The sequence below is a fragment of the Pseudomonas sp. B21-017 genome (assembly GCF_024749245.1).
Lineage (GTDB): Bacteria > Pseudomonadota > Gammaproteobacteria > Pseudomonadales > Pseudomonadaceae > Aquipseudomonas.
The window spans coordinates 3,577,931-3,693,273 of sequence record NZ_CP087194.1; the positions used below are offsets into that span (position 1 = coordinate 3,577,931).

The window sequence follows — 115,343 nt, forward strand, 5'->3', positions numbered from 1 at the left end:
TCAATTGCAGGGTGGCAAGACCCACCTGCTGCGCCCGCGCCTGATCGGTTACACCGCGGTGCTGCTGGTGATGATCGGCGCCTTCGCCCTGGCCTTGGTGGAGCGACCGATGGTGTCGCTGGACGTGAGCAAGGACCGTGGCCTGTTCCGCGAGAACAGTGAAGGTCAGATCGAAAACATCTACAGCCTGAAGGTCATCAACAAGACCCAGCAACGTCAGGAGTACCGTCTGACACTGGTCGACGACGACGGCTTCCAGTTGCAAGGCAAGACCGAACTGAGCCTGGCCCCCGGTGAAATCGTCGATGTACCGGTGTCGGTGGCGATGACCACGGAACGGCCGAGCAGCAGCTCGCAGACGATCAGTTTCAAGATTGTCGACAGCGATGAGCCGGGTATCTATAGCGTGGCCAAGAGCCGCTTTGTTGCACCGATGAACCGCTGAGCCTTTAAGATGCAATCCTTTGTCAGATGCGGTCCCCTGTGGCGAGGGAGCTTGCTCCCGCTGGGGTGCGAAGCGCCCCTGAAAATCTACGACTGCTACGCAGCCGAGCGGGAGCAAGCTCCCTCGCCACAACAGCGCACTACATGAATAACTCCAAATCGGGCACTCGATGAAACGCTACGAAAAATTCGCCGACGACATCGCTGAACTGATCCGCTCCGGCGTACTTGGCCCCGGCCATCGGGTGCCATCGGTGCGCTACGCCAGCCAGACCTACGGCGTCAGCCCGTCCACGGTGTTCCAGGCCTATTACCTGCTCGAACGTCGCGGCCTGATCCGCGCGCGACCGCGTTCCGGCTACTTCGTCAATGCGCATGCACCGAGCCCGTTCTCGGAGCCGGTGATCAGCAGCCAGGTCAACGAGTCCACCGAAGTCGACGTCAGCGAACTGGTGTTCTCAGTGCTGGACTCGATCAAGGACCCCACCACTGTACCCTTCGGCTCGGCCTTCCCCAGCCCCACGCTGTTCCCGCTGCAGCGTTTGTCCCGCTCGCTGGCCAGTGCTTCCCGGGAGATGGACCCGCGCATGGTGGTCACCGACATGTCGCCGGGCAACCCGCAACTGCGTCGGCAAATCGCCCTGCGCTACATGGTCGGCGGGCTGATGCTGCCGATGGAAGAACTGCTGATCACCAACGGTGCGCTGGAAGCGCTGAACCTGTGCCTGCAAGCCGTCACCGAGCCTGGCGATCTGGTGGCCATCGAAGCCCCGGCCTTTTACGCCAGCCTGCAAGTGCTGGAACGGCTGAAGCTCAAAGCCGTGGAAATCCCCGTCCACCCGCGAGACGGCATCGACCTCGGCGTACTCGCCCAGACCCTGGAACGGCACCCGATCAAGGCCTGTTGGTGCATGACCAGTTTCCAGAACCCCATGGGCGCGACCATGCCCGAGGCGAAGAAACAGGAACTGGTGGAGTTGTTGCGCAGCCATCAGGTGCCGCTGATCGAGGATGACGTTTACGCCGAGCTCTATTACGGCCAACAGGCGCCGAAACCGGCCAAGGCGTTCGACACCGAAGGGCTGGTGATGCATTGCGGTTCGTTCGCCAAGAGCCTGGCCCCCGGCTACCGCATCGGCTGGGTCGCCGCCGGGCGCTATGCGCAGAAAATCGAACGGCTGAAACTCATGACCTCGCTGTGCGCTTCAATGCCCGCCCAGGCCGCCATCGCCGATTACCTGCAACACGGCGGCTACGACCGGCACCTGCGCAAACTGCGTTACGCCCTGGAAGAACAGCAAAGTGCCATGCTCGCCGCCATCGCCCGCTACTTCCCGGCCCAGACCCGCGTCAGCCAACCGGCCGGCGGTTACTTCCTGTGGCTGGAACTGCCACCGCAGATGGATTCGTTGAAATTGTTTCAGATGGCATTGGCGCAGGGGATCAGCATTGCACCGGGGCCGATTTTTTCACCGACCCAGCGGTTCAGGAATTGTATTCGGTTGAATTATGGCAGCCCGTGGACCGAGGATTCGGAGAAGGCGATGGAGACGTTGGGGCGGATTGTCAGGTCCTTTTAACAGCAAAAGATCGCGGCGCCCACAGGCGCGTGGGAGCTGCCGAAGGCTGCGATCTTTTGATCTTGCTTCTGATCTTTACCGCCCACCACCAAGATCGACGAAAGTCCCGGTCGCATACGACGCCTTATCCGACAACAACCACACAATCGCCTCCGCCACTTCATCCGGCCGCCCACCGCGGGCCATCGGAATCGCCGACTCAAGTTTGCTGACCCGGTCCGGATCGCCGCTCAATGCATGGAAATCGGTGTAGATGTAACCCGGACGCACCGCATTGACGCGAATCCCCTCGCCCGCCACTTCCTTGGACAGGCCGATGGTGAAGGTGTCCAGCGCCCCCTTGGACGCGGCGTAATCCACGTACTCGTTGGGTGAACCCAAACGCGAGGCGACCGAGGAGACGTTGACGATGCTGCCGCCCTGCCCGCCGTGTTTGGGCGACATGCGCAAAATCGCGTGTTTGGCGCAGAGGATCGGCGCCAGGACGTTGGTCTTGAGGATTTTCAGAATGCGGAATTCCGACATTTCGTCGATCCGCGACTTTTGCCCGACGGTGCCGGCGTTGTTCACCAGCGCGGTGACCCGACCCAGTTCGGTGTCCACCCGATGAAACAGAGCGATCACTTCGTCTTCGATGCTGACGTCGGCACGCACGGCGATGGCTTGGGCACCGCGTGCGCGGACTTGCTCCAGCACACTGAGCGCCGCCTGTTCGTCGGACTGATAATTGATGCAGATCCGATAACCTTGTTCGGCGGCCAACAGGGCCGTGGCGGCGCCGATTCCACGGCTGCCGCCGGTGATGACGATGACTTTGTCCATGCTGGCTTTCCCCCCGTTCCAAGCGTAAGCAGTCGGGGCCAAGAATAACCGCCATTGCGCGGTTTTGCATGGGCCTGCATCAACCCTGTGATGACAAACCTGTGGCGAGGGAGCTTGCTCCCGTTCGGCTGCGAAGCAGTCGTAAATTCAGGCAACCTGGTAGATCTGAAGAAATGAGGGGGGCCGCTTCGCTGCCCAGCGGGAGCAAGCTCCCTCGCCACAGGCATTCCCCCATCATCTCAGGGGTCCGTCAGCCGGTAGCCGATTGCTCCCCGCGGTGTATGTCGACCATGAAGCGATCGGCCGGCAGCGGATGCCCGAGCAGGTAGCCCTGCAACGAGTCGCAGCCCAGCTGGGTCAGGAAGTCTTGCTGGACGCCGGTTTCCACCCCTTCGGCGACGATCCGCAGGCCCAGCGCCTGGCCGAGGGCGACGATGGCCGAGACAATGGCCGCGTCGTCGCTGTCGTGCTCCAGATCGCGGACGAAACCCCGGTCGATCTTCAGTTCATTGGCCGGCAGGCGCTTGAGGTACATCAAGCTCGAATAGCCGGTACCGAAGTCATCGATGGACAGGTCGACGCCCATTTCCGACAGCTCCTGCAACACCGTCATGCTCGCATCGGCGTCGCTCATGGCGGTGGTTTCGGTGATTTCCAGGGTCAGGCTGTTGGCCGGCAGATGATGGGTGGCCAGGGCCTTGGCAACGCTCTGCACCAGCCCCGCGTGGCAGAATTGCAAGGCCGAGAGGTTCACCGCGATACGCCAATCGGTGTAACCGAGCACGTACCACTCGCGCATCTGCCGGCAGGCCTCGTTGAGCACCCACTCGCCAATCGGAATGATCAGCCCGGTCTTCTCCGCAAGGTCAATGAACGTGTCCGGCTGCAGCAGGCCCAGGGTCGGATGCTCCCAGCGCAGCAACGCCTCGGCGCCCACTGGCCGGCCATGACCGGCGTCGAATTTGGGCTGGTAATAAAGCTTGAATTGTTGCTGATCGACGGCACTGCGCAAGTCCTGGAGCAATTGCAGCTGTTTGCGCGCGTTGCTGTTCATCGAGGCGTCGAAGAAGCGATGACCGTTTTTCCCGGCGCCTTTGGCGTGGTACATCGCGGCATCGGCGTTCATCAGCAACTCATCGGCCGTCTGACCGTTGCCCGGATAGAGCGCGATGCCGACACTGGCGGAAATCTGCAAGTCATGTTCGGCGACCCGGAACGAGCGCGCAATCAACCCGACCTGACGCTCCGCCAGGCTCAGCGCATCGTTCGGCTCGTTCAGGCGCACCAGCAACACGAACTCGTCGCCGCCGATCCGCGCCAGGGTGTCCTGGCTACGCAGGTCTTCGCGCAGGCGCAGTGCAACTTCACGCAACAGCTGGTCGCCCATGTGATGGCCGAACGCATCGTTGACCGGTTTGAAGCCGTCCAGATCAATGAACATCAACGCAAAACAGCTGCCCTGCTCCTGCACTTTCGATATGGCCTGATCGATACGGTCGGCCAGCAACATGCGGTTGGGCAAACCGGTCAGGGTGTCGTGCAAGGCCAGTTGAGTGAGTTCACGGTTGGCCACGGTCAGCGAGTGGGCGAGGTCCGCGGTGCGAGCCTCCAGGCGGGCATCGAGGATCGACGTCAGCAAGGCGATGCTCAATATCGCCAAGGTGGTGATCAGCACCAGGCTGTCCAGCCCCTTGCCGTTCAAGCCGCTGACCGCCGCACCACAGAAACTGCCGGCGGCAAAGCGCGCCGCGGCCATGCCGGTGTAGTGCATGCCGACGATGGCAATGCCCATGATGACTGCAGCACCCGCACGGAACAGGCGAACATGCGGCGTGTGCTGGCGCAGGCGGAAAGCGATCCATAACGCCGCGCCCGACGCGCCGACGGCAATCAGCAACGACGCGCCAAACAGAGTCGGGTCGTAATCGATTCCCGGCTGCATGCGCATGGCGGCCATGCCGGTGTAATGCATGGCGCTGATACCCGCGCCCATGACCAGCGCGCCGAACGCCAGTTGCCAGGCCGGCAGCCGTGGCTGACTGACCAGCCAAAGGGCAAAGCCGCAAGACAGCACCGCGATCAACAGCGACAGTGCCGTGAGGGTGGTGTCGTAGCCCAGGTCGATCGGCAATGTGAACGCAAGCATGCCGATAAAATGCATCGACCACACGCCGATGCCCATCGCAAAAGCGCCGCCCGCCGTCCATAAATGCACCGCTCGGCCCTTAGCCGTGGCGATGCGTCCGGTGAGGTCAAGCGCGGTATAAGAGGCCAGTATCGCCACGCACAGCGATATGAAAACCAGCGTAAGGGAATAACTACCAATGAGCATGGGATTTCTCGCAACAGCCCCCGCCATACTGTGTTTGTTCTCGGGGGAGCAAAGCCGGCGATTGTACTGATTCCGCGGACGAACGCACTCACAAAGTAATCAAAAAGCCATCAAGATCATTGTGGCGAGGGAGCTTGCTCCCGCTGGACGGCGAAGCCGTCCCAAAGATGCTCACGCGTACATTCAGTCAAAACGCATCAATCGGTTTGCGACTGCTTCGCAGCCGAGCGGGAGCAAGCTCCCTCGCCACAGGGATGGGGTTATTGCTTGTCACTCACCTGAAGCTGCCCGTCCCACCCACCGCCCAGCGCGGCAATCAACTGCACGCTGGCAATCAGCCGGCTCTGCAACAGGCTCAGCGCGTTGCGTTCGTTGTTCAACGCCGTAGCCTGAACCACCACCACATCCAGATAGGCAATCAACCCGGCCTTGTACTGATTCCGGGTCAAGCGAAGAGACTCGCGCGCCGCATCCAGAGCTTCCTGGCGCACGACCGCTTCGTCTTCCAGCACCTTGAGCTGCACCAGGTAATTTTCTACCTCGCGAAAACCATCGAGCACGGTCTGGCGGTATTTGGCGACAGTCTCGTCGTAGGCCGCTTCACTGCGATCGACTTCCGCCGAGCGCTGGCCACCGTCGAACAGGGTCATGGCCAGCTGTGGGCCGACCGACCAGAAACGGTTCGGCAGGCTGATCCAATTGGCGTAAGTGCTACTGCTATAGCCGCCGTTCATGCTCAGGGTCAGGTCCGGGTAGTAGGCCGCCTTCGCCACGCCGATGTTGGCGTTGGCGGCCATCACCGAGCGTTCGGCGGAGGCGATGTCAGGGCGCCGTTCCAGCAGCTGCGAAGGCAAGCTCAGCGGCACCTGGGGAAGCGCCGGGATGTCTGGGGTTTCGGCCAGGCTGAATTCGGCCGGTGGCAGGCCGATCAGCACGGCGATGGCGTTCTCGAACTGCGCGCGCTGCCAGATCAGGTCGACCATCTCCGCCTGGGTGGTTTTGAGCTGAGTGGTGGCCTGGGCCACCGCATCCTTGCCGGAAACTCCGGCACGGTACTGGTTTTCGGTCATTTTCAGCGAGCGCTGATAGGCCTCGACTGTCGCTTCCAGCAGGCGTTTCTGCTCATCGATCACCCGCAATTGCAGGTAGTTCTGCACCAGCTCCGATTGCTGGCTCAGGCGCATCGCCGCCAGGTCGGCAAAACTCGCCTGGGCGTTGGCCGTGTCGGCTTCCAGGCCTCGACGCAATTTGCCCCAGATATCGGCTTCCCAACTGACCCCGGCCTGTGCCGAGTAAGTGTCACGGATACCGCTGGACGAACTGCTCAGGCTCGAACTGCTGCTGCCGGTGCCCTGGCTGGAGCGGTTCTTGCTGACGGTCAGGTCCACCGTCGGAAAAAACGCCCCACGGGCACTGCGCACCAAGGCCTGGGCCTGACGGTACTGGGCCTCGGACTGGGCAACGGTCTGATTGGCGCTGTTGAGCTTTTCGATCAGGCCGTTGAGCTGCTGATCGCCATACAGCTCCCACCAGGCACCACGCGCCAACGAATCGCTGGGGTTGGCCTGACGCCAGCCGGCCGCCTCTTTGTACTGCGCAGGTGCGGCGGCTTGCGGGCGCTGGTAATCCGGGCCGATGGCGCAGGCACTGAGCATTGCCACGCACAGCGACAGGCTCAGCAAACGCGAGCCTCGGGCCGTGATCAGCGGTGCAGCCAGGTTGAGAAGCGAACGGTCAGTCATAGCGGAGTTTCCAGAGCAGCATCGGTACGCACCCCACGCCAGCGGTTGAAACGATGGCGCAGTTTGTCGAGATAGAGGTAAACCACCGGGGTGGTGTAAAGGGTCAGCACCTGGCTGAAGACCAGCCCGCCGATGATGGTCAGGCCCAGCGGCTGACGCATTTCCGCCCCTTCGGCGCGGCTCAGCAGCAGCGGCAAGGCACCGAGGATCGCCGCCAGGGTGGTCATCAGAATCGGTCGCAGCCGTTGCAGGCAGGCGCTGCGGATCGATTCCAGCGGCTCCAGGCCTTGGTGCCGTTCCAGTTGCAGCGCCAGGTCGATCATCAGAATGGCGTTTTTCTTCACTACACCAATCAACAGGAACAGCCCCAACAAGGAGATCAGGCTGAACTCACCGCCCAGCACATAGATCGACAGCAGCGCGCCGACCCCGGCCGATGGCAAGGTCGAAAGAATGGTCAGCGGATGAATGTAGCTTTCATACAGCACACCCAGCACCAGATACACCGCGACCAGCGCGCCGAGAATCATCCACGGCTGGCTCTTCTGTGCGGCGGCGAAGGCGTCGGCGGTGCCGGCCATTTTCGCGATCACGTCTTCCGGCAGGCCGACCTTGGCAATCGCTCGTTCGATGGCTGCCGAGCCCTGCTCCACCGTCACCCCTTCGGCCATGTCGAAGGCGATGCTTTCCGAAGCGAACTGGCCTTCGTGGCTGACCCGGTCGTTTTCCAGGCTGCTCTCATAGTGGGCGATGGTCGACAACGGAATTCGCGCGCCGTCGGCAGTGATCACTTTGACCTGGTTCAGGGTGACCGGGTCCTGGGCGTATTTCGGATTGACCTCCATCACCACCTGATACTGGTTGAGGCTGTCGTAGATCGTCGAAATCTGCCGCTGGCTATAGGCGTTGTTCAGCACCGCCGTGACCATGTTCATGTCCACGCCCAGCCGCTTGGCCTGATCGCGATCGACGATCAGCGTCACTTGCTGGGCGCCACGGCCTTCACGGGCGTCAATCGCCGTCAACTCAGGCAGGGCCTTGAAGGCGGCAACGACTTTCGGATACCACTCGCGTAACGCACCGAGATCGCCACTTTGCAGGATGTAGGAATACTGCGAGGTGGTCTGCTCGCGACCGCCGCCGAATTGCAGGTCCTGGTCGGCCATCAGCATCAGTTGCGCACCGGGCACTTTGGGCATTTCCTTGCGCAAACGCTCGATGACTTTCTGCGCGGACAGATTGCGTTCCTTGATCGGCTTGAGCCGCACCAGCATGAACGCGTTATTGGTGCCATTGTTGCCACCGATGAACCCTGCAACGCTTTGCACCGCGTCGTCCTTGAGCACGGCGCGGCGGAAGGTTTCCATCTTCGGCTGCATCACGCTGAACGACAGGCCATTATCGCCACGCACGAAACCGATCAGCTGGCCGGTGTCTTGCTGGGGAAGAAAGGTTTTGGGAACAACAACATACAGCGCAATGTTTACGCCAATCGTCACGAACAGACTGAGCAAGGTCAGTCGGCGATGGCGCAGCACCCAGTCGAGGCTGGTGGCGTATTTGCCGACCATCCACTCATTGGCCCGCTGGCTCCAGCGTTGCAAACGGTTTTCCTGCCCCGGCGTATGCGGCTTGAGCCAGCGCGCACAAAGCATTGGCGTCAGCGTCAGCGACACCAGCAGCGACACCACGATGGCCGCCGCCAGGGTGATGGAAAACTCGCGGAACAGGCTTTCGATGATCCCGCCCATGAACAGGATCGACAGGAACACCGCCACCAGCGAGACGTTCATCGATAGCAGCGTGAAGCCGACCTCCTGCGCCCCGAGGTACGCGGCCTTCATCGGCGGTACGCCCTTGTCGATGTGCCGGGAAATGTTCTCCAGCACCACGATGGCATCGTCCACCACCAGCCCGGTGGCCAGAATCAGCGCCATCAGCGACAGGTTGTTCAGGGAGAAGCCGTAGAGGTACATCACCGCAAACGTGCCCACCAGTGACACCGGCACCGCCAGGGTCGGAATCAAAGAGGCGCGAAAGTTACCGAGGAACAGGAACACCACCAGAATCACCAGCGCCACGGCAATCAACAGGGTCATTTCCGCTTCGTGCAGGGTGGCCTTGATCACCGGCGAACGGTCCATCGCCAGGTTCAGCTTGACGCTGGCCGGCAGCACCGCCTGCAATGCCGGCAACTGCGCCTTGATCTCGTTGACCGTCTCGATGATGTTGGCGCCGGCCTGGCGGTTGATTACCAGCAACACCGCTGCGTCGTCATTGAAGAACCCGCTGTTGTAGCGGTCCTCGACGCTGTCGCTGACCTTGGCCACATCCTTCAGGCGCAAGGCTGCGCCGTCCGCGTAGTGAATGATCAGCGACTCGTAATCCTTGGCCTTTTCCAGCTGATCGTTGGCCTGGACCTGCCACAGCCGCTGGCCGTCTTCGACCGAGCCCTTGGGCCGGCGCACGTTGGCGTTGGCGATGGTGGTGCGCACATCGTCCAGTGCCACGCCGTACTGGTTGAGCGCCTGGGGTTCGAGCTCGATGCGCACCGCCGGCAACGAACTGCCGCCGATCTGCACTTCACCTACGCCCTGCACCTGGGACAGGCTCTGGGACAGAATGGTCGAGGCCAAATCGTAGAGCTGACCTTTTTCCAACACATCCGAGGTCAGCGACAGCACCATGATCGGCGCTTGCGATGGGTTGACCTTCTTGTAAGTCGGCATGCTGCGCATTCCGCTGGGCAGCAGGTTGCGCGAGGCGTTGATCGCCGCCTGCACTTCCCGCGCCGCGCCGTTGATGTCGCGGTCCAGGTCGAACTGCAGAATCACCCGGGTCGAGCCCTGGCTGGAACGGCTGCTCATGGTGTTGACCCCGGCGATGGTGCCGAAGGAACGCTCCAGCGGCGTGGCCACGGTTGAGGCCATGACCTCCGGGCTCGCACCAGGCAGGCTCGCCTGGACCACGATCACCGGAAAATCCATCTGCGGCAGTGGCGATACCGGCAACAGGCCGAAGCTCACGCCGCCCAGCAACATGATCGCCAGGCTCAGCAACATCGTCGCGACCGGGCGCTTGATGAAAGGTCCGGACAGGTTCATGGCTGCTCTACCGGTTCCACGGACTCGGGCTTATGGCCCCAGCGCCGCCCGAGGCGGTCGAAGTACAGGTAAATAACGGGTGTGGTAAACAGCGTCAGCACCTGACTCACCAGCAAGCCACCGACCATTACCAGACCCAGCGGCTGGCGCAATTCCGCGCCGGAGCCGGTGGCGAGCATCAGCGGCACCGCGCCGAACAACGCCGCCAGGGTGGTCATCAGAATCGGCCGGAAGCGCAGCAGCGCCGCCTGATAGATCGCAGCTTGCGGGTCCATGCCCTGATTACGTTCAGCCTCGAGGGCGAAGTCGATCATCATGATCGCGTTCTTTTTCACGATACCGATCAGCAAGATGATGCCGATGATCGCGATCATCCCCAGGTCATTACCGCTCAACAGCAGCGCCAGCAAGGCGCCGACCGCCGCCGAGGGCAAGGTCGAGAGGATGGTGATCGGGTGAATGTAGCTCTCGTAGAGCACGCCGAGCACGATGTACATGGTCACCACCGCAGCCAGAATCAGCAGCAAAGTGCTCGACAGTGACGCCTGGAACGCTTCGGCCGCGCCCTGGAACTGGGTCTGCACGCCAATCGGCATACCGATGTCTTTCTGCACCTGATCGATGATCTGCACCGCATGCCCCAACGCCACGCCGGGCGCCAGGTTGAACGACATCATCACCGCCGGGAACTGGCCGATGTGGGTGATCGCCAGCTGCGCCTGACGCTCCTCGACATGCGCCAGGCTGGACAGGCGCACTTGCCCGCCATCGGTGGTCTTGACGTGAATCTGGTTCAGCGCATCGGGGCCGATCTTCTCGCCGGACTGCGATTGCAGCACCACGCGGTACTGGCTGGCCTGGGTGTAAATGGTGGAAATCTGCCGCTGGCCGAAGGCGTCGTAGAGCGCGTCAGTGATGTTCGACACCGATACGCCAACCCGCGACGCCGCATCGCGGTCGATCACCAGATAAACCTGCAAACCCTTGTCCTGCAAATCGCTGGCGACATCGGTCAGTTCCGGCCGTTGCGCCAGGGCTTCGACCAGACGCCCGCTCCACAAGCCAAGCAACTCGGCATCCGGCGACGACATGCTGAACTGGTACTGCGTACGGCTGACCCGATCTTCGATGGTCAGGTCCTGCACCGGCTGCATGAACAGGCGAATGCCAACCAGCTTGTCCAGCTCCGGTTGCAAGCGGGCAATGACTTGGGTGGCGCTCAGGTTGCGGTGGCTGTGGGACTTGAGGTTGATCAATAACCGGCCGCTATTGAGCGTCGAGTTATCACCGTCGACGCCAATATAGGACGACAGGCTTTCGACCGCAGGGTCAGCCAGGATCACCTTGGCCAATTCCTGCTGGCGCGCGCTCATCGCCGCGAAGGAAATCGACTGTGGCGCCTCGGAAATCCCCTGGATCACCCCGGTGTCCTGCACCGGGAAGAAACCCTTGGGCACCACCATGTACAGGAACACGGTCAATGCCAGCGTGCCGATGGCCACCAGCAAGGTCAGCGGCTGATGCTTGAGCACCCACTGCAACTTGCGCCCGTAGGCGGCGATCATCCAGTCGATGGTTGCGCCACTGGAGCGGTAGAACCAGCCCTGATCTTTTTCCTTGGGCTCACGCTTGAGCAACCGCGCGCACATCATCGGCGTCAGGGTCAGGGACACTACCAGCGAAATCAGGATCGCCACCGCCAACGTGATCGCGAACTCGCGGAACAAGCGCCCCACCACGTCGGCCATGAACAGCAGCGGAATCAGCACCGCGATCAACGACAGGGTCAGGGAAATCAGGGTGAAGCCGATCTGCTTGGCACCCTTGAGCGCCGCTTGCAGTGGGCTGTCGCCCTCTTCGATGAAGCGGGAAATGTTCTCCAGCATGACGATTGCATCGTCCACCACGAAACCGGTGGCGATAGTCAGCGCCATCAGGGTCAGGTTGTTGACCGAAAACCCGGCGAGGTACATCACGCCGAAGGTGCCGATCAACGACAGCGGCACCGCCACCGACGGAATGATCGTGGCACTGGCCCGCCGCAGGAACAGGAACGTGACCATCACCACCAGGGCGATGGCGATCAGCAGTTCGTGTTGCACGTCGGTGACCGAGGCGCGGATGGTTTGTGTGCGATCGGTGAGCACCGTGACGTCGAGGCCGGCCGGCAGGTTGTCGGTGATGCTCGGCAGCAAGGCCTTGATCCGGTCGACCACCTCGATGACGTTGGCGCCGGGCTGACGCTGGATGTTCAGCAGCACGGCCTGGTTTTCATTGGCCCATGCCGCCAGGCGTTCGTTCTCGGCGCCATCGACAATTTCCGCCACGTCCTTGAGCCGCAACGGCGCGCCGTTTTTATAGGCAAGAATCAGGTTGGCGTAGTCCTTGGGCGACGTCAGCTGGTCGTTTGCGTCGAGCATCGACACCCGGGTCGGGCCGTCGAAGTTGCCTTTGGGCTGGTTGACGTTGGAGGCACCGATCAAGGTGCGCACGTCCGACAGGTTCAGGCCGTTGGCCGCCAGGGCCTCGGGGTTGACCTTGATCCGCACCGCCTGACGCTGACCGCCAGCAATAGTGACCATGCCGACGCCGCTGATCTGCGCAATTTTCTGCGCCATACGGGTGTCGACCAAGTCATTGAGCTTGGGCAGCAGCATGGTTTTGGAAGTGATGGCCAGGGTCAGCACCGGGGTATCCGCCGGGTTGACCTTGTTGTACACCGGCGGCGCGGGCAGATCCTTGGGCAGCAAATTGGTCGCGGCGTTGATCGCCGCCTGCACCTGCTGCTCGGCGACATCCATGTTGATGTCGAGGCTGAACCGCAGGGTCAGCACCGAGGCACCACCGGAACTGGTCGAGGCCATCTGGGTCAGGCCGGGCATCTGGCCGAACTGACGTTCCAGCGGCGCAGTCACGGCGCTGGTCATGACATCAGGGCTGGCGCCGGGATAGAGCGTCATGACGCGGATGGTCGGGTAATCGACCTGAGGCAATGCCGACACCGGCAGCAGCCGATAAGCGATCACCCCGGCCAGAATAATGGCCAGCATGCTCAGGGTCGTGGCGACCGGGCGAAGGATGAACAGCCGCGAGATGTTCATGCGCCGCCCTTTTTCGCCTTGTCGGTGGCCGCCGGCTCGCCTGGGGTCGCCGCCGATTTGCCTTGCAGATGTTCGGTCGGAGTGGTCGGTACATCCTTGCTGTCGTTGACCACCTCCACTTCACTGCCGTCCTTCAGGCGGTCGGTGCCTTCCAGCACCACCCGATCACCGATGGCCAGGCCTTCGGTGATCACGGTGTTTTCCCCGTCACTGGCGCCGACTTTCAACTGGCGGATGGTGACCTTCTTGTCGCCGTCCAGCGCATAGACGAATGTGCCGTTGGTGCCGAACTGGATCGCCGCCGAGGGTGCAAGCACCACATCTTTAAGGGTATCGGCCAGCAGGTGCACGTTGACGAACTGATTGGGGAACAGCGCTTGATCGCGGTTCTCGTAGCGGGCCTTGAATTTCAGGGTGCCGGTGGTGACGTCGATCTGGTTATCGAGGCTCTGCAACACGCCGGTGGCCTGCAATTGGGTGTCGCCGCGGTCCCAGGCTTCGGCGGGCAGCTTGGCGCCGGTGCGATAGCGGGTCAGCACGGTGTCCAGGCTGTTTTCCGGCAAGGTAAAGGCCACGCTGATCGGTTGGGTCTGGGTGATGATCACCAGCGCCGTGGTGTCGTTGGCCGCCACAAGGTTGCCGACGTCCAGCTGCCGCAGACCCACACGCCCGGTGATCGGAGCGCGGATCTTGGTGAATTCCAGATTGAGCTTGGCGTCGTTGACCGCCGCCTGATTGGTCTTGACCGTACCCTGATACTGGGCGACCAGCGCTTCGGCGGTGTCCAGGGTTTGCTTGGCGATACTGTCTTCGCGGTACAGGCCACGATAACGCTCGACGTCGACCTGGGCGTTTTTCAATTGCGCCTGATTCTGCAGCAAGGTGCCTTCGGCCTGGAGCAAGGCATTCTGATAAGGACGTGGATCGATCTCGGCCAGCAGGTCACCCGCCTTGACCATCTGCCCTTCTTCGAAATAGACCTTGACCAGTTCGCCACCGACGCGGCTGCGCACATTGATGGTGTTCAGCGCCGTGACCGTGCCCAGCGCCTTGTAATACAGCGGAAAATCGCCTTTGACCACCGGCGCCACGCGCACCGGAACCGGTCCCGTCGCCCCGCCGAATCCCGGACGCATCCCCCCCGACCGACCGGTATGCCCGGCAACGGCTTTCTGCCCTGCGCCCTCCTTCGGGCTGCTGCCAGCGGGCCAGAACTTCCAGCACAGGCCGACGATGACCAACAGGACAAGCAGGCCGAACAGCCAGCGACGAGGATTGCGGGAAGCGGAGGATTGCATGGAATGATCAACCATTGGGCGCGTGCGCTTTTTTCTACGGGAGGCTGAACGATAAGCACTGGCGGGTATTAAGCAAAGCGCCTTTACCGGCAATTTACCTTTGGCTTACGTAACAGGAAGTTAGGACACAAATGAAAACGGCCTGGACAGGGCCAGGCCGTTAACAATTGTAAAACTTTGCTTACTTCAGAACGGCGAGCGCTGCGTCGTAGTTCGGTTCTTCAGCGATTTCCTTGACCAGTTCGCTGTGCAGGACCTTGTCGTTTTCGTCCAGAACCACGACGGCACGGGCGGTCAGGCCTTTGAGTGGACCATCGGCGATGGCCACGCCGTAGTTTTCCTTGAACTCGGCACCGCGCAGGGTCGACAGGTTCTGCACGTTTTCCAGGCCTTCGGCACCGCAGAAGCGGGCTTGGGCGAACGGCAGGTCAGCCGAGATGCACAGCACCACGGTGTTGGCCACGTCATTGGCCTGGGCATTGAACTTGCGCACGGAGGTGGCGCAGGTCGGGGTGTCGACGCTTGGGAAGATGTTCAACACTTTACGCTTGCCGGCGAAGCTCGCCAGGGTCACGTCGGACAGATTGCCGGCAACCAGGGAAAAGGCTGGCGCCTGGGAACCGGCTTGTGGCAGTTGGCCGTTGACTTGAACCGGGTTGCCTTTGAGAGTGACTTGAGCCATGAACGGAGTCCTTCTGAACGTTGATGTAGAGAATTTTGACGAGGCCGAAGTTAACCACGAAATGAGCCGGGGACCTATGCAAAAACACAAATTGTCATGAGTGGCGGGAGAGGCAAACCTGCAATTCCACAGGGCTGGATGCACGTGCACTACCCAAGTAACCGCAGCATATTGCGGTGCCGCGCCGCGAAAATCCGCCGCATGCAGGCATTCACCAGCAGCCCTTCAGTCAAGGCACCGCCAATCGCCGCATAGGTCACGCGGTCGGTGTACAGCGTACCGCCCTCTCCCGCCGCCACCCGATGCTCATGACGAAAGGCACGCAACGGCCCCTTGAGCATTTCATCGATGAAATGCGTATCGCCGACCTCCCGGATCACCACCGTCCAGTTCGACGGGATCATGTTGAACATCCAGTGCCTGAAGCGGAACTGGAGGGCACCTTCCGTTGGTCGTTGGATGGGTCTCACAGGAATATTTGATCGCGAGGAGGATGTCGAAAATACATCTGTTCCCTACAACATCGACTAAAACGAAAAGGACAATTTTTGTTTAGGTGCGTTGTCGATTCAAGTCACGCCCATTCGACTATGCAATGAATCACTCAACTTCAACGGAGACAAGACCATGCGATTCATGATCATTGTAAAAGCCAGCCCCGATTCCGAGGCCGGCGTGATGCCCAGCGAAGAACTGATGACCGCAATGGGCAATTACAACGAGGAACTGGCCAAGGCCGGCATCCTCATCGACTGCGATGGCCTGCAGCCCAGCAGTAAAGGTGCCCGTGTGCGCTTCTCGGGAGATAAACGCACAGTGATCGACGGCCCGTTCGCCGAAACCAAAGAGCTGATCGCCGGCTACTGGCTGTGGCAGGTGAAGTCGAAAGAGGAAGCGATCGAGTGGGTCAAGCGCTGCCCCAACCCGATGCCGGGTACAGAGGCCGAGATCGAAATTCGCCAGGTGTTCGAGGCCGAAGATTTCGGTGCAGAGTTCACCCCGGAACTGCGTGAACAGGAAGAGCGCGTGCGGGCACAGGCGAAGAAGCAATGAAGCACACCTACGCGCGACTCAGCATTCGACAGTGATGTTGACTGACAATCCTTCTTCGCGAGCAAGCCCATGCCCACAGGAGATTGTGGTTGGCAAATCAGCCAAGGCTCACTCAATACCTGTGGGAGCGTGGTTTGCCCGCGAATGGATCTTCAATTCAACAAGCAAACCCGTTGACGCGACAACCACCTGCTAGAGTAAAAAAAGCCTTCATGCAGGCCAGACCGAATGTCATCTTCGGAAAATGAGGAAACGTCTATGAAAGGTTTGCTTCGCGTTGCGGGATTCAGCCTGATGGCGCTTTTCGCAAGTTGTGGTGTCGGTGCCCAGACAATGCAAAGTCATGCGGCGCCGGTTGCGCTCACTGTCATACCGGCCGACATCCCGGGGGAATAGCCAAGGGGATTGATCGTTCCCATGCCTGGGAACGATCTTGCGCGAACAATAAACCCGCGTTACTTGGACTTGAATTTTACAAACGACTGATTCATGTCCGAAGCCCAGCCATCGATCACGTTTTTCACGTCATCGGCTTTCATCACCTGAGCTTCGTTTTCCAGCGGTTTGCCGGTGCCCTTGCGCACCACCTGGGCGATGACTTTGTTGGTGCCGCCGTCGAGAAACACCGCTTCGGTGGCCAGATCGGTTTGCTGATCGCGAGCACCGCTGGCGGTGGTGACGGCCGCTGCCACCAGGGCGATCGGGATCACTTCATATGGCTTGAGGCTTTCGGTCTTGCTGCTGACGGCGGTGATCGCCGCACGTACCACGATCACGCCTGGGCCCGGGCCGCTGGCCAGTGGCAGGGATTTACCCAGTTCGCGCTTGAGCGCTTGATCGTAGTAGCTGGTGATGCCGTTCAACGTGGTCTGAGGGATTTTCGCTGTCGGCTGCGGTTTGGGATAGAGCTGAGTCGGCTCGATGTAGGCACTGGTGTATTTGTTGACGTTGAGCTTGGGATCGACCCAGCGCATCACCACGGCGCCCGATGGCGACTTGGCTTCCTTGAGCTGGCTGTAGTCCTTGAGAAAGCCGGAGTACTGGTCTGGCTCGACGACTTTGCTGGCGCAACCCGCCACCCCGAGAGAGGCGATGCACAGTGTGCTCATCATTAACGCAAGCTTCATGCTTTAACTCCTGTCAGAAGGACGGCAACGGTATTGCCTACGAGAGTTACAGGTATAGCTAATGCCCGGCGTTTTTGTATCGAAAATCACAATTTTCAGCTCTCGCCACGGTCGCGGCAATCACCACGAAGACCCGCTTTTCGCTGCCAACTCCCGCCGGCTATTGGCCCGCATCGCCTTGATCAACGATACCGTGCCCACCAGGATGATCACCGCGCCGAACAGGAAGTCGATGGTGTACAACTGGAAATCGTTCAACGGCCCCACCAGGAACACCCGGATCGCGCCAATACTCACCAGCGTCGCGAGAAAGTCGATGCCCGGCTCGTCGCGATAGAACACGTGCAGCAGCGGCAGGCACATCACCAGCAACAACAGCAACACAATCACCTTGAACGAGCCCTTGCGCTCGACGCTGAACGCGCATTCGTTGGCGCCGTAGGGCTTGTAGTCCTGCTCACTGATCAGCGAATTTTTCTCGTTGATGTACTCGACACGGTTGTACTTCTGGATCGGCGTAAAGGTGTTGGACATCTGCATGCTGGTGGTGACGTTTTTGAAACGCAGGTCGACGCGCTCGTTACCCTTGAGGTAGTACAACACCGGTTTGTAACCGTAGCGGTAGGTGTCGAACGGAAAATCGGTCGCACGCCCCTGGACGTCGATGGGCCGGGACTCAAGTTCGGCGTAGGCACTTTTGTTGACCGAAGACAGGTTACGGCTCAGGGGTTTGATCTTGACCTGTTCCATGAAAATCGGCGCAACGCCGTAGGACCACTGTAGCGGCTCCATGCGCAGCCGCAGTTCGTTGCGGCCCAGGTCGTAGCGATCAAAGGTTCGCTCGGAAACGACAACCGCCCCCGAGAGCATGAACTCGCCGCGAACGTTGTTGGTGATGCGCAGCGACAGTTGATCCTTGCCCTGCCCGCCGCTATCGCTGGCCGGCGGCGTGCCGCACCAGGCGTAGCTGTCGAACGCATCCCCGAGCTGGCCGTTACGGTTCTCTTTGAACACATAAAAATAACTGCCCCACAGGGCCGCCATCAGCAACAGCGCTATCAACCCTAAAATCTTCTTGCCCGCGCCCAAACCAGACTCCTTTCTTCACCAACTCCTTATGAGACGCGGACTCTATCAAAATGCCATCATTGGCCCAAGCAAAAGATCTCGATGCCCTACCGCCGCCGAAACAACGGCCGCGGCTCGATCACCGAACGCCCATACAACACGCTCATCCCCGCCAGTCCCTTCAGCGCATCTTCGGCAGACTTGTCTTCACGCACGGCAAAGCTGTCGAAACCGCATTGGCGCATGTGGCTGAGTTGATCGCGCAGCACATCGCCAATCGCGCGTAATTCGCCTTGCCATCCGAATCGCGTGCGCAACAGATAGGCCTGGCTGTAGGCACGTCCGTCGCGAAAACTCGGGAAGTCCAGGGCAATCAGCGGCAGGTCGGGGAACCACGGAATCAGATTTGTCACTTCGTCGTCAGGACCGAGCCAGACACCTTCGAGCGCGGTTGTGGTGTCGGCGTTAAGGGCCAGCCACTGGGGTAACGGCAGGATCAGCGGCCCGGCCGGCGGTTCACCGGTCGTTTCACGAATCAACTGCCACGGGTCATCGCGCACCCACTCGGCACCGCCCTCTCGCAAACGCAGCAGATTGTTCATGCCGACACCTCCAGAACTTTCGGGTAGACGCGCTCCTTGAACGGCTCCAGACCGATGCGCGCCAGGGTATCGACGAACAGTTCTTCGCTCTCGCGGTAGCGCACGAATGTGCCGATGATCCGTTCAATCACATCGGGCACTTCGGCGGCACTGAAGGACGGGCCGATGACCTTGCCCAACGCGCTGTCCTTGCCCTGGGCGCCGCCGAGGGTGATCTGGTACCACTCGCTGCCGTTCTTGTCGACGCCAAGGATGCCGATGTTGCCGATGTGGTGATGGCCGCAGGCGTTCATGCAGCCGGAGATGTTTAGGCTGATGTCGCCCAGGTCATGCAGGTAGTCCAGATCGTCGAAACGTGCCTGAATCGCTTGCGCGATGGGGATCGACTTGGCGTTGGCCAGGGCGCAGAAGTCGCCGCCGGGGCAAGCGATGATGTCAGTCAGCAAGCCGATGTTGGCACTCCCCAGGCCTTGCTCGCAGGCCAGGCACCACAGCGCATAAAGGTCTGCCTTGGGCACGTCCGGCAGGACGATGTTCTGTTCATGGGCGATGCGGATTTCGCCGAAACCGAACTGCTCGGACCATTGCGCCACCGCTTCCATTTGCTCGGCCGTGACATCCCCCGGCGGCGCGGCGATACCCGGCTTGGTCGACAGCACCACGCTGGCGTAACCCGGCACCTTGTGCGGCTGAACGTTGCGCGCCACCCAACGGGCGAACGCCGGGTGCTCGGCCAGGCACGTGCCGAAGTCCAGGTCGGTGCCGGCCAGTGAACGGTAATCGGGTGGCACAAAGGCACTGGCGACACGCTCATACTCGACGTCGGTCAACTGCGCCGGGCCGTCCTTGAGGTGTTGCCACTCCTCCTCCACTTCCTTGGCGAACGCTTCGATCCCCAGGGCCTTGACCAGAATCTTGATCCGCGCCTTGTACTTGTTATCGCGCCGCCCGTGGCGGTTGTAGACCCGCAGCACCGCCTCGACATAAGACAGCAAATGCTGCCACGGCAAGCCTTCGCGAATCTGCAGACCGAGAATCGGCGTACGCCCCAACCCGCCGCCAACGATCACCCGCAAGAGCATTTGCCCGCTGTCGTCGCAATAAAGATAAAGACCGATGTCATGCATCATGATCGCCGCGCGGTCCTGTTTCGCCGAACAGATGGCGATCTTGAACTTGCGCGGCAGGAACAGGAATTCCGGGTTGATGGTCGACCATTGCCGCAGGATCTCCGCCAGCGGACGCGGGTCCATCAGCTCGTCCGCCGCGACGCCGGCGAAGGCTTCGGTGGTGATGTTGCGCACGCAGTTGCCGGAGGTCTGGATCGCGTGCATTTCCACTTGGGCCAGGCGTTCGAGGATGTCCGGGACCTGGGCCAGTTCGATCCAGTTGAACTGCATGTTTTGCCGGGTGGTGAAGTGGCCGTAACCACGATCGTAGTCCCGGGCAATGCTCGCCAGAGTGCGCATTTGCCTGGCGCTCAGGGTGCCGTAAGGAATCGCCACGCGCAGCATGTAGGCGTGTTTTTGCATATACAGGCCATTCTGCAAACGCAGGGGCAGGAACTCTTCTTCGCTCAATTCGCCGGCCATGAAACGTTCGACCTGATCGCGAAACTGCGCAACACGCTCGAACACCAGGGCCCGGTCATAGTCATCGTATTGATACATGTGGCTACCTCATCAGGATTGATCGGGCTCTGCGGCTCGCTCTCGAGGTAGCGACTATGAACCTGCGGCACAGCACGTTACAGATTCAGCTAAACACTAAAAAACCGTATCAGGACGCGACTGATGGCCGCAGGCATGCCCTGCATCTGATCCGTATAAATGAAAGTTTCCTGAGACTGTTTTGTTTCCGGCAGGGTTTCTACAGTTCATCGCATGCCAGACCGGGTGGCCTGGCAAGACTTTGCAACCGTGGAAGAACTGACCATGAGCACAGCAACAATCGGACTGGCCTATAACTACAAGGTCGTCCGCCAATTCGTCGTGGCAACCGTGGTATGGGGCGTCGTCGGGATGGCGATGGGGGTATGGATCGCCTCGCAACTGGTATGGCCCGAGATGAACCTCGACCTGCCGTGGACCACCTTCGGCCGCTTGCGCCCGCTGCACACCAGCCTGGTGATTTTCGGCTTTGCCGGCAGTGCGCAATTCGCCGCCAGTTACTACGCCGTGCAGCGCACCTGCCAGGTTCGGCTGTTCTCGGACAAACTCGCTGCATTCACCTTCTGGGGCTGGCAATCGGTGATCGTGGTGATGCTGATCAGCCTGCCGCTGGGCTACACGACCACCAAGGAATACGCCGAGATCGAGTTCTCCGGCGCGGTGTGGATGACGGTGGTCTGGCTCGCCTATGCCATCGTGTTTTTCACCACCGTGGTGCGCCGCAAGACCAAGCATATCTACGTCGGCAACTGGTTCTTCGGCGCGTTCATCGTGGTGATCGCCATGCTGCACGTGGTCAATCACCTGTCGATTCCGGTGGACTGGTTCAAGTCGTATCCGGTGTACTCCGGGGCCACCGACGCCATGGTGCAGTGGTGGTACGGGCACAACGCGGTGGGCTTTTTCCTCACCACCGGGTTCCTCGGGATGATGTATTACTTCGTGCCGAAACAGGTGGGTCGGCCGGTGTATTCCTATCGCTTGTCGATCGTGCACTTCTGGGCGCTGATCACCCTGTACATCTGGGCCGGTCCCCACCACCTGCACTACACCGCACTGCCGGACTGGGCGCAGTCCCTGGGCATGGCGATGTCGCTGATTCTGCTGGCGCCGAGCTGGGGCGGTATGATCAACGGCATGATGACGCTGTCGGGGGCCTGGCATAAGTTGCGTACCGACCCGATCCTGCGCTTCCTCGTGCTGTCCCTGGCCTTCTACGGCATGTCGACTTTCGAAGGGCCGATGATGGCGATCAAGACGGTCAATGCCCTCTCCCACTACACCGACTGGACCATCGGCCACGTGCACGCCGGCGCCCTCGGTTGGGTGGCGATGATCACCTTCGGCGCCATCTATCACATGGTTCCGAAAGTCTTCGGCCGCAAGCAAATGCACAGCGTGCCGCTGATTAACCTGCACTTCTGGCTGGCGACCATCGGCACCGTGCTGTACATCGCCTCGATGTGGGTCAACGGCATCACCCAGGGCTTGATGTGGCGCGCAATCAACGACGACGGCACGCTGACCTACTCGTTCGTCGAGGCGTTGCAGGCCAGTCATCCGGGCTTCATCGTGCGGTTTGTCGGCGGGGTGTTCTTCCTCAGCGGCATGCTGCTGATGGCGTATAACGTGTGGCGTACGGTGCGGGTTGCGGATGTGAAGATGGCCGAACTTGAAGCGCAGTATGCCTGAGGCAAGGAGCCTGACATGATCGAAATGGCATTGAATCTATTGGGCGTGCTGGGGCTTTGGCTGGCGATCGAATACTGCTTGAAACAGCAGACGACCGAGAGCCTGGACGATGCCAGCCTGATTCCGTTTGCCGATGACCCCGAGGTGGCGCGGCGGGTGGAATTGGCTACCGGCAAGACAGTGAAAGCGGTAGCGCCGCAAGAGTTGAAACCTGGCTGGGGCAACCTCGAAATCTGAGGTACACCCAATTCACTGGGGGAGCGGGCTTGTGGCGAGGGGGCTTGCCCCCGTTGGGCCGCGCAGCGGACCCAAGACCTGCGAGCGCTGCGCACTCGAACGGGGCGGTACGGCGGTCCGACAAGCCCCCTCGCCACACAGGCATTAGTTGCGCTCGCGGGGAATCAGGCTCTGCAGTTGCTGCGCCAAAAAGTTTGCATCGAAGGCAAACGTGTCCGGGTCTTTCAGGCCGTTGGTCTTGCGCCATTGCCAGGCGCTGGACGGTGGCAGGCACACCAGCGAAATACTGCCATAGCGCGCCGCGGTCAACCCCATCACGGCAAGGGAAATCTGCCCACCAACGCCCATCACGTCCGGCACAAACTCCACCGGTTTGCCGGCGATAACGACGCTCAGTTTCTCGGTCTTGAACGTCGACGTCTCCACCGGCACACTCGGCCCGGATGCGACATACGCCTCGCGGCTCACTTCCAGCAGGTTCGGTGCCAGGACCGGTGCCAGCCACTGCTGGATCTGATCGAACAACTCCCCGATGCGCGTCGCCCACACGGCCGATTGCGCTTCAAACAGTTGCTTCTTGTGCGCTTCGCTTTCTGCGTAGTGGCGAAGCATCTCGCCCAGTTGCTGTACGTCGTCCATTGCGGTGTTCCTTTGGTTGAAGCGGTGCTGCGGACTTTGAGCATGGCAGATGCGCGCTGCCGGCGTACGACTAAAAGCGCGAGCGGTACTGGCTGGGGGTCATGGCCAGGTATTTGCGAAAGGCACTGCCCATGTGGGACTGATGGGCGAAGCCGACATCCAGAGCGATGCTGGCCAAGGGCAGAGCCGTGCGCTCGATCAGCCTGCGTGCGGCCTGAAGCCGCACTTCAATGAGGTAGGCGTGAGGCGTCAGGCCAATAGCCTGGGTGAAATCGCGCAGAAAGCGCAGTTCGTTGTGCCCATAGGTGACAGCCAATTGTTCCAGCGTCAGGGGGTGCTGGAACTGCTCGGCGATCTGTTCCATGACTCGGGCAAAGGCCTTGGACGTGGCACGCTGCGTTGTATCGGTTATCGAACCCGCGACGCCAACCAGCGCCGCGGCACATTGCTCAAGCGCCAGCAGGTCGGGCTGCGTGGCGAGCAACTGACGACGAATCTCACGTGCGATGGTCAGCGCACGTCGATTGCCGCAAGACTGCACACGGTGGGCGACACTGGGTAATTGTTCGCTGGCGAACGGCTCATCCAGCCGCATCAACAGATACTCGCCACCGCTGGCCGATTCGGAAAACACCTCCACGCCGACCGGCGTGTACGCCAATACGCCCGGCCAGGTATCGAAATCCGTCCGCCGGTCAGAATCGATCGCATGCACGCCCTGCTGACGTTCCAGCGTCACCCCGAGGGTTTGTGACTGCGCCGGATCCCGCGCGCTGTACGGCGCACGGGGCAAAAGTTGCAGGCAGAGTCTGCCGCCCAACAGGTTCTCGCTCAGCACACCGGGCATGTGAAATTTCCTGATAGATCGGAACAAGGATCCACTGGACACTCTCCCCAAGGATTTGCCATTCACAGGAGCACGACATGCGCACCATCGGCCTTATCGGCGGCATGAGCTGGGAGTCCAGCGCCGAGTATTACCGTCTTATCAACCAGCAGGTACGCGACCGCCTCGGGCCGTTGCGTTCGGCGAAATTGCTAATGTACAGCGTCGACTTCGGCCCTGTCGAACAGGCCCAGCATGCCGGGCGCTGGGACGATGCGGCGGCGATTCTGGTGGATGCCGCGCGACGCCTGGAGGCTGGCGGCGCTGACTGCGTGGTGCTGTGTACCAACACCATGCACAAGGTGGCCGGGCAGATTCAGTCGGCGATCGATATTCCGTTCCTGCACATCGCCGACCCTGCCGCTCAGGCAGCGCTGGATGTCGGTGCGCTGCGGGTGGGTCTGCTCGGTACTGCGTTCACCATGGAACAGGATTTTCTCAAGGCACGTCTGACGGCCAAGGGCCTGACGGTGCTGGTGCCGGAGGCTGAAGAGCGTCAGGCGGTGCACCGGATCATCTATGACGAGTTGTGCGTCGGGGTCATCAGCGAGGCGTCGCGCCAGGTCTATCAACGGGTGATCGAAGCGCTGACCGAACGCGGCGCCCAGGCGATCATCCTCGGCTGCACCGAGATCGGCCTGCTAATCAAACCCGAGCACAGCGCCCTGCCCTTGTTCGACACCACCGAACTGCATGCGCAGGCGGCGGTGGCGTTTGCGTTTGCGTTGGGCGACTGACTCAACCTTCCTTGGGCGTGCGACGCAAGCGCGCCATGCTCAGGGTATCGACCAAGCGACCGTCACGCACGGCATAGTCGCGGAACAGGCCTTCGGTCTCGAAGCCGAATTTTCGGTACAGGCCGATGGCCGCTTCGTTGTCGGCGTACACCGAGAGTTCGACCCGTTGCAGGTTCATCCAGTTGTCGGCGACATCGAGCGCCGCCGCCAGCAGCTTCGAACCGACACCCTTGCCTTGCCAAGCCACGGCGACACCCATGCCGAAGCTGCCGGCGTGGCTGCGGCGAACTCGCGAAAACTGTTCCAGACCGATGTTGCCGATGACCGTTCCCTGGTGCAGCGCCACCAGTTTCACCGCCCGTTCGTTGTCGGCCATCAGGCGTTGGCGCCAGACCTCGGTGGACTGAAACGGCATCTGCAGCACCTGACGGGCCACAGCCGGGTCGTTGTAGAGGGCGGTGACGCCCTCGATGTGGGATTCGTTGAAGCGTTCGAGGGTAATGACGGAGTCGGCGGGCATGAGTGTTTCGTCCTTGATGCGTACATGGCCGCCTACTCTATAACGCCACAAAGGTGTTCTGCCAGAAGCTCAGTCGAGCTGCTCAAACCACTCCCGCCGCTCGTTGAAGGTATTGCGGATCAGCTCGACAACTCCCTGCACCTCGGCCTCATTTCGGGAGTCGGCATTAACCGCCATCCACACCTGGCGCTGCATCGGTTGGTTGAACAGCCCGGGCAACGCCAGCAGCCCTCGATCGAATCGGCTCATGTAGTGCGGCAACAAACCGATGCAAGCGCTGCAACGGATCATCTCCAGCATCAACTCATAGGAATGCAACTGCACCACCCCCGCCAGGCGCTGCTCCACCAGACGGTTCCACGGCCCAAAGGTCTCGACCTGGCGGTCGTGCTGCCATTGCACCAGCATGAAGTCGGCCAGGTCACCCAGGCTGTCCGGGCGGGCCGCGACCCGCGAGTAACGTTTGGCAATGTGCGGCAGATAGTCCAGCCGTGCCAGGCGCTGGGGCTCGGTGATGGCAAAACTGGGGCCTGGTAGCGGCGAATCAGTGCCCGTCAGCCACACCACCACATCGGCGCTGATCGCCCGCAGGGACAGTTCGCTGTCGAGGGAAATGATGTCCAGGCGCACACTGGCGTTGCGCCGCAGCAGCGAGACCAGGTCGCGACCGAGGATGTCGTGCAGGATCGACTCGGCCACGGCCAGGCGAATCAAGGGCTGTTCAATCACCGGCAAGTCGCGTTCACGGGCCAAGGCCATCAACTGCGCCTGAAGCTGCAACCCGTCACGACTGAGGGCAAAGCCATTGCCCGAATGGCAGAACAACGAGCGCTGCAGTTGTGTTTCAAGTTGCGCCAATTGTTTACGCAACTGGGTCGACTTGATATTGAGACTGCGGGCCGCCTGCATGAAACAGCCACAGCGGGCGCTGACCCTGAAAGACTGCAGCAACACCGGATCGATTCCGGCTATCCGTGAGTGTAAGGCGTTACTGTGTTCTACGGGCGAATGGTACTCGGCCACGCCCTGACGCCCGGCGGATTCCATGAATGACATTGATGACTCCCTGTCGATCTGTCCTTGAGCGTTTCATCCTGCTGATCGTTCATGAACCTGATGTGACAAGCGGGCAAAAACCAAACCAATAATCAACCGCCGGGGGTTTGCCGAAAACTCACCGCCAGGCGATTCCAGCTGTTGATGGCGCTGATGGCCATCGTCAGGTCGACCAATTCCCCTTCACCGAACTGCTCCCGGGCCAGTGCATAAACATCGTCCGGCACATGGCTTTGCGCGAGCAGGGTCACCGCTTCGGTCCAGGCCAGGGCCGCCCGCTCCCGAGGGCTGAAAAAGCCGCTGTCGCGCCAGACCACGATTGCATACAGCCGCCGATCGGTCTCGCCGATACGACGTGCGTCCACCGAGTGCATGTCAGTGCAGAAGGCGCAGCCATTGAGCTGCGAGGCGCGGATCTTGATCAGGTTCAGCAACGCCGGTTCGATGCTCAGATCACGGGTCAAGGCCTCCATGGCGATCATGGCTTTCATCGCCTTGGGCGATGCGCTGTAGTAATCCAGGCGAACGGTCATGGCGGCGGCCTCGTGGCGCGAATCGGTATCTCCACGTTAGGCGCTGATGCACGAGCGTTACAGAGCCAATTCAGCGAAAAAGCCATGGACCGCCCGACAGAAGACCAATCGCCGGTTTTTCACCCACGCAACTTCTGTGCAGTCACTCATGCAGGTAATCTGGCGCGACGCACAGTCGCCTCACAATCGCCCAGGAGCCCCGCCGGTATGGAACTTCACGTTGTCATCAACGGCCGCAAGGATCTGGCAGGCCAGCTGTACCGGCAACTGCGCAGCGCCATTGAATCCGGGCGCCTGGCAGCCGGCACGCAGCTGCCGCCCAGCCGTTTGCTGGCCGAACAACTGGGGATTTCGCGCAAGACCATTTCCGACACGTATGCACAACTGACCTACGAAAACTTCCTCACCGGGGTGATCGGCAAAGGCACCTACGTCAATGCCCTGGCGGCAAAAGTCGTCCGTAAACAGAGCCATTCGGAATTGGCCAGCTTCGATGTCATCGAGAGCTGGCGCAAGTTGCCGACGTTCTTGCGCCACCCGACGCTGGAAGGCTCGCTGCGCTACGACTTTATCGGTGGTGCAACCAGCAAGGGCCAATTTCCGCAGGACGACTGGCGCCGTTGTACCTCCCATGCCTTGCGCCAGATCGCCGGCTCCAAGGGTTTCTACAGCCAGCCCGAAGGCCTGCCGGCGTTGCGCAATGCAATCGCACAGCACATCGCATTTTCCCGCGGGGTCAATTGTCGGGACGAAGACGTGGTGGTGTGCAATGGCGCGCAGCAAGCGCTGGACCTGATTTCCCGGGTGTTGACCCAACCGGGCAGCCTCGTGGCCATGGAGGACCCCGGTTACCCTCCTGCGCGCCTGTTGTTCGGGACTCATGGCGCAACGGTGGTCGGCGTGCCGGTCGATGCGCAAGGCATCCAGGTCGAGCACATTCCCGACGGCACGCGGCTGATTTATGTCACCCCCTCGCACCAGTTCCCCTTGGGCATGCCCATGAGCCACGAGCGTCGGCTGGCGTTGCTGGAACGGGCCCACGAACTGGGGGCGATCATCATCGAGGACGATTACGACAGCGAGTTCCGCTATGAAGGACGGCCCACCGACTCGCTGCAAAGCCTGGATGAACGCGGCATCGTCGCCTACGTCGGCACCTTCTCGAAGACCCTGTTGCCGGAGTTGCGGCTGGGGTATGCGATTTTGCCGCCGGCGATTCTCGAAGCGGTGATCAGCGCCAAGCAACTCACCGACCGGCACACCTCCACCCTGCCCCAATGGGCGCTGGCCAAGTTCATCGCCGAAGGCTGTCTGCTCAAGCACATCCGGCGTTGCCATACGATTTACGCCGGGCGCCGCGAACGGATCCTGGCGAGGATGGCGGGCGACCTTTCGCCATGGTTCGAAGCGGTGCCGACCACGGCCGGGTTTCACATGGCGGTACTGTGCAAGGTGCCGGTCGATATTCCATTGGTGATCGAACTCGCGAAAAAAGTCGAAGTGGGGCTCTATACCCTGGACGACTTTTTTTACCAGCAAACGCCACGGGCCGGGCTTTTCCTGGGATTCGGGGCGATCGAAACCCTGGACATCGACATCGCCCTGGACCGTTTGCGGGACATTTTGCAGCAGGTTGGTTGAGGGATTGGTCTGCGGTTTTATCCGGTGATTGGCTATTGGCGGCCCAAGGGGGCAGGCCTATCCTGCATGGGCGTTATCCCTCAATGAGCAGGATTCGTCCGGCCTGATTCAGGAGTGTGAGTAATGTCCAACCAAGTGTTCAACACCGTAAAGATACGAGCTGCCGCCGGTCGCTCGGACGAACTGGGCAAACAACTGCAAAAGATTGTCGACACCCTGCGCGAACTTCCGGGCTGTGACGGCTATATGGTCGACCGCTGCCCCGAAGACGACACCCGCTGGACGGTCAGCGCCCGCTGGCAATCGGAAGCGGCCATGCAAGCGCATTTCAATCGCCCCGAAGTGCAAGGCTTTATCGGCCTGATCGACAGCCGACTGGCCAATGCCGTCGACTTCAACAGCTTTCCTATCGTCTGACAAACACCTGTGGCGAGGGTGCTTGTCAGATTGCCGCACCGTCCCGCTCGTCTGCGCAGCAGACGTAAACCCAGCGAACGCAGTCTGTCTGGCCCTTTGCGCCCACCGGTTTTGGGGCCGCTGCGCAGCCCAACGGGAGCAAGCTCCCTCGCCACAGTTCATCACCCTTTAGCTCTTCGCACTCGTGATTGGTCCCCTCACCTTCCGGAAAATTGGCCGTTTGATTGCCCGACGGCGCGGCTTACCGTGGTCCCTGACGACTCACCACCACAGGTAATCAACCATGAATGCACTTCGTTTTTTGCCGCCTCTCTCACCGCCCTGGCCCTGAGCGTTTCAGCCTCGGCATTCGCCGACAAAACCGCCGCCCCTTCGGAAAACGTCACCATCCTGCAAGATCAGATGCTAAAAAACGCCCCCGGCAAAAAAGCCTTGATGATCGAAGTCGATTACCAGCCGGGCCAATCTTCCATTGCCCATAAACACCAGGGTACGGCCATGGCCTATGTGCTTTCGGGGGAGATCACTTCTCAAGTCAAAGGCGAAAAAGCGATTACCTACAAGGCTGGCGAATTCTGGTATGAGCCGGCCGGTTCGGAACATCTGGTCTCGAAAAATGCCAGCGCCACCCAACCCGCCAAGCTGTTGGTGTTCATGGTGTTGGCCCCGGATGAGAAAGTGTTGATTCCTTTGCAGAACTGATCGCTGAGGCGAAGAGGCCCGACCAGCCCCCCCCCCAAAAAACCGTCAGGCAAAAAAAAGCCCCGTCTCTCTCGAGACGGGGCTTTTTCATTCAACGCTCAATCAGGCAGCCGGTTCCAGCTCGGCACCCGCAGTAGCGGTGATAACGGCAGGTACTACCGTTTGACCGCTCAACGCGACATCCAGCAATTCACGGTTGGCCACCGCGTACATGGCGTAATCAGTGCCACTGGCGGCACGGATTTCCACCAGCATGGCGCGCCAGCGTTCGATCATGCCTTCGTTCTGCTCCATCCACAGCTCCAGGCGTGTTTCCACGTCCTGGGTGCCGTCGCCCTGTTGCAGGACCGAGATGGTGATCGCACGTTGTTGCCAGTCGACGTCATCGCGGAACGCTTCACGGGCCAGGGCTTGCCAGTTGTTTTCAACCGGCAGGGCGCTGATCTGTTGCAGGTACCAGGTGATGTCCAGCGCACTGCCCACGGCGAAGTAGGCCTTGGCCACATCTGCTGGATCCTGGCCGGTCACGTCGGAGGCTTCGATGATCGGCAGCAGGGTGTACAGGTGCGTGGTGCCAGCCACCATGCGTGCCAGCAACTCCGGCACACCGGCTTCGACGTACGCCTGATAGCGAGCCTGCCAGGTGTCGCGAATCTCGCCACTGAGCAGTTCGTCAAGCTTGAGGCCCAACTCCTTCAGGTGCGGACCGAAATGCGCGACGTCACGGGCGGCGTTCTGCTCGTTGCGGCGGGCACGCAGGAACCAGCGCGTAGCGCGACGGCCCAGACGCATCAGCTCGTCCATCAGCTCCAGTTGTACGTCGGCCGAGACCTGATAATCCAGGGCTTCGATCTGACGGAACCAGTGCGGGAGGTGGAAAATGTCACGCACGATCACATACGCACCGGCCACGTTCGCCGGGCTCATGCCGGTCGACTCTTTGAGCCGTTGAACGAAGGTAATGCCCATGTGGTTGACCAGATCGTTGGCGATCTGGGTGCTGACGATTTCGCGCTTCAGGCGGTGACGGCGCATGGCGGCAGAGAACTTGCTGACCAGCGTCGGCGGGAAAGCGGTTTCCATGTCACGGGTCAGGTAGTCGTCGTCCGGCACCAGGGAGCCCAGCAACTGCTCCTTGAGGTCGATCTTGCTGTAGGAGATCAGCACCGACAGCTCGGCACGGGTCAGGCCATGGCCTGCCGCGACGCGCTCGTTGATCGCGTCTTCCGACGGCAGGAACTCGATGGCGCGATCCAGCTTGCCACGGGCTTCCAGATCGTTCATCAGGCGCTTGTATTCAGCGATCCGTGGCAACGCGCGACGGGCCGCCAGCGACAATGCCTGGGTCTGCTTGTAGTTGTTGCCCAACACCAGGCCACCGACTTCGTCGGTCATGCTCGCCAGCAACTGGTTACGTTGCTTGTCGGTCATGTCGCCGGCCTGAACCACTTCGTTCAGCAGGATCTTGATGTTCACTTCGTGGTCGGAGCAGTCCACGCCACCGGCGTTGTCAATGAAATCGGTGTTGGAACCGCCGCCATTGAGGCCGAACTCGACGCGGCCCAGTTGGGTCATGCCCAGGTTACCGCCCTCGCCCACAACCTTGCAGCGCAGTTCGTTGCCGTTCACGCGCAGTGCATCGTTGGCCTTGTCGCCGACATCGGCGTGGCTTTCGCTGCTGGCTTTGACGTACGTGCCGATACCGCCGTTCCACAACAGGTCTACCGGTGCCTTGAGCAAGGCATTGAGCAGTTCGGTCGGGGTCAGCTTGTCGGCCTGAATGTCGAAGCGCTCTTTCATCTGCTCGGAGATGGCAATGCTCTTCGCGCTACGGGAGAAGATACCGCCGCCTTCGGACATGATGCTGGTGTCGTAATCCGACCAGGCCGAACGCGGCAGGTCGAACAGGCGCTGACGCTCGGCGAAGCTGCTGGCAGGCTCCGGGTTCGGGTCGATGAAGATGTGCAGGTGGTTGAAGGCTGCGACCAGTTGCAGCTTGTCGGACATCAGCAAGCCGTTACCGAACACGTCACCGGCCATGTCGCCGACGCCTACCACGGTGATGCTGTCTTCCTGGACGTTGATACCGCGTTCGCGGAAGTGGCGTTGTACGCCGACCCACGCGCCCTTGGCGGTGATACCCATTTTCTTGTGGTCGTAACCGGCGGAACCGCCAGATGCGAACGCGTCGCCGAGCCAGAAGCCGTAGTCGATGGCGATACCGTTGGCGATGTCGGAGAAGGTCGCAGTGCCCTTGTCCGCCGCCACCACCAGGTACGGGTCATCGTCGTCATGGCGCACGACGTTGGCCGGTGGTACCAGCGCACCGTCTTTCAGGTTGTCGGTGATGTCCAACAGGCCCGAGATGAAGATGCGGTAGCAGGCGATGCCCTCGGCCGCGATCTCGTCACGGCTGCCGCCCAGTGGCAGGCGACGCGGCAGGAAGCCACCCTTCGCACCCACCGGCACGATGACCGAGTTCTTCACTTGCTGGGCTTTTACCAGGCCCAGGACTTCGGTGCGGAAGTCTTCTTCACGGTCGGACCAGCGCAGACCGCCGCGAGCCACGTTGCCGAAGCGCAGGTGCACGCCTTCGACGCGCGGCGAGTAAACGAAGATTTCAAACTTCGGAACCGGCTTCGGCAGCTCTGGAATCTGGTGCGGGTTGAACTTGAAGCTGAAGTAGGACTTGTTCTGACCGTGAGCATCGGTCTGGTAGAAGTTGGTCCGCAGGGTCGCCTTGATCAGGTCCAGGTAACGACGCAGGATGCGGTCTTCGTTGAGCACCTGAACATCGTCCAGTGCGCTCAGAATCGCGTGTTCCAGGCGTTGTTGCTTGTCTTCCAGGTCGTCACTGGCCAGCTTGCGCGCCAGGTAGAAACGGGTTTTGAACAACCGGGTCAACTCGCGAGCGATGTCGGTGTGGTTGTTCAGGGTGCTGGCGATGTAACCCAGGTCGAAGCCCAGACGGATCTGCTTCATGTAACGGGCATAGGCGCGCAGCAGCGCCACGTCGCGCCATGGCAGGCCGGCGGTCAGTACCAGACGGTTGAACGCATCGTTCTCGGCATCGCCACGCACGATGTGGACGAAAGCGTCCTGCAAGGTGTCGTTGAGTTGCTGGATGTCGAGTTCCAGGCCTTCGGCAGCCGTGAACGCAAAGTCGTGGATCCAGAACTCGCGACCGCTGTTGTGGCGCAGGCGATACGGGAATTCACCCAGTACGCGCAGGCCGAGGTTTTCCAGGATCGGCAACACATCGGACAACGCCAGCGGCGTGTCGGCGTGATACAGCTTGCAGTGCAGCTCACGTTGGCCCGATACCTGACCCAGCGGCTGATAGAAGCTCATCACCAGCGGATTCTTTTCGCTCAGGCTCAGCAGGTGCTGCATGTCGACCACAGCCGAGTGGGCGGCGAAGCGCTCGCGGTAACCGGCCGGGAAGCCTTTCGGGAAGTCGGCCAGCACGTTGGTGCCCTGGGCTTCGCCGAAGCTCTCGACCACCAGGCTGGCGTAGTCGTCCTGCCAGCTGCGGCAGGCCTGCACCACTTCTTTTTCCAGCAGAACCGGGTCGATGTCCAGACGGTTCTTCGGGTCGACCCGCAGAATCAGCTGCACACGGGCCAGCACGGATTCGGAGAAGAAGGTCCAGAACTCGCAGTCAGAGGCTTTCAGACGATCCATCAGCACTTGCTGGATCTTCTGGCGCACTTCGGTGGAGTAGATGTCACGCGGCACATAGGCCAGGCAGTAGCAGAAACGACCGTACGGGTCTTTGCGCAGGAATACGCGGATCTTGTTGCGTTCCTGGATCTGCACGATCGACATCACGGTAGCGAACAACTCATCCACCGGCGTCTGGAACAGGTCATCGCGAGGCAACACTTCAAGTACCTGGGCCAGTTCCTTGCCCAAGTGAGCCTTGGCCTGGAAGCCCGAGCGCTGCTCGATGATCTCGACCTTGCGACGGATGTAAGGAATGACCCGCACGCTTTCGCCATACACCGACGAGGTGTACAGGCCCATGAAGCGGCATTCCTTGATGACCTTGCCGTTGGCATCGATCTGGCGGATCGACACGTAGTCCGGGTAGGCCGGACGGTGGACACGGCTTGGGTGTGCCGCCTTGGCGAATGACAGCGGCGTCGGTTCACGCAGATAGTTGACGGCGTAGTCTTCGATGCGCAGGTCATCGACGGTCAGGCCGGCGCGCAGCAGCTTGGTCAGGCCGAGGAACGAGCTCTGGTCATAGTCGATGTGACCGCCGTTCTGATCCTCGCCCACCACGAACTCTTCGTAGCCCAGGAAGGTGAAGTGGTTGCCCACCAGCCATTCCAGGAAGCTCTTGATTTCGGATTTTTCTTCGGCGTCGATGGCGAACTGGCTATTGTCGATGCCTTCGATCAGCTCCTGGACCTTGGCTTTCATCGGTTCGAAATCGGCGACCGCAACGCGGACTTCACCGAGAACCTGCTCCAGCTCTTTGGTCAGGACATTCAATTCGGCCGTGTTGGCGCAACGGTCGATTTCCAGGTACATCAGCGATTCTTGCAGAATGCCTTCACCCTGGGTGCCTTTCGGCAGGATTTCCAACAGCTCACCCTTGCTGCCGCGACGCACGCTCAGCACAGTGGTTTGCAGGGTATGAATGCTGTAGCCGCGACGGTTCAGCTCGGTACGCACCGAATCCACCAGGAATGGCAGATCGTGGTGCAGCACTTCGACCGCGGTGTGGGTCGACTGCCAGCCGTGGCGTTCGTAATCGGGGTTGTAGACACGCACTTGCGATTGAGCGTGATCGAAGCGCTCAAGCAGGCGCCATGCAGAAAGGGTGCAACCGGCGAGATCGGACAACCGACGTTGGGTCAGCTCGTCGAGGGAAATGATGCCGAAAAATTGTTCGGCGAACAGCGCCACTTGTGGCAGTGCCTGTTCACTGATGTGCTGCGCCAGTGCCGCTTGCAGTTGGTGCTGGAAGTCGGCTTTGCTGGCTGCGGTGAAGAACGCCATCTGTGGTACTCCGCTTGGGCTTGTTATTGATGGAAGCGTCGCGTGCAAACCCCTTTCGGGGCAATCCGTCACCCTGTTCCTGATTCTCGGGCAGAGGAAACAGGACGACAGTTGGGTGAAGCTGGACGAGACACTCAGGTCACATTCACCTTCCATTGAATGGGCATCTGCAAAAACGACTGGCGGGGCTACCATCGCAGCCATCGTCAATGCCTTTACGGGTGCTCATCCGTTGCGCAGCTTAACCAGTGCGGCAAGGGCCGTGCTTGCAGCGCTGCGACATATTCGGTCATCGGCACGTAACTCGTGGCATGCGCCTCGAACAACACTAGCAGCCGTGCAGGAAAACGGGCGTTTTATGCCCGGATTTACGGCACCTTCGTACCAGAAATGACTCGAGACGCATCGGATGTTCACAACACATCCTCTGACACTCAGCCAAGCAGAAATTCCCCAGGGCTGGCAGAATTGCCGTTTGTTGTGTTCACAACGCTCGCCGAGCCAGGATTTCCCCCATGCAAATCACAACCGACCTCTTGATCGTCAACCCGTGCGATGACGAAGAAGACAATCTGGCCATGCTCTGCTGCACCAGTGCCGAGGGCGAAATGTTCCTGATGAGCCGTTTTCCGGACGAGGACGAGCTGGAGATCATCTTCCACGACAAGCCTTCGGCCCTGGATGGCGTGAAAGTCACCCTCAGCCCTGACAGCCTGCTGATCGAAATCGCCGCCGTGGACGCCGATGCGCTGGATGGCAATGATTCGCTGGAAATCCTGCACAGTACCGATGCCAGCGATCTGGCTGAGGTGGAAGAAACCTTGCAGAACATCCTCAATGGGATTGGTACTTACATCAGCGAAATCTGATGGCGGTTTAGTGATCGTTCCCACACTCTGCGTGGGGATGCAGCCTGTGACGCTCTGCGTCACGATTTTAAAGCGGGACGCAGAGCGTCCGGTGATGCATTCCCACGCAGAGCGTGGGAACGAGCGTTAATCCGCACATTTCTACAAAATGCCGTTAGTCGGCGCCCCCCGCGATGGATTAAAGTAACGCCCCCAGCCCTGGCGTTATTCGAACGTCTTCGGTCACCCTTTCCAGGAACAGTCATCGATGGAACATCGTGAAGCGCTGCTCGCGCTGCGAACCTTTCTTTCAACGCAGATTCTCGGCCAGGAAAAACTCATCGAGCGCTTGCTCATCGCCTTGCTCGCCGACGGTCACATGCTGGTCGAGGGCGCCCCGGGGCTGGCCAAGACCAAGGCCATCAAAGAACTCGCCGAAGGCATCGAAGCACAGTTCCATCGCATCCAGTTCACCCCCGACCTGCTGCCGGCCGACATCACCGGCACGGAAATCTATCGCCCGGAAACCGGCAGCTTCGTGTTCCAGCAAGGCCCGATCTTCCATAACCTGGTGCTGGCGGACGAAATCAACCGTGCCCCGGCCAAGGTCCAGTCGGCCCTGCTCGAAGCCATGGGCGAACGCCAGGTCAGCGTCGGGCGCAGCACCTACGAGCTGTCGCCGCTGTTTCTGGTCATGGCCACGCAAAACCCCATCGAGCAGGAAGGCACCTACCCGTTGCCCGAAGCCCAGCTCGACCGGTTCCTGATGCACGTGAAAATCGGCTTCCCCGACGCCACCGTCGAACGACGGATTCTGCAACAGGCCCGTGGCGAAGCACTGCACGGCGAAACCAAACCTGAACGCCGGGTCAGCCAGCAGGCGATCTTCGCCGCGCGCAAGGAAATCCTCGGCTTGTACATGGCCGACGCCGTGGAGGAATACCTGGTGCAACTGGTCATGGCCACCCGGATCCCGGCCAAGTTCGACCCGGAAATGGCCGAATGGATCGCCTACGGCGCCAGTCCACGCGGCTCCATCGCCCTCGACCGTTGCGCCCGGGCGCATGCCTGGCTGGCCGGTCGCGACTTCGTCAGCCCCGAAGACATTCAGGCGGTGCTGTTCGATGTGTTGCGTCACCGCATCATTCTTTCCTTTGAAGCCGAAGCCGCTGGCATCGACCAGGACCGGGTGGTCCAGCGGATTCTCGACGTCGTAGCCGTCGCTTGACCCCGATGAACACCCTTCTGCCGCCCGAGCCGGGCATCCGCATCAGCCTCGCCGAGCTGATCGAGATGCGCCATCGTGTGCGCGAAGTGCAGCTGTTTTCCACGCCGAGCCAGCGCAGCCCGCTGATCGGCCTGCACCACTCCAAACTGCGCGGGCGCGGGGTGGACTTCGATCAGGTGCGGGTCTATCAGGCCGGCGATGATGTGCGCAGCATCGACTGGCGCGTCACCGCCCGGACCCAGGAACCGCACACCAAGCTGTTCCATGAGGAACGTGAGCGGCCGATCTTCATCATGGTCGAACAGAGCCGCCGGCTGTTTTTCGGCTCCGGGTTGATGTTCAAGTCGGTGCTGGCCGCCCAGGCCGCGAGCCTGATTGGCTGGGCCGCGCTGGGGCATAACGACCGGGTCGGCGGGCTGGTGTTCGGCGACAACGAGCATTACGAAATCAAGCCTCGACGCAGTAAGCAGAGCCTGCTGCAACTGCTCAACCGGCTGGTGCGGGTCAATCAATCGCTGCACACCGAGCGCGAACCGGACCGCGATGCCTTCGGCATTGCCCTGCGCCGCGCCCGGGAAGTGCTGCGCCCTGGCAGCCTGGTGATTGTGATCTGCGACGAACGCGCCTTGTCCGACAGTGCCGAGCAGCAACTGAGCCTGTTGTCGCGCCATTGCGACCTGTTGCTGCTGCCGGTGTCCGACCCGCTGGATCACGCCCTGCCCGCCGCCGGCCTGCTTCGTTTTGCCGAACACGGCGCGCAACTGGAACTCGACACCTTGAATTTCGACCTGCGCCAGGCCTATCGCGCCCAAGCGGAAGCACGCATCGCCCGCTGGGAGCTGCTGGCGCAGAAGCTGCGGGTGTTGCTGATGCCGTTGAGCACCCAAAGCGAAATGGTCGAGCAATTGCGTGAATACCTGAACCCACAACGTCCGGGGAAAGGTCGATGAGCAGCCTCGATCAACTGCAACCGCTGATTTCCCCGCCACCGATCGGCTTCTGGCCGCCGGCACCGGGCTGGTGGCTGCTGCTGTTGTTGCTGCCGCTGATCGGTTTCGGCGTATGGCAGTTGCGACGCTTCATTCCGGACAAGCGCCCTGTCGTGCGCGCCGAACAACCGCTGGACCCGGTGCGCCTCGCCGCCCTGGCCGAACTCGCACTGATGCCCAAACCCTACGACGGCGCCCCGGCCGGTGCCTGGCTGCAGCAACTCAACGGTTTGCTCAAACGCCTGTGCCGCAACCATTACCCCTACAGTCAGAGCCACACCCTCAACGGCCGCCAGTGGCTGGCGTTCCTCGACAACCGCTGCCCGGCTGCTGGCCTTACACGCTGGATGGTGCTGGTGGAAGGTGCCTACAAGCCCGAGTGCAAACTCGACGACAAGGCCATCGCCGGCCTGACTCAAGCCGTCGACACCTGGATTCGCAAACATGTTTGAGTTCGCCTGGCCGTGGATTTTCGCCCTGCTGCCGCTACCGTGGCTGATGCGGGTGCTGTTGCCAGTGGCCGACAGTGGCGAACCGGCGCTCAAGGTCAGCTTCCTCAGCGACCTCGAAGGCCTCGCTCGCCGCCGCGCCCGGGCCAACCTGCCGACCTGGCGCCAGCAAGCCCCGTTCATTCTGATGTGGCTATTGCTGCTGATCGCCGCGGCGCGCCCGCAATGGCTCGGCGAACCGCTACCGATTGCCGCCAGTGGCCGCGATTTGCTGGTGGCGGTGGACGTCTCCGGCTCAATGGACTTCCCCGACATGCAGTGGCAGGACGAAGACGTCAGCCGACTGTCACTGGTGCAGCATTTGCTCGGTGATTTTCTCGAAAGTCGCGATGGCGACCGGGTCGGGTTGATCCTGTTCGGCAGCCAGGCCTATCTGCAAGCGCCGCTGACCTTCGACCGCCATACCGTGCGTGTCTGGCTCGACGAAGCGCGAATCGGTATTGCCGGCAAGAACACCGCCATCGGCGACGCCATCGGCCTGGCCCTCAAACGCCTGCGCCAACGCCCGGCACAAAGCCGCGTGCTGATTCTGGTCACCGACGGTGCCAACAATGGCGGCGAAATCGATCCGCTGACCGCCGCACGCCTGGCGGCGAATGAAGGCGTAAGAATCTACCCGATCGGCATCGGCGCCGACCCGGAACAAAGCGGCACCCTGGGCTTCCTGGGCATCAACCCGAGCCTGGACCTCGACGAGCCGGCCTTGAAAGCCATTGCCCAAGCCACCGGAGGCCAGTATTTCCGCGCCCGCGACGGCCAGGAATTGCAGGCGATCAAGACCACCCTCGACAAACTGGAACCGGTAGCCCAGCAACCTACGCAGGCCCGTCCGGCCCAGGCGTTGTATCACTGGCCTCTGGCAATGGCGCTGCTGTTGAGCATGCTGCTGGTGATCCGTGAGCGCTGGCCGGATAACCCGTTGCAACGTCTATTCACCAAGAAGCTGTTTACCAAAGAGCGGTTTCTGCATACGCAACTGCCCGACTGGCGTCAGCGCCTCAAACGCCTGCGTCTGCGGAGGCGCCGATGATCGCTCTCTGGCCGTACTGGTTCCGCCCTTGGTGGCTGTTATTGCTGCCGTTGCTGGGCTGGTTGCTCTGGCAACTCTGGCACCGGCAGAAGCGCGCGGGTCGCTGGCAAATGATTCTGCCACCGGCCTTCCATGCCGCCTTGCTCAGTGGTGGCAGCGGTCGCGAGAGCAAACTGCCGTGGGTCGCCCTGGGCCTGGCCTGGGTGCTGACCGTGCTGGCCCTGCTGGGGCCGAGCTGGCAACGCGTTGAGCAAACCGGCCAGAAACCCGCTGACCCGCTGGTGGTGTTGCTTGAGTTGACCCCGGAAATGCTCGCCGCAGACGTTGCGCCAAACCGGCTGGAACAGGCCCGGCGCAAACTGCTGGATCTGCTGCAAAACCGCAGCGACGCGCAGACCGCCATCGTCGTCTACGCCGGCAGCGCCCATACGCTGGTGCCACTGTCGGATGACCTGTCGACCAGCCGCAATCTTTTGGATGCGCTCAAGCCGTCGCTGATGCCCCAGGCCGGTCATCGCGCCGATCTGGCGGTGGCCAAGGCCCTGACGCTGCTGGATCAGGGAGCCCTTGGCCAGGGGCGGATCCTGCTGATCGGTTCGTCGCTGACGGAACACGAACGCCAAGGGATTCGTCAGGCGCTGGACGCCAAGTCCACACAATTTCTGATGCTCGGCATCGGTACCGCCGAAGGTGCGCCGGTCGCACAGGACGACGGCAGTTTCCTCAAGGACGATCAGGGCGCGATTCTGGTGCCGCATCTGGACGGCCCCAGCCTGAAAGCCTTTGCCAATGGCCTGGGTGGAGGTTACGCCCAGGCACGCCTGGACGATGCCGACCTGCGCGACCTCGGCCTGCTCGACGGCCCACGGGACCTGCGCAACGACGGCCAGACGTTACGCCTCGACACCTGGGCCGATCAGGGTTACTGGCTGCTGCTGCCGTTATTATTGCTGGCCGCCTGTGCCGGGCGTCGCGGCTGGCTGTTCTGCTTGCCGCTGCTGTTCCTGTTGCCGCAACCGAGTTATGCCTTCGATTTCGAAGACTTGTGGCTGCGGCCCGATCAGCAGGGTTTGCACTTGCTCAAACAAAAGCGCCCTGCCGAAGCCGCGCAGCATTTCGAAGACCCGCAATGGCAAGGTGTGGCGCTCTATGAAGCTGGCGACTACAGTGGCGCCGCCCAGCGGTTTGCCCAAGGCAACGACGCCCACGCCCACTACAATCGGGGTAACGCGCTGGCCAAAAGCGGCGAACTGGAAGCGGCGCTGGATGCTTATGAGCAAGCGCTGGAACTTCAGCCAGACCTGCGCCCGGCGCTGACCAACAAGGCACTGGTGGAAGCGCTGCTCAAGCAGAAAACCGCTACACCGCCCGTCGAGCCGGACAAAACCGCCGAGGGCGAAACCGAAACCATGCCTCAGGAACCGCCACCGGGCAGCGCCACCCAGCCGAGCGATGGCGAGCCGAAAACCGATGCCCAACAGGCCACGCCGGACGCCGAGCAGCCGCCCACGGCACCACCGCAACCGGGCGCCAATGAAGTTCCGGGCAGCGAATTGGGGGATGAACAAAGCACCACGCCACCACGGCGCCCCGCCAGCGACATGCTCGAAGGCGAACAGCAACAGGCGCTGGAGCAATGGTTGCGCAAGATCCCGGATGACCCCGGCGAACTGCTCCGGCGCAAATTCTGGTACGAACAGCAACAACATCAGGATCAGGGAAAAACTCGATGACCCGCTTCACCGCCTTCTTGCTTGCACTGCTTCTCTGGACCGCTCAGGCCCAGGCCGCGGAGCTGGTCGCCAGTGTCGATCGCAGTCGCCTGAATTCCGGGGAGACGGTCGAACTGACTCTGGAATCCAGCGACGTGACCCAGTTCGGCAAACCCGACCTGACTCCGCTGGAGCCGCAGTTCGAGGTGCGCGGTACCCGTCAGGTCAACCAACCGAACACCCTCAACGGCAACACTCAAGCGACCACCCGCTGGATCATCACCCTGCTGCCCCGGCAGAACGGCAGTGTGGTAATTCCGTCACTGCAACTGGGCGAGGCGCAGAGCCAACCGATTACCGTGCAGGTGATCGAAAGCGAAACCCAGGACAGCAGCAACACGCTAGCGCCGGTGTTCATCGAAGCCAGCCTCGACCAGAACAGCGTCTATGTGCAGGCTCAGGCGATCCTGACCTTGCGCATTTATCATTCGGTGTCGCTGTACGACGACAGCAGCCTGACCCCGTTGCAGATTCCCGATGCGCGCATCGAACAACTGGGCGAGTCGCGCACCTACGAGAAAGCCATCAACGGTTTGCGCCACGGCGTGATCGAAATGCGCTACGCGATCTACCCACAGCACAGCGGTGTATTGACCATTCCGGCGCAAGTGTTCAGTGCCACACTGGTCGATGCCCAACCGTCCCAGGACGGATCGCCCCAGGGGCCAAAACCGGGCAAATTGATGCGCGTCAGTTCCACCGAGATTCCGCTGACGGTCAAGGCCAAGCCCGGCAGTTATCCAGCCGATGTTCCCTGGCTACCGGCCCGCAGCCTGAGCCTGAGTGAAAGCTGGAGCCCGGAACCGGATCATGCTCAGGTCGGCGACTCGCTGACCCGCAGCCTGACCTTGAGCGCCGAAGGCCTCGCCAGCTCTCAACTGCCACCGTTGCCCGCCACCGAGATCAACGGCCTGCGGCGCTACCCGGATCAACCGGTGCTGAGCAACCAGAGCGGAGAGCGTGGCTTGGTCGGCAGTCGCGAGGACCGTGAAGCCCTGGTGCCGACCCGCACCGGCGACATCGACTTGCCGAGCGTTGAAGTGATCTGGTGGAACACCTTCGAGGATCATCTGGAACACACCAGCCTGCCGGCCCGCACGCTGCAAGTGGCGAGCAATCCGAGCCTGATCGTCGACACCCCGGCGAGCGGCCCGCTGGTGATGTCCGGCGCCAGCAACGAAGCCCTTTGGTGGTGGAAACTCAGTACGGCAATTCTGGCCTGCACCACCCTGCTAGGCTTCGGCCTCTGGTGGCGCGCCCGCTCGCAACCGGCAGTCCTGCGGGCAGCGCAGACCGGCCCGAGCCCACGCACGCTGCTCGACGACCTCAAACGCGCCTGCCAGGCCAACGACACCCACGCCACCCGCCAGGCCCTCGACGCCTGGGCCCGGCAACAACCGGAAACCCTGGCCGACATGGCCGCCCGCTTCGTGCCGCTGTCCGATGCCCTCGACGGCCTGAACGGCGCGCTCTACAGCGAAACCGGCCAGTACTGGCAAGGCGAAGAACTCTGGCGCGCCATCCGGGCGATCCCGACGGCCGAAGGGTTTCAAGGCGTGGTCGGCGACAGTGGGTTGCCGCCGCTTTATCCCAAATAATCACTGGACCTTGTGGCGAGGGAGCTTGTCGGATCGCCGCACCGTCCCGTTCGGCTGCGCAGCAGTCGCAAATGGCTGATGCGCCATACCGGAAGAAATGAGGGGTGTGGTTTTGGGGCTGCTTCGCAGCCCAGCGGGAGCAAGCTCCCTCGCCACAGGCCTTCGGCTCGATCAGATCCATCGCGCCATCCCAAGTATTTGCCAGTAAACTCTCCCCTCTTTAGCCGCCATCATTTCCCCCGCGGCCATCACCTTATTTTGTTGCGGAGTACGCCTTGCGTCTGTTCCACACCTCCGACTGGCACCTTGGGCAGAACCTGCACGGCCAGGAACGCGATTTCGAGCACGCCTGTTTTCTCGACTGGCTGCTGCGTCAGCTGAAGCTGGACCAGCCTGATGTGCTGCTGATTGCCGGCGATATCTTCGACACGGTCAACCCGCCGGTCAAAGCCCAGGAACGCCTCTACGATTTCATCGTCAGCGCCCACGAGCAGCAGCCCTTGCTGACCATCGTGATGATCGCCGGCAACCACGACTCCGGCTCGCGCATCGAACTGCCCGCGCCGTTGATGCGCCGCTTGCGCACTCACGCCCTGGGGCGCGTGCTGTGGCTGGATGACGGCCAACTGGATGCCGAACGCCTGTTGCTGCCGTTGCCGGATGCCAGCGGCGCAATCGCTGCCTGGTGCCTGGCGCTGCCGTTCCTGCGCCCCGCCGAAGTGACCGGCGCGCAGCTGGGTGACAACTATTTGCGCGGCATCGGCCAGGTTCACGAATGGCTGATTGAAGCGGCGAACGCCAAGCGCAAGCCGGGTCAGGCGCTGATCGCTATCAGCCATGCGCACATGGCCGGCGGTTCGGTGTCCGAGGACTCCGAGCGCAGCCTGATCATCGGCAACGCTGAAGCCCTGCCTGCCAGCCTGTTCGGGCCGAGCATCAGCTATGTCGCCCTCGGGCATTTGCACAAGCCGCAGAAGGTCAACGGCGAAGAACGCATCCGCTACAGCGGCTCGCCGATTCCGTTATCGTTCTCCGAGATCGGTTATCAGCATCAGATTCTCGACATCAAACTGGATGGCGAAACCCTGCTCAGCGTCGAACCGAAGCTCATTCCCCGACCAGTGAACCTGCAACGCCTCGGCCCCGCGCCGCTGGCGGAGATCCTGCTGCAACTGGCCGACCTGCCCAACATCGACCTGCTCGCCGACATCCAGCGCCAGCCGTGGCTGGAAGTGCGGGTGCGCCTCGATGAACCGCAACCGGACCTGCGCCATCAAGTGGAAACAGCCCTGCAAGGCAAAGCGGTACGGCTGGTGCGGATTGCCGCCGAATACGCCGGCAACGGCAGCCGCGACGGCGTCGAGGACGGCGCCACCTTGATCGAACTGGACCAACTGACGCCGCAGGAACTGTTCAGCCGCGCCTGGCAGGACAACTACGGCAGCGAGGTCGACGAGCAAACGCTCAGGGACTTCGCCGAGCTGCTGCAAGATGTGCAGATGGAGAGCGAGCAACCATGAAAATCCTCGCGATCCGCCTGAAAAACCTCGCTTCCCTGGCCGGGCCATTTGAAATCGACTTCACCGCCGAACCCTTGGCCAGTGCCGGCCTGTTTGCGATTACCGGGCCGACCGGCGCCGGCAAAAGCACCCTGCTCGATGCGCTGTGCCTGGCGCTGTTTGGCGCCGTGCCGCGGCTGAACAATACCGGCCGCGATGCCAAGGTTCCGGACGCTGATGGCGAAATCGGCACCGGCGACCCGCGGACCCTGCTGCGTCGTGGCACCGGCGAAGGTTATGCCGAAGTGGATTTCGTCGGCATCGACGGTCGCCGCTATCGCGCGCGCTGGGAGGCCAATCGCGCTCGGGAAAAGGCCGGCGGCAAGCTGCAAGCCAGTCGCCAGAGCCTGCGCGACATCGATCAGGATCAACTGCTGGCCAGCCAGAAAGGCGAATACAAGACTCAGCTCGAAACCGCGCTGGGCCTGAACTTCGAACAGTTCACCCGCGCCGTGTTGCTGGCCCAGAGCGAGTTCAGTGCATTCCTCAAGGCGGACGACAACGACCGTAGCGAACTGCTGGAAAAGCTCACCGACACCGCGCTCTACACCCGCCTCGGTCGCCGCGCCTTCGACAAGACCAAAGAAGCGCGCGAAGCCCACAAGCTGTTGCAGGACCAGGCCACCGGGGTCACGCCACTATCGCCTGAAGCCCGGGCCGAGCTTGATGAGCGCTTCAATGACGCGCAGCAGCAACTCAAGACCCAGCAGGCGCAGCTCAAGCAATTGGAGCTGCAACACACCTGGCTCAAGGACCTGCGCCAGTTGCAGGACGCGCAACAGAGCGCCACCGAGCAACTGCAATCCGCCCAACAACACTGGGACAGCCTGGCCAGCGAGCGCTTGAAGCTGACCCGTCTGGAGCAACTGGCCCCGCAACGGCACCAATTCGCGCGAAAGACCGAATTGACCACCCAGCTCACACCGCTGGCGGCACAGATTCAGCAGCATACCCAACAGCAAACCAAACTGAACGCGCGTCAGGCTCAGCTCGAACACAGCCTGAGCGCGGCGCAGTCGGCACTGGCCGCCGCACAAAGCCAACACAGCAACAGCGCGCCACTGCTGCGTCAGGCCTTCGAAGAGCAAAGCACCCTCGCCCGCCTGGTCAAGGACGCCAGTCTCAGCGCCGACCTCAAGCAGCAGGCGGAACTGGCCTGCACGCAGGGCCAAAGCACGATTCAGGGCTTGCTTGACCAGCAGAAACAGGTCGCAGAACGGTTGCAGCGTATCGCCGGTGAGCTTGAGCAGAGCACTCATCTGGCGCCACTGAGCGACGCCTGGAACGCCTACCGTGATCGTCTGCAACAACTGATGCTGATCGGCAATCGCCTGAACAAGGGCCAGTCCGAACTGGCCGGCCTGGAGCAAAACGCCACCCGCGCCGCCGAGGATCTGGCCACCCAGCGCCAGAGCCTTGAGCTGCTGTACAAAGAGGCCGGCGCCGAACCTGAAGCGGTGGCCGAGCAGATTCAGATCCTCGGCAGCCTGCTACAGGACAACCGCAAACAACTGCGGGCCATTGAAGAGCTGACGCGGCTGTGGGCCAGCCAGCAGGAACTGGACAAACGCGGCGCCGAGTTGCAGCAGCGCCAACTCGCCGCTCAGCAAGAGCGTGATCGTCTGACCCAGGACGGCGTGAAAACCAAAGCCGAATTGACCGTTGCCGAACAGACCCTGACCGTCACCCGCGAACTGCTGGAACGTCAGCGCCTGGCACGCAGTGCCAGCGTCGAAGAGCTGCGTGCACAACTGCTGGACGATCAGCCGTGCCCGGTTTGTGGCAGCCCGGACCATCCTTATCATCAGCCCGAAGCCTTGCTGCAAAGCCTCGGTCGGCACGATGAAAACGAACAGGCCAATGCCCAGAAAGCCGTTGACCTGCTCAAGGAAAAACTCACCGATCTGCGCGCCGAAGTCGGTGGCCTGATTGCTCAGCAAAAGGAATTGCTGCAACAGCAAGAACAACTCGCCACTCAGCAACAGAGCCTGGCACCGAGCCTGGAAGCGCACCCTCTGTCTGCTCAACTGTTGGCCCAGGACGCAGACAAACGCGATGCCTGGCTGACCCAACAAAGCAGCCAGTTGAACCAGAGCATCACCCAGGACGAACAGCGGCAAACCGCCCTGCTCACCCTGCAACAAGATGCCGCGCGACTGGCGCAACAACTGCGCAGCGCCGAAGCGGCGAACCAACAGGCGACACAACACCTGCTCAACCAGCAAAGGGAGTTGAGCAGCGATCGCCAACGCCTGGACGAAGAACTGAGTGCGTTCAGCAGCCTGCTGCCAGCCCAGACGCTGGAAGCCCTGCGCAATGAACCCGCCGCGACTTTCATGCAGCTCGACCAGCAGATCGCCCAGCGCCTGCAACAACTCGAACAGCAGCGCGATGAACTCGCTGAACAGCAACAACGCCTGCAGACGCTGGACAAAGAACAAGACCGCCAGCAGACCCGCACCCAGCAACTGGACGCCGCGCAGCAGCAGTTCAGCGCGTTGGCCGGGCAACAACAGGCTTGCCAGGAAAAACTGACGCAACTGCTGGGCGAACACGCCAGCGCCGAACAATGGCAACAGCAACTGGATCAGGCCGTCGAACAGGCGCGCAATGCCGAAGCGACGGCCAATCAGGAACTGCAAAGCGTGCGCACGGGGCTGGTGCAACTGGCCGCCGAACTCAAGGCGCAACAGGAACGTGCGCAAGCCCTGGAAAGCGAAGACCGCGAGCTCAGCAGCAAGATCGCCGACTGGCGCGCGCAGCATCCGGAGCTGGACGAAGGTGGGCTGGAAGCGCTGCTCGGTGTCAACGACCAACAGCTCAGCGAGCTGCGTCAACGATTGCAGCAAAGCGAACAAGACATCGCGCAAGCCAAGGTGCTGTTGCAGGAGCGGGATCAGCGCTTGCGCGATCATCAGGCGCAGCACAACGGCAACCTGGACGCCGGACAACTGGCCACGGCACTGGCCGAGCTGCAAAACCTGTTCGCCGCCAGCGAGCATCGCTGCGCTGAATTGCGCGCCGAACAAACCGAAGATCAGCGTCGACAAAACGCCAATCAGGCGCTGGCGCAGCAGATCGCCGACGCCTACGCCGAGTACCAGCGCTGGGCGCGCTTGAGTGCGCTGATCGGTTCGGCCACCGGCGACACCTTCCGCAAAATCGCCCAGGCCTACAACCTCGACCTGCTGGTGCATCACGCCAACGTCCAGTTACGGCAACTGGTGCGGCGCTATCGCCTGAAACGGGGCGGCAGCATGCTCGGGTTATTGGTGATGGACACCGAGATGGGCGATGAACTGCGCTCGGTGCATTCGCTGTCCGGCGGCGAGACGTTCCTGGTGTCGCTGGCGCTGGCGCTCGGTTTGGCATCGATGGCATCGAGCACGCTGAAAATCGAATCGCTGTTCATCGACGAAGGCTTCGGCAGCCTCGACCCCGAATCCCTGCAACTGGCCATGGACGCCCTCGACGGCCTGCAGGCGCAAGGACGCAAGGTCGCGGTGATTTCCCACGTACAGGAAATGCATGAACGGATTCCGGTGCAGATCCAGGTCCACCGTCAGGGCAACGGCCTGAGTACCCTGGAGGTGAAATGATCACGCTGTATTCGTTCCGCCGCTGCCCCTACGCCATGCGCGCTCGCATGGCCCTGCGTTATTCGGGGGTTGCGGTGAATATCGTCGAGGTCAGCCTCAAGGCCAAACCGGCCGAAATGCTCGCGCTGTCGAGCAAAGGCACGGTACCGGTGCTTAGCGTGGACGGCCGGGTGATCGATGAAAGCCTGGAAATCATGCGCTGGGCGCTGGCGCAGAACGATCCGCAGGACTGGCTTCTCAACGATGACCCTGTCGGGCAGCAATACATCGCCGGGCTGATCGAAGAAAACGATCAGGTGTTCAAGGTGCACCTCAATCGCTACAAATACGCCGAGCGTTATCCCGAGCAACCAATGACGTTTTATCGCGCCGAGGGCGAGGTGTTCTTGCGCAAGCTGGATCAATTGCTGGAGGGGCGCGCCTACTTGCTGGGCGAGCACCCGAGCCTGGCCGATGTCGCCTTGATGCCGTTCGTGCGGCAATTCGCCCATGTGGATCGCGAGTGGTTCGGGCAGACACCTTATGTGCGATTGCAGGACTGGTTGCAGCGCTTTCTGGAATCAGAGTTGTTCACATCAATAATGAAAAAATAGCGACCTCGTAGGAGCGAGGCTTGCCCGCGAAAGGGCCATAACATTCAACATTGATGTCGACTGACACACCGCTTTCGCGGGCAAGCCTCGCTCCTACAGGGAGATGGCGTTTCGGGGAATCAGGCCAACACCGAGCACATCCCCAACGCCGAGCAATCCACCTGGAATGGCCCGAAAAATTCGCCATTGGATTTGCTCGGCGGATTACCCACCAGCAACTCCAGCGCCTTGGCGGTCTGGATGTTGTGGGCGATGTTGTGGTTGCATTCGATGGCCCGTGCCACCGAGCCCGCCGAGCCCTGCCCGATCCCCAACAACGAAGCGCCATTGGTCATGAACGCCAGAAAGGCGATGACCCAGAGTCTGCGTCCTTTCATGCCCCTGCCACCCCCGCCAAGTCGACGTCATCAACCACCGCATGTTGAGCGCGGTGTTCGAACTGGATGCCGGGATAAGCGACCTGAATCGGTGCTTGAAGGCTGTGTTGCGATTGAGCCGAAAGGCTGACGACCAACACCATGGCCACGTAAAGACCAATGGCCAGGTAGGCGCCGTGTTTGGCAGAAGTGAGGATGGTGCTGGCCATGGTGATCTCCGTGGGCATGTTTCAGTGCCCACAGAATCGATCAAAAAACAGAAGATAACTAGCGACCTTTATGCATAGTAGCTATCAGTTTTATTGATCTTTAACCCAGCGCGTTTCAATCCTCGATAAAACTCATCAAGCGCTCACGGGCCGCGTCCGGCTCGTTGGGAACGGGCTGGGCAGCCGACAGAATCGGGGTGGAATAGAGAAACAGGAGAACCACTGCCAGACGCATCGCCATGCTGTCGATCCTTATTAGAGAAGGAGTCAAAAAATCAGCGTCAAATTTAAACACATGGCCATGTGATATCAAGCAATACATTGATGGCAATATGATGCTGTCGTAAATGCGTTATGCAGGAGCGACATCACTTCGGGGCTTTTCGACGCCTGTGGGCCGATCGGCAAGTGACTTCGCTCCTGCATAAAGGGTGCAGGGCTGACATTTCAGTGTTGGTTTTTGTGATCCAGCGCGGCGTAGAAGTTGGCGCTCTGTTGCAGGTATTTCTGGGTGTAGCTTTGGGTGTGGGATTTTTTGTCACTGATTTCAACGTTGGCGCTGGCAGGCAGAGCAACAGTGGCGGAAATAGCGGAAGCGGCGATAACAGAGAAGAGATTGAAGTTCATGGCGGTATCCTCGATTCAGTTGGCTTGCTTGCCCGGTTGGGCTGTGAAGCAAACTTAACTCCCGAGGGTCGGCGCCTTGAAATGCTTTGTAGCATTAGCCGATATCAGTCTCATTAATAGAAGGTTGCAGGCCCCATCAACCGGGGCCTGCGGCCTATTGACGCAGCAGGAACTTGAGATCGCTCGGGGCATCCATCGGCAGTTTTTGCACGGTTTTGCCCAACAGACCGGTCTTGGCGTCACGCTCGATGACGACAATCTGGTTGCTCTTCTGGTTGGCAATCAACACGAATTTGCCGCTCGGGTCGAGACTGAACTCGCGCGGGTGATCGCCGCCCACCGAGCGGCGCTGAAGCTCCTTGAGGTGGCCGGTTGCCGGGTCGATGGCGAACACCAGCAACTGATTGGCGGTGCCACGGTTACTGACGTAAAGGAACTTGCCATCGGCCGAGGCGTGAAGCGCAGCCGCGGCCTTGCCCGATGTGGGCAGCCCCGCCGCCAGATCGACCAACTGCGTTTGTTCGAGTTGGCCGTCCTTGTAATCGAACACCGCCACCTGCGCGCTCATTTCCATGGTCAGCCAGGCGTGCTTGCCATCGGCGCTGAACAGTAAATGTCGCGGCCCGCTGCCGGGGGGCAACGGGACGGACGCGGGTTTGGCGGCAGTCAACGGCAGTTCCGGATTGGCCTTGGGGTCGAAGCGATAGATAAAGATCTTGTCCGCGCCCAGGTCATTGGAAAACACGTATTGACCATCCGGCGAAGAGATCGCCGAATGCACGTGCGCTGACATCTGCCGCTCGGGGTCGATCCGGCTGGACGGATGACCGCTCATCTGCACGACGGGTTTCAGCTTGCCATCGGGGCTCACCGGTAACACCGCCAGGGTGCCGCCCGGGTCTTCAGCCACCGAGTAGTTGCTGACAAACAGATGGCTGGCATCACCGCTGATGCTCGAATGGGTCGGCTCGTTGCCCAGGGTTTGCACCTGGTTGATCAGGCTCAGTTCATGGGTTTTCGGATCGATTGCGTAACTGCTGACGCGCCCTACCGGATCGGCCTGCCCCGGGCCGTTTTCGTTGACCGCGAACAAGTGACGTTGATCCTTGGACACGGTCAGCCAGGACGGGTTGGCGCTCTTCACCACTTGCAGCGGCTTGGCATCGATCTGCCCGGTGCGGCTGTCGAAGTTAAGGCGATAAATCCCCTGGCTCTGGCCGGCGGTGTACGACCCCACCAGCAATTCGTAATTGTCGACCGACGCCGCCTGCACGCCCATCGCGCCGACGCTGCCGGCGATCAACAGTGGCCAGAAGTTACGCATCCTCATTCGTTTCATCCTCGTCATCCTGACCACCAAACGCTTCCATAGGTACCAGCCGGTGTTCACCGGAATCACCGGTGATGATCCAGCTCTTCAAATCGGGATCGAAAGTCGCTGCCTTGATCTGCGCCATGCTGAACTCCCAGCGCTTGAGCGCCCGACCGTCCATGCATTCGATGTGCAGGTTATCGTCTTCATCGAGAGAGAAGTCGAAAGCGTGCAGCCCGTCGATCTCCAGCATGTCGCAATGTTCGAGGGCGTTGAGCAAGGTGTCGTTTACGGCAGTCATGGCAGTCAATCTTTGAATGGGAAAGACGCAATGATAGCTCAATGCGGGAACGGACTGTGGCGAGGGGGCTTGCCCCCCGTTTGAGTGCGTAGCACTCACAAAATCTTTGGTACATCAGAGATTTTGGGGCTGCTTTGCAGCCCAACGGGGCGGTGCGGCGTTCCGACAAGCCCCCTCGCCACAGCCGTTAGAGCGCTTCTCGTGATGGTTTGCCATCGACCAAACGTTGGATGCGCAACGGATTGCCATTCTTCAACGCGTCCGGCAGCAGGCTGTCGGGGTAGTTCTGGAAGCACACCGGGCGCAGGAAACGGTCGATGGCCAGGGTGCCCACCGAGGTGCCGCGCGCATCGGAAGTCGCCGGATACGGCCCGCCATGGACCATCGAATCGCAGACTTCCACACCGGTCGGATAACCGTTGAGCAAGATCCGCCCGACCTTCTGCTCCAACAAGGGCGTCAGCTCGCCGAAGCGTTCGAAGTCCGCCGGCTCACCGATAATCGTTGCCGTGAGTTGCCCGTGCAGGCCGTTCAGCGCAGCACTGAGTTGCGCCTGATCCGCCACTTCAACAAACACCGTGGTCGGGCCGAACACTTCCTCTTGCAGCACTTCATCGCCATCGAGCAACAGACTCACATCCGCCTTGAACAATTGCGGCTGCGCCTGATTGCCTTGTTGCGGATTACCGGCCAAGTGCTCGATTTTCGGATGCGAAAGAAGCTTGTGCAGGCCTTTGCCATAGCTGCTCAAGGTGCCGGCGTTGAGCATGGTTTGCGCCGGCTGATCGCCGATCAGCCCGGCCACCTGCTGCACGAACGCACTGAACTGCGGCGAACGAATGCCGATCACCAGCCCCGGATTGGTACAGAACTGCCCGCAGCCCTGCACCACTGAAGCCGTGAGGTCACGGGCGATGCTTTCAGCACGAGTATCCAGCGCCTGCGGTAACACGATCACCGGGTTGATGCTCGACATCTCGGCGAACACCGGAATCGGCTGCGGCCGTGCCGCGGCCATGTCGCACAGCGCCCGACCGCCTTTCAGTGAACCGGTAAAACCGACCGCCTGAATCGCCGGGTGCTTGACCAGCGCTTCCCCTACTCCACCACCGTAGATCATGTTGAACACACCGGCGGGCATGGCGGTTTTTTCAGCGGCGCGAATCACCGCGTCGGCCACCCATTCAGCGGTTGCCATGTGGCCGCTGTGGGCCTTGAACACCACCGGGCAGCCGGCGGCCAAGGCCGAAGCGGTGTCACCGCCAGCCGTGGAAAACGCCAACGGAAAGTTACTCGCGCCAAACACCGCCACCGGCCCCAGGCCAATGCGGTACTGACGCAGGTCCGGACGCGGCAGTGGCTGGCGTTCCGGCAGCGCCAGATCGATCCGCGCGCCATAGAAATCACCACGCCGCAGCACCTTGGCGAACAGACGCATCTGGCCGCTGGTGCGCCCACGCTCACCTTGAATCCGCGCCGCCGGCAACGCGGTTTCGCGGCAGACCACGGCCACGAACTCATCGCCAAGGGCGTCCAGTTCATCGGCAATCGTGTCCAGAAATTGCGCACGGCGCTCGGCGCTCAGGCTGCGATAGGCCGGGTAAGCGGCGGCGGCAGCCTTCGCGGCGGCGTCGACTTCTGCAGCGGTGGCTTGGTAGAAATCGTGGGGCAAGGCCTCGCCGGTGCTGGCATCGGCGCTCTGCAGTTTGACGGTGCCGGCAGCGCTGCGCTGGCCGCCAATGTAGTTGTGACCAAGAATCCGGGTCATGGGTGTCTCCTTAAAGTGTGCCGACGGTGCCGGGTTCGAACGCTGCTTCAACCGGAGCGATGCCGTTGATCAAGGGGGCGCCGAACTCGGCCTGGCTGATCTCGAACACATCGCCCGGCCGGGTACGGATGCCGTCGGCGAAGGACAGGGTCGCGGTGCCGAAGAAGTGAATGTGCACATCGCCGGGGCGCAGGAACTGGCTGTATTTGAAATGGTGATACTCAAGGTTTTCCAGACTGTGGCACATGTTGGCTTCGCCACTGAGGAACTCGTTCTGCCACAGCACTTCGCCGTCGCGCAGAATGCGGCTGGTGCCCGCCAGGTGTTGTGGCAATTCGCCAACCCGAAGCTCCGGGCCATAGCTGCAACTGCGCAATTTCGAATGGGCCAGGTAAAGGTAATTTTTGCGTTCCATCACGTGATCGGAGAACTCATTGCCCACCGCGAAGCCGAGGCGATACGGTTTGCCGTCATGGCCAATGACATAGAGGCCGCTGAGCTCCGGCTCTTCCCCGGCATCCTCAGCAAAGGGCGGTAGCGGGAAAGGCTTGCCCGGTCGCACGACGATGCTGCCGTCGCCCTTGTAGAACCATTCCGGTTGCACGCCGGCCTGGCCGGCTGCAGGTTTACCGCCCTCCACACCCCACTTGAAGATGCGCATGGTGTCGGTCATCGCCGCTTCATCGCCGGCCTGCTGATGCATTTTGTCCCGAGCCGAGGCGCTGCCCAAATGGGTCAGGCCGGTGCCGCTGACCAGCATATGCGCCGGGTCCGGGTGATCCAGCGGCGGCAGGATGCGCAGCTTGGCCAGCAACTCGGCATAGTTGTGGCTGATGCCCAGCCCCAGGGTTTGAACCTGTCGCTCAAGAGTGGTGCCCGCCTCGATCGCCGCCAGCGCCAGATCCCGCACCGTGTGCGCATCCTGCACTTCACGCACCAGACCGTCTTCGACCACGCCGACGCGGCGTTCGCCATTACTCAATTCGAACTGAACTAAACGCATGAACCTTCTCCTGTTAATGCAGAACTTGTTGGCCAATCTCGCGTCAGGTACGGGTAGCACCGCGAGCACTTGCCGCGAACTGGTCGGCCGGCAGCACGTGCTTGCGTTCGAGCAGGCGATACACCACGCCGGTCAGGACCAGGCCGAACACCATCACGCAGGACAGGAAATACAGCCCCGACGCCAGGTTGCCGGTGTACTCCTTCAGCGCACCGATCACGAACGGGCCGATGTAGCCGCCGAGGTTGCCCACCGAATTGATCAACGCGATTCCTGCCGCCGCACTGGCGCCGGCGAAGAAGCGCCCCGGCAAGGTCCAGAACACCGCCGTGCAGGAAAACAGCGCGAATGCCACCAGGCACAGCGCCGCCAGTTGCAGCACCGGCACCGACAGCCAGGCGCTGAGGAACAGGCCGATGGCACCCAACACATACAGCACCGCCAGATGACCGTAGCGATCATTGAGGCGGTCGGAACTGCGCGGAATGATCAGCAAACCGATGATTCCGAAGATGTATGGCACCGATGACACGAACCCGGTCACCAGGTCTGTGCCACCGAACTGCTTGATCAGCGTCGGCAGCCACAAACCGAGGCCATAGATGCTCAAGGTCACTGGCAGATAGAACAGCGCCAGCAGCAACACCCGTTTGTCCTTCAGTGCATGCAACGGATTGCCGTGGCAGGTCTGGCCATACTCGGCGAGGTCTTTTTTTAGTTCCCCGGTCAGCCAGTCTTTCTCGGATTGATCCAGCCATTTCACTTGGTCCGGGCCGTCCGGCAAGTAGCGCAGCACCGGCCAGGTCAGCAGGATCGCTGGCGTACCGATAACGATGAACAGCCACTGCCAGCCGTGCAGGCCAAGCGTGCCGTCCATACCGAGCAAACCGCCGGACACCGGGCCGGTGATCATCATGGCGATGGGTTGGGAAAGGATGAACAGCCCGAGGATCTTGCCGCGATGGCGAATCGGGAACCATTGGGTGATGTAGTACAGCACGCCTGGAAAGAACCCGGCTTCGGCCGCGCCGAGCAGAAAACGCATCACATAGAAGCTGTTCGGGCCCTGGACGAACGCCATGCCGATGGTGATAGCGCCCCAGGTGACCATGATCCGCGCGAACCAGCGTCGGGCGCCGAAGCGGTCGAGCATCAGGTTGCTGGGGATCTCCAGCAGAAAGTAGCCAATGAAGAAAAGCCCGGCACCAAATCCGTAAGCCGCATCACCGATGCCGACGTCGGCGCCCATGTGCAGCTTGGCGAACCCCACGGCGGAGCGATCCACATAGGCGATCAGGTACAGCAGGATCAGGAAGGGAATCAGTTTCAACGTGATGCGACGGATAAGCCGCAATTCCTGGCTCATGAGTTCGGTCTCCGATTGTTGTTGTTATAGAACCTCGGGGGACGCCTCTCGCGGAAAACCATCAGGGCCATCCCTCCGTTGAAAACGACTATATAGTATTACTATTTAACCAACAACACTTCCAAACAGCCGAAATTGCGCTTATGTTACGCCACAGCTCGAACAATATAGTCATACAATAAGAGAACCGATCATGACTGATAAGAAACCCACCCTGCGCTCCGCCCAATGGTTTGGCACTGCCGACAAGAACGGCTTCATGTACCGCAGCTGGATGAAGAATCAGGGCATCGCCGACCATCAGTTCCACGGCAAGCCGATCATCGGCATTTGCAACACCTGGTCGGAACTGACCCCGTGCAACGCGCATTTCCGCCAGATCGCGGAGCACGTCAAACGCGGGGTGATCGAAGCCGGTGGCTTTCCTGTGGAATTCCCGGTGTTCTCCAACGGCGAATCGAACCTACGCCCCACCGCCATGCTCACCCGTAACCTGGCGAGCATGGACGTCGAGGAAGCCATTCGCGGCAACCCGATCGATGGCGTGGTACTGCTCACCGGTTGCGACAAAACCACTCCGGCGCTGCTGATGGGCGCGGCCAGTTGCGACGTGCCGGCGATCGTCGTCACCGGTGGGCCGATGCTCAACGGCAAGCACAAGGGCCAGGACATCGGTTCGGGCACGGTGGTGTGGCAGCTCAGCGAACAGGTCAAGGCTGGCACGATCACCCTTGATGATTTCCTCGCGGCCGAGGGTGGCATGTCCCGTTCCGCCGGGACCTGCAACACCATGGGCACCGCCTCGACCATGGCTTGCATGGCCGAAGCGCTGGGCACGTCCCTGCCCCACAACGCGGCGATTCCGGCAGTCGATGCGCGCCGTTATGTGTTGGCGCACATGTCGGGTATGCGTGCGGTGGAGATGGTTCGCGAAGATTTGAAGCTGTCGAAAATCCTCACCAAGGAAGCCTTCGAAAACGCCATCCGGGTGAACGCTGCCATCGGCGGTTCGACCAACGCGGTGATCCACCTGAAAGCCATCGCCGGACGCATCGGTGTCGAACTGGACCTGGACGACTGGACCCGCATCGGTCGCGGCATGCCGACCATTGTCGACCTGCAACCGTCCGGGCGCTTCCTAATGGAAGAGTTCTATTACGCCGGTGGCTTGCCTGCGGTGCTGCGTCGCCTGGGCGAAGCCAACCTGATTCCGAACCCGAACGCCCTCACCGTCAACGGCAAAACCCTCGGCGAGAACACCAAGGACGCGCCGATCTATGGTCAGGATGAAGTGATCCGCACCCTCGACAACCCGATCCGCGCCGACGGCGGCATCTGCGTGTTGCGCGGCAACCTGGCGCCACTGGGTGCGGTGCTCAAGCCTTCAGCCGCCAGTGCCGAGCTGATGCAACATCGCGGGCGCGCGGTGGTGTTCGAGAATTTCGACATGTACAAGGCGCGGATCAACGATCCGGAACTGGACGTGGACGCCAACTCGATTCTGGTAATGAAAAACTGCGGGCCGAAGGGTTATCCGGGCATGGCCGAAGTCGGCAACATGGGCTTGCCGGCCAAGCTGCTGGCCCAGGGTGTGACGGATATGGTACGGATTTCCGACGCACGCATGAGCGGCACGGCGTACGGAACCGTGGTCTTGCATGTGGCACCGGAAGCCGCCGCCGGCGGGCCTTTGGCGGCAGTGAAGGAAGGCGACTGGATCGAGCTCGATTGCGCCAGTGGACGTTTGCATCTGGACATTCCGGATGCCGAACTGGCCGCGCGCATGGCCGATCTGCAACCGCCACAACAGTTGCTGGTGGGCGGCTATCGCCAGCTGTACATCGACCATGTGCTGCAGGCGGATCAGGGCTGCGACTTCGACTTCCTCGTCGGTTGTCGTGGAGCCGAGGTGCCGCGTCACTCTCACTGACCCTCTGGATTCTGTAACCACAGTAGAACCTGTGGCGAGGGAGCTTGTCGGATCGCCGCACCGTCCCGTTGGGCTGCGAAGCGGCCCCAATACAGGCAGTCGCGATTTGTCAGGCAGACCGTGCCGGCCGATTTGCGACTGCTTCGCAGCCGAGCGGGACGGTGCGGCGATCCGACAAGCTCCCTCGCCACAATGATTGTGCCCGCCACGCCTGCTATCATGCGCAGCACCCCATCGCACAGGACCGCGCCGTTCCCCATGGATTACCGCAAACCCTCCGACCGCAAAAGCATGCACTCGCGCATCGTCCAGGAATTGGGCATGCAGATTGTCTCGGGACGCTTCAAACCGGACGACAAACTGCCCGCCGAAGCCCTGTTGTGCGAGGAATACGCGGTCAGCCGGCCAGTCCTGCGCGAAGCGACCCGAGTGCTGGTTGCCAAGGGCCTGGTGTATTCCCGTCCGCGAGTCGGCACCGTGGTCAAGCCGCGCCGGGAGTGGCACATGCTCGACCCGGACGTGCTGCACTGGCTGATGCAAAGCAGCCCGCAGAATGAGTTCTTCAGCCTGCTGACCAGCGTGCGCAGCATCATTGAACCGGCCGCTGCAGCCCTGGCCGCGCAGTTCGCCACCGACGCAGACATCGCCTCCATCGGTGAAGCCTACCAACGCATGGAGTCAGCACCGACGCCTGAAGCCTTGTTGCAGCCGGACCTGGATTTCCACAGCCGCATCGCCGACGCGACCCACAACGACCTGCTGGCGAACCTGTGCAACATGTTGTCGGTGGCGATTGCCGAAGCCTTGAAACACTCCAACCAACGGCCGAACCTGCATGAACTGGCGTTGCCTCGGCATAAGGCGATTCTCACGGCTATCGAGAATCGCGATGCGCTGGGTGCGCGGCATGCGACGCTGGTGCAACTGGACGATGCGCGTAATGCGCTGAATGTGGTGCTCGGCACCGATCCCGCATAACCACCACAATTCCCCTGGGCTCATTGCCACCACGTAGTCATCCCTTAGATCATCGAATTGTCGGATCTGCGGTATCCCGTTACCGCACATCCATTCCGGCCTCGCCTTACTTTGCGTGACTCAACCCATGCAAAGGATTGCATCATGCCGATACCTGCATCCCCCCCTGCCACGGCGGACATGACCGATATCATCGCGCACGCCGTCAGCGCCCGCTTCAGCTCCCGCCCCACCCTGCGCTCGGAAACCGCTCGCCTGCTCAAGGACGGCGTACTGGAAAAGTACCCGCAACTGGACTTCGACCCTGAGCGAACCAAAATCGCGCAGCCGATTCCCAACGGGGCCTGGCGCCTCACGTTACTGCTGGACTTGGTACTGGATTATCTGGCCAGCGGCACACCTGTCGCTTTCAGCGAGCGGTTCGGTCGTGCCTGCTTTCTGACCAACCGTGCGCCCGCGCAACTGACTGTCGGCAAAACCACATCACGCCTGCCTGATCTCCAGGTGATTGCGGGGGTCATCCTTGAGCTGCCCGACTTGCTGCACATCGGGCTCCAGGAATCGCTGACCCTTTACTGGAACCAGAAGGACGAGGCCGGCGTCAGCCGCTGGCAATGGCTGGGAAACTCGCTGGCCGGTGTCCTGCAGACATCCGCGACCCGCCTGTCGAAAAGCAACCCGGTACAGGCCGGGATTCTCGCGGAGCTGGCCAGCCACCCGGACAACCTGCAGCGTCTCCAGCAATCCTGGTCAAAAGGCCCGATACAAGCCTGCACCCTACAAACCACCCTGACCAACGGTGACGTCTCCATTACGCTGCAGGCCTCCGAGCTCCTGGTGACTTGTGGTGAAACCCATTTGTTGTGCAGCGTGACCGGCAAAATCGAGCCCTTCGCTTCCCTGGAAGCTTTCGGCCTGGCTTGGGGCGCACGGTTTCAGCGGGCATACAAAGCCGATGTCATCACCTGGAAGCGGTTTGAGCCGGACGGCAACATCTTTGACATTCAGGCTGCCCTGCTCCTGAACCGGCAACTGGAAGATCTGGCTGCGCTCAAATTGCCCGCCAGCCAGGGCCTGGGCGAGTTGGTGAAACACGTTGATGCGATCACCGAAGTCGCCACGCTGTTCATCGACAGCCAACCGGACGAGGCCGCTTTTCAACCGATACAGGCGTCGATTCCCAGGTGGTTGCAAGCGGCGACACCCACTGACCGCATGGCCTATCGCTAGCACGTCCTGGCCATGGCCAGCGTCAAGCAACAGACCCAGGGGCGCACCTTCAACGATGGCATCGACGACCTTCGTACGTTTGCCCGAAAAGCCTTGCACAAGCAGATGCAGGAAGATTATCCGCTGGCGCCCGGTTACAACTCCGACGAACTGGAACTGACCTTTCATGTACCCGTCGGTGACCTCGGCAGCGGCTACATCGAAACCGTCAAAATGACCCTGACCGAGCTGGCGATCAACAATCTCGCCGCAAAACCCAAGGGCCGCATGACTGTCCGTCACACGGGAGATCAACTGATTCAGCAGTGGACTACCGACGCCTACCTGCTGGACCTGGTGAGCCGGGTCAATGTCGGCCAGCACTATCCCGAACTGATCGAAACCTTGCTGCTCGGCGAGACCGACGACGCACGGGAGCGGGAACGATTGTTCGCGCTGGAACTGTCGGTTCATCTCCCCCTGCTGGCCCTCGAGCATTCGATCAAGGGTGAGCACGGGTTCACCCATCTGGGGTATCGCTATGTCGATGCGTTGATGAATCGCACCGCCGCCGAACGGGTCGTCAACGAACAGGCCGTGGTCATCCGGCCCCTGGCGTTCCAACGCAAGGACGGCGCCGACTGTGATGTGGCCGCCAACATGTTCATCATCGAGCCCAAAGACTTGCAGGCCTCTGGCCCGCATATCCTCTATCGCCCGTTGTACACCCCGTCACTGCAGCAATACGCCGCTCGCAGCGACTTGCTCAAAGCGATCGCGCAACAGGGCGCGCTGCAAACCAGCGTGCTGACCTGGCTCCCGGACCGCGCACGTCCGGTTTACGACAACAACGGTTTCAACGAACCGCATATCAACCACTTTCACATCGGCGACGAGTTCTCACCGCCCGACAAGCCGAAACCGGCGATTCTGGCAGGCGACGAAGCTGCGGCCCGGTGGCTCAGTGCAGTGGAGGAAGGTCGATTGCCGGCCAGCCTGTTCGCCAGCAACGCCCGGGCGCTGGCCGATCTGGCTGACAGGCAATCGGTGTCCAATGCCGAAAGCCGTTGGGCGATCATCCTTGAGGGTGGCTGGCTGGTCTTTAACAACCTGGTACTGCCACTGTTGCGCGGCCCGGCAATGCTGGTGGGCTGGATGCTGCAAATCACCCATAGCCTGATCAACGACCTGCCCGCACTGGACAGTGATGACCCAACTACCCGGAATCTGGCCTGGATCGATGTGCTCTTGAACATCGGCCTGCTCCTTTTGCATGTCGCACGAACTCAAGGTGAACGGCCTGCACTCGCGCCAGAGCGCATGGGCGAAGACGCTCCGGTGACCCTCGATCCGCTGCGCCGTCTGTTGCCACTGGACTTGCTGCATCCCGAGACAACCATCACTCAAGAAACACCCGGACTGCCCTCCGAACCGCCGGGCAGTGGCAATACGTTGCTGGATTTCAACCTGTCGACCGCTCGGGACTCGACCTCGGCGCGGCTGTTCAACAAGCTGCAGGCGGTCAAGGTTGCATGGCCCGCGTCTCTGCCAGAGCCTGTTGCAACCGGTCCGTTCAAGGGGCTGTACCGGATCGACAACAAATGGCACGTCACGGTCGCCGGCCTGCTGTTTCGCGTGAGTGTCGTGCCCGGTTTCGGTGAGGCCTACCTGGTGCATCCCGAGCATCCCGACCATCCGGGAATCAAGCTCAAAACCGATGGATACGGCCGGTGGACGCTGGATCAAGGGCTGAAACTGCTCGGCGGAGGACGTAACGCCAGGCGGGATGCCCTGCGCGAGAGCAAACAACAACGCATCAGCCTGCTGGAACTGAACCACCAGGAATTCTTGCAGCAACAGACGCAGGTGCAAAAACGCGTTGATATCGCGGAAAAGCTGATGGAGCTGAAAACAAACGACCCCGCCAGCAGCGAGCAGGATCGCACCACTTTTCGCCAACGGTTCGCAGACGAGCTGGACAAACAGAGCGAAACCTATGTCACGGCGCTTGCCGAAATCCGCGAAAAAAGCGCTCTGAGCAAATCCGATCCCGATCCAAACCTGCAGCGCAACTTGCTGGAGAATCTCATCAACAACGCGCGCAAACGTGTGGTCATCGCTGACCGGGAACGGGAAGCCATCAATCGAACTTACGCGGACTTGACCCGCGGTATCGAACACTTGCGCGAAGCAATCAAGGACAAGGGCAACGTCGTACTGGATCGATACTTCGAATTCATGCGCAGGACCTCCGAAGTCAACGAAACCATGATCAGGTTCTACGAAGAAACAGAGAGCCGACTTGCGGAGCTTAAACACCTGTCTCGCTTGGGCTTGGAGGACTGGAAACGGTTGACCGACAATCGCTCCGAGAATGAATTGACCGCTTTGCGAGTCAAATCCTACCAACTGAGCATCTTGCGTATTCTCAGCCTGAAGGAACTGGGTAGCGCCACCATGGCCCCACTCGAACGCGCACTCGATCCCCTGATGTTGCTGTCTCGCTCCCATTCCGAACTGCAAACTTCTCGCACTTATAACAATAGCGATCGGATCGCCGTTCTGGACAACCTGGTCGATCACTACCGCAAAGCACTGGACGGGCTTGAAAGTATCGGCATCTTCAATGCCGAAGAATTACAGCCGGCGGCCTTCAATCGCCTGCGAGAGATCATCGGTGAACTGCGCCTCGATGCCGAGCGACGTCTGGCCGACGACCTTCAAAATCTCCCGCAACCTTCGGTCTCCGAGCCCGGTCCGTCTTCACCCGGAGCCAGCAAGCCCCCGATCCAGCGCCCCTCTTCATGGGCCAGTCGCAAGCGGGTCATCAAAACCGCCAAGGGCACTCTGATCGGTGATATTCGCCCCCGCGTGGCTAACCAGGGCGGAGACATTGTTGATATCAACGGTCCACTCGAAGATGCACCACTGGCTTCGTTCCATGAACATGAACCGAATGTCTGGGTAGAAATGATCGAGGTCAGGCAGCCCGCACCCAAGGCCTCCGCGCACTCCTACGCACAGCTCAAAGGGGATGCCCGAAAGGCCATCGCCAATGTCGACAAGCAGGTAAGGAAAATCGAGGGTTACGCGCAACGCGCAAGCTCACCCAAGGAAATTGAAGAACAATTGCAACGCGAAGCACAAAAGCTGACCGGGTATGCCGAGGGTCTGGAACACCATGAGGCCCCCTCGCCAAACCGGGAACAAGATGCCTCGTTAATCCGCGATTTACGCGATCACGCGCGAGCCCTCGACAGTAAGGCATCGGAACTGCGCATCCGCATGACACTGGCCCAGCCCCCCAGCAGTGAGGGTGTGGAGTTTCTGTTACGGTGCAAGGAGGTTTACCCACGCATGATCGGTAATCGCGTACAACTGAAAACCGGACGTAAAGACTTCATGCAGGAGTACGTCCTGTTGAACAAAGACGATCAACCCTGGGGGTACGCACATTTTCACTATGAGCGCTTCGATGATGCCAAGACGCAATATACCCAGGCCCATCTGAAAACCAGGGAACAACGCTTCGAAACCTACGAATCGGCGATGGCCAAGGCTACAGATCCGAAACAGAAAATCGATATCCACCGCGGGATCATCAGCAAGGAACTGGCCAACAGTGCATTCCTGACGCTACAACCACGCTGAGTGATTCGGTCCCTGTCTAGTCCTGAAACAGGTGTAAACCTTATTCAGGACGAGACACCCCCATAAAAAAAGCCGCAACCTGAGTTGCGGCTTTTTGGGTCAGGCTGACGCCTAGTGAGCAAACAGCGAGTTGCCCTTCTGCCCCGCCAGTTTCTCTGGCTTGATCAGGAACCGCGCCAGCGCCGGCAGCAGCCACAACGCGCCAAACATGTTCCAGAGCAGCATGAAGGTCAGCATCAGGCCCATGTCGGCCTGGAACTTGATCGCCGAGAAGATCCAGGTGCACACGCCGATTGCCAGGCACAGACCGGTGAACAACACAGCTTTACCGGTGGATTTCAGCGTCTGGTAGTACGCCTCTTGCAGCGACAGACCGGCACGCAGGAAGCTTTCCAGGCGACTGTAGATGTAGATCCCGTAATCCACGCCGATCCCCACCCCGAGTGCCACCACTGGCAAGGTCGCCACTTTCACACCGATGCCCATGAACGCCATCAGTGCGTTGCCGAGCACCGAGGTCAGCACCAGCGGCAGCACGATGCACAAGGTCGCCGCCCAGGAACGGAAGGTGATCATGCACATGGTCGCGACGCAGATATACACCAGCACCAGAATCGTCAGTTCGGAACGCTTGATCACTTCGTTGGTGGCGGCCTCGATCCCGGCATTACCGGCGGCGAGGAGGAATTCCAGGCCTTCCTTGTTGTTGTCCTTGGCGAAGTCCTGCACCGCATGAACCGCGCGATCCAGGGTTTCGGCCTTGTGATCGTTGAGGAACACCAGCACCGGCGCCAAAGAGCAGTTGTTGTTGTACAGACCATCGGCACGGGCGATGGAGTTGTTCAACACGTCCGGATTGCGCGACAGGGTTTCCCATTTCAGGTTGCCCTCGTTCATGCCCTTGATCATTTGCTTGGACACGGTCACCAGCGAGATCGCCGACTGCACGCCCTCGGTGTTCTGCATCTTCCACATCAGCTCGTCGATCGGTGCCATGGCTTCATAGCGCGAGCACCCTTCAGGCTTGGTCTTGACCATTACCACCAGCACGTCGGAACTGGTGGAATAGTTGTTGATGATGAAGCTGTTGTCCTTGTTGTAACGCGAGTCCGGACGCAGTTCCGGCGCACCCTGGTCGAGGTCGCCGATTTTCAGGTTCTGGCTGTACCAAAGGCCACCGCCAAAGGCGATCAGCGCCAGGAGAATGGAGACCGGTGCGACTTTCGGGCTGGCAAAGTTCGCCAGCAGGCGCCAGAAGGGATGCTCGCGGTGCGCGTCTTTCTTGCTGCGGTCGACGGCGCGTTTGCTGATACCTACGTAGGAAATAGCTACCGGCAGCAGGATCAGGTTGGTGAATACGATCACCGCCACGCCGATGGACGCGCCGATGGCCAGTTCACGAATCACGCCGATGTCGATGATCAACAGCGTGATAAAGCCCACCGCATCCGCGAGGATCGCGATCATCCCCGGGAGGAACAACTGACGGAATGTTCGCCGCGCCGCAGTCAGTGCGTTGTCCGCCTCGCTGGACTGCAAGGCGATACCGTTGATTTTCTGCACGCCGTGGGAAATCCCGATGGCGAAGATCAGGAACGGCACCAGCATCGAGTACGGATCCAGCCCGAAGCCGAAAAAGTGCATCAAGCCGAGCTGCCAGACCACCGCCACCAGCGTCGTACTCAGTACTGCCACGGTGCTGCGCATGCAGTTGGTGAACCAGTACAGCAGGATCAGGGTGATGACGAAGGCGACGCCGAAGAACATCACCACCATGACCAGCCCATCGATCAGGTCGCCGACTTTCTTGGCGAACCCGACAATGTGGATCTTCACGTTAGGGTTCTGGGTTTCGAACTTGTTGCGGATCTTGTCTTCAAGTTCATGCGAGAACTTGCGGTAGTCCAGTGCCAGCAACTTGCCCTGGTCTTGCGGGTCCGGGTAGGACTCCAGCAGCGGGATGTCGACGATGCTCGACTTGAAGTCGTTGGCCACCAGCCGCCCGACTTGCCCGGACTTGAGCACGTTATTGCGCAGCAGGTCGAGGCTCTGCAGGGAGCCGTTATAGCTCTGGGGAATCACCTCACCACCGGCGAAGCCCTCCTCCGTCACCTCGGTCCAGCGCACGCTCGGGCTCCACAGCGACTTGAGGCCGGAACGGTCGACGCCGGAGATGTAGAACACCTCGTCGTTGATCTGGCGCAGGGTCTCCATGTACTCCTTGGAGAAGATGTCGCCATCGGTGGCTTCAACGGAAATCCGTACGGTGTTGCCCAGGTTCGCCAGATCGTTGCGGTGCTCCATCATCTTTTCAATGAACGGATGCTCGAGCGGGATCATTTTTTCGAAACTGGTGGACGGCCGGATCAGCGTCGCCTGCCAGAACAGGAAAATACTGACCAGCAGGCAGATGACGATCACCGCCGGGCGGTTGTTGAAGATCAGGCGCTCAAGAAACGTCGCCTTATCCTGATGAGGAGTGCTTAAGGATGTCATAGACCCGCCTTCTTATTATTTGCCCGGCTCATTTGGACGACCCGTTTGTGCCATTCTCTGCGCCCGTTGGCGAGGTGACGCGCACGCCGCCCTGGCCTGCCAGAATCAGATTACCGTTACCCGCCGCCGTGACCGACGAGACGGAAATGCGATCGGGACGGTTGAACACGCTGAAGGTTTCGCCGTCGTCGCTGCTGCGAATGACACTGCCACCATTGCCGACGATCACGATGGAACCGTCGTCGAGCAATGTGGCGCCGGACAGGCCGAATTCCAGCGCACCCCGTGCAGCCTTGAGTTCGACCTGCTCCCAGGTGGTGCCGAAATCCGTGGAGCGGTAGAGATTGCCCCGCAAGCCGTAGACCAGCAGCGTGGCCGGTTGCGCGGTGCCGATGACGCCGAACAGCGAGCCCTCGTAGGGGCCTTCAAGCTTTTCCCAGGTCTGCCCTTCATCGGCGGAACGGAACATGCTGCCCTGCTCGCCGACGATGAAAATGCCGGAATCCTTGACTGCAGCTATGGCGTTGAGGTGGTACTGGTCTTCGTTGGCCAGGCGATCGCTGACGTCTTCCCAGTTTTTGCCACCGTCGGTGGTTTCCAGCAAGGCACCGTAGGCGCCCACGGCAAAGCCGCTGTTGACGTCCTTGAACCAGACGTCGAGCAGCGGCGATTCGCGGCGCAGGTCTTCGAATTGCTTGGTCCAGGTGACACCACCGTCTTCACTGGCGAGGATCTGCGCGTCATGGCCGACGGCCCAACCGTGCTTGTCATCGACAAAAAATACCGCTGTCAGCAGTTGCCGGGTCGGCACCTTGGCTTGGGTCCAGGTCGCGCCCTGGTCATCGGAATAAAGAACGTGCCCGCGATCGCCGACCGCCACCAGGCGTTTGCCGGCATGCACGACATCGAGCATCAGGCCTTTGCTGGCCTTGGCGGATTCAATGGAATAGACCACGTCGGCGGTCGGCGCGGCAGCGGCCAGCACAGGGGCCGACAACACGGCACAACCCAACAGCGAGAGCGCTGTAGCCAGCAACGCGAACCTGCGTAACGCCGGCGGGCGGCAAATACTCACACCCATGACAGGCTCACTCATAGACCTTCCCCCATTATTATTGTTAGGTCATTCAACCTTTCAGGGCGCCGTAAGGGGGTGCTCACCGGGACTGCCCTATTCCAGAGCATAGTCCTGAAACCCGCAATCCAGAGCCCCTTCGGAAGCTGGGCTTATCCTATCGGGGTTTGGAAAGGTCTGACAATCGACGCCACGTTATGTTTTGTTAACCGGGGGGATATGGGGTGTGGGTGAATGGGGAGGCATTCGGAGCGGTGATTGGAGTCTGGGGTCTGGGGTACATATCCGTTTCTGCGGTAACGGCGGTTATTGGTTCCGCTCTTACAGCGGGTCACTTTGGAAAAGCGCCAAAGTAACCAAAGCGCTTTTGCCCCTTTCGTTCGGTGCCTCGCCCAGGCTCGGCATGCCCTCGCTCCGGTCCTGCTCCGTGGGCCCGCCGCCATCGGCCATCCATGGCCGGGGGCGGCTAACCCGGCATCCATGCCGGGTTGCCCACTACGCAGAACCTCCACTCGGCCTCTCGAGGGGGCGGTGCGTCAAAATCAAAAACAAGGCGGCCTACCGGCCGGCCTGATCTCAAGCGGACGCATTTCCCTGTAGGAGATGTCGAGCGAAGCGAGGCTGCGATCTTTTGATCTTGCATTTGCTTTGCTTTGCTTTGGCTTTGGCTTTGGATCTTGATCTACCCGCCCCTTCGGGAGGCTGAGCGCAGGTGTTCATCTGGGGATTGGCGCGCAGCGCCGTTCGACGCAGTCGAACCCATCGCATGTAGGTTGAAGCGAAGCCAACCGTAGGGCGATGCCCCCAGATGGATACCGGAACGAAGGAACGCCGAGCCTCAGCGAGGGGCCGGACGCTTGGGGCGTGAAGGGATCAACCACATAGGTAACAAAACAGTTCAGGCACATAGGTAACACCTGACTACTTACTTCTGATCACCTTGAGCGTTACATAGTCATCCTTGGCGTCTTTTTCATCAATGCGACCTAATACTACCGGCCCAAAAACGATGTCCCAAAGCCCTCCGTTTATGCTCTCCAACCCGACTATTTCATGCTTGAGTACATAGCCCACATAAATTCTGAGCCGGCCCTTGTTCACTACCCCGTTTGAATCCACTCGATAAGCTTCGACATGACTTGGGTATCTCATCTCCGGCAGCCTTTCCGGATAAGTTCGTGACGAACTTGTGTAACACGAGCCCGGTGTTTTCTGCCCGAGCGCCTCATGCACACGCTCATGATTGTAGTGCTGCATGAACAGATCGAAATGTTTCTGCTGCGCACCCCACTCGATCTCCGGCGGCCTTGGCAACGTGCTTTTAAGCGTGCGGTGCATGCGTTCATGCCGTCCGTTCTGCTCTGGTCGACCCGGCTGAATCCTTTCGTGGATGATCCCCAGACGGGCCCACCAGATGGACAACTGCGACAACCCAGCACGCCCACCGCTGGCGAAAGGAACACCGTTGTCGGTACGGATCCGCTCAGGCATTCCATACATCTTAAACAGCCGCTCGAAGGTTGCCTTGGCGTCCTTGAAAGTCGTGCTGGGCATGCTCTCACAAGCCAGTAGAAAGCGACTGGCGTGATCCATCACGGTCAGGGGGTAACACCAGGCACCGTCTCCCGTCAGGTATTGGCCTTTGTAATCGGCACTCCAGAGCTGGTTTGGAAAGTCGGCCTTCTGAAGCGGCTTGGGATAAATGGCGACACGCTGACGTAAACGCCGCGGCGTCACCAGCCCCGCCTTTTTCAGCACGTTGTAGATTGTGGTTTTAGAGGGCGGGGGCTGATCCGGAAATCGCTCACTTAGAGCTGTCTGAATCTTCTTCGGACCTGGAGTCGTTTGTCCTTGAACGCGTAGCTCAAGAATGGCTTCCTTGACTGCAAACGGCACGGCTTGAGCTTGGGAATGCCGCTTGCGACTGCACTCCATCAAGCCGTTAACGCTGTCCGCGTTGTAGCGCGCCACCCACTTGTAACCAGTTTTGCGACTGATGCTGTGAGCCGCACAGAGTTGACTGAAGTTGAGTCGACCGGACAGATAGTCGGCAATGAACATCACTTTCAGGTCCATAGGTTTCAGCTCTCGCCACGGCATGGTCAGATCCTCGGAATCGACCAGTGCCAGTTAAAAACTGTTACCTATGTGCTTGAACTGTTTTGTTACCTATGTGGGTGAGTCATACCGGCGAGACCTTTTGGGTACTTTTGGGGCGTTTGCCAAAAGTGCCTCGCCGTAAGGGCGAAACCCTAAGTAGCCGTTACCGCAGAAATGGATATGTACTCCATCAAAAATCCCGGTCGGCTATCAGGCCGCCATCGCGAGCAAGCCCGCCCCCACAAGGTCCGAGTGAACACTTGAGAGAGCAGGCAACCAGATCAGGCCAGGCTTTTGCTGACCACTTCGTACACGTCGCTGGACAGCTGCCCCGAAGCGAGAATCCGCTCCAGTTCGCCTTTCATCAACGCCTGACGGGCGCTGTCGTACTTACGCCAGCGGGTCAGCGGCGCCAGTTGGCGAGAAGCAATCTGCGGATTGAAGCCGTTGAGCTCAATCACCAGATCCGCCAGGAACCGATACCCGGAACCATCCGCCGCGTGGAAGTTGATCAGGTTCTGTCCGGCAAACGCGCCGACCAGTGCCCGCACCTTGTTCGGATTCTTGATGTTGAACGCCGGGTGTTGCATCAAGGCTTTGACCCGCGCCAGACCGCCGGGCAATACACTGCCGGCCTGAACGCTGAACCACTGATCCATGACCAGCGGATTGTCCTTGAAGTGTTCGGCGAAGCTCGCCAATGCCTTGGCTTTCTGCGCTTCGAACGGCGAATTCACCAACACGGCCAACGCGGTCAGGCGCTCGGTCATGTTGTCGCAGCTGTCGAACTGCTCAAGGGTTGCCGCCAATACTTCTGGCTTGTCGCTGAGCATCAGGTAGGACAACGCAATGTTCTGCAGGGCGCGGCGGGCGAAGTGCTCGGCCTCGGCCACATACGGAGTCTTCTTCGACAGATCGCGATTGGCTTGATAACGCAGCCACAGCGCTTCGAACAGCGTGTCCGCCAGTTGCTTGCGCGCAAATTCGCGAGCGGTGTGGATCGCTTCCACATCAGCCACTTCGCTGATTTCGGTCAGGTATGCCTCGCTTGGCAGCGAGAGCATTTCAGCGACCATCGCCTGATCCAGCGTCTCGTCGGACAGCACGGTACGCAGGGCTGCAACCAGACGCTGATCCAGCACCAGCGCTTCACCCTTCTGCTGCTGGGCGATCAACTCTTGCAGCACCTGCACCGACAACTGCTGGCCGGCATCCCAACGGTTGAAACCGTCGCTGTCGTGCTGCATCAGGAACATCAGTTGATCGCGGTCGTACGGGAAGCTCAGTTTCACCGGCGCCGAGAAGCCGCGCAGCAACGACGGCAGTGGTTTTTCAGCAATGTCGACGAAGGTGAAGGTCTGCTCGGCTTCAGTCACCGAGATCACCCGCGAAGTGCCTTGAGCACTGGCTTCACCGGACAGACGCAATGCAATTGCCGCGCCTTTCGAATCAAGCAGACCCAGCTCCACCGGAATCACGAACGGCAGCTTCTCAACCTTGTCCGGGGTTTCCGGGCAGCTCTGGCGGAAGGTCAGGCTGTAGGTTTTCGCCGTGGCGTCGTAGGACTCGCTCACCGCCAGACGCGGTGTGCCGGCCTGGCTGTACCAGCGCTTGAACTGGGTCAGGTCGACGCCATTGGCATCTTCCATGGCCTTGATGAAGTCGTCGCAGGTCACGGCCTGGCCGTCATGGCGTTCGAAGTACAGGTCGCTGCCTTTGCGGAAGCCATCGGCCCCGAGCAAGGTGTGGATCATGCCGACCACTTCCGAACCCTTTTCGTACACGGTCAGGGTGTAGAAGTTGGAAATCTCGATGAAGCTGTCCGGGCGTACGGCGTGAGCCATGGGGCCGGCGTCTTCGGCGAACTGGTGGGTGCGCAGGTACGCCACGTCCTGGATGCGCTTGACCGTGGCCGAGTTCATGTCGGCCGAGAACTCCGAATCGCGGAACACGGTGAAGCCTTCCTTGAGCGACAGCTGGAACCAGTCGCGGCAGGTCACGCGGTTGCCCGACCAGTTGTGGAAGTATTCGTGGGCGACAATCGCCTCGACCCGCTGGTGTGCGGCGTCGGTAGCGGTTTCGGCGCGGGCCAGCACAGCGCTGGAGTTGAAGATGTTGAGGCCTTTGTTTTCCATGGCGCCCATGTTGAAGTCGTTGACCGCAACGATCATGAAGATGTCCAGGTCGTACTCGCGACCGTAGACTTCTTCGTCCCAACGCATGGACTTCTTCAGGCTGTTCATGGCGTGCTGGCACTTGTCGATGTTTTCTGGCTCGACATAAATGCGCAGCGCCACGGAGCGCTCGGTCATGGTGGTGAAAGTGTCTTCGACACACCACAAGTCACCGGCCACCAACGCGAACAGATAGGCAGGCTTCTTGAATGGGTCTTCCCAGGTCGCCCAGTGGCGGCCGTCTTCGCCGGGACCGGAGGCAATCGGGTTGCCGTTGGACAGCAGCACCGGATAGCTGTGCTGCTCGGCGACCACCGTGGTGGTGAACGTGCTCATCACGTCCGGGCGGTCGAGGTAATAGGTGATCTTGCGGAAACCTTCGGCCTCGCACTGGGTGCAGAACATCGTGCCGGATTTGTACAGGCCTTCCAGGGCGGTGTTGGTTTCCGGGTGGATCCGGACGCTGGTGTCGACCGTGAAGCTTGTTGCGGTCGGGTGCAGGGTCAGATGGTTCTCGGTCAGTTGGTAGTCGGTGGCGCTCAGCTCCTGGTCGGCCAGGGTCACCGACAGCAGCTCGAGTTGCTGGCCGTCGAGCACCAATGGCGGCAGGCCCGGGCCACGCTCAGGGTTGCGGCGCATCACCAGTTGCGCATGGACCAGGCTGTGGTCCTCGAACAACTCGAAGGTCAGGTGCGTCTCGTCGATCAGGTACTCGGGCGCCTGATAGTCCTTCAGGTAAATCATCTTCGGTTGTTCGGTGCGCATGCTTGAGTCCTTACTGATGCACGGCGAGCTGGTAGGCCGTGTATTTACGAATATTGATCACGCCGGTGTCGAAAATCAGGTATTGACCCTTGATCCCCAACAGCGTGCCTTCGGCAATCGGGTTCTTGTCCAGGTTGAAGCTGACGATTTTGGCCGGGTACTGCTCGACCGGATAGCGGATTTCGAGCGGTTCGACATCGGTAATTGTCTGGATTGCTTGTAGGCCGAATCGTTCCTGCAAACTGTGCAAACCTTCGGCACAGCTTTCAAACAGCTGATCGCGAACCTGCGCCAGGTCCACCGACACCGCATCGCCCTTGAGCAAAGCACGCCAGTTGGTCTTGTCAGCGACTTGACTGCGGAACAGGTCTTCGACGAAGCCCGACTGCTGGCGGGTCGAGACGCGCACGATCGGCAAGGCCTGGCTGGCGCCCTGATCGAGCCAACGGGTCGGCAGTTGGGTGGCGCGGGTAATGCCGACCTTGATCCCCGACGAATTGGCCAGGTAAACCACATGGTCGGTCATGCAGAACTTTTCGCCCCACTCAGGCTCCCGACAGGTGCCAGCGTCGTAGTGGCAACGCTCCGGGCTCATGATGCAGATGTCGCACTGGGCCAGTTTGGTCATGCACGGGTAGCAGTAACCCTGGCTGAAACTGGTTTTGGTCTTGCGTCCGCAATGGGTGCAGTGGATCGCCCCCAGGTACTCCAGGCGCACCGTGGTGCCGATCAACGGATTGACCGGTACCTCGGCGTCGCCCAGACGAAAAGCGTACTGCACGTTCGGCCCGTCAAGGCGCGCCGACATTTTGCTGATTGCACCGCGGCCAATCTCGATCAATGGATGGCATCCGACTTGAACAGAATATTCGGCACTTCGATCGACTTCGACGCGCACTCCTGCGGGCCCATGTAGCCGGTGCGCTGTTCCTCGGGCAGGTTCTGGATTTCCCAGGCGATCATCGCTTGCAGGGACAGTTCGCGCTGCTCGGCGGTGAGTTTGCCACCGTCGGACCATTTGCCGATTTCCACCGCCAGTTTCAGGCTCTGGTAGATATCCGGGGTAATGTTTTTGATCATTTCGTTAAAAGAGGACATCAAGGGCTCCGCGCTCTTCATTCATAACTGATTAGACGGCCAGTTTACGGCGGTTGTACAAACCGCCCAACAAACCGGTGAAGCATCCGATGAGTAACCCGCCGACGTGGGCCGCGTTGGCAATTTCGCCGAAACCGATCATCGAGACCAGCCCCGACAGGCACAACAACAGCCACACCAGCATCATCACCAACACCCCACGAGGCAGGCGATAAGCAGGGTTCGGCGACAACAACTGGAAGATCCAGCAATGCCCGAGCAGGCCGTACAGCACCCCGGACAACCCGCCAAACAGGGTCGGACCGCTGAAAAAAAACTGGGCATAGTTGGATACCAGGCTGAACAGCAACGTCAGGCCGATCAGGTTGATGCTGCCCTGACGCGACTCGATGCGCCGCCCCAGCTCCCAATACCACATGCCGTTCATGGCCAGGTGCAGGATGCCGAAGTGGATCAGCATCGGCGTCACCAGACGCCACCACTGCCCCGCCGCCAGGCTGTCGGCCAGTGGCGTGAAATGGATGTATTCGCCGACCACGCGGAAATCGAGGAAGGTCAGCCAGCGCATCGTCTCGAGGTTTTCGCCCAGCAACGTCACCACGCCGACGATCAGGCTCAGCAACAGCACGAACGCCGTGGCCTTGCTGTGGCGCAACTGCTGGACAAAACCCGGACGCTGCAGGGTCGGCGCCACCGGGATATCCAGTTGCTGATCGGGGTCGCCGGCCGGAAAGCGTTCGTACAACGAGCGAACGTCTTCGCTGATGCTGGCCGGTACCCACAGCACCTGCTCGCCCGCCTCTTCGCTGACCCGATGGGGCACTTGCATGCGCTGCAGCAGTTTGACGAACCCGCTCAAATCTACCGCCAGTGGTAGACGCAATACCGCCACCGCCGTCATTGCAACACCTCCGGCCGCTCGACATCGACCCAGACAAATTTATGCGGGTCGAGACGGGTTTCCTGATCCAGACGATAAGCGACCAGTTTGCCGTAGAGCACCGCGCTGTAATCCAGGCACGCCAGGTTCGGGCGGATCGGCGCCGGTTTGCCGCTGCGCCAGTAGTGGCCGACGAACAGCATCGGCTCATCGATGCCGTAGCGCAGCAAGTTGTCTTTTTCACTGGACGACAGCGGTGTGCGGGCCACCGGCTCGGGCAAGGCGTCGGGCTGGAACACGATGTCTCCGTAGGTTTGCGGGTCGTCTTCCCAGAATTTAGTGCGGAAAAACGAGCGCGTCAGGCCGTCGCCGCTGGTCATGGTCAAACCGTGGGGCAAGCGCATGTCGGTGCCGCGCAGCAGGCGGTCGAACACGGTGCAGGCGAAACTGCCGGGCACTGCGGAGGCCTGGAGGAAATGCTCGTCGATGCAACCGTCGGGGAACAACCCGCGCAACGGCTCGATCAGGCTGGCATCCCAACAGGCATGCACCACGCGGAAACGCTCGGCATCGACGAACAATGGCAGCTTGTAGAACCATTGCAGGAAGTCGTGCCAATCCTGGGGATGATCTTCGAACTGGGTCAGGGTTTCCTGAAGCAGGCGGGCGTGGCGCGGGGTGTGCTCGCGCACGAACTGTTTGCCGCTGCCCGGCAGCGCCGGCGTGCTCCAGCCGAGGGCGTTGAACTCATGGTTGCCCATGATGCACAGCGCCTGGCCGGCCTCGACCATGTCGTGGACGATGTGCAGCGCCTCGCGAATCCGCGGGCCGCGGTCGATGATGTCGCCGAGGAACACCGCCATGCGCGACGGATGCCGCCAGACACCTGCCTGTTTGTGGTAACCGAGCCGGTCGAGCAAGTGCTCAAGGGTCAGAGCGCAACCGTGCACGTCACCGATCAGGTCGTAGCTACGCGCGGGATCGAGCATCAGTCGCCTCCACCACCCAACTTGCTGCCCCAGCCGAGCTTGGTCCGGCAGACTTCGTAGTAGTTGTGGTCGAGTGGGTGAATCAGCCGCAGCTTCTGCGCTTTCTTGCTGATGGTGATGGTGTCACCGGGCGCGCAGGTGAAGTGGTTCTGCCCATCACAGGAGACTTGCGGGTAAATCTGCATATCTTTGGACACGACGATTTTCAGCTCACTGTTGCCATCGACCACAATCGGCCTACCCGACAAGGTATGGGGGTACATCGGCACAATCACAATAGCGTCGAGCTTGGGATGCATGATCGGGCCGCCCGCAGACAGCGCGTAAGCGGTCGAACCGGTCGGCGTGGCAACGATCAGGCCGTCGGCCTTCTGGCTGCAGACGAACTGGCCGTCGATGTACAGCTCGAACTCGATCATTCGCGTCGACTTGCCGGGGTGCAGCACTACATCGTTCAGCGCATCGCCCTGGCCGATGGCCTCGGCGTGGCGCCGGACTTCGGCTTGCAACAGGAAGCGGTTTTCCACCAGGTAATGGCCGTCGAGCACTTCGGCGACTTTGACTTCCAGCTCATCGGGGCGAATATCGGTGAGGAATCCCAGGCTGCCACGGTTGATACCGAGCACCGGGATGTTGTGCCGGGCCAGCGCCCGGGCAGCGCCCAGCAGGCTGCCGTCACCACCGACCACAATCACCATGTCACAGACTTCACCGAGCATCTTGCGCGACGAAGTTTGCAGGCCATGGCCCGGCAGGACTTCGGCGATGGTGTCTTCGAGGATCACGTGCAGGTGACGATCGAGCAGAAACCGTTTCAGTCGGCGGACGGTATCCAGCACCTGAGAACTGCCCAGGCGACCGATGATGCCGATATTACGAAATTGCTCCATGAGGCCCCTAACGCGTGTGGCGGCGAAAAACACGATTATGGGCGAAAGCGCGGCGTAGACAAAACCCTTTCAGCCACAACGGTGTGCTCTAGTTTCGGGCTATGCTCGCAAGATGATCCTATTTCCAGACTTGCTCCAGTTACCTCACCAGTTGCGCCACCCTGAAGTGCGCGACCTGGCTTGGGTCATCCTCGCGCCGCCGATGCTCGACGCCACCCCGTGGCCGCAGCGTCATCCCCTGGCCGGCAGCGATTGGGTGCAGGCGCCGGAGCGCCTGGAACACTGGCTCAGGCATCTGGATCGTGACAGTTACGATTTGCTGCACTGGCTGGCCCAGGCCAGGACCCGGCGCCTGGGTTTGTACTACGAACGGCTGTGGCAGTACGCCGTGCGGCACGCGCCGGGGATCGAGCTGATCGCCGCCAACATGCCGATCCGCCGTGAAGGCCACACCTTGGGCGAGCTGGACATGCTGCTGCGCGATCGCGATGGCGTGCATCATCTGGAACTGGCGATCAAGCTCTATCTCGGCCCGCAGAACGGTGACGGCCGTGACACCGCGCAGTGGCTCGGACCAGGTTGTCATGATCGGCTGGACCGCAAACTGGAACACCTGAGCCGGCATCAACTGCCGATTTCCGCACGGGCGGAAAGCCGTGAGGTGCTGGCGTCGCTGGATATCCAGCAGTTCAGCGCGCATCTATGGCTGGGCGGTTATCTGCTCTATCCGTGGCCTGGGCAGGCCGAACCACCGAGTGGCGCACACCCTCAGCATTTACGCGGTAGCTGGCTGCACCAGAAGGATTGGGCGGAGTTTGTCGTGCAGCGTCCGTTCGGTCGCTGGCAACCCCTGCCCCGCCATGCCTGGCTGGCGCCGGCGCACTATCCCGAGGAGCAGACCTGGAGCGCTGAACAGCTGAAGGCGTGGCTGAGTGATCTGGACCCGCTGGCACCGGCGCAATTGATGGTGCGGCTGACAGAGAATGCCAAAGGGGATTGGGAAGAGGCCGAGCGGCTGTTTCTGGTGTCCGATCTTTGGCCGAATGTGCCGGGCAGTGGTTGAGCGCTTGCAGTGCCCGCCCGGTCTAGATGGATAACCGCAACGCCAAGGCCGCCAACGTCACCAACAACACCGGCACCGTCAGCACAATCCCGACCTTGAAGTAGTAGCCCCAGCCAATCCGGATATTCTTGCGCTGCAGCACATGCAGCCACAGCAAGGTCGCCAGACTGCCGATCGGGGTGATTTTCGGCCCCAGGTCGCTGCCGATGACGTTGGCGTAGATCATCGCCTCTTTCGCCACGCCGGTCGCCTGACTGGCATCGATCGAGAGCAAGCCGATCAGCACGGTCGGCAGATTGTTCATCACTGACGACAGCAACGCCGTCAGCACCCCGGTGCCCATGGCCGCGCCCCACACGCCGTAACCGGCGAAGCCATCCAGCCAACCGGCCAGATACCCGGTTAGCCCGGCGTTGCGCAGGCCATATACCACGAGGTACATCCCTAAGGAAAAAATCACGATCTGCCACGGCGCTTCTTTCATCACCTTACGCGTGGAAATCTTGTGGCCACGGGCGGCAATGGCCAGCAGCAATGCAGCGCACACCGCGGAGATCGCGCTGATCGGAATGCCCAACGGCTCAAGGGCAAAGCAGCCGAGCAGCAGAATCACCAACACCACCCAACCGGCATAAAACGTTGCAGTGTCGTGAATCGCGGTGGCCGGGTCTGCCAACTGCTCGGGATGGTAATCACGGGGGATGTCGCGACGGAAAAACACCATCAACATTGCCAGGGTCGCCGCCACGCTTACCAGATTGACCGGAATCATCACCGCGGCGTAGCGGTTGAAACTGATCTTGAAGAAGTCAGCCGAAACAATGTTCACCAGGTTCGACACCACCAGCGGCAGGCTCGCGGTGTCGGCGATGAAACCGGCCCCCATCACGAACGCCAGGGTCGCCGCCGGGGAAAAACGCAACGCCAGCAGCATGGAAATCACGATCGGCGTAAGAATCAGCGCCGCGCCGTCATTGGCGAACAACGCCGAGACCAGTGCGCCGAGCAGCACCATATAAGCAAAGAGCTTGCGCCCGCTGCCCCGCCCCCAACGGGCCACATGCAACGCGGCCCAGGCAAAGAACCCCGCCTCATCCAGCAGCAGGCTGATGATAATCAGCGCAACGAAGGTGCCGGTGGCATTCCAGATGATCTGCCATACCAGCGGAATATCGCTCAGGTGCACCACCCCGGACAGCAGTGCCAGCACCGCGCCGAATACCGCACTCCAGCCGACACCCAGGCCTTTGGGTTGCCAGATCACCAGGGTGATGGTCAGCAAAAAAATCAACGATGCGATGAGCATATAAACCCGGTTCCAGCCCGACGGAAAAACGAAGCGCGGAATATAGGGAGGTTTGAATAGGCCGTAAAGTGAAGGTGGGATGAAATGCCCGATGCAGCAGCTGCCGAGCCTGCGAGACAGCCGCTACGAGCTAAAAGGAAGCGGTCATGGCTTTTTATGCTGCTCGACCCACTGCGCATACGCATTGATGAATTTCTGCAGGAACGGCTTGAGCGACTCCGACAACTTGCCCGCCTCGTCGAACGCTGAACCCGCGCCGCCCAGATAAGCTTCCGGCTGCTGCATGCACGGTACATTGAGAAACACCATCGACTGGCGCACATTGTGGTTGGCGCCAAATCCGCCGACGGCGCCCGGTGAAGCGCTGATCACCGCACCCGGCTTGCCGTCCCAGACACTCTGGCCATAGGGACGCGAACCGACGTCAATCGCATTCTTCAACGGCGCCGGCACCGAACGGTTGTATTCCGGGGTCACGAACAGCACCGCGTCGGATGAACGCACCTGTTGTCGGAAAGTGCTGTAGGCTGCCGGCGGTGAATCGCCATCGATGTCTTCGTTGTACAGCGGCAAATCGCCGATTTCGACGATCGTCAGCTTCAGATTGGCAGGCGCCAGCTCGGCCAGCGCCAGCGCGACCTTGCGGTTGATCGATGCTTTTCTCAGGCTGCCGACCAGAACGGCGATCTCGTAGACGTTGCTCATGGAAGATACTCGACTGTTCGATGGAAAGAGCTTCTAGTTATAGATGATCAAATGACGATTCAACCAGCGGGCGACGGAAAATCGCCGCCCCTGACTATTTTTTTCCTGTAGGAAAACTTACCTCGCCCAACCACGGTCTACAGAACCGCAAATTGAGTGATTTATCTCCAGAGGTTCTAAGCAGATGGCAGCAGTACTCGTCGGTCAGTTCCATGCAAGAGACGCGGAAGGCCGTGTTTATTCCGTGCATGAGTTCCAGGAATCCACCCTGTCGCACGACGGCCTCGCCGGCTCTGCGCCTGTCACCACCTATAAACTGGCCATTGGCGATCGGGTCAACAAACTCGACGACAACGCGTTTGTGCTGGTGCAAACCGGTGTCACCCTCATTCGCGAACCTGAAACGAACGTCGCTTCATAACTCGCTGTTATGAGCAGAAGTCATATGCGCGCACTTGAGTTAGGATTCAGTCACTGACTCCCTCACCTGCTGAACATGGACTTCACGCATGCGTTTACGTCATATCGAAGTGATCCAGGCGCTCCTGCAGACCGGTCACCTGGGCACCGCGGCCGAATGGTTGCAGTTGCCCGTGACCGAGGTTGAACGCACGTTGCGCGATGCCGAGGATCAGTTGGGTTTCATGCTGTTTGCCAGCGTGCGTGGCCGTCTGCAAGCCACGCGCGAGGCGCGGGAGTTGCAGGTCGAGATTGCCCGCGTCTACGAGGCCCTTGAGCCGGTCCAGCGACTGGCCAGCAGCCTCAAGCAATATCTGGCCCCGCCCCTGCGAATCATCTGCACCCCGCCGCTGGCGCAACAACTGTTGCCGCAGAGCATCGCGGCGCTGCGCCGACGCCTCCCCGATGCACCTTGCACCCTCCTGAGCCAACCGACCCGCGAGATTGTCAGAAGCCTGCTGCTGCGCGAAAGCGATCTGGGCCTGAGCCTGCACGACCCGGACCATACCGATATCGATTGCCAGGTCATCGCCCAGGGCAAGCTCCAGCTATTGGCACCCCATGGCTGGCTGCAACCGAAACAAAAGTACATTTCCCTGCAAGACTTGGCCGGCCAGTCAATGGTCGGCCTGGAAGGTCACGACCCGCTCAGTCCGGCGCTGGACAACAAGCTGCATGCGCTGCGCCCTGCCCCGGTCATCCAGACCCGAGTGCAGACGCATCAAATGATGCGCAGCATGGTCGAGGCCGGTGAAGGCCTGGCGATTGTCGATCCATTTACCGCCCTTGGCGCCAAATCGGCCGGGCTCGATGCCTGCCCGCTGGCGCCTGCGGTACCGGTCAGCGTCTACGCTCTGCGCCTGAAAAACGCCGAGCCCTCTCCGGCGGTTCAGACGCTGCTGGACATCATCACGGAACAAGCCGTGGCGATGCTGGCGAGCTGATCGGTTTTTCCAGCGGGTTATCGAACAATCGATACCAGAACAATGCGACTTCGGCGGTGTTCGGGTCGATCCCGCGATAACGCAGATGATCGATCCCGCCAACCACGTAGCCACAGCGTTCATACAGCCGGCAGGCCCCAAGATTATTGTTCTGGGTTTCCAGCATGATGCCCGGCAGCTTTTTCTTGCGGCTCCAGAACTGCGCTACGTCCAGCAACGCCTTGGCCACACCATGGCGACGCGCCGGTGCATGCACCGCCAATTCATCGATATGGGCGAAACCGTTCCAGTTGGTGCTGACCACCAGGTGGCCCACCGGCTCATCATCCAGATAGGCCATGAAAATCGCACTGTCGGCGGCGTCGCGAAAACTGCTGAACTCTTCGGGATCGATGCCGTAGCACTTGCGATACGGGGTGATTGGCGTCACTGGCCACTGCGCCACCGGCTTGCCGATTTCTGCTGCGCCATAGGCGGCGACTTCAAAACTGAAATCACTGCCCCAGATATAAGCCGCAAAACCCTCATCGGCGACACGCACCGAGAGGCCCGGGTATTTGGGATTCATGACGGGCTGCATACTCGCAAAGGTCCTCATTCCTTGATGCAATCGACGGTGTAGTGCCGTCCATTGCCCTCGTCTTCATGTTGCAAGCCATGCACATCGGCGACAAACCCGGGGAAGCTGCTGTCGAACGCCCGGGCAAACTTCAGGTAATCGATGATCGAGCGGGTCGACTCGGTGAAACGCTCGCCGGGCATGATCAACGGGATCCCCGGCGGGTATGGCACCAGCATCACTGCCGCGATCCGCCCGTCCAGGGCATCGATCGAAACGGCCTCCACTTCCCCGCGTACCAATTGATCATAGGCGTCCGCTGGCTTCATCGCGACTTCCGGCAACACCGTGTACATGCGTTTGAGGTGTTTGGCCGTGGCGTTGCTGCGATAACAGGCGTGCAATTGATCGCACAGATCGCGCAACCCCATGCCTTGATAACGGGCCATGTTCTGTTGCGCCACGCACGGCAGGCAGGTGGCCAGGCTGACGTTGGCGTCGTAGCTGCGCTTGAACTCCAGTAACTCGGTCAGCAGCGTGCTCCATTTGCCCTTGGTAATGCCCATCGAGAACAGCACCAGGAATGAATACAGCCCGGTCTTTTCCACGACCAGCCCGCGCTCCCAGAGGAACTTGCTGACTACCGCCGCCGGAATCCCGCGCGCACTCAACGCGCCGCCCGCCGTCAGCCCCGGCATCACCAGCGTGACCTTGATCGGATCGAGCAGCACATAGTCGTCAGTCACGCCGCCAAAGCCGTGCCAATCGGCGTCGGGTTGCAGCAGCCAGTCTTCGGCGGCCACCTGCTCGATGGCTTCGACCGAGGGCGGCTGCCAGATGGAAAACCACCAGTCATCGGCGGCGATATGCTGGCGCAGATTGGCCAGCGCCCGGCGAAAACTCAGCGCTTCGTCGAACATTTCCTGTAGCAACGAACGACCGGCCGGCCCTTCCATCATCGCCGAGGCCACGTCCAGCGAGGCGATGATGCTGTACTGCGGCGAGGTCGAGATGTGCATCATGAACGCTTCGTTGAAACGGTCACGATCCAGCTGCCGTGCACCGCCGTCCTGCACGTGAATCATCGACGCCTGGCTGAACGCCGCCAGCAGTTTGTGTGTGGAGTGAGTGGTGAACACCAAGGGGCTGTCTTCGCTGCGGGACGTGCCCATGCCATAACGGCCGGCGAAGAACTCGTGGAATGCCGCGTAGGCGAACCAGGCCTCGTCGAAATGCAGCACCTCGACGCTGTTGCCCAGGCTCTGTTTGATCAGTTCGGCGTTGTAACAGAGGCCGTCATAAGTCGAGTTGGTCACCACCGCCAACTTGACCTTGGGCTCGCGGCCTTGGGTCAGCGGGCTCGCGTCGATCTTGGCCTGGATTGATTCGCGGCTGAACTCACTCAACGGAATCGGGCCAATGATCCCCAGCTCATTGCGCTCCGGGCACAGGTACAGCGGAATCGCGCCGGTCATGATGATCGCGTGCAACACTGACTTGTGGCAGTTGCGATCCACCAGCACCAGATCATCGCGTGCCACCATGGAATGCCAGACGATCTTGTTGGCGGTCGAGGTGCCATTGATCACGAAAAAGGTGTGATCGGCGCCGAAGTTGCGAGCCGCTCGCGCTTCCGCCTCAGCCAGCGGGCCAGTGTGATCGAGCAGCGAACCGAGTTCCGGCACCGACACCGACAAATCCGAACGCAGGGTATTTTCCCCGAAAAACTGGTGAAACGCCTGCCCTACCGGGCTCTTGTGATACGCCACGCCGCCGCCATGCCCCGGCGTGTGCCAGGAATAATTGGAGTCTGCGGTGTGCTGCACCAGCGCCTTGAAGAACGGCGGCAACAGGCCGTCCAGGTACTTGCGCGCCGCGCGGGCAACCTGACGAGCAAGGAATGGCACGGTGTCTTCGAACAAATAGAGAATGCCGCGCAGCTGATTGAGCTCGGCCATGGCGTCGGCCGGGGCGTTTTCCAGGGTGACTTGTTCGCCCAGGGCGAAAATCGGCAGGTCCGGCGCCCGAACCCGCGCCAGGCGGATCAGTTCGGCCATGTTGTGCAGAAGATGCGCGTGGGTGCTGGCGTCTTCGGCGGCAATCAACATGCAGGCAAGGCCGTGATGGGTCGAGGCGACCAGACGCCCCTCGGTGTAATCGACCGCCGAAACGATACTGAAACCTTCCTGCTCCAGCTCCCGGGCAATGCCACGCACACGATCACCGGCAACGGTGTCTGCCTTGATGTCGCGGTGGACGATCAGGACCGGGAATTTCAAATCTTTATACATGAGGCTCGGCGTCCTGAGGCGGCAGACCGTGGCCTGCCAATCACCTCAGGGTAGAGGGTTGGAGCGCATGTGGCGAGGGGGATGCCCTGAAGTGGGCCGGCCGGCGCACCATCATGTGGCCAGCAAACTCGGTGTCGAGAAAGATACCTGTGGCGAGGGAGCTTGCTCCCGTTGGGCTGCGAAGCGCCCCCCCCTGCATTCGCTCGGAACCATATTGGCAGGATTTGCGACTGCTGCGCAGTCGAGCAGGAGCAAGCTCCCTCGCCACAAAAAACCTTCCGCTCGAAGGGACTCAGGCCTGAGCCTTGGCCTCGGCCAATTGCTGCCACAGCGACGGCGCGCCGGCGGATTTGGCGATGGCTTCCAGGCGCGCAACGTGTTGGGCCAGATCCTCTTCACTGGCGCGGATGATCCGGGTCGGCTGACGATCGGCCGGCAGACGACGGATTTCCGTGGCGGAATTATCGGCGCCTTCGCCCGAACCGTTGCCATCGGACGCGTTACCGGCCAGCGACAGGCTGGTCTGGCCGCCGGTCATGGTCAGGTAAACGTCGGCGAGAATCTCGGAGTCGAGCAAGGCGCCGTGCAGTTCACGGCCGGAGTTGTCGACGCCATAGCGTTTGCACAAGGCGTCGAGGCTGTTGCGCTGCCCCGGGTGACGTTCCCGGGCCATTATCAGGGTGTCGAGGATCGTGCAGTGTTGTGTGATGTCCGCGCGATCGTGCTGGCCCATCAAGGCAAATTCGTTGTTGATAAAGCCAACGTCGAACGCCGCGTTATGGATGATCAGCTGCGCGCCCTTGATGAACTCGAAAAATTCATCGGCCACTTCAGTGAAACGCGGCTTGCCCACCAGAAATTCGTTAGTGATGCCGTGGACGCCGATGGCGCCTTCGTCACTCTCGCGATCCGGTTGCAGGTAAACGTGGAAATGCCGGCCGGTCAGCCGCCGACCGATCAACTCGACACAACCGATTTCGATAATCCGGTGGCCGTCAGTCACCGGCATGCCGGTGGTTTCGGTATCGAGTACTACCATCCTGTTAGCTATAGTTTTGTTAACCGTCATCGCAGCACCGCCTGTAAACACGGGCTAAATCTTAACATATCGTCAGAAAAACGACGCAAAAAATCACCATCAGGTGTAAATCGCAATTGACATTCTCTTCCACTGCGCAAGGGTGTAAATATGAGCTATACGATCAAGACCTTTATTGCGAGTGGTGGCGAGCGGTTCTCTCAACTCTATGCAGCAAACCCCTCAGGCTTTCCCTTGTTTTACCCAACCGCTTTTATTGTCCGCTCCATCAGGCGCACCACTACGCATGAAACTCAGAAGGTCTACCTTGCAGCGATCAAGCGAGTTTGTGAATGGGAATCCATCAGGAGTATCGACCTAGCCAAGAATCTCCATAACCGTAGGTTTCTCAGCGCAGCGGAGATTGATGACCTAACAAGCTATCTGCGTACCAGCAAGCGGAGCAGTAAGGGAGGTGTCATCAGCAGCTCTAAGTACAACACCTATCTCGCATGTGCAGCAGGGTACATCAGCTGGCTCGCGCATGAGGTTATCACCGACTCAAACACGCGCGACGTTAGGGCTGCGGTTGACGCACAAAATACCATGCTGTTGAGCAAAAGAAGGCGTAAGGCCGGGTCAAAAGCCGCACGAGCACAGCGAATTATCGCATTGAAGCTGCCGACTGAAACCAATAATCAGCTACTGGACCTCTTCGACCAACCCTTTGAAAGGCTTCGACAACAACATAATTTTGGCCACAGATTTCGCAATATTGTGATGCTGCGTGTTCTTTACGAAACAGGCATGCGATTCGGAGAGCTGCTGAGTCTGAAACTCAAGCACATTATCGAATCTAGTGGCAGCGATAGCGCCTACCTGGACATCGAGCGCAACCACCACGATGAGTTCGACACTCGGCTACATCAGCCGGTCGCCAAAACTGAGGGGCGCAGGGTTCCAATATCCGCAAGTCTCGAAGAACAGTTACTGGAGTACCGAGACAATTGGCGAGCAGATGTACAAGGTGTCGGATTCTCAGATGAAGACTTTATTTTCGTCGTCCATCGTGGGGGGCGAAGCCAGGGTCAAGCGCTACCCAAGACGGCTTTCGATAATGGGCTTGCCAAACTCAAACAACTCTTTAAAGCGCTTACGCCTGTTCACCCTCATCTGTTACGACACGACTGGAACTATCGTTTTTCAAAGCAAGTAGATCGCGTTGGCATGTCATTTGTAGAAGAACGCCCCCTGAGGGAGCAACTGATGGGCTGGGTGCCAGGTTCAGCCATGTCAAAGATATACGATCGCCGGCATATAGAAGAAAAATCTCATGAAATAGGACGTAAAATTGCTTCTGACACGGCAAGGGTTTCAGAATGAATACTAAAGCCACTTTAACAAACACACTTCCCTTGTTTGATCTCGATCTCAAGCGCACTGAGCATCCAGATTCGCAGGACAAAGTGTTTTATTGGGATGGGGATATTCTTGTTCAAACGGGACACTCCAGATTTATCATGGATAAAGCCCTTTCGCAGTTCTCACCCCAGCTTAAGTCGTCATTCAAACACAACATGATCTTATTCTTGAGCCATGGCGATTATGCAATAGATACTCGCACCAGGTTTATTTCAGCTCTCAAAGCAAGCCTGAATGCACACCCCACGAGCTCATTTGACAGTTGCTGGATAGCAAAGGCATTAACAATTCCTTCGTTTCATAGAGGGAAGAAGGCAATTACACGGTTTTTTCTCCATTGGATGGAACGCGACAGGGATGCAATTAACCAAAATGCGTTAATCCTACTGGATGATACTGCAGCGTTTCCCGGCGGACCGCGAAATGTGCTGTCAGACGATCCGAATAAAAGCTGGCTAACCGACGAAGAATATGACTGTTTACTTCAAATCACCTGGGATTACTATGATATAAACATCTCCGGCACTCAAGTGACACTCATAAAATTGCTATCAATGCAATACGCAAGGAGGCCGATACAAATTGCACACCTAAAAATCGGTGATATCGTTGAAAATGACGACTCTAACAACGTACTCCCTATCGGCAAAGCCATTTATTTTCCAGGCGCCAAGGACCAAGGAGCGGAAACAAGCTTTCGTGACAGCAAATTTGAGCCGCACTCCCTAGCCATTCACTTGTGGGATCTATGCCAAATTCAACGCAAGGAAGCCAGAGCACTTTACGAAGACATTCTATGCGTCTCACTCACGGAAGACCAACTAAACCTTCTCCCTCTATTTTGCAGTGAATTCCGCGTTAAACAGGCTCTAAAAATTATAGAGGACCAGCAACAAAAAAAACCATTGGAAAACCTAGGCAGCGAGCTATTTCATCTGAAAAAAATATGGATTGGCAGAATACTTAGCTGGTCAGCTAATGTACCAAATTGCAACTTTGGTACTAAAAATATCAAATGCTTTTTTACACCACGACCTCCTATCAGCCCGCGCACTGGTCAACCAATGGTTATCTGTGCAACTCGAATGCGCCATACACGGGCAAGGCAACTTGCAAGATTGGGAGTACCCAATCACATACTCTCTCATTGGCTGGGTCATACGTCTGAAAACTCATTGCGTGCTTATTACAACGACCCCGCCGAACAGGCACGACAACTCGACGAATCAATGGCGCCGTCATTAGCACCACTCGCAATGGCTTTTACAGGAACGTTAATCGACTCGCCGGATCAGGCAACGAGAGCTAGCGACCAAACGAGCAAGTTGGAGTTTGCTTACGCCGGGGAACTGAAAAATGTCGGTAACTGTGGCAAATTCAGTTTCTGCGCGACAACCTCAGTGCCGATCCCCTGTTACCGTTGCAAGTATTTCGAACCTTTAGTTAATGCGCCACATCAGGAAGTATTAGATGCGTTGGAGCAGCGACAAGCTGCAGAAAAATCGATATTAAAAATCGGCGGTTCGCGAAACCTATTGATACCCATCGATCTCTCCGCAGACATTCGCGCCGTCAAAAACTGCATTGAGCACTGTAATGCTCGCAACGCTGAAAGGGGAATGAAGCCATGAGCCAGATTTGCCAATTCACCCCCAACAGCGAAATGTCTGCTCAACAAAACCTTAGGGAGTTTATTGCCCTGGCGAGAGATAGCCTGACGTTATGGTCTGATATGGAGGGTTTTACCTGGGACGCATACACATGGCCAACAACCCTTGATACAGTCCGTTTCACCAGGTATGAATATCGAAACCTGCGCCAGCGCAAGATTATTGAATCGCATCAAATGATGCATCCCGCTTTTATAGAAGTCGCTAAGTCATACCTTCGCTACTCGAATACTGTGCGCCCACGGAGACGTGTCGCTGATCCAATGCGCGCACTTCGGGTAATAGAATATGTTCTGCGTAAAGATATGAAAATCCCTGACATTACAAAATTTGGGGAACGACACTGGGAGGAAGTTATCCGTACCATTAACAACGAAATCACCCGAGATAAGATTGCCTATGATGCTCTTATAATATTGAAGCAATTTGCGGATTTTTTCATTTTAACAGTCGATGCACGCTTTTGGAGCACCCCCTACGTGGGCGAGGAAAGTTACAATTCCCTCAATGGCACGAAAGCACCGAGTGAAGCAAGGTCGAAGAAAATTCCGGATCAGGACGCATTATTGGCTATTGCCGAAATTTTTTCACGAGGAGCCAATGAAGAGCAGAATCACACTGATTTAATGGTTTCTTGCATCACGGCGCTTCTGTTGAGTGCCCCCATGCGCATTGGTGAAACCCTACGGCTTCGCACAGACTGCTTACGCGAAGATATCGACAAGAATGGGGAATCCCAGCACTACTTGGCGTACTGGGTCCCGAAAACGCGGGATTTCGCTCGCAAGGCCATACCGAAGACAATGGCCGCAATATCTATCGATGCAATCAAGCGGTTGAGCGACATAACAGAAGAGAGTCGACGTCTTGCTCGTTATATGGAAACTAACCCCGAACATTTCTACCGTCACTCAAATTGTCCAGACATTCCTGACGACGTAGAACTTAGCTGCGATCAAGTGGTGCAAGCGCTGGGCCTTACAAAACGGGGTAGTTGCGGAATGTTCATGAAGAGATACACTGGCAGACACTCACTGGCAGGATATACTCTTGACTCCCTTTGGCAAATCGTTCTTAAAGCACACCGCGACTACAACCCGCATTTCCCTTACCAAGAAACTCCGAACGATCTGACGCAACCACCGCTCCGAATGTCCGAATCTCTCATGTGCTTTCGTAGATTTCAGTTGGCCTGGACTTTTACCACCAGCCCCATACTGCTTACACCTTATGATAATTGTACTTATGGGAAATATTTGGCGACAGGGAGTAAAGTAGCAGAAGATAAAAATTTCTTTCGCAGGAACGGCTACAACACTAATAAGCTTAAATCTCACAGTCTCCGCCACCTTCTCAACAGGCTTGGGCGCAGTAGCGGCATATCGGTTGAAATGCTTACCGAATGGAGCAGTCGCGCCTCAACCCAACAGACCCGAACTTACCTACATGACAATCCGGTCGAGTCTGCCTCCAAGGGAGCTGCGCTGCTCGGGACGACTCAAGAGCAAGAGCCTCGTAGGCCAGTCACCAATGAAGAAGAACAGCTTTATGGCCAAGGGCCGTTCCATCGTAGCCGCTATGGCATTTGCCGTCGTAGCTGGAGAGCTGGACCCTGCAACAAATTTGCCGATTGCCTCAACTGCTCGGAACTCCTGATGTGCAAGGGCGATAAAATCGCCGCCGATATCATCAAGTTGGATCGTGACAATCTCGTGCAGACTTACACGGCCGCGCAACGGGCGATAGCGGAGGGCGAGCGGGCTGCATCGCGTTGGACGGAAAAGGCAGGCCCGCAAATCGATAGGCTCGATTCACTCCTGGCCATCCTACACAACCCTGAAATACCTGACGGCAGCCCTATTGAAATTGCCGGAGAAGACTTCAACCATGAGAATGTGATTGTGTCCGAGAAAGCCGACGCAGCAGGCGTGAAGTTGTTAGACAGGAGCGAACTGCGCATCTCATATGGCGATGATCTACTAGCTTGTTTAGATTTACTACGGAGTTCCGATAATGCCTAAGACGATCACCGAACAACATGTAAGAAAAATCGCCCAAATGATCCGCAACTGGCCATTTGATCATGCTCTGGACTGGAACACAGTCTGCATAGGTGCACAAGACATATTGAAGTGGGATACTCCACCAACACGTCAGGCTCTCGACAAGAAAATAGCGATAAAAGTCGCTTACAAGAACAAGAAAGAACATCTTAAGCTTGAAAAGCAAAAACTCTCCGAGATGCCAAGACCGCGGAGCACGTTGGATGCCATGAAGAAAATAACTCGGCTTCAAGCAGAGAATGACGAGCTGAAGGCTGAGCTAGCCAGAATGGCCGAGGTCGCGAATCGACTTATTTACAATGCAACCATCGCTGGCCTTACACGAGAGCGGCTGATGGCCCCGCTTTCGACTATCAGTGAACCACAGCCTCGCAAAGTTCGAATTCCTGAGTGATCGTTAAGAAGTGTAACTTTTGTATTTTCTTTTGCCTAGTTAGAGACACCCTGCTTGGTAGATAGAATGGCCGGCATCTGCAATTGTTTATATATGGCCAAGAACCTCAAACCGAAGGTGAATATCAGAGCTATCCACCCTGCAATTCAGATAGACGCAAATACGCTGTGCAGCAGGACATATAAGGTGCACCCCAGAAGGAGCGGCGTGGCGTAAATCTCACGCGACATCAACAGCGAAACTCTTCCAGCAAGCACATCACGCGCGACCCCACCACCAATACTAGTCAGCACACCCATCATCACTGCCAAAGGTGCCGCCAGGTGCAAACCAAGGACTTTTTCGGTAGCTACCAGGGCGAAGAGCGCAGCGGCCAGGGCGTCGAGGTACAACAGGAGTCGATAGCGCTTCTGGATTCTTTGCGAAAGAAAAAAAGCAAGCAGCGATGTAAACAGCGCAACCCAGATGTAGTTGAAATCTGCAACCTAGAAAATAGGTTGACCGAGTAATAGGTCTCTTGACGGACACACATTCCACCTCCATCCAGGGGACAGTTTCCGCATTGTTGAGGAGCCCTATCGTTGGGAGCATCGGGAGAATGTCGAAACAACCGTGCTGTGGGTGATTGCTCCTCCGACGTTCTAGTCAACTCCCAGTGCAACAAGCAGGTTGCAATACTGGCAATCTGCGTCCAACTCAGTTAAAGCGGAATACGTTAGTGAGCACCAGTTCGCTGACTGCTTCTCCAACGTAGTGAGCTAAAAAGCTTCACATTGTCTGACAGCGGGTTGTTGGGCGACCGTTTGCCCTGAACAATGCCCACTCAGGATCAACGACTTTTGGATGTTGGTGAGCTACCAATACAGTTAATCGATACGTGAGCTCAGGAATGGCTCGGTCAGTCGGTCGACCCTTCGCTCTTCGAGTTGCCCTGCCCGCAGTATCTCGTTTGAATTTGGATAATGCCGTAAAAGCTGGCGGGCCTGACGTCGAATAGATTCTGACAGAGTGGGATCTTGCGAAAGCTCGACCAGAAAGTCTCGAGTATGAATCAGCGCTCGTGTGCGCTCGCTCGGCATCGTCATGTTTTCTTCCTCTCAAACAACGGCTTTCGCTGAGGGATTAATTTGCAAGCAAATAGAGCAGAAGGTGGCCCTACCGATCCTGATTAGACCGGAACTTCCATCATTAAGTTACTAAATTTATCGACGAAGGTGCTCTTCAATAGAGAAAACGACGCGATCGGTGCGTAGCCTTGACAGATCAGAATAGGCCCCCTCGATATAGCTATGCCCGCCTTCTAGTACATACAAGTAATGCTGGAAGCCGTCCCTGTCGTCGATAGACTCGCGCAACTCCTCAAGGCGCTCCATTTCCCAGTGGCCACTGCCATTCATATGCCCTGGACTCACCAACAGTACGCCCTCGACCCATACGCCCTCGCGCTGCGCGCTCAATATTCGTTCGAATTCAGGTGTACTGGTGATCAGCAAGGCGCTGGAGATTCCCTCGCCATCTATAGTCTTGTCGCCTATATAGGCCTTGCTAAAATAGAACAGTGCGACGAGCAATAATCCAATTTTTGTACCAGAGCAAGACCACTCCTCAAATATTCACAAGAATTAACGCACTTCTCATCCAATTAGGCATATGGCACGTCTGGAGTGTTTCGAATTCGTCTTCGCTAAGCACTTTTTGAATATGTGACGCTACCTCGAAGGACAAAGCTTTTTTACCTATGTAGTGAAGAGCTGTGAGAGCTACTCCTACCTTGCCCTCTGCGTGCTGAAAGCGATCCTTTGACGCGTGTTGTAAACGAACGGTGGCATTCCCAACGTGGATTTGGCGAGTAGACCCACTGGTATAAAAGGTGGGCAACACCTGCATCTGCGTACTTAGCCCCATCAAGCGAACGGCTTCTGCGCCGTGTATCTGGACCGTCTCCCCGTTTGCCTCGGTCATCAATCTCATTACCGCCAAAGGGCTAGCGCGCACAGTGCCTGTGTACTTACTTGCCTTGGGCCGCATATAGACTCCGCGAACAACTCGCTCAAGGGCACCAGTCTTAACAAGTCTAGAGAGCGCTTTGTTGACTGATGCACGACTGCCAGACTGCGCGAAAAGACTACCGTGAAAAGGACGCCCCTTTGGCATGTGTTGGATTCGTTTGGCGATTGACTTTGCGACGAACATCAAGAGCTCCAGAATGCCTTGAACCCGTTAGATTTCTTGGCGAAGGTAGTACCTATAAGCATGTTACGTAAAGCTTTCACCTCAGCAGATAACTTATTAGTGTCGTTGGGAATTGGTGCAAGAATTGAGAAGGAACAGTACTACTTGCATACAGCAACTCAGTGGGGACACCTCAGTGGCCGTCGATCGGGAACACATCTGCTCGATGGCTGGGCCTCTCGATGATTTTGCCAAGACTGTTATGGCTTGGTAATGGATAAACGACACATCAAAGAACGGCTAGTAGTTGCTGGCGATAATTTTTCGAAAAGCTTATTTGATAAGTCGATACAGAGGTCAGATCAGCCGGCGGTAAAAACCTCTGCGCTGTAGCGGTAGGTGCTGAGCTGAATGGCTCTTTCAGCTCACCTTGCATCGAGCTGTCCAACTCACCCTCTGTTGAGCAAGCCTCAGATGCAGCTGCTGCTACAGCGCACACAACAGCCAAATCATCCGGAAGATCATCGGCAATACGCTGAGAAAATCGCTTCAGTGTCGGCTCCGCCAAGACGAACAACCAAGCTTGATCGTCCATCTCGCCCACACGTCGAAGGACTCTTCCCAAGACCTGACGATAATGCAGTTCAGTACGAATTCGACTGAGATAGCAGCATACCTGGAGCCGAGGGATATCAGTCCCCTCGCTGATCATTCCCACCGCAACAATCCATCGGCAGTCGCTATTTTTAAACCCGTTGATGACCTGCTGTGCGTCTGGGGTCTTGGTGGTCACAACTTGAGAACTTTCGCCCTTGCCCTTTAGCGCCAAAGCAACCTGGTGAGCATGTTCGATGTTTGTAGCAACAACCAATCCCGCGGCATTCGGTTTGAGTATTCGCACTTCATCGAGTTTCTTGCTTCCCAGATCAAGCAACTGGTTGAGCGCGTCCTCATGACAAATTAGGTCCTCATATGAAACCGGAGATTCGCGCAATAGCTTAGCGATGCTGGGGAATAGTTTAACGGTACTGTCGTTTACAAAATTTTCTTTGAGTCTCAGCATCTGGTTATCTAAGAGAACGATGCGAGGTGACCGGCAAACGCCGTCGGAAATAGCTTCTTTGAGGCCGTAGCGATAGTCGCAAATCAATCGACCCTCCGGATTGGAGTAACGAGCCAGAGCAATGCCTCTATCATCCGAGCGCCATGGTGTGCCCGATAGCGCCAAGGTAAAGGCAGCGCGATCCTGTATTTTTAAAAGAATCTGTTGCCCCCAAGCATTGCTCAACAGCGGATCGTGCCCTGAGCAGTGATGGATCTCGTCGAATACTGCAAACACGCGATAGTCGTCGAAAAGTCTCCAGAAGGCTTCATCCTGGTGTTCCATCGCTTGATAGGTACTCGCGGCGCCTACGGCACCGATAAGCCCATCCAGACGCTTCCCAAGTACAGCGGAGAATGTCGAGCGAAATCCGTCGACGACTTGGCAAGACGGAGCGAAACAGAGCACGAGATCAATTTTGCCTTGCTCCAACAGATGTCGAGCCAGCTCTGCGGCCATTCGTGTCTTCCCGGCCCCTGGAGTGGCTTGACAAAAAAAGTGCGGCGTTGTGGTGTAGTGCTCCAGCGCTATTTCAATGCATTGGCTCTGCCATTTTCTCGGCGATGCTTTCATCGTGCTGACATGACTGTCTTGAGCGTCTTTTCGACCGCTCGGAGATGTCCTAGAAGACGAGAGCTTCGGTCTCGAGCTTCGAGATAATCACCTTCGACTTGGTCTTTCAGATGCGGCATTTCGTCGAGCAGTTGCTTATAGCGCTCCGTCTCTCCCATGGAGGAAAGGAAGTCGAGCCGAATCTCTTTGAGTATGGACTCTAGGTGTTCGATCACATCTGGCCCTGGCTGCTCTGAGTCGATGCTTTGTGCGGGCTGTCGCAGCGGTTTATTCACCGACTTGATACTGTTCTCATACCCATTATCGATGAGCTCCACCTGCAGATTTGCTGGAATACTCTGCCAGTGATAGATCTGACCCCGCTTTTGTCGTTTTTCATCCTGAATAACCCATCCGGTACGCAACATCCGTCTGATCTGCTCATAGACATATCTGCGCAGGTTGCTGCTGTTGAACGTAATACCCGCCAGCTGATTGGCGTAAGCGTTACGTAAGTCGTTGGTCGTAAATTGGCGTAGGTGCCCCTGCTGAAACAGGTCGTACAGCCGCCTGTCGAAGATGAATGAATCGGGTTTCATGCAGGCACCTGGAAGGGAAATTCGCGGAACGGTCAAAATGCGGATTATAGTCCGTGGCCGATTCATCCGCAAACGCAAGATAGTGCCGCCTCAGTGGAGACCGAGGCGGATATGCATCAGCTTGCAAAGGCATTGGGCGAAAGAATACGGACACAACGGAAAGCCAAAGGATTTTCCCAAGATGCCTTGGCGCACTCCTGCACTGTCGATCGTAGCTATATGGGGCGTATTGAGCGCGGCGAAGTGAATATCACCGTAGAAAAGCTCTATCGCATAGCCAACGTTCTGGAATGCGAGCCTCAGTACCTCTTGCCTGAAACGCTTTCTCTCCACGAGTTGGCTTCTGATCTGGCGGCAAGCGACTGAACCGACATTAGCTGGCACTAATTGACCAGAACTGACAAATTACTGATTCAAATGCGCAGCGTCACTTTGCAAGCATGAGTTTTCACTTAGATTGGAATTCTTTTCATTGAGAATGGAATCAGCCAGCTATAGCCATCCGTCGCTCGGGAACGTTAACGACCAGCATGGGCGCCGTGTGTAAATATTTCATGTCGTGATGCCAGACCTTTACTAGAGGATATTCACGGTGCGAGGCTGACTAGCCGCACTCCGAGCGCACCTCCAGCCTGAAGGCACTCTATGCCACGCAACTTGTATCGTTCATGCATCGAACGGCCCTTCCGAAGAGGCGAGCTCGGACACTGCACGTAACGCATTCGATACACCTGAAGGTTTCCACAGTTGTCACTAGATACTTAGAGTTTACACAGTCTATTGAAATTACTAGTTACATACGCCTCAGTGGTCATTAGAAAATAAAATGAAGTCGTTAGTTTTTAAAACGGGCAAGTATGTCCGCCCCTTTTACGACAGGCAGCAATTAGCCGATTCTGTTGAAAACAGTCGGCCATGTTTTCGCAGCTGAAAAGTACTCGTCCGAGATTGAAGTCTTTTCTTTCAGCAGCGGTTTCCAGACGCAGATTTCACGTAGCAGCGTGTAAAAAAGGTGTTTTCACCGATCAATGATCAGGCCGCTTTGAATGACCGACTTTTTCAACAGAATCGGCCAAAAGCGGTCGCTGACGAATAAGCCGATCCCCGTAGCGTCCGTTCAGGGCACAGTATGCTGGCACCGATGCCGAATTGACCCAGTTGCCGAGATTTCAATGACCTAGTCTGTTCCCCTCGAACCATTGCCTATGCGGGATTTATTCAGATTCAGGGGTGGGTCAGTCTTGCTTCAGCTCGTGGGCCAATTCGGCGTCGGCGTCAACAGCCGGACGGCTCAAGTAATTAAGGCGCTACATGCGTTTGGAAAATCTTGCTAACCACAGTCCACTTACCTTCGACTTTCAGCAGATGGAAGAAGTCAGTGAAAGAGATGCCTGACATGTCGTTAGCGTCGATGCGAGCGCTAGCCGCGGTACCGACGATCTCGATGCGGACTATAGCGGCCTGTGCGTCAGGAGATGGACGGAAATCCTTGTCAATCCCATCGAACAGGATCGGAATTGCGCCGCCTGCCAGCTTGCCATCAGCGCCGACGCTGTACATCGTCGCATGTTCGTTGAAAGCGGGCTTCATGATACTGCTCTTGGCCTGTTTGCAACCCTCAATATACTTGTTAAGTACCTCACTGATAGCTTGGTATTCTTCTACGTACGTAGGTTTGCTCACTGTTTTACTACTGATTTTTTGGTCGCTCGGCAGGTTATCTGCTTGAGCAATCGCGCCCAAGCTTGAAATCAGGGCCACAAAAAACAAACTCTTGATAGAAGTAACTTTCATTTATGAACTCTTAATTTAATAAGGATTGCGATTATTGATTTACGCTCAACGGCAGAAAGCACAGCAGGTGTTCCGAAAAACTTTCGGTGTTACTGTAGCTTCGCAATGAAATGAACGATGTGTTTTCAATAAAGGACTCTCGCAGTTTCACCGTGACCTGCGGGTTCTTTGTTTTTGAAACTACTTGCTCAGGCTGGTCTTGAGTTCTTGAGATGCCTGCTCGATCGCGGTGCGAGGCGTCGGCAGATGGCTGAATGCGTTCGACAGCCCAAAATCGTGAATCATGCCGTTGTAGCGTACCGACTTCACAGGTACACCCGCAGCGTCGAGCTTGCGGCCGTAAGCTTCAGCTTCATCGCGCAGGACATCGAATTCGGCAGTTTGGATCAGCGTCGGCGGCAAGCCCTTCAACTGCTCGGTTGTCGCCTGCAGCGGCGAAGCGTAAATCTGCTTGCGTGCCTCGGCGTCGGGTGTGTAATTGTCCCAGAACCACACCATCAAGTCCTTCGTCAGGAAATAACCGTTGGCAAACTCCTTGTAGGACGGCGTGTCGAAGTTTGCATCCGTCACCGGACACAGCAACACTTGCGAACGCAGGGCTGGTGCGCCCTTCTCGTTCGCCATCAAGGCAACCACGGCTGCAATGTTCCCGCCTGCGCTGTTGCCAGCTACGGCGAGGCGGTTGCCGTCTACGTTGATCTCCTTGCCATGTTCGGCCACCCACTTTGTCGCGGCATAGGCTTGTTCGATGGCGACGCCGTATCCCGCCTCAGGCGAGAGGGTGTAGTTGACGAAGACCGCCACCGCACCCGAGCCTACCACCAGGTCACGCACCAGCCGTTCGTGGGTCGGGAAGTCGCCCAACACCCAGCCGCCGCCGTGGAAGTACATGAACGCGGGTAGGGTTTTCTGTTTGCTGCCGACAGGTCGCACGATGGTCAGCTTCAGGTCGCTACCGTTAACGCGGATCGTCATCTCGCTGACATCAGCTGCCGGCAAGGCCACTTGGGGGGCAGCCTGGGCAGCCGCCAGCGCGGCGCGGGCATCGGCCGGCGTCATGGAGTCGAGCGTCTTGCCGCCTTCAAGGGATTGCAAGAATTTTGCGGTGTTGTGTTCAACACCGGGCAGGCTAGCTGCAAAAGCACTACCAAGAGACAGGGTCGCAGCGGTAAGGGCCAGAGCGGAGGTGAGGGTTTTCATGATCTTTCCTCTGTATTACCTGAGTGTGTGGATCGTTTTAAATAGCGAGCCACTTCATATTTGTGTTGCGTCGTCACTCAGGCAGTGGAAGACAACGACTTCCAGGTCGTGTGCCGGACGCACAGTTCCAGCGCCGCTCGTCTAAACAAAGCAGACATGCTGGGAAGCCTCATCTCCCGCGTACCCAAGGAGGACAGAGGTTCAAGGCGCGACGTGGGTATGGAAAATCTTGCTGACTACCTTCCACTTGCCATCGACTTTCAACAGATGGAAAAAGTCGGTGAAGGAGATGCCCGACATGTCGTTGGCGTCGATGCGAGCGCTAGCCGCCGTACCGACGACCTCTACGCGGACTATAGCTGCCGGTGCGTCAGGAGATGGGCGGAAACCCTTGTCGATCCCATCGAACAGGATTGGAATCGCGCCGCCGGCCAGCTTACCGTCGCCATCGACGCTAAACATCGTTGCTTGCTCACTGAAAGCTGGCTTCATGATGCTGCTTTTGGCCTGCTTGCAGCCCTCAATGTACTTGTTCAGCACCTCGGTGATGGCTTGGCATTCTTGTACGTAAGTCGGTTTACTCATGTGTTTACCCCTGCTTCATTGGATTGCTATTGATCACTGATCAATGATTTATGCAGAAAAGCTTCAGGCTTTGGTATCAAGCCAGACAGATCCATAACGTGTGTAGGCCTCAGGAATCTCTATGACTTCCTTCAGATCATCTGCTGCGCTGCGCACCCAGAATGGATCGCGAAGCATTTGCCGCCCTATAAACACCAGATCAGCCCGGCCGTTTTGCAAAATTTCTTCGGCCTGGCGCCCACTCTGGATCACACCCACCGCCCCCGTGGCAATGTGCAGTTCCTTACGCAGCAGTTCAGCCGCAGGTACTTGGTAACCTGGATAGGTCTGCACCTTTACCATTTTGATTCCACCGGAACTGCAGTCGATCAGGTCGACACCCTGCTCTTTCATCCAGCGCCCATATTCAAGGAACGATTCAGGCGTGTTTCCACCTTCGGCGTAATCAGAGCTAGATATCCGAACGAACAGAGGACGATTTCCCCAATGCTTTTTGACTTCCTCCAAGACTTCGCGCAGGAAGCGATAGCGACGTTTGGCATCACCGCCATACTCGTCGTCGCGCGTATTGGCCAGTGGTGAAAGAAACTCACTCAGCAAGTAACCGTGAGCGGCATGGATCTCAAGCACATCGAATCCAGCGTCGCTCGCGCGCCGTGCGGCATCCCCATATAGCTTCACCAAACCCGGAATTTCATTAGCCGCGAGTTCGCGGGGAACGGGACTAGAATCTGTGAAAGGGATCGCCGAGGGCGCGATGTGAATGAGATTGGGCAGATCCGCGTTGCGCCCCGCGTGGCCGATCTGAGCGCCCGCTTTTGTACCAAAGCTGTGAAGCAGTTCGGTGAAAGCCTTCAGGCCGCGAACGTGTTCATCGCTCCAGATGCCGAGGTCACCGGGCCCAATGCGACCATCAGCGTGGACAGCCATCGTTTCGGGAAAAATCAACCCCGCCTGACCTAAAGCGCGAGCACCATAATGAACTCGGTGCCAATCAGTGATAAAGCCGTCATCGGTAGCCATGTGCATGCACATGGGCGACATGACAACCCGGTTTTTCAGTTTGAGGCCTCTAATTTCGTAGGGGGATAGCAGCAAGCTCATCTAGAACATTCCATAGTGATCGATATGGAATGATGCTAACGTACACAGCATATATGCGTAAGTACGCACAATTTTGTGCTGTAGGCACACTTTGTATACCATGGAGATAAAAGTGAAAAAATGTATTCCTCAGGGTGAAATTGAGGCGTTCGCTTGTCCCGTCGCGTTCACCGTCGATGTCATCGGTGGAAAATGGAAATCGCTTATATTGTTCCACCTGATGTCCGGAACGAAGCGCTTCAACGAGCTGCGACGCCTAATACCAGATATCACTCAGAGGATGCTGACACTTCAGCTGAGAGAGCTGGAGACTGATAGGGTTATTCATCGCGAAATTTATCGTGAGGTTCCGCCAAAGGTGGAGTATTCGCTCACAGTATTAGGCAACACCCTCGCGCCTTTAGTCAGTGCGATGCGGGAATGGGGAGCGGCGCATGAGAGTATGATCTTAGAGTTCAGGCGCTCTGCGGTCGATGACGATCAGTTTGAATCTCTGGCCTGAGTCTGTGGCGCAACGCGACGCTGGCAATCGAAGCGTTGGGATGGGCACACTCATGAATGACCTGGGCCGTGAAGGAGTAGGAGCACGAACGGCGTTGTGGCTGCATGAAACAACCGCTTGAAAGGCTAGAACGGGAGCACACTTAAATTTATGTGCACACCATGTCCTGGCTTTGCGGGGCTGGGTAGATGACTTGGCGGATTTATACGCCTCTCCAAGAGTTTGACTAACTTCAGGAGTGAAACCGGACGAAGCCTTCCACCGGCACCTGCTCGCTTGCAAGTGTATTCTCGACCCTGGTGTTATCTGCATATCCCAAGCTCATGGCGCACACCATCTTTGGGTCGCTCAGAAGATTTAGATGCTCGAAGATCAGTCGATGGTATTTGTTGAATGCGGCTTGCGAGCAGGTATCTAGAGCGACGTTCGAGCCATCAGCATCACATTTTGTAGAAACATGCCCAAGTCGAGCCAAGAGCCCTGCTCCATGGATCGATCGGTGGTAAATACAATGCCCTCGGCGCGTCAAAAAACTTAAAGTTATTGTCATGTTCTTCTCCTAGCACACGCAGTGCACGGTCCAGCCGCCCGGGAGTCTAATGGCGTCCGGCGTTTTTTCTGCACGGTAAATCGCCTACAGCCTACAGCGTCGAAATCTGTAAACGGACTTTGGTGAGGTTTATCACGTCCGAAAACGTCGCACCAAGCTGTCCAACTCACTGGAGAGTCCGGCCAAACCATCAGAGTTAAGTCGCGCAGATTCCGCCAGTTCCGCCACCCGCTGTGCATCCCCATGAATCTGACTGATGTGCAGGTTGATGCCTTCGGCTACCTGATGTTGCTCTTCGGCAGCAGTGGCGATTTGAGTGTTCATGTCCCTAATCACGTCTACAGAATCCCGGATCTGTCCGAAGCTGGTCCGCGCCACGCCGATACGGTTAACCGACTGCTGCGAAACATCCAGGCTGGCGCGCATTTGATGGGTGACAGCACCGGTGCGTTTGGCCAGATTGCCTAGCAGACCGTCGATCTCTGCAGTAGAGTCGGCGGTGCGTTTGGCCAACGCGCGGACTTCATCGGCGACCACGGCAAACCCACGTCCCTGCTCGCCCGCACGGGCAGCCTCAATGGCGGCATTTAGCGCCAGCAGGTTGGTCTGTTCGGCGATCGAACGAATCGTCCCGAGGATTGACTGGATGTCATTGCTGTCGCGCTCCAGTTGCTGCATCGACTGAGCGGACTTTCCGATTTCCTGGCTCAGTTGATCGACACTACTGACCGCTGCATCAATCTGTTGCTGCCCCTCGCGGGCCTTTAACCAACCGCTATCGGCTGACTCGGCTGCCTGGCTGCAGGAGCGCGCGATTTCATTGGCGGTGGCGACCATTTCATGGAATGCAGTCGAGACCATGTCCACTGCTTCACGTTGACGCCCGGCGGCATCAGCCATGTCGCTGGAGACCTGGGTCGAATCCCTTGAAGTCGCGAGGATATTGCTCGCTGCCTGGCCGATACGGTGGATCAGGTCGCGGATGGCGGCCAGGAACTGGTTGAACCAACTAGCCAACTGCGCGGTTTCGTCGTTCCCGCGCACCTGCAGATTCTGCGTCAGATCCCCCTCACCCTGGGCGATGCTTTGCAAACCGCTGGCTACGCTGCGAATCGGTCGCACAATCAGGCCTGCAAAGCTGGCCCCGACCAAGGCAAAAACCAACGCCAACACCCCGGCAATCAGGGCAATCAACCAAGCGAGTTGGGTCGCGGAACTCATGACCTCTTTGTGCTTGATCAGGCCAACGAAACTCCAGCCCAATCGCTCGGACGGCCAAACGTTGGCCATGTAACGCTCGCCATTCAATTCAACTTCAACCACGCCTTTGCCTGCCCTCGCCAACTGTTCGTAGCCTTTGCCGATTTCCGTCAGGTCTTTGAAGTTGTGCCCCGGCTGTTGAGGGTCGACCAATACCTTGCCGTCGCGCTCGACGAGCATCAGGTAGCCACTTTCGCCGAGTTTGATTTGCTTGATAATTTCAGTGAGCTGCTGGAGTGACACGTCAATACTGATTACGCCGCTGTTGCTGCCCAGTCGAGTATCAATACTGCGTACGACACTGACATAGACGGCGTCTTTCGGGGCGAAGTAGTACGCGTCAGTGCGCACGGTCTTGCCTGGATTACCCTGGGCTGACTTATACCAAGGACGCGCGCGCGGATCGTAACTGGCACGCTTCGGATTATCCGGCCAGGAAACGAAGCCTCCGACACTGTTGCCGAAAATGATATTGGAGTACGCCGGGTGGCTACTGGCCAAGTGCGCATAGAAAGCGAAGACTTGCTTATCCAGCGCGCCTTGCGGGATATCAGCGGCGTTCGCGCCGGAATAGTTTTTAAGGCTGCCGTCAGTGTCTTTCAGTAGCGGTTGGGAGGCGAGATACTCGACGTTTTGGCCGATACCTTCAAAGTACAACTGCATGGCATTGTCGATCTGACGGATTTCACGGTTACTGCCGTCGATAAAACTGTCGATCGCTTCAGTGCGCAGATTCATGACAACGAGCGTCGCGACTACGCAAATGGGGAGGCAGGCGATGACAACAAACGCCCAAGTCAATTTCTGTTTGACGTTCATCTACACTCCAGAATTTTATCGAGTCGTTTTTATAAGAGCATTGCGTAGAGAGAGGAGGCGCTGGCAGTGGTAGCAGCTTGTTTACGCGAGGGAGGAACCTTAGCGGGCACTAACCAATAAAAAAAACAATAATTATTTATAATTTACACAAACATAAGTTATCAATTCTTGCCTGCTGAAATCGATCACTACCGACAGTCTTTCGTCAGGCAACCCGATATTTGTCACGTTTCATTTTATCTAATTTAACAGCGAGGTCGCGGATCGCGGCATTTTCTCGCGAGTTGATCGGCAAGGATTGTTTCAACGGTGTCGAGAGCTTGACCGCCGCGACGCAATCAGAGTTCTTGACACTATATGTAGTGATCGCTATAGAATAGTGGCGTTATAGGTATCTATCGCTTCACATAGGGTTCGGCCTTGCGCATCCGCTTCACGGTTGGTAGAGCCCCCTGCATCATCGTGAGCGACCAAGTCGGCGTGCAAACGCAGACCCAGGGGCCGATTTCGGGATTCGGCTCTGGCTAGGCCGTGCTCGCCGACGCGAGCCAATCCGACTCACCTCAGGGACAGGGTACGCTGCAATGGGGTGGTGTCTGTGGACACACTTGGCACCTCAACCCCGTGACCAAGTTGACCGTAGTCGCCCTGACCAACACATCTTTCGTAGCCATGTCTGGAGCGTTTCCACTGGCGGTTCGTTATACCGTCTATGGGCATACCGAACCCCAAAAAGTTATGACACGCAGCCCATCAGGATGAGGGTTATGAGAAACGTATTTGTTTCAGGTTGCGCAGAATCGACCTCCGCATGAACTCACCCTGCCCCGGTCCAGCGATGGAATCGGGGCATTTATTCAGGAATTGAAATGGACGAATACATTGCCGCCGTGCCTCTGGAAAAGGCATACAGACTCATCAATCACGGCCCGACTATATTGGTATCCACTCAAAATGAGGGCGTGAAGAACGTCATGGCCGCCGCGTGGGCATGCGCACTCGACTTTTCACCGCCAAAAGTGACCGTGGTTTTGGACAAGATGACCAAAACCCGTGAGCTGGTAGAGCGCAGTGGCGTATTCGTTGTTCAGGTCCCGACCGTGGCACAGCTCAAACTGACGAGCGACGTCGGCAGCTCAAGCCTGTGCAATGATCCCGACAAGCTTGCTCATTGCGGGGCAGAGATGTTCGACATCAATGGTTTCGACGTGCCATTCGTTGCAGGCTGTTCCGCTTGGCTTGCATGCAAGCTGTTACCCGAGCCACACAACCAGACGACTTATGATTTGTTTATCGGCGAGGTCGTTGGCGCTTGGGCAGACACACGTGTCTTCAAGGATGGGCACTGGCACTATGAAACCGCCAACCCGGATTTTCGTAGCCTGCACTACATTGCAGGAGGGCACTTTTACGCAATCGGCGAAGCGGTGAATATCGACGGGAAGTAAATTCCCGAGCAAGCGCCCGCCCCTGTCGGATCACGGCACAAATAGAGTGAATGAGCGCAACTCCCGAGTGGCATTGCGCTTAAACATCGTTACAGCCTTAGTGCAGCTTCAAACGCGGCTCAGTCCCTCGACCAATCCGATTGCCCAACATCAGCAGCAGGGTCGGGAACAGGCCATACAGAGCGACCTGGCGCATGCGGTACAACGACGCATAAAACACCCGCGCCAACCAACCTTCGAGCATTACGCTGCCGGTCAAATTACCCATCAGGTTACCCACCGCCAAGAAGCGAGATAGCGAAACCAGTGAGCCGTAGTCCTTGTACCCGTAGGTCAGAGCTCAGACTCTTGGACAGGAAAGATCCTGTAGCGCCCGGACACCGTGCATCGCTACAGTGTCCGGGCTTTGTAGGTGTTGCTGGGTTCTGCTTACCAATCCTGGCGGGTAGGCGAAATGATCACCTCGTTGACGGTGACGTTTGCAGGCTGGTCCAGGGCATAAACCACCGCTTTACCAATATCGTCAGGCGCGATAGCAATCTTGTTCAGCTCTTGGGCAGCCTTGCGCCCTGCTGGATCGGTAACTTTGTCTGCCCAACCGGTATTGGTCACACCCGGGCTAACGGTGTTAACCCGAATTCCGTGGTGGACACCCAGTTCCTTGCGCATCGACTCAGTCATGGCCTGAACGAAGAATTTGGTCGCGCTGTATACGCCAGCCGAAGGACCCACTTGGTGGCCCGCTACGGAATCCATGTTCAGGATCTGACCAGACTTCTGTTTCAGCATGAACGGCAGCACAGCCGCGACGCCATTCAGGTAGCCCTTGATGTTCACGTTGATCATCTTTTCCCAATCATCGACGGCCAGGTCCACCCATGTGGAAAACAGCATCAGGCCGGCATTGTTGATCAGGATGTCTACCGAACCGAAGGCGTCTTGAGCGAACTGAGCCAACGCCTTCATATCTTCCAGATTGGTGACGTCGCTGACACGACCCACCGCCTCACCCCCGTTCGCTTTCAGCTCGCTCACAATGGCATCCAGACCTTCTTGATCCAACGCAGCTGCGACAACTCGAACGCCTTTCGCGGACAGGGCGCGAGCCGATGCAGCACCCAGACCTGAAGATGCGCCAGTGATGATCGCTGTCTTGTTTTGCAAATAGTTCATGGGAGTTCCTCTCGATAGTGACTGCCCGCACGTGTCGGGCAGTGGGTTGGGGTATCGCGGGTGTTGGTTATTAATCAGTAGTTGCCGACAGGCCAGTCGGTGTAGCCCTTGGCTCCACCGCCGTAGAACGACTCACGCGGTGCAATGGTGAGCTCGGCGCCACGACGCAGGCGTTCGACCAGGTCAGGGTTGGAAATGAACAGACGGCCGAAGGCAACCGCGTCGATCGTGCCCTGCGCTCGACGCTCGATCGCCATTTCCAGGTCGTAGTTGTTGTTGCCAATGAATGGCCCCGTGAACTGTGCGCTCAGAGCGTCCATATCCACGCCCGCCGGCACCTCACGCGAAGTCGCGGTAGCACCCTCGACGAAGTGCAGGTATGCGAGATCGAATTTGTTCAATTGCTGAATGAGGTAGCCATACATCGCCATCACGTTGCTGTCTGGCGGCGTGTTGCCGGCATCGGGCGTGACGGGCGACAAGCGAATGCCCACGCGTTCATTGCCCCAGATTTTGACGATCTCTTCAGTCACTTCCAGGGTGAGGCGCGCGCGGTTCTCAATCGACCCGCCATATTGATCGGTGCGGTGATTAGTCGAATCACGCAGGAATTGATCCAGCAAATAACTGTTGGCCGAGTGAACCTCTACGCCATCAAAACCAGCGCGTTTGGCATTTTCGGCGGCATGCTTGTACTGCTCGATGATTCCCAGGATTTCATCGGTTTCGAGAGCCCGAGGCATCGACACAGGAACAAAACCATTCACGGTATAGGTATCGCCTTCGGCCTTGATGGCGGAGGGAGCGACCGGCGCGGCGCCATCTGGCTGCAACTCCACGCTGGAAAACCGGCCCACATGCCAAAGCTGGCTGACGATCTTGCCGCCAGCGGCGTGCACGGCGTCGGTCACTTTTTTCCAACCAGCGACCTGCTCATCGCTCCAGATACCTGGTGTCGCAGCGTAGCCGCGTCCCTGAGCGGAAATATTGGTTGCTTCAGCTACGATCAAACCCGCACTGGCCCGCTGGGCGTAGTACTCGGCGTGCAATTCATTGGGAATGCCATCTTCGGCATAGCGGCTGCGTGTGACGGGCGCCATTACGATGCGGTTGGCGAGTTCCATCGCCCCCATGGTGACGGGAGTGAACAAGTCAGTACGGTTACTGTTATCTGTCATGGTGAACCCCAAATAAATAGACCAGTCGTCTAGGAAAGTGGTAAATAAAATGACTACGACAAGAGTCGCTTTGCCATGGCTAGAGAGTTTTCAAAAGCACTGCTGCGTTTGCCAATCTTCATCATCAAAGAGGCACCGAGCCAAATCTGATAGAGCGACTGCGCAAGCGTCGAGTTAGGAATGGCGGATGTGATCGAGCCATCAGCGTGACCCTGCGCGATACAGCGCTCCAGCCGCACGTGAACCGCTTGCGTACCTTTATCGAGCACCAGGCGCATACCTTCGGAAAGGTCACACACCTCAGCACCCAATTTGACCACCAGGCATTTGTCAGTCGGTAAATCTGAACATTGGGTTTGCGCCCAGTAATGGAAATAACCAAGCAGTCGATCAGCTGCCGGGGTAGCGCCTGCCAGCAGCGAGTCGACCACGGCGAGGTAGTCAGCGAAATACTGTTCAAGCAGCGCTTGGCCGAATTCATCCTTGGATTTGAAGTAGTGGTAGAACGAGCCTTTCGGCACTTGTGCCGTAGCCACCACTTCTGCCAGGCCGACACCGGTATAACCCTTATGGGTCATCAACGTCCTGGCGATATCCAGGATGTGTTGGCGTGTTTCGGAATGACGTTTTTTCATAATGCCGCCACCCTAATAAAAATTAGACCAGTCGTCTAGTAACTATTTCAACGATCACATCCACGCCCGACCAACGGAGCCGATATGCCGGGACGCCTTAGCTCGTGTGAACAGGTATGCCAACGACTCCTGCATTTTTTGCATTATATAAATGCGAATTCCATAAATTATCTCTATTTATGCACCTGTTAGCCTTGCTTACAGGCTCCACCCCGTTATCAAGGACTCACATGAAAACATTTCTAAGCATCGGTACTGGCCCCGGAATCGGATTTGCGACAGCCGAACGTTTCGCCCGTGAAGGCTATCGCGTGGTGCTCAGTGCTCGAAATATGGATAGGACGCTCGCACTCGCCGAACGCTTGATATCCCAGGGCTATGAGGCCCACACCCGCCAAGTTGATGCCAGCAATGCACAGGATGTAGCGGCGCTGGTGACCCAGGCCGAAGCGCAATTTGGCGCATTGGATGTGCTGCACTACAACGCCGCGATCATTCGGCAGGCAACTGTCGCTGAACAACCGGTCGACACCTTCAACAGCGATCTGGCTGTGAACATTGGTGGAGCACTAGTCGCCACTCAGACGGCCCTGCGCTCGATGTACAGTCGCAACGCCGGGACCCTGCTGCTGACCGGTGGTTTTTTCGGGATCACTCCAAATCCTGACTTTCTTTCTCTGAGCCTGGGTAAAGCCGGCATCCGATCGCTGGCGCTCGGCCTGTTTGAACCGGCCAAAACCCAAGGCGTCCATGCGGCAACCGTGACTGTCGCCGCATTCGTCAAACCGGAGTCCGAGGAAGCCCTTGGCGTCGCCGAAGCATTCTGGACATTGCACAGCCAGCCAAAAGAAAACTGGACCGCGGAAGTCACCTTCTCTCGCTGATTGCCCCCAAGGATGGCGTACCAACGCATCCCATGAATTCACGTTTGGTGCCGCCCAACACGGCGCCGTACCGTTTTTGACGCATCAGGAATTCGCTATGCAACACAAAGCTTATGCAGCGCAATCGCCCACTACTCCCTTGGCCCCAACCAACATCCCTCGACGGCAAATCGGCGAAAGGGATGTGGCAATCAAGATCCTCTACTGCGGCGTTTGCCATTCCGATCTGCACGCCGCGCGCGGTGAGTGGCCTGGAATGCGCTACCCGCTAGTCCCGGGTCACGAGATCATCGGTCGAGTGTCTGCCATCGGCACTTCGGTTTCGAAACACCATGTGGGAGACATCGTGGGTGTCGGATGCATGGTGGGCAGTTGCCGCCATTGCCAATCTTGCGACGACGGCCTGGAACAGTATTGCGAAGGTCCCCATGGTTGGCAGCAGACATACAACGGCTGGCTCGACGGCAGTGGCGAAAATACTTACGGCGGTTACGCCGATAGCATCACCGTTGACGAACACTTTGTGCTGAAGATTACGCACCCTGAATCGAACTTGGCGGCGGTAGCGCCACTTCTTTGCGCAGGCATCACAACCTGGTCTCCACTTCGCCATTGGAAGGCAGGGCCCGGCAAGAAAATCGGCATCGTCGGTATCGGTGGTCTCGGCCACATGGGTATAAAACTGGCTCGCGCGATGGGCGCCCATGTCGTGGCATTTACAACCTCCCCCTCCAAAATCCAGGACGCGCGCGACCTTGGCGCTGATGAGGTCGTTGTTTCACGCAATTCTGAAGAAATGGCAACTCATACCAAAAGCTTTGACTTCATCCTCAACACCGTCGCCGCACCTCACGATCTCGACGCATTCATGAGTCTGCTCAAACGCGACGCGACCATGACCATGGTTGGGGTACCTGACAGCCCTCACCCGTCGCCTGGTGTAGCCAATCTGATTTTCCAGCGCCGTCAACTGGCCGGGTCGCTGATCGGAGGCATTCCTGAAACTCAGGAGATGCTCGATTTCTGCGCAGAGCACGGCATCACTTCACATGTCGAAATGATCGAAATGAAGGACATCGAACTGGCGTTCCAGCGCATGCAAAAGAGCGATGTGAAGTACCGCTTTGTCATCGACATGGCAACTATTTGATTCGCCCGGGGCGGGTCGGGATCCTTTGATCCGATGCAAACCGCCCCGGGATAGCCTGGACTCTCGCCATGTGCAAAGGAAACAGGATGGTCGACAAAGTCTCCAGCGAGACAGCAACCTCTTCGTTTAACGCCGGATATCTCTCACGATTCAACCTCAATTGTCTGGTGATATTTGCCACTCTTTACCGAGAAAAAAGCGTTACCCGAACGTCGGAGATTTTGAACATAGGGCAACCCGCTGTCAGCAATAGTCTGTCCAAGCTAAGGCTGGTGTTTCAAGATCAACTGTTCCATCGAAAAGAGGGTGCAATGGCTCCCACTCAAGTCGCCGATAATATGGCGAAGCGTCTGATACCGCTTTTGAGCGGTATTCAGTGCGTGCTGGAACAACATGCAGATAACGATCGGGGGGCGTGAGCCTGCTGTGATGAAACGGTGAGATTAGAAGCGTGCTGCCGAAGCTGAGTCCGAGGCGGTCACAAGCCCCAATACCCAGTCAACTCTGATCAGGTAAAAACCTCGCTGGGAATGCTTGCTCGTTCAGCTTTTCCATGACCATTGCAATGAACGCTGATACCGCCAGCGGCAAATGTTGCCGACTGAGGTAAAGCACATGCAAGCCGTCATCCGTGCTGTGGTAATTCGGTAGCACAGAGTGATAAACCCAATCGACTGTCTGCTATGAAGGGGCTAGCAAGGCCCGTATCCATGCCTTTTGTGTATCATTCGATTCTACAGACCATAACTGAGCAGTTTCTTCAGCTGATTGGCCCTGCATCATCGAGGCAACGCACGAATGACCGACCCCATACCCACGCTGGCCGTGCGCCCTAAAAAAGGACGTCCACGCGCCTTTGATCGCGAGCAAGCCCTGTTTAATGCGCTCGAAGTGTTCTGGAAACGCGGATACGAACCGGCCTCCGTGGCGGAATTATGCACGGCCATGGGCATCAACCCGCCAAGCCTCTATGCCGCGTTTGGCAATAAATCAAAGCTCTTCCTCGAAGCGGTCAATTATTACGAAGCCAGATACTGGGATGCTACCTGGGAACGCATGGATAGCGAGCCGGACCTGTACCGTGCCATCACCGATTTTTTCCATTCCGCTGCTGCGATCGTCACTGAGCCCGAGGCACCATGCGGCTGTATGGTCGTATTGGCGGGTGTCAATGTGTCAGAGAGCGCTCAAGAGATCACCAACGCCCTCAAGGCACTTCGCCAGGAAGGTCGGGATTATCTGCAGCAGCGCCTCGACCGCGCCGTGGAAGATGGGCAACTGGCGGCTGATGTTGACACCCTCATCCTTGCCGCCGCGTTGAATACACTGTTGGAAGGCATGTCGTTGCAAGCGCACGATGGACTTTCACGGCAAACCCTGGAAGGTATCGCGGCAACGGCCGTCGGCATGCTTCCATTACCTGCAATTCGCTAAACCAAGGAATACTCGTAGCGCTTGCTCCTTCGACAGCGGCAACCTCTCGGCCTCAGCGCTACGCCTCGGTATCATCCGGAAAGCGGATCAGACGAGCTGGTCACAAGCCTGGCGTATCCGCGAACAAGCGTGTTCAAGCACTGCTGTGGAGGTAGCAAAGGAAATTCGGAAGTACCCCTCCAAACCAAATGCACTTCCCGGCACGACCGCCACCCTGGCCGCCTCCAGCAAATAGCGACTGACCTCTACATCATTTGTGAGCTCGACACCCGCAGGCGTCTTGCGCCCGATAAGGCCGGCACAAGAAGGAAACAGATAGAACGCCCCTTCGGGACGGCGACACATCAAGCCGGGAGTATCGTTGAAAGCATCCAGGCATAGATCTCTGCGCTGACGGAACACTTCGTTGCGCTCGGCCAGAAAGTCAATCGGGCCATCCAGAGCGGCAACCGCGGCGGCTTGGGATATCGCGCAGGGATTGCTGGTGGTTTGGGATTGGATAGTTGCCATGGCCGCTATCAGATCCTTTGGCCCGCCGGCGTAACCGATGCGCCAGCCGGTCATCGAGTAGGCTTTGGACACCCCATTAACTGTCAGAACACGATCGCGTAATGCCGGCACCTGCGAAGCCATGGTGGAAAACACCCAGCCGTCGTAACTGAGGTGCTCATACATGTCATCCGTCAGTACATAGACCTGCGGATGGCCGAGAAGCACGGCGCCCAATTCCTTCAGTTCAGTCGCGCTGTAGCCGGCCCCGGTCGGATTGCTCGGGGAGTTCAGGATCACCCACTTGGTTCGTGGATTAATGGCCTTCTGGAGCTGAGCTGCCGTGATTTTGAAATGTTGCTCCGCCGGGCAACTGACCTCCACCGGGGTTCCCCCTGCCAAACGGACCATGTCCGGGTAAGACACCCAGTAAGGTGCAGGAATGATGACCTCATCGCCCGGATTGAGAGTGGCCAGCAAAGCGTTGATCAGGACTTGCTTACCACCGGTCCCTACGCTGATTTCACTGGTGTCATAGGTCACGCCGTTTTCGCGCTGAAACTTGCGCACGATCGCAGCCTTGAGCTCGGGGGTGCCATCGACATCGGTGTAACGGGTTTGTCCTGCATCAATCGCAGCCTTTGCCGCTGCATTGATGTGGTCGGGCGTCGGAAAGTCGGGCTCTCCGGCCGACAGACTAATCACATCAACACCTCGGCGGCGCAATTCAGCCGCCTGACGTGTTATCGCCAGCGTTGGCGATGGTTTGACCGCGTGCAGCAGATGTCCCAGCAATTGCATGAAGCCACCTTTCAGTTGTTGTTGATTGCTGAAGGGATCCTAACGGGCTTAAAACAGCAATAAAAACAATATATTTCTGTGTAATACATCATATTTATTTGCTTATTGCCCCCTACGTACCACCCCACTCTCCCGTCCATCGAGGCGTTTTGTAAAAGAACAATGCAGCGAAGCGATCAAACGTCTTGACACTATCTGTAGTGCTCACTATAGAATAAAGCCTAATATATAGCGCTCACTACAAATAGATTTTTTATCAATGCCGTTCGGAGCACCCAATGCTGCAATGTGCCATGTCATTCACCGTAGACCTATGGGTGTGCGCGGAGTCGATGGTGTGATCGAAGTGATCATGCAGTCAGCCACCCAATGGGTTGAGGCTTTGCGCTCAATGGGCGAAACAGGTAGCGCCCTGTATGCGTTGATCTTCCTGCTGGCAACAGTGGCCTTCGTGCCCGCCTCGCCCCTTACGGCCATTGCCGGATTTTTATACGGACCGGTAGGGGGGACTCTGCTTGTGTCGCCTGTCGGTATGGCGTCGGCCACGATTGCATTCGTCATGGGGCGCACTTTTTTGCGCCCATTTGTACTGAGACGACTGGCAACTCGCCCTCGGCAAGCCGCGATTGACAGAGCGCTCGCCCGAGATGGCTTTCGAATTGTGTTGCTTCTGCGCCTGGCTTCCATCGTGCCCTTCGCCCCTCTGAGTTACGCCCTCGGCGCAAGCCGTATCAGTGCTCGGAACTTTCTACTGGCGTCCTGGCTCGGGCTGCTGCCAGGCACTTTTTTGTACGTTTATCTGGGGTCACTGGTTTCCAGTGTCAGCGACATCCTCAGTGGCGAAGCCACTGCCGGCAGTGCAACCCACGTGCTGACTGGCGTGGGTTCGGCGGCAGCGGTACTGGCACTGCTAAGCATCGCTCATTGCGCACGCAAGGCCGCCAACCAATCCATCGAGAAAGAGTTGAAGCATGAATGAACGGTTGAAACCGTTAACGCCGTCGATTCAGGTTTCGGCGAGGACCGAGCCTTGTCACTCCCCCCTCAAATCAGGAGAAACACCATGACCAAGCCTACCTACGTGCAGGAATACAACGCCATCGTTGAGGTACTGAACCAGTACAACGAAGGTGGTAAACAGGCCAAAAGCAGCATCATGAAACCGGCCTTCAGCGAGCAGGCGACCATCTTTGGAGTCGATGCCGATAACAAATTGGCGGGCGGCCCCATCCAGGGTTTGTTCGACATCATCGACAGCGCGTTTCGTCCGTCGCCTGAAGCCCAGGGCGTGATTGTCAATATTGATATCGTCGGCACTGCCGCCAGTGCTCGCATCGACACCAACGATATCTCCGGCTTCTGCTTCACCGATTTTTTCAACCTGCTGAAAGTTGAAGGCAAGTGGACCGTGGTCAGCAAGATCTACCACACCCACGTTGCCCCTTAACCCTGAGCGCAAGCCAACCGGGCGCCGCTGGCGCCCAGTCCAAGAAGGATATTGACGATGAGCAAGAACATCAAAGCAGTACCTACCCAGGAATATAACGCCGTTATCGCCGTTGCCCAGCAGTATGCCGACAGCCTCAAAGTAGGCAGTGCAGACGGTTTGGCTGAAGCCTTTCACAAGGATGCGGTCATGTACGGCTTCACCAACGGCAAGCTTTTGGGCGGCTCTATCACCAACCTGTTCGACTTCGTCCGTAGCAACGGCAAGGCACCGGACATCACCACTCGCCTCGACGTCCTGGCCATCACGCCTACGACTGCGGTGGTGCGCGTGGACATGGAGCAGGACGCCATCGGCGCCGACTACAACGACTACCTGACGCTGATCAAAATCGACGGTAGCTGGAAGGTCATCGCCAAGGTCTACCACCAGTTCGAAGGCTGATCAGTCTGTATCGGCCCGCTGTAGCGGGCCGGTCTGTACAGCGTCGCTCGATCAGGAGGAACCATGAACACAGTTTTTATCGTCGGTGGTGCGGGCAAAGTCGCCCGACGCCTCGCTCAGCAACTAGTGGCACGCGGTCACGAGCCTCGCTCGCTTTACCGTCATTCGGAACAAGCTGAGGAGCTCAAAGCACTGGGCGCCACACCGATAGCCGGCAGTTTGCTTGAACTCGATGCGAAGGGTCTGGCTGGACTCATGACCGGCAGCGACATCGTGGTATTCGCGGCCGGTGCTGGCGGCAAGGGCGGATCGCAAATGACCAACGCCATTGATGGCCGCGGACTTGAAATGGCTGTGGCGGCGGCGGCACTTGCGGACATCAAGCGCTTCATTCTGGTATCTGCCTTTCCAGAAGCCTCATGTGGCGAAACTGTCTCCGATACCTTCGAAAACTACATGAAGATCAAGAAGCTTGCGGATATCCATCTGGCCGAGACTGATCTTGACTGGGTCATCGTGCGTCCTGGCACGCTGCGGGATTCACCCGGCACTTGCAGAGTCCGTGCAGGCCTGGCCATTCCCTACGGTGATGTGTCTCGCGACGACGTAGCGGCGGCCTTGCTACAGATTATCGAAACGCCCGCCGTGAACCGGATCATCATCGAACTGACCCAGGGCGATACACCGGTCGGTGAGGCGATTCAGCGACTCACTCGCGATTGGAGCCAACAGTGAAATTGCTGCTGATCGGTGCGAGCGGATTCGTCGGACGCCATGTTCTGGAATTGGCACTGTCGGATCCACGCGTCAGCGCCGTATACGCTCCGACACGTCGTGCGTTACCTCAAGACCCGAAGCTCATCGCTCCTAACATAGATTTCGACCGCCTGGATCATCATGCTCCTTGGTGGCATGTCGATGCGGTGATCTGCACGCTGGGCACGACCCTCAAAACGGCCGGGTCCAAAGCGGCATTCAAGCAAGTCGACCATGATTATCCGCTGGCCGTTGCCCAGCTGGCACGAGCGCATGGCACGCCCACTTATGTGCTCAATTCGGCCATCGGCGCAAATACCCACTCCCCTTTCTTTTACAACCAGGTCAAAGGCCATCTGGAAAAGGATCTGGCGGACTTGGGCTTTGAATCGCTGACGTATGTGCGGCCAGGGGTCATTGGTGGAAAGCGTGAGGAAGTTCGTCATGGAGAACGCGCGCTGGTGCTCTTCCTCAAGGCGGCAGCTGCACTCTTACCTGCGCGTTGGCGGCTCAATCCGCCTTCTGCCATCGCTCATGCATTGCTGGAGGCGGCCATTGATCCTGCCTCTGGCGTTCATGTGGTGCCGTCCGACCGTCTGGTCCAGATCGGCAAGCAATAACGAATTCACATTTGCAACATAACGACAGACTGAGGTTTTAAACCATGGCAAAAGTTGAGTATTGCGCCCTCATTGACGGCGAAGCCAGTCGTGTCTGGGATGTGCTGAAGCAATTCGGCCAGATCAGCAAGTGGCACCCTGCGATTCCTGAAAGCATTATCGAGGATGGCCAACCTGACGGACTGGTTGGCTGTATTCGCCGACTAACCTTGCAAGACGGAGCGGTTCTGCGCGAGAAGCTGCTGGCCGTTGACGAAACCAACCTGCTCTTCTCCTACCGCTTCTTAGAGGCGCCGCTGCGGGTGGACAACTATGTGGCCATTGTGAAGCTGCTGCCACTGACAGGACAAAACAAGACTGTCGTCCTGTGGTCGGCAAGTTTTGATACCCGCGATCCCGATCCACAGGGCGAGCAGACTGCTGTTATTCAGTCGCTCATTGTCGGTGGCCACGAAAGCCTTCAGCGCTATCTGAACGAGACTGCATAAGCAAAATGCCCCGGACAACCATGCGGTTGCCGGGGCGTTTAACTCTGGGCTAAGACAGAAGACGTCGACTCATCTCAAGCGCGCCTTCAAAAGGTTGATGGGTTCTGCCGACCTTGACGAGCAACGAGGCCCCTAACCACATCTGGTAAAGCCCTTCTGCCAGCGTGGGTGCGTCAGCAGTTGCCGTGATGGACCCGTCCGCCTTCCCCTGCTCAACACAACGTGTAATCCGCTGAATGATCAGCGCGGTACCTTTTTCGAGAACAGTGCGCATGTTCTCGGACAGATCACAAACCTCAGCACCTAATTTGACCACCAGGCATTTCTGGTCAGTGTGATCAAATGCCTGTGTCTCAGCCCAATATCGCAGATAGCTCAGCAGTCGCTCAGCCCCTGTACCCTCCCCGGCCAACAGCAAATCGACCCGCCCGATGTACTCCTGAAAGTACTCATCAAGCAGGGCCTGGCCAAACTCGTCCTTGGAGCGGAAGTAGTGATAGAAAGAGCCTTTGGGCACGCCAGCCGTAGCGAGGATTTCGGTCAGCCCGACAGCCGTGTAGCCCTTATGGGTCATAAGCGCTCTGGCGACATCAATGATGTGCTGACGCATGTCGTGGAGGGGTTTCTTCATAATGCGCCGCATGC

100 protein-coding genes and 3 pseudogenes (1 of these 103 cut by a window edge) are annotated in these 115,343 nt (G+C 58.7%); 44 read left to right on the forward strand and 59 right to left on the reverse strand.

Features of this window, described 5'->3' with window-relative positions; translation table 11 throughout:
* Together ccoG and mapR are read left to right on the forward strand one after the other, a co-directional pair.
* A protein-coding gene (gene ccoG, locus LOY28_RS16085; RefSeq protein ID WP_026286422.1) for a cytochrome c oxidase accessory protein CcoG crosses the window boundary here: on the forward strand, window positions 1–445 show its 3' end. 986 nt of this gene lie to the left of the window's left edge; 445 of the gene's 1,431 nt are visible here — the last part of the coding sequence; the start codon falls outside the window, past its left edge; the stop codon is at window positions 443–445.
* A gap of 169 nt (window positions 446–614) precedes the next feature.
* Window positions 615–2,024, forward strand: coding sequence for a GntR family transcriptional regulator MpaR (gene mapR, locus LOY28_RS16090; RefSeq protein WP_018926134.1), 1,410 nt, complete (start codon window positions 615–617; stop codon window positions 2,022–2,024).
* 75 nt (window positions 2,025–2,099) lie between these two features.
* Here mapR and LOY28_RS16095 read toward each other — a convergent pair whose 3' ends face one another.
* The 8 genes and pseudogenes from LOY28_RS16095 to LOY28_RS16130 form a co-directional block, all read right to left on the reverse strand.
* On the reverse strand, window positions 2,100–2,846 hold the full coding sequence (locus LOY28_RS16095) for an SDR family oxidoreductase (RefSeq protein ID WP_018926135.1): 747 nt from the start codon (window positions 2,844–2,846) through the stop codon (window positions 2,100–2,102).
* A 250-nt stretch (window positions 2,847–3,096) separates the two neighbouring features.
* Complete coding sequence (locus tag LOY28_RS16100; RefSeq protein ID WP_026286423.1) at window positions 3,097–5,178, reverse strand: bifunctional diguanylate cyclase/phosphodiesterase; 2,082 nt, start codon at window positions 5,176–5,178, stop codon at window positions 3,097–3,099.
* A gap of 260 nt (window positions 5,179–5,438) precedes the next feature.
* Window positions 5,439–6,920 carry an efflux transporter outer membrane subunit gene (locus tag LOY28_RS16105; RefSeq protein WP_018926137.1) on the reverse strand — a complete coding sequence of 494 codons (1,482 nt, stop codon included), beginning with the start codon at window positions 6,918–6,920 and terminating at the stop codon, window positions 5,439–5,441.
* Window positions 6,917–10,024, reverse strand: coding sequence for an efflux RND transporter permease subunit (locus LOY28_RS16110; protein ID WP_019650008.1), 3,108 nt, complete (start codon window positions 10,022–10,024; stop codon window positions 6,917–6,919). Before LOY28_RS16110 ends, LOY28_RS16105 begins: the two co-directional genes overlap by 4 nt.
* On the reverse strand, window positions 10,021–13,125 hold the full coding sequence (locus LOY28_RS16115; protein WP_258612122.1) for an MdtB/MuxB family multidrug efflux RND transporter permease subunit: 3,105 nt from the start codon (window positions 13,123–13,125) through the stop codon (window positions 10,021–10,023). Before LOY28_RS16115 ends, LOY28_RS16110 begins: the two co-directional genes overlap by 4 nt.
* Window positions 13,122–14,438, reverse strand: a complete 1,317-nt coding sequence (locus LOY28_RS16120) for an MdtA/MuxA family multidrug efflux RND transporter periplasmic adaptor subunit (protein ID WP_019020895.1) — start codon at window positions 14,436–14,438, stop codon at window positions 13,122–13,124. The genes LOY28_RS16115 and LOY28_RS16120 overlap by 4 nt, the downstream gene beginning before the upstream one ends.
* Window positions 14,439–14,604: 166 nt before the next feature.
* A complete protein-coding gene (gene tpx, locus LOY28_RS16125) occupies window positions 14,605–15,105 on the reverse strand; it encodes a thiol peroxidase (RefSeq protein WP_018926141.1) in 501 nt (166 codons plus the stop codon).
* Between the two features lie 149 nt (window positions 15,106–15,254).
* Window positions 15,255–15,551 (reverse strand): annotated as a pseudogene (locus tag LOY28_RS16130) (polyketide cyclase); the annotation flags it as partial.
* Between the two features lie 181 nt (window positions 15,552–15,732).
* Here LOY28_RS16130 and LOY28_RS16135 point away from each other — a divergent pair.
* Window positions 15,733–16,158, forward strand: a complete 426-nt coding sequence (locus LOY28_RS16135) for a YciI family protein (RefSeq protein WP_192350688.1) — start codon at window positions 15,733–15,735, stop codon at window positions 16,156–16,158.
* Between the two features lie 455 nt (window positions 16,159–16,613).
* On the opposite strand, the gene LOY28_RS16140 is transcribed toward LOY28_RS16135, so the two are convergent.
* From LOY28_RS16140 to LOY28_RS16155, 4 genes are all read right to left on the reverse strand, one after another.
* Window positions 16,614–17,285 (reverse strand): DUF3313 domain-containing protein, encoded by a 672-nt coding sequence (locus LOY28_RS16140; protein ID WP_019650018.1) that lies wholly within the window; start codon window positions 17,283–17,285, stop codon window positions 16,614–16,616.
* Window positions 17,286–17,405: 120 nt separating this feature from the next.
* On the reverse strand, window positions 17,406–18,374 hold the full coding sequence (locus LOY28_RS16145) for a hypothetical protein (protein WP_258612123.1): 969 nt from the start codon (window positions 18,372–18,374) through the stop codon (window positions 17,406–17,408).
* Between the two features lie 86 nt (window positions 18,375–18,460).
* On the reverse strand, window positions 18,461–18,955 hold the full coding sequence (locus LOY28_RS16150) for a DUF934 domain-containing protein (protein WP_018926147.1): 495 nt from the start codon (window positions 18,953–18,955) through the stop codon (window positions 18,461–18,463).
* Window positions 18,952–20,625 (reverse strand): nitrite/sulfite reductase, encoded by a 1,674-nt coding sequence (locus LOY28_RS16155; RefSeq protein ID WP_258612124.1) that lies wholly within the window; start codon window positions 20,623–20,625, stop codon window positions 18,952–18,954. Before LOY28_RS16155 ends, LOY28_RS16150 begins: the two co-directional genes overlap by 4 nt.
* A 264-nt stretch (window positions 20,626–20,889) precedes the next feature.
* Here LOY28_RS16155 and ccoN point away from each other — a divergent pair, with 264 nt between their 5' ends.
* Both ccoN and LOY28_RS16165 read left to right on the forward strand, forming a co-directional pair.
* Window positions 20,890–22,317, forward strand: coding sequence for a cytochrome-c oxidase, cbb3-type subunit I (ccoN, locus tag LOY28_RS16160; protein ID WP_258612125.1), 1,428 nt, complete (start codon window positions 20,890–20,892; stop codon window positions 22,315–22,317).
* Between the two features lie 15 nt (window positions 22,318–22,332).
* Window positions 22,333–22,554 carry a cbb3-type cytochrome c oxidase subunit 3 gene (locus LOY28_RS16165; RefSeq protein ID WP_258612126.1) on the forward strand — a complete coding sequence of 74 codons (222 nt, stop codon included), beginning with the start codon at window positions 22,333–22,335 and terminating at the stop codon, window positions 22,552–22,554.
* A 144-nt stretch (window positions 22,555–22,698) separates the two neighbouring features.
* On the opposite strand, the gene LOY28_RS16170 is transcribed toward LOY28_RS16165, so the two are convergent.
* Entirely contained in the window at window positions 22,699–23,193 is a 495-nt protein-coding gene (locus tag LOY28_RS16170) for a hypothetical protein (protein ID WP_064618184.1), read from the reverse strand.
* Window positions 23,194–23,263: 70 nt separating this feature from the next.
* Entirely contained in the window at window positions 23,264–24,040 is a 777-nt protein-coding gene (locus LOY28_RS16175; protein ID WP_258612127.1) for a helix-turn-helix domain-containing protein, read from the reverse strand.
* 77 nt (window positions 24,041–24,117) lie between these two features.
* Between LOY28_RS16175 and LOY28_RS16180 the strand changes: the two genes are divergently transcribed.
* Window positions 24,118–24,816, forward strand: a complete 699-nt coding sequence (locus tag LOY28_RS16180) for an aspartate/glutamate racemase family protein (protein ID WP_258612128.1) — start codon at window positions 24,118–24,120, stop codon at window positions 24,814–24,816.
* Window position 24,817: 1 nt separating this feature from the next.
* Here LOY28_RS16180 and LOY28_RS16185 read toward each other — a convergent pair whose 3' ends face one another.
* From LOY28_RS16185 to LOY28_RS16195, 3 genes are all read right to left on the reverse strand, one after another.
* Entirely contained in the window at window positions 24,818–25,336 is a 519-nt protein-coding gene (locus LOY28_RS16185; RefSeq protein WP_018926154.1) for a GNAT family N-acetyltransferase, read from the reverse strand.
* A gap of 69 nt (window positions 25,337–25,405) precedes the next feature.
* Complete coding sequence (locus LOY28_RS16190) at window positions 25,406–26,392, reverse strand: LysR family transcriptional regulator (protein ID WP_258612129.1); 987 nt, start codon at window positions 26,390–26,392, stop codon at window positions 25,406–25,408.
* 92 nt (window positions 26,393–26,484) lie between these two features.
* Window positions 26,485–26,925, reverse strand: a complete 441-nt coding sequence (locus LOY28_RS16195) for a carboxymuconolactone decarboxylase family protein (protein ID WP_018926156.1) — start codon at window positions 26,923–26,925, stop codon at window positions 26,485–26,487.
* 207 nt (window positions 26,926–27,132) lie between these two features.
* Between LOY28_RS16195 and LOY28_RS16200 the strand changes: the two genes are divergently transcribed.
* From LOY28_RS16200 to LOY28_RS16210, 3 genes are all read left to right on the forward strand, one after another.
* Window positions 27,133–28,566 (forward strand): PLP-dependent aminotransferase family protein, encoded by a 1,434-nt coding sequence (locus tag LOY28_RS16200; protein ID WP_258612130.1) that lies wholly within the window; start codon window positions 27,133–27,135, stop codon window positions 28,564–28,566.
* Window positions 28,567–28,689: 123 nt separating this feature from the next.
* Complete coding sequence (locus tag LOY28_RS16205; protein WP_018926158.1) at window positions 28,690–28,983, forward strand: putative quinol monooxygenase; 294 nt, start codon at window positions 28,690–28,692, stop codon at window positions 28,981–28,983.
* A gap of 276 nt (window positions 28,984–29,259) precedes the next feature.
* Window positions 29,260–29,685 carry a cupin domain-containing protein gene (locus tag LOY28_RS16210; RefSeq protein ID WP_258614461.1) on the forward strand — a complete coding sequence of 142 codons (426 nt, stop codon included), beginning with the start codon at window positions 29,260–29,262 and terminating at the stop codon, window positions 29,683–29,685.
* A 102-nt stretch (window positions 29,686–29,787) separates the two neighbouring features.
* On the opposite strand, the gene LOY28_RS16215 is transcribed toward LOY28_RS16210, so the two are convergent.
* Window positions 29,788–34,695, reverse strand: coding sequence for an NAD-glutamate dehydrogenase (locus LOY28_RS16215; protein WP_018926160.1), 4,908 nt, complete (start codon window positions 34,693–34,695; stop codon window positions 29,788–29,790).
* On the opposite strand from LOY28_RS16215, the gene LOY28_RS16220 reads away from it, so the two are divergent.
* The 11 genes from LOY28_RS16220 to LOY28_RS16270 all read left to right on the forward strand — a co-directional run bounded on the left by LOY28_RS16220 (window position 34,670) and on the right by LOY28_RS16270 (window position 48,420).
* Complete coding sequence (locus tag LOY28_RS16220) at window positions 34,670–35,089, forward strand: hypothetical protein (protein WP_140393602.1); 420 nt, start codon at window positions 34,670–34,672, stop codon at window positions 35,087–35,089. The two genes, LOY28_RS16215 and LOY28_RS16220, sit on opposite strands and share 26 nt — an antisense overlap.
* Window positions 35,090–35,210: 121 nt before the next feature.
* Entirely contained in the window at window positions 35,211–35,564 is a 354-nt protein-coding gene (locus LOY28_RS16225; RefSeq protein ID WP_258612131.1) for a hypothetical protein, read from the forward strand.
* Between the two features lie 247 nt (window positions 35,565–35,811).
* The gene (locus LOY28_RS16230) at window positions 35,812–36,771 is read left to right on the forward strand and encodes a MoxR family ATPase (protein WP_007941298.1); all 960 of its coding nucleotides are present in this window, start codon (window positions 35,812–35,814) and stop codon (window positions 36,769–36,771) included.
* Window positions 36,772–36,776: 5 nt separating this feature from the next.
* Window positions 36,777–37,721 carry a DUF58 domain-containing protein gene (locus tag LOY28_RS16235; RefSeq protein ID WP_019579297.1) on the forward strand — a complete coding sequence of 315 codons (945 nt, stop codon included), beginning with the start codon at window positions 36,777–36,779 and terminating at the stop codon, window positions 37,719–37,721.
* Entirely contained in the window at window positions 37,718–38,212 is a 495-nt protein-coding gene (locus tag LOY28_RS16240) for a DUF4381 domain-containing protein (protein ID WP_019579298.1), read from the forward strand. The genes LOY28_RS16235 and LOY28_RS16240 overlap by 4 nt, the downstream gene beginning before the upstream one ends.
* Complete coding sequence (locus LOY28_RS16245; RefSeq protein ID WP_258612132.1) at window positions 38,205–39,299, forward strand: VWA domain-containing protein; 1,095 nt, start codon at window positions 38,205–38,207, stop codon at window positions 39,297–39,299. The genes LOY28_RS16240 and LOY28_RS16245 overlap by 8 nt, the downstream gene beginning before the upstream one ends.
* Complete coding sequence (locus LOY28_RS16250; protein ID WP_018926164.1) at window positions 39,296–41,032, forward strand: tetratricopeptide repeat protein; 1,737 nt, start codon at window positions 39,296–39,298, stop codon at window positions 41,030–41,032. The genes LOY28_RS16245 and LOY28_RS16250 overlap by 4 nt, the downstream gene beginning before the upstream one ends.
* Window positions 41,029–42,669 carry a BatD family protein gene (locus tag LOY28_RS16255; protein WP_018926165.1) on the forward strand — a complete coding sequence of 547 codons (1,641 nt, stop codon included), beginning with the start codon at window positions 41,029–41,031 and terminating at the stop codon, window positions 42,667–42,669. Before LOY28_RS16250 ends, LOY28_RS16255 begins: the two co-directional genes overlap by 4 nt.
* Window positions 42,670–42,944: 275 nt before the next feature.
* The gene (locus LOY28_RS16260) at window positions 42,945–44,189 is read left to right on the forward strand and encodes an exonuclease SbcCD subunit D C-terminal domain-containing protein (RefSeq protein ID WP_019650037.1); all 1,245 of its coding nucleotides are present in this window, start codon (window positions 42,945–42,947) and stop codon (window positions 44,187–44,189) included.
* Window positions 44,186–47,827, forward strand: a complete 3,642-nt coding sequence (locus LOY28_RS16265; RefSeq protein ID WP_258612133.1) for an AAA family ATPase — start codon at window positions 44,186–44,188, stop codon at window positions 47,825–47,827. The genes LOY28_RS16260 and LOY28_RS16265 overlap by 4 nt, the downstream gene beginning before the upstream one ends.
* Entirely contained in the window at window positions 47,824–48,420 is a 597-nt protein-coding gene (locus LOY28_RS16270) for a glutathione S-transferase (protein WP_258612134.1), read from the forward strand. The genes LOY28_RS16265 and LOY28_RS16270 overlap by 4 nt, the downstream gene beginning before the upstream one ends.
* Window positions 48,421–48,539: 119 nt before the next feature.
* Here the strand turns inward: LOY28_RS16270 and LOY28_RS16275 are convergent, their stop codons facing one another.
* From LOY28_RS16275 to LOY28_RS16315, 9 genes are all read right to left on the reverse strand, one after another.
* Window positions 48,540–48,797, reverse strand: coding sequence for a hypothetical protein (locus LOY28_RS16275; RefSeq protein ID WP_007941322.1), 258 nt, complete (start codon window positions 48,795–48,797; stop codon window positions 48,540–48,542).
* Window positions 48,794–49,006 carry a hypothetical protein gene (locus tag LOY28_RS16280; RefSeq protein ID WP_018926170.1) on the reverse strand — a complete coding sequence of 71 codons (213 nt, stop codon included), beginning with the start codon at window positions 49,004–49,006 and terminating at the stop codon, window positions 48,794–48,796. The genes LOY28_RS16275 and LOY28_RS16280 overlap by 4 nt, the downstream gene beginning before the upstream one ends.
* A gap of 115 nt (window positions 49,007–49,121) precedes the next feature.
* Window positions 49,122–49,247 (reverse strand): hypothetical protein, encoded by a 126-nt coding sequence (locus LOY28_RS16285; RefSeq protein WP_007901166.1) that lies wholly within the window; start codon window positions 49,245–49,247, stop codon window positions 49,122–49,124.
* 206 nt (window positions 49,248–49,453) lie between these two features.
* Entirely contained in the window at window positions 49,454–49,633 is a 180-nt protein-coding gene (locus tag LOY28_RS16290) for a hypothetical protein (RefSeq protein ID WP_018926171.1), read from the reverse strand.
* Between the two features lie 154 nt (window positions 49,634–49,787).
* Window positions 49,788–50,957 carry a lactonase family protein gene (locus LOY28_RS16295; protein ID WP_258614462.1) on the reverse strand — a complete coding sequence of 390 codons (1,170 nt, stop codon included), beginning with the start codon at window positions 50,955–50,957 and terminating at the stop codon, window positions 49,788–49,790.
* Window positions 50,950–51,246 (reverse strand): DUF5629 family protein, encoded by a 297-nt coding sequence (locus tag LOY28_RS16300; protein ID WP_018926173.1) that lies wholly within the window; start codon window positions 51,244–51,246, stop codon window positions 50,950–50,952. The genes LOY28_RS16295 and LOY28_RS16300 overlap by 8 nt, the downstream gene beginning before the upstream one ends.
* A gap of 187 nt (window positions 51,247–51,433) precedes the next feature.
* Window positions 51,434–53,014: an aldehyde dehydrogenase (NADP(+)) gene (locus tag LOY28_RS16305; RefSeq protein ID WP_258612135.1), complete on the reverse strand. Its 1,581-nt coding sequence runs from the start codon at window positions 53,012–53,014 to the stop codon at window positions 51,434–51,436.
* Between the two features lie 10 nt (window positions 53,015–53,024).
* A complete protein-coding gene (gene araD1, locus LOY28_RS16310) occupies window positions 53,025–54,017 on the reverse strand; it encodes an AraD1 family protein (RefSeq protein WP_018926175.1) in 993 nt (330 codons plus the stop codon).
* 43 nt (window positions 54,018–54,060) lie between these two features.
* Window positions 54,061–55,383, reverse strand: a complete 1,323-nt coding sequence (locus tag LOY28_RS16315; RefSeq protein ID WP_018926176.1) for an MFS transporter — start codon at window positions 55,381–55,383, stop codon at window positions 54,061–54,063.
* Between the two features lie 193 nt (window positions 55,384–55,576).
* Here LOY28_RS16315 and LOY28_RS16320 point away from each other — a divergent pair, with 193 nt between their 5' ends.
* The 4 genes from LOY28_RS16320 (at window position 55,577) to LOY28_RS16335 (ending at window position 63,151) form a co-directional block, all read left to right on the forward strand.
* On the forward strand, window positions 55,577–57,313 hold the full coding sequence (locus LOY28_RS16320) for an IlvD/Edd family dehydratase (protein WP_018926177.1): 1,737 nt from the start codon (window positions 55,577–55,579) through the stop codon (window positions 57,311–57,313).
* Between the two features lie 258 nt (window positions 57,314–57,571).
* The gene (locus LOY28_RS16325; protein ID WP_018926179.1) at window positions 57,572–58,291 is read left to right on the forward strand and encodes a FadR/GntR family transcriptional regulator; all 720 of its coding nucleotides are present in this window, start codon (window positions 57,572–57,574) and stop codon (window positions 58,289–58,291) included.
* Window positions 58,292–58,435: 144 nt separating this feature from the next.
* Window positions 58,436–59,521 carry a hypothetical protein gene (locus LOY28_RS16330; protein WP_258612136.1) on the forward strand — a complete coding sequence of 362 codons (1,086 nt, stop codon included), beginning with the start codon at window positions 58,436–58,438 and terminating at the stop codon, window positions 59,519–59,521.
* A 12-nt stretch (window positions 59,522–59,533) separates the two neighbouring features.
* Window positions 59,534–63,151, forward strand: coding sequence for a dermonecrotic toxin domain-containing protein (locus tag LOY28_RS16335; RefSeq protein ID WP_258612137.1), 3,618 nt, complete (start codon window positions 59,534–59,536; stop codon window positions 63,149–63,151).
* Window positions 63,152–63,262: 111 nt separating this feature from the next.
* Here LOY28_RS16335 and LOY28_RS16340 read toward each other — a convergent pair whose 3' ends face one another.
* From LOY28_RS16340 to LOY28_RS16380, 9 genes are all read right to left on the reverse strand, one after another.
* Window positions 63,263–65,647 carry an RND family transporter gene (locus LOY28_RS16340; protein WP_258612138.1) on the reverse strand — a complete coding sequence of 795 codons (2,385 nt, stop codon included), beginning with the start codon at window positions 65,645–65,647 and terminating at the stop codon, window positions 63,263–63,265.
* Between the two features lie 28 nt (window positions 65,648–65,675).
* Window positions 65,676–66,743, reverse strand: a complete 1,068-nt coding sequence (locus LOY28_RS16345) for a YCF48-related protein (RefSeq protein WP_111453542.1) — start codon at window positions 66,741–66,743, stop codon at window positions 65,676–65,678.
* A 900-nt stretch (window positions 66,744–67,643) separates the two neighbouring features.
* The gene (locus LOY28_RS16350) at window positions 67,644–68,822 is read right to left on the reverse strand and encodes an integrase core domain-containing protein (RefSeq protein WP_086944034.1); all 1,179 of its coding nucleotides are present in this window, start codon (window positions 68,820–68,822) and stop codon (window positions 67,644–67,646) included.
* A 281-nt stretch (window positions 68,823–69,103) separates the two neighbouring features.
* Window positions 69,104–71,761, reverse strand: a complete 2,658-nt coding sequence (gene pepN / locus LOY28_RS16355; RefSeq protein ID WP_258612139.1) for an aminopeptidase N — start codon at window positions 71,759–71,761, stop codon at window positions 69,104–69,106.
* Between the two features lie 10 nt (window positions 71,762–71,771).
* Window positions 71,772–72,602, reverse strand: coding sequence for a DUF2797 domain-containing protein (locus tag LOY28_RS16360; protein WP_018929611.1), 831 nt, complete (start codon window positions 72,600–72,602; stop codon window positions 71,772–71,774).
* Window positions 72,599–72,859 carry a YeaC family protein gene (locus LOY28_RS16365; RefSeq protein WP_007937782.1) on the reverse strand — a complete coding sequence of 87 codons (261 nt, stop codon included), beginning with the start codon at window positions 72,857–72,859 and terminating at the stop codon, window positions 72,599–72,601. Before LOY28_RS16365 ends, LOY28_RS16360 begins: the two co-directional genes overlap by 4 nt.
* 31 nt (window positions 72,860–72,890) lie before the next feature.
* Window positions 72,891–73,760 carry a rhomboid family intramembrane serine protease gene (locus LOY28_RS16370; RefSeq protein ID WP_258612140.1) on the reverse strand — a complete coding sequence of 290 codons (870 nt, stop codon included), beginning with the start codon at window positions 73,758–73,760 and terminating at the stop codon, window positions 72,891–72,893.
* Window positions 73,757–74,731 carry a metallophosphoesterase gene (locus LOY28_RS16375; RefSeq protein WP_172901237.1) on the reverse strand — a complete coding sequence of 325 codons (975 nt, stop codon included), beginning with the start codon at window positions 74,729–74,731 and terminating at the stop codon, window positions 73,757–73,759. Before LOY28_RS16375 ends, LOY28_RS16370 begins: the two co-directional genes overlap by 4 nt.
* The gene (locus LOY28_RS16380; protein WP_007906781.1) at window positions 74,728–75,618 is read right to left on the reverse strand and encodes an NAD(+) kinase; all 891 of its coding nucleotides are present in this window, start codon (window positions 75,616–75,618) and stop codon (window positions 74,728–74,730) included. The genes LOY28_RS16375 and LOY28_RS16380 overlap by 4 nt, the downstream gene beginning before the upstream one ends.
* Window positions 75,619–75,730: 112 nt before the next feature.
* Between LOY28_RS16380 and LOY28_RS16385 the strand changes: the two genes are divergently transcribed.
* Entirely contained in the window at window positions 75,731–76,681 is a 951-nt protein-coding gene (locus tag LOY28_RS16385; RefSeq protein ID WP_086946064.1) for a DUF1853 family protein, read from the forward strand.
* 22 nt (window positions 76,682–76,703) lie between these two features.
* Here the strand turns inward: LOY28_RS16385 and LOY28_RS16390 are convergent, their stop codons facing one another.
* Together LOY28_RS16390 and LOY28_RS16395 are read right to left on the reverse strand one after the other, a co-directional pair.
* Window positions 76,704–77,987 carry an arsenic transporter gene (locus tag LOY28_RS16390; protein ID WP_258612141.1) on the reverse strand — a complete coding sequence of 428 codons (1,284 nt, stop codon included), beginning with the start codon at window positions 77,985–77,987 and terminating at the stop codon, window positions 76,704–76,706.
* A gap of 144 nt (window positions 77,988–78,131) precedes the next feature.
* Complete coding sequence (locus tag LOY28_RS16395) at window positions 78,132–78,692, reverse strand: NADPH-dependent FMN reductase (protein ID WP_018929616.1); 561 nt, start codon at window positions 78,690–78,692, stop codon at window positions 78,132–78,134.
* Window positions 78,693–78,876: 184 nt separating this feature from the next.
* Here LOY28_RS16395 and LOY28_RS16400 point away from each other — a divergent pair, with 184 nt between their 5' ends.
* Both LOY28_RS16400 and LOY28_RS16405 read left to right on the forward strand, forming a co-directional pair.
* Window positions 78,877–79,113 carry a hypothetical protein gene (locus tag LOY28_RS16400; protein WP_018929617.1) on the forward strand — a complete coding sequence of 79 codons (237 nt, stop codon included), beginning with the start codon at window positions 78,877–78,879 and terminating at the stop codon, window positions 79,111–79,113.
* 88 nt (window positions 79,114–79,201) lie between these two features.
* Entirely contained in the window at window positions 79,202–80,095 is an 894-nt protein-coding gene (locus LOY28_RS16405) for a LysR substrate-binding domain-containing protein (RefSeq protein ID WP_258612142.1), read from the forward strand.
* Here the strand turns inward: LOY28_RS16405 and LOY28_RS16410 are convergent.
* The 3 genes from LOY28_RS16410 to dnaQ form a co-directional block, all read right to left on the reverse strand.
* Window positions 80,061–80,675: a GNAT family N-acetyltransferase gene (locus LOY28_RS16410; protein ID WP_007937773.1), complete on the reverse strand. Its 615-nt coding sequence runs from the start codon at window positions 80,673–80,675 to the stop codon at window positions 80,061–80,063. The genes LOY28_RS16405 and LOY28_RS16410 overlap by 35 nt on opposite strands.
* Window positions 80,676–80,689: 14 nt before the next feature.
* Window positions 80,690–82,945: an Orn/Lys/Arg decarboxylase N-terminal domain-containing protein gene (locus tag LOY28_RS16415; protein ID WP_018929620.1), complete on the reverse strand. Its 2,256-nt coding sequence runs from the start codon at window positions 82,943–82,945 to the stop codon at window positions 80,690–80,692.
* A gap of 292 nt (window positions 82,946–83,237) precedes the next feature.
* Window positions 83,238–84,014 carry a DNA polymerase III subunit epsilon gene (dnaQ, locus tag LOY28_RS16420; protein WP_408981022.1) on the reverse strand — a complete coding sequence of 259 codons (777 nt, stop codon included), beginning with the start codon at window positions 84,012–84,014 and terminating at the stop codon, window positions 83,238–83,240.
* Window positions 84,015–84,134: 120 nt separating this feature from the next.
* On the opposite strand from dnaQ, the gene LOY28_RS16425 reads away from it, so the two are divergent.
* From LOY28_RS16425 to LOY28_RS16440, 4 genes are read left to right on the forward strand one after another with little or no spacing between them, the layout of a single operon-like run.
* The gene (locus LOY28_RS16425) at window positions 84,135–85,346 is read left to right on the forward strand and encodes a site-specific integrase (protein WP_258612144.1); all 1,212 of its coding nucleotides are present in this window, start codon (window positions 84,135–84,137) and stop codon (window positions 85,344–85,346) included.
* A complete protein-coding gene (locus LOY28_RS16430) occupies window positions 85,343–87,016 on the forward strand; it encodes a site-specific integrase (protein ID WP_258612145.1) in 1,674 nt (557 codons plus the stop codon). Before LOY28_RS16425 ends, LOY28_RS16430 begins: the two co-directional genes overlap by 4 nt.
* Complete coding sequence (locus LOY28_RS16435) at window positions 87,013–89,076, forward strand: integrase (RefSeq protein ID WP_258612146.1); 2,064 nt, start codon at window positions 87,013–87,015, stop codon at window positions 89,074–89,076. Before LOY28_RS16430 ends, LOY28_RS16435 begins: the two co-directional genes overlap by 4 nt.
* Window positions 89,069–89,512: a hypothetical protein gene (locus LOY28_RS16440; protein ID WP_258612147.1), complete on the forward strand. Its 444-nt coding sequence runs from the start codon at window positions 89,069–89,071 to the stop codon at window positions 89,510–89,512. The genes LOY28_RS16435 and LOY28_RS16440 overlap by 8 nt, the downstream gene beginning before the upstream one ends.
* Window positions 89,513–89,658: 146 nt before the next feature.
* Here LOY28_RS16440 and LOY28_RS16445 read toward each other — a convergent pair whose 3' ends face one another.
* From LOY28_RS16445 to LOY28_RS16470, 6 genes are all read right to left on the reverse strand, one after another.
* A complete protein-coding gene (locus LOY28_RS16445; RefSeq protein ID WP_258612148.1) occupies window positions 89,659–89,904 on the reverse strand; it encodes a trimeric intracellular cation channel family protein in 246 nt (81 codons plus the stop codon).
* A 474-nt stretch (window positions 89,905–90,378) separates the two neighbouring features.
* The gene (locus LOY28_RS16450; RefSeq protein ID WP_258612149.1) at window positions 90,379–90,597 is read right to left on the reverse strand and encodes a BPSL0761 family protein; all 219 of its coding nucleotides are present in this window, start codon (window positions 90,595–90,597) and stop codon (window positions 90,379–90,381) included.
* 117 nt (window positions 90,598–90,714) lie between these two features.
* Window positions 90,715–91,083 (reverse strand): hypothetical protein, encoded by a 369-nt coding sequence (locus LOY28_RS16455; protein ID WP_258612150.1) that lies wholly within the window; start codon window positions 91,081–91,083, stop codon window positions 90,715–90,717.
* A 34-nt stretch (window positions 91,084–91,117) separates the two neighbouring features.
* Window positions 91,118–91,705: a type IV toxin-antitoxin system AbiEi family antitoxin domain-containing protein gene (locus LOY28_RS16460; RefSeq protein WP_258612151.1), complete on the reverse strand. Its 588-nt coding sequence runs from the start codon at window positions 91,703–91,705 to the stop codon at window positions 91,118–91,120.
* A gap of 268 nt (window positions 91,706–91,973) precedes the next feature.
* Window positions 91,974–93,359: a DEAD/DEAH box helicase gene (locus LOY28_RS16465; RefSeq protein WP_258612152.1), complete on the reverse strand. Its 1,386-nt coding sequence runs from the start codon at window positions 93,357–93,359 to the stop codon at window positions 91,974–91,976.
* The gene (locus LOY28_RS16470; protein ID WP_258612153.1) at window positions 93,356–93,937 is read right to left on the reverse strand and encodes a hypothetical protein; all 582 of its coding nucleotides are present in this window, start codon (window positions 93,935–93,937) and stop codon (window positions 93,356–93,358) included. The genes LOY28_RS16465 and LOY28_RS16470 overlap by 4 nt, the downstream gene beginning before the upstream one ends.
* Before the next feature lie 111 nt (window positions 93,938–94,048).
* On the opposite strand from LOY28_RS16470, the gene LOY28_RS16475 reads away from it, so the two are divergent.
* Window positions 94,049–94,303: a helix-turn-helix domain-containing protein gene (locus LOY28_RS16475; RefSeq protein ID WP_256809276.1), complete on the forward strand. Its 255-nt coding sequence runs from the start codon at window positions 94,049–94,051 to the stop codon at window positions 94,301–94,303.
* A gap of 933 nt (window positions 94,304–95,236) precedes the next feature.
* Here LOY28_RS16475 and LOY28_RS16480 read toward each other — a convergent pair.
* From LOY28_RS16480 to namA, 4 genes are all read right to left on the reverse strand, one after another.
* On the reverse strand, window positions 95,237–95,620 hold the full coding sequence (locus LOY28_RS16480) for a nuclear transport factor 2 family protein (protein WP_258614463.1): 384 nt from the start codon (window positions 95,618–95,620) through the stop codon (window positions 95,237–95,239).
* 291 nt (window positions 95,621–95,911) lie between these two features.
* Complete coding sequence (locus LOY28_RS16485) at window positions 95,912–96,931, reverse strand: alpha/beta hydrolase (RefSeq protein WP_258612154.1); 1,020 nt, start codon at window positions 96,929–96,931, stop codon at window positions 95,912–95,914.
* Between the two features lie 201 nt (window positions 96,932–97,132).
* Window positions 97,133–97,516: a nuclear transport factor 2 family protein gene (locus LOY28_RS16490; RefSeq protein ID WP_258612155.1), complete on the reverse strand. Its 384-nt coding sequence runs from the start codon at window positions 97,514–97,516 to the stop codon at window positions 97,133–97,135.
* Window positions 97,517–97,579: 63 nt separating this feature from the next.
* Window positions 97,580–98,620, reverse strand: a complete 1,041-nt coding sequence (gene namA / locus LOY28_RS16495; protein ID WP_258612156.1) for an NADPH dehydrogenase NamA — start codon at window positions 98,618–98,620, stop codon at window positions 97,580–97,582.
* A gap of 112 nt (window positions 98,621–98,732) precedes the next feature.
* Here namA and LOY28_RS16500 point away from each other — a divergent pair, with 112 nt between their 5' ends.
* Window positions 98,733–99,122: a winged helix-turn-helix transcriptional regulator gene (locus LOY28_RS16500; RefSeq protein ID WP_309475728.1), complete on the forward strand. Its 390-nt coding sequence runs from the start codon at window positions 98,733–98,735 to the stop codon at window positions 99,120–99,122.
* A 682-nt stretch (window positions 99,123–99,804) separates the two neighbouring features.
* Here the strand turns inward: LOY28_RS16500 and LOY28_RS30145 are convergent.
* Window positions 99,805–100,572, reverse strand: coding sequence for a methyl-accepting chemotaxis protein (locus LOY28_RS30145; RefSeq protein WP_408981049.1), 768 nt, complete (start codon window positions 100,570–100,572; stop codon window positions 99,805–99,807).
* 87 nt (window positions 100,573–100,659) lie between these two features.
* Window positions 100,660–101,751, reverse strand: a pseudogene (locus LOY28_RS30150) (cache domain-containing protein); the annotation flags it as partial.
* Window positions 101,752–102,620: 869 nt separating this feature from the next.
* Here LOY28_RS30150 and LOY28_RS16510 point away from each other — a divergent pair.
* The gene (locus LOY28_RS16510; RefSeq protein ID WP_258612159.1) at window positions 102,621–103,199 is read left to right on the forward strand and encodes a flavin reductase family protein; all 579 of its coding nucleotides are present in this window, start codon (window positions 102,621–102,623) and stop codon (window positions 103,197–103,199) included.
* Window positions 103,200–103,296: 97 nt separating this feature from the next.
* On the opposite strand, the pseudogene LOY28_RS16515 reads toward LOY28_RS16510, so the two are convergent.
* The 4 genes and pseudogenes from LOY28_RS16515 to LOY28_RS16530 form a co-directional block, all read right to left on the reverse strand.
* A pseudogene (locus tag LOY28_RS16515) lies at window positions 103,297–103,530 on the reverse strand (FAD-dependent oxidoreductase); the annotation flags it as partial.
* Window positions 103,531–103,628: 98 nt separating this feature from the next.
* Window positions 103,629–104,372, reverse strand: a complete 744-nt coding sequence (locus LOY28_RS16520) for an SDR family oxidoreductase (RefSeq protein WP_258612160.1) — start codon at window positions 104,370–104,372, stop codon at window positions 103,629–103,631.
* Between the two features lie 74 nt (window positions 104,373–104,446).
* The gene (locus tag LOY28_RS16525) at window positions 104,447–105,550 is read right to left on the reverse strand and encodes an alkene reductase (protein WP_258612161.1); all 1,104 of its coding nucleotides are present in this window, start codon (window positions 105,548–105,550) and stop codon (window positions 104,447–104,449) included.
* A 53-nt stretch (window positions 105,551–105,603) separates the two neighbouring features.
* Window positions 105,604–106,185 carry a TetR/AcrR family transcriptional regulator gene (locus LOY28_RS16530; protein WP_258612162.1) on the reverse strand — a complete coding sequence of 194 codons (582 nt, stop codon included), beginning with the start codon at window positions 106,183–106,185 and terminating at the stop codon, window positions 105,604–105,606.
* A 116-nt stretch (window positions 106,186–106,301) separates the two neighbouring features.
* Between LOY28_RS16530 and LOY28_RS16535 the strand changes: the two genes are divergently transcribed.
* The 4 genes from LOY28_RS16535 (at window position 106,302) to LOY28_RS16550 (ending at window position 109,653) form a co-directional block, all read left to right on the forward strand.
* Window positions 106,302–107,069, forward strand: a complete 768-nt coding sequence (locus tag LOY28_RS16535) for an SDR family oxidoreductase (protein ID WP_258612163.1) — start codon at window positions 106,302–106,304, stop codon at window positions 107,067–107,069.
* A gap of 97 nt (window positions 107,070–107,166) precedes the next feature.
* Window positions 107,167–108,219 (forward strand): NAD(P)-dependent alcohol dehydrogenase, encoded by a 1,053-nt coding sequence (locus LOY28_RS16540; RefSeq protein WP_258612164.1) that lies wholly within the window; start codon window positions 107,167–107,169, stop codon window positions 108,217–108,219.
* Window positions 108,220–108,305: 86 nt separating this feature from the next.
* Entirely contained in the window at window positions 108,306–108,638 is a 333-nt protein-coding gene (locus tag LOY28_RS16545; RefSeq protein WP_258612165.1) for a LysR family transcriptional regulator, read from the forward strand.
* A 379-nt stretch (window positions 108,639–109,017) separates the two neighbouring features.
* A complete protein-coding gene (locus tag LOY28_RS16550; RefSeq protein ID WP_258612166.1) occupies window positions 109,018–109,653 on the forward strand; it encodes a TetR/AcrR family transcriptional regulator in 636 nt (211 codons plus the stop codon).
* A gap of 87 nt (window positions 109,654–109,740) precedes the next feature.
* Here the strand turns inward: LOY28_RS16550 and LOY28_RS16555 are convergent, their stop codons facing one another.
* A complete protein-coding gene (locus LOY28_RS16555; protein ID WP_258612167.1) occupies window positions 109,741–110,943 on the reverse strand; it encodes a pyridoxal phosphate-dependent aminotransferase in 1,203 nt (400 codons plus the stop codon).
* 391 nt (window positions 110,944–111,334) lie between these two features.
* Between LOY28_RS16555 and LOY28_RS16560 the strand changes: the two genes are divergently transcribed.
* The 6 genes from LOY28_RS16560 (at window position 111,335) to LOY28_RS16585 (ending at window position 114,698) form a co-directional block, all read left to right on the forward strand.
* Window positions 111,335–111,922 (forward strand): TVP38/TMEM64 family protein, encoded by a 588-nt coding sequence (locus LOY28_RS16560; RefSeq protein WP_258614466.1) that lies wholly within the window; start codon window positions 111,335–111,337, stop codon window positions 111,920–111,922.
* A gap of 84 nt (window positions 111,923–112,006) precedes the next feature.
* Window positions 112,007–112,390 (forward strand): nuclear transport factor 2 family protein, encoded by a 384-nt coding sequence (locus LOY28_RS16565; protein ID WP_008145391.1) that lies wholly within the window; start codon window positions 112,007–112,009, stop codon window positions 112,388–112,390.
* Between the two features lie 57 nt (window positions 112,391–112,447).
* Complete coding sequence (locus LOY28_RS16570) at window positions 112,448–112,834, forward strand: nuclear transport factor 2 family protein (RefSeq protein ID WP_258612168.1); 387 nt, start codon at window positions 112,448–112,450, stop codon at window positions 112,832–112,834.
* Window positions 112,835–112,897: 63 nt separating this feature from the next.
* A complete protein-coding gene (locus LOY28_RS16575) occupies window positions 112,898–113,569 on the forward strand; it encodes an NAD(P)-binding oxidoreductase (protein WP_258612169.1) in 672 nt (223 codons plus the stop codon).
* A complete protein-coding gene (locus LOY28_RS16580; RefSeq protein ID WP_258612170.1) occupies window positions 113,566–114,210 on the forward strand; it encodes an NAD(P)H-binding protein in 645 nt (214 codons plus the stop codon). Before LOY28_RS16575 ends, LOY28_RS16580 begins: the two co-directional genes overlap by 4 nt.
* Window positions 114,211–114,254: 44 nt before the next feature.
* Entirely contained in the window at window positions 114,255–114,698 is a 444-nt protein-coding gene (locus LOY28_RS16585) for an SRPBCC family protein (RefSeq protein ID WP_258612171.1), read from the forward strand.
* 49 nt (window positions 114,699–114,747) lie between these two features.
* Here the strand turns inward: LOY28_RS16585 and LOY28_RS16590 are convergent, their stop codons facing one another.
* Window positions 114,748–115,329, reverse strand: a complete 582-nt coding sequence (locus LOY28_RS16590) for a TetR/AcrR family transcriptional regulator (RefSeq protein WP_033053207.1) — start codon at window positions 115,327–115,329, stop codon at window positions 114,748–114,750.
* Window positions 115,330–115,343: the final 14 nt, after the last annotated feature.

What these genes read in the sequence shown, in the direction of transcription:
- mapR (WP_018926134.1), top strand. Translation starts at nt 615, where the DNA reads ATGAAACGCTACGAAAAATTCGCCGACGACATCGCTGAACTGATCCGC.
- LOY28_RS16095 (WP_018926135.1), bottom strand. Translation starts at nt 2,846, where the DNA reads ATGGACAAAGTCATCGTCATCACCGGCGGCAGCCGTGGAATCGGCGCC.
- LOY28_RS16100 (WP_026286423.1), bottom strand. Translation starts at nt 5,178, where the DNA reads ATGCTCATTGGTAGTTATTCCCTTACGCTGGTTTTCATATCGCTGTGC.
- LOY28_RS16105 (WP_018926137.1), bottom strand. Translation starts at nt 6,920, where the DNA reads ATGACTGACCGTTCGCTTCTCAACCTGGCTGCACCGCTGATCACGGCC.
- LOY28_RS16110 (WP_019650008.1), bottom strand. Translation starts at nt 10,024, where the DNA reads ATGAACCTGTCCGGACCTTTCATCAAGCGCCCGGTCGCGACGATGTTG.
- LOY28_RS16115 (WP_258612122.1), bottom strand. Translation starts at nt 13,125, where the DNA reads ATGAACATCTCGCGGCTGTTCATCCTTCGCCCGGTCGCCACGACCCTG.
- LOY28_RS16120 (WP_019020895.1), bottom strand. Translation starts at nt 14,438, where the DNA reads ATGGTTGATCATTCCATGCAATCCTCCGCTTCCCGCAATCCTCGTCGC.
- tpx (WP_018926141.1), bottom strand. Translation starts at nt 15,105, where the DNA reads ATGGCTCAAGTCACTCTCAAAGGCAACCCGGTTCAAGTCAACGGCCAA.
- LOY28_RS16135 (WP_192350688.1), top strand. Translation starts at nt 15,733, where the DNA reads ATGCGATTCATGATCATTGTAAAAGCCAGCCCCGATTCCGAGGCCGGC.
- LOY28_RS16140 (WP_019650018.1), bottom strand. Translation starts at nt 17,285, where the DNA reads ATGAAGCTTGCGTTAATGATGAGCACACTGTGCATCGCCTCTCTCGGG.
- LOY28_RS16150 (WP_018926147.1), bottom strand. Translation starts at nt 18,955, where the DNA reads ATGAACAATCTGCTGCGTTTGCGAGAGGGCGGTGCCGAGTGGGTGCGC.
- LOY28_RS16155 (WP_258612124.1), bottom strand. Translation starts at nt 20,625, where the DNA reads ATGTATCAATACGATGACTATGACCGGGCCCTGGTGTTCGAGCGTGTT.
- ccoN (WP_258612125.1), top strand. Translation starts at nt 20,890, where the DNA reads ATGAGCACAGCAACAATCGGACTGGCCTATAACTACAAGGTCGTCCGC.
- LOY28_RS16165 (WP_258612126.1), top strand. Translation starts at nt 22,333, where the DNA reads ATGATCGAAATGGCATTGAATCTATTGGGCGTGCTGGGGCTTTGGCTG.
- LOY28_RS16170 (WP_064618184.1), bottom strand. Translation starts at nt 23,193, where the DNA reads ATGGACGACGTACAGCAACTGGGCGAGATGCTTCGCCACTACGCAGAA.
- LOY28_RS16175 (WP_258612127.1), bottom strand. Translation starts at nt 24,040, where the DNA reads ATGCCCGGTGTGCTGAGCGAGAACCTGTTGGGCGGCAGACTCTGCCTG.
- LOY28_RS16180 (WP_258612128.1), top strand. Translation starts at nt 24,118, where the DNA reads ATGCGCACCATCGGCCTTATCGGCGGCATGAGCTGGGAGTCCAGCGCC.
- LOY28_RS16185 (WP_018926154.1), bottom strand. Translation starts at nt 25,336, where the DNA reads ATGCCCGCCGACTCCGTCATTACCCTCGAACGCTTCAACGAATCCCAC.
- LOY28_RS16190 (WP_258612129.1), bottom strand. Translation starts at nt 26,392, where the DNA reads ATGTCATTCATGGAATCCGCCGGGCGTCAGGGCGTGGCCGAGTACCAT.
- LOY28_RS16195 (WP_018926156.1), bottom strand. Translation starts at nt 26,925, where the DNA reads ATGACCGTTCGCCTGGATTACTACAGCGCATCGCCCAAGGCGATGAAA.
- LOY28_RS16200 (WP_258612130.1), top strand. Translation starts at nt 27,133, where the DNA reads ATGGAACTTCACGTTGTCATCAACGGCCGCAAGGATCTGGCAGGCCAG.
- LOY28_RS16205 (WP_018926158.1), top strand. Translation starts at nt 28,690, where the DNA reads ATGTCCAACCAAGTGTTCAACACCGTAAAGATACGAGCTGCCGCCGGT.
- LOY28_RS16215 (WP_018926160.1), bottom strand. Translation starts at nt 34,695, where the DNA reads ATGGCGTTCTTCACCGCAGCCAGCAAAGCCGACTTCCAGCACCAACTG.
- LOY28_RS16225 (WP_258612131.1), top strand. Translation starts at nt 35,211, where the DNA reads ATGCAAATCACAACCGACCTCTTGATCGTCAACCCGTGCGATGACGAA.
- LOY28_RS16230 (WP_007941298.1), top strand. Translation starts at nt 35,812, where the DNA reads ATGGAACATCGTGAAGCGCTGCTCGCGCTGCGAACCTTTCTTTCAACG.
- LOY28_RS16235 (WP_019579297.1), top strand. Translation starts at nt 36,777, where the DNA reads ATGAACACCCTTCTGCCGCCCGAGCCGGGCATCCGCATCAGCCTCGCC.
- LOY28_RS16240 (WP_019579298.1), top strand. Translation starts at nt 37,718, where the DNA reads ATGAGCAGCCTCGATCAACTGCAACCGCTGATTTCCCCGCCACCGATC.
- LOY28_RS16245 (WP_258612132.1), top strand. Translation starts at nt 38,205, where the DNA reads ATGTTTGAGTTCGCCTGGCCGTGGATTTTCGCCCTGCTGCCGCTACCG.
- LOY28_RS16250 (WP_018926164.1), top strand. Translation starts at nt 39,296, where the DNA reads ATGATCGCTCTCTGGCCGTACTGGTTCCGCCCTTGGTGGCTGTTATTG.
- LOY28_RS16255 (WP_018926165.1), top strand. Translation starts at nt 41,029, where the DNA reads ATGACCCGCTTCACCGCCTTCTTGCTTGCACTGCTTCTCTGGACCGCT.
- LOY28_RS16265 (WP_258612133.1), top strand. Translation starts at nt 44,186, where the DNA reads ATGAAAATCCTCGCGATCCGCCTGAAAAACCTCGCTTCCCTGGCCGGG.
- LOY28_RS16270 (WP_258612134.1), top strand. Translation starts at nt 47,824, where the DNA reads ATGATCACGCTGTATTCGTTCCGCCGCTGCCCCTACGCCATGCGCGCT.
- LOY28_RS16275 (WP_007941322.1), bottom strand. Translation starts at nt 48,797, where the DNA reads ATGAAAGGACGCAGACTCTGGGTCATCGCCTTTCTGGCGTTCATGACC.
- LOY28_RS16280 (WP_018926170.1), bottom strand. Translation starts at nt 49,006, where the DNA reads ATGGCCAGCACCATCCTCACTTCTGCCAAACACGGCGCCTACCTGGCC.
- LOY28_RS16285 (WP_007901166.1), bottom strand. Translation starts at nt 49,247, where the DNA reads ATGGCGATGCGTCTGGCAGTGGTTCTCCTGTTTCTCTATTCCACCCCG.
- LOY28_RS16290 (WP_018926171.1), bottom strand. Translation starts at nt 49,633, where the DNA reads ATGAACTTCAATCTCTTCTCTGTTATCGCCGCTTCCGCTATTTCCGCC.
- LOY28_RS16295 (WP_258614462.1), bottom strand. Translation starts at nt 50,957, where the DNA reads ATGCGTAACTTCTGGCCACTGTTGATCGCCGGCAGCGTCGGCGCGATG.
- LOY28_RS16300 (WP_018926173.1), bottom strand. Translation starts at nt 51,246, where the DNA reads ATGACTGCCGTAAACGACACCTTGCTCAACGCCCTCGAACATTGCGAC.
- LOY28_RS16305 (WP_258612135.1), bottom strand. Translation starts at nt 53,014, where the DNA reads ATGACCCGGATTCTTGGTCACAACTACATTGGCGGCCAGCGCAGCGCT.
- araD1 (WP_018926175.1), bottom strand. Translation starts at nt 54,017, where the DNA reads ATGCGTTTAGTTCAGTTCGAATTGAGTAATGGCGAACGCCGCGTCGGC.
- LOY28_RS16315 (WP_018926176.1), bottom strand. Translation starts at nt 55,383, where the DNA reads ATGAGCCAGGAATTGCGGCTTATCCGTCGCATCACGTTGAAACTGATT.
- LOY28_RS16320 (WP_018926177.1), top strand. Translation starts at nt 55,577, where the DNA reads ATGACTGATAAGAAACCCACCCTGCGCTCCGCCCAATGGTTTGGCACT.
- LOY28_RS16325 (WP_018926179.1), top strand. Translation starts at nt 57,572, where the DNA reads ATGGATTACCGCAAACCCTCCGACCGCAAAAGCATGCACTCGCGCATC.
- LOY28_RS16330 (WP_258612136.1), top strand. Translation starts at nt 58,436, where the DNA reads ATGCCGATACCTGCATCCCCCCCTGCCACGGCGGACATGACCGATATC.
- LOY28_RS16335 (WP_258612137.1), top strand. Translation starts at nt 59,534, where the DNA reads ATGGCCAGCGTCAAGCAACAGACCCAGGGGCGCACCTTCAACGATGGC.
- LOY28_RS16340 (WP_258612138.1), bottom strand. Translation starts at nt 65,647, where the DNA reads ATGACATCCTTAAGCACTCCTCATCAGGATAAGGCGACGTTTCTTGAG.
- LOY28_RS16345 (WP_111453542.1), bottom strand. Translation starts at nt 66,743, where the DNA reads ATGAGTGAGCCTGTCATGGGTGTGAGTATTTGCCGCCCGCCGGCGTTA.
- LOY28_RS16350 (WP_086944034.1), bottom strand. Translation starts at nt 68,822, where the DNA reads ATGCCGTGGCGAGAGCTGAAACCTATGGACCTGAAAGTGATGTTCATT.
- pepN (WP_258612139.1), bottom strand. Translation starts at nt 71,761, where the DNA reads ATGCGCACCGAACAACCGAAGATGATTTACCTGAAGGACTATCAGGCG.
- LOY28_RS16365 (WP_007937782.1), bottom strand. Translation starts at nt 72,859, where the DNA reads ATGTCCTCTTTTAACGAAATGATCAAAAACATTACCCCGGATATCTAC.
- LOY28_RS16370 (WP_258612140.1), bottom strand. Translation starts at nt 73,760, where the DNA reads ATGACGGCGGTGGCGGTATTGCGTCTACCACTGGCGGTAGATTTGAGC.
- LOY28_RS16380 (WP_007906781.1), bottom strand. Translation starts at nt 75,618, where the DNA reads ATGGAGCAATTTCGTAATATCGGCATCATCGGTCGCCTGGGCAGTTCT.
- LOY28_RS16385 (WP_086946064.1), top strand. Translation starts at nt 75,731, where the DNA reads ATGATCCTATTTCCAGACTTGCTCCAGTTACCTCACCAGTTGCGCCAC.
- LOY28_RS16390 (WP_258612141.1), bottom strand. Translation starts at nt 77,987, where the DNA reads ATGCTCATCGCATCGTTGATTTTTTTGCTGACCATCACCCTGGTGATC.
- LOY28_RS16395 (WP_018929616.1), bottom strand. Translation starts at nt 78,692, where the DNA reads ATGAGCAACGTCTACGAGATCGCCGTTCTGGTCGGCAGCCTGAGAAAA.
- LOY28_RS16400 (WP_018929617.1), top strand. Translation starts at nt 78,877, where the DNA reads ATGGCAGCAGTACTCGTCGGTCAGTTCCATGCAAGAGACGCGGAAGGC.
- LOY28_RS16405 (WP_258612142.1), top strand. Translation starts at nt 79,202, where the DNA reads ATGCGTTTACGTCATATCGAAGTGATCCAGGCGCTCCTGCAGACCGGT.
- LOY28_RS16410 (WP_007937773.1), bottom strand. Translation starts at nt 80,675, where the DNA reads ATGCAGCCCGTCATGAATCCCAAATACCCGGGCCTCTCGGTGCGTGTC.
- LOY28_RS16415 (WP_018929620.1), bottom strand. Translation starts at nt 82,945, where the DNA reads ATGTATAAAGATTTGAAATTCCCGGTCCTGATCGTCCACCGCGACATC.
- dnaQ (WP_408981022.1), bottom strand. Translation starts at nt 84,014, where the DNA reads ATGACGGTTAACAAAACTATAGCTAACAGGATGGTAGTACTCGATACC.
- LOY28_RS16425 (WP_258612144.1), top strand. Translation starts at nt 84,135, where the DNA reads ATGAGCTATACGATCAAGACCTTTATTGCGAGTGGTGGCGAGCGGTTC.
- LOY28_RS16430 (WP_258612145.1), top strand. Translation starts at nt 85,343, where the DNA reads ATGAATACTAAAGCCACTTTAACAAACACACTTCCCTTGTTTGATCTC.
- LOY28_RS16435 (WP_258612146.1), top strand. Translation starts at nt 87,013, where the DNA reads ATGAGCCAGATTTGCCAATTCACCCCCAACAGCGAAATGTCTGCTCAA.
- LOY28_RS16440 (WP_258612147.1), top strand. Translation starts at nt 89,069, where the DNA reads ATGCCTAAGACGATCACCGAACAACATGTAAGAAAAATCGCCCAAATG.
- LOY28_RS16450 (WP_258612149.1), bottom strand. Translation starts at nt 90,597, where the DNA reads ATGACGATGCCGAGCGAGCGCACACGAGCGCTGATTCATACTCGAGAC.
- LOY28_RS16460 (WP_258612151.1), bottom strand. Translation starts at nt 91,705, where the DNA reads ATGTTCGTCGCAAAGTCAATCGCCAAACGAATCCAACACATGCCAAAG.
- LOY28_RS16465 (WP_258612152.1), bottom strand. Translation starts at nt 93,359, where the DNA reads ATGAAAGCATCGCCGAGAAAATGGCAGAGCCAATGCATTGAAATAGCG.
- LOY28_RS16470 (WP_258612153.1), bottom strand. Translation starts at nt 93,937, where the DNA reads ATGAAACCCGATTCATTCATCTTCGACAGGCGGCTGTACGACCTGTTT.
- LOY28_RS16475 (WP_256809276.1), top strand. Translation starts at nt 94,049, where the DNA reads ATGCATCAGCTTGCAAAGGCATTGGGCGAAAGAATACGGACACAACGG.
- LOY28_RS16485 (WP_258612154.1), bottom strand. Translation starts at nt 96,931, where the DNA reads ATGAAAACCCTCACCTCCGCTCTGGCCCTTACCGCTGCGACCCTGTCT.
- LOY28_RS16490 (WP_258612155.1), bottom strand. Translation starts at nt 97,516, where the DNA reads ATGAGTAAACCGACTTACGTACAAGAATGCCAAGCCATCACCGAGGTG.
- namA (WP_258612156.1), bottom strand. Translation starts at nt 98,620, where the DNA reads ATGAGCTTGCTGCTATCCCCCTACGAAATTAGAGGCCTCAAACTGAAA.
- LOY28_RS30145 (WP_408981049.1), bottom strand. Translation starts at nt 100,572, where the DNA reads ATGGCTGATGCCGCCGGGCGTCAACGTGAAGCAGTGGACATGGTCTCG.
- LOY28_RS16510 (WP_258612159.1), top strand. Translation starts at nt 102,621, where the DNA reads ATGGACGAATACATTGCCGCCGTGCCTCTGGAAAAGGCATACAGACTC.
- LOY28_RS16520 (WP_258612160.1), bottom strand. Translation starts at nt 104,372, where the DNA reads ATGAACTATTTGCAAAACAAGACAGCGATCATCACTGGCGCATCTTCA.
- LOY28_RS16525 (WP_258612161.1), bottom strand. Translation starts at nt 105,550, where the DNA reads ATGACAGATAACAGTAACCGTACTGACTTGTTCACTCCCGTCACCATG.
- LOY28_RS16530 (WP_258612162.1), bottom strand. Translation starts at nt 106,185, where the DNA reads ATGAAAAAACGTCATTCCGAAACACGCCAACACATCCTGGATATCGCC.
- LOY28_RS16535 (WP_258612163.1), top strand. Translation starts at nt 106,302, where the DNA reads ATGCCAACGACTCCTGCATTTTTTGCATTATATAAATGCGAATTCCAT.
- LOY28_RS16540 (WP_258612164.1), top strand. Translation starts at nt 107,167, where the DNA reads ATGCAACACAAAGCTTATGCAGCGCAATCGCCCACTACTCCCTTGGCC.
- LOY28_RS16545 (WP_258612165.1), top strand. Translation starts at nt 108,306, where the DNA reads ATGGTCGACAAAGTCTCCAGCGAGACAGCAACCTCTTCGTTTAACGCC.
- LOY28_RS16550 (WP_258612166.1), top strand. Translation starts at nt 109,018, where the DNA reads ATGACCGACCCCATACCCACGCTGGCCGTGCGCCCTAAAAAAGGACGT.
- LOY28_RS16555 (WP_258612167.1), bottom strand. Translation starts at nt 110,943, where the DNA reads ATGCAATTGCTGGGACATCTGCTGCACGCGGTCAAACCATCGCCAACG.
- LOY28_RS16560 (WP_258614466.1), top strand. Translation starts at nt 111,335, where the DNA reads ATGGGCGAAACAGGTAGCGCCCTGTATGCGTTGATCTTCCTGCTGGCA.
- LOY28_RS16565 (WP_008145391.1), top strand. Translation starts at nt 112,007, where the DNA reads ATGACCAAGCCTACCTACGTGCAGGAATACAACGCCATCGTTGAGGTA.
- LOY28_RS16570 (WP_258612168.1), top strand. Translation starts at nt 112,448, where the DNA reads ATGAGCAAGAACATCAAAGCAGTACCTACCCAGGAATATAACGCCGTT.
- LOY28_RS16575 (WP_258612169.1), top strand. Translation starts at nt 112,898, where the DNA reads ATGAACACAGTTTTTATCGTCGGTGGTGCGGGCAAAGTCGCCCGACGC.
- LOY28_RS16585 (WP_258612171.1), top strand. Translation starts at nt 114,255, where the DNA reads ATGGCAAAAGTTGAGTATTGCGCCCTCATTGACGGCGAAGCCAGTCGT.
- LOY28_RS16590 (WP_033053207.1), bottom strand. Translation starts at nt 115,329, where the DNA reads ATGAAGAAACCCCTCCACGACATGCGTCAGCACATCATTGATGTCGCC.